We start from the raw sequence: 115,343 nt of genomic DNA on the forward strand, positions 1-115,343 counted from the left end.
AAGGCTGAAATTCAGTTAACCTGGCGAAAAGCCGCGTGAATGGGCTCGCGCTTATACGCCAGAGTTATCCTCTGGCGTTCTGCGGGATGAGCGCGGTGCTGGGGGCAATTGTAGGCAGTTTTCTCGGGGTGGTTGCAGAGCGTGTTCCGCCGATGGTTATGGAGGAAGAACAGGATAAAAATTTGCTCTTTCCGGCATCGCACTGCCCGGTATGTCAGCATTCACTTCGTCCGTGGGAGAACGTTCCGCTTATTAGCTGGCTGGCGCTGCGCGGGCGCTGTAGCCAGTGTCAGGCCGCCATCCCCCTGCGCTTGTTTCTGCTAGAACTGCTTTGCGCCCTCTTTTATGGCTTCACCGCCGGGTGGGGGGCCGATCTCCTCTCCCTGACGTCTCTCTGGCTGCTGATGGCGTTTCTGCTGCCGTTAGCATTGATAGACGCTGAGCATCAGCTGCTGCCCGACTGCCTGACGCAGCCGCTACTGTGGGCCGGGTTAGTATGCCACGCTCTCGATCATCAGTTGCCCCTGTCGGACGCGCTCTATGGCGCGGTGGTGGGTTATCTGTCGCTCTGGCTGCTGTACTGGGCATTTCGCCTGGCGACCGGGCGTGAAGGGCTGGGCTACGGCGATTTTAAATTACTGGCGGCCCTGGGCGCCTGGTGTGGCTGGCAAGCCTTGCCCGCTATTGTGCTGGTGGCGGCGTTATTGGGTATCAGCGGATATTTCATCTTTTACCGCCAAACGCATTTCGCCATTGCGTTTGGCCCGGCGTTAGCTTTTGCCGGGATCGCGATCTATCTCGCGCAAGTCTTTCTATAAAAGAAGCAAGTTTTTTTGGTGATTTTTTCGATGAAGGAAAGAAAGGAGATAATTTACCTTCGGCGTATGATCAAAAGATATCAATCTAACAGGAGTTTGGGTTGTCTCTTTTATTTGGAGGACGTGCAACACAGTTAATTTCGCGTAACGGGTTTTCTGTTTTATTACACATATTGCAATGAATGCTTTCAGCCCTATGGAAAGTATGGGCTGTCCCTATCTGAAAAATAAGTTGATCAGGAAATAACAATGAAGTTTATTAAGCCAAAATATCTGGCCCTTTTTGTTGCGGCAGCAACCAGTTCGGCATTTGCCGCGCTGCCGGGTACGCCTTCAATTACCACCGGCAATGACAAATTTGCCCTGGTGCAAGTAGACCAGACGGCCCAGGATTACAATAACCTTATTAAAGTTCACAAAGATGGCGTTGACGTTAAAGTCGAATGGACCGTCTGGAGCGGCGATGCCCCTACCTCGGCCAAAGTGCTGCTCGATGGCCAGACAGTCTGGACCGGCGCGGGTAGCACCGCAGGTAACGCGACCTTCAAGGTCAAAAAAGGCGGACGCTATCAGGAGCAGGTGCAACTCTGTAACGATAGCGGGTGTTCAACCAGCGCCAGCAAGCTGATTATCGTGGCCGATACCGACGGAAGTCATCTGCTGCCAATGAACACGCCGCTGCTGGAAAATAATAAAACGTTCACGCAGCACACCGACAAGGTGGTGGGCGCCTATTTCCCGGAATGGGGGGTGTATGACCGTAACTTTACCGCCGATAAAATCCCGGTGGCTAACATCAACCATCTCCTGTACGGCTTTATTCCTATCTGTGGCGGTGACGGCATCAACGACAGCGCCAAAGCGTCCGGGGCGCTGGAAGCGCTGAAACGCGCCTGTCAGGGACGCCCGGATTATACCGTGGCTATCCATGACCCCTGGGCGGCGCTGCAGAAGCCTCAGCAGGGCGTAACCGGCTGGGACGAGCCTTACAAAGGTAACTACGGTCAGCTGATGGCGATGAAAAAGGCGCATCCGGATCTGAAGATCCTGCCTTCCGTAGGCGGCTGGACGCTGTCCGATCCGTTCTTCCAGATGAATAACCCGGAACTGCGCGCCCGCTTCGTCTCCTCGGTTAAAGAGTTCCTGCAAACCTGGAAAGTGTTCGACGGCGTCGATATCGACTGGGAATTCCCGGGCGGCGGCGGCGAGAACCCAGCGCTGGGTAACCCGCAGACCGATAAAGCCACCTACACCGCGCTGATGCACGACCTGCGTCAGATGCTGAACGAGCTGTCCGCTGAAACGGGCCGGACTTACGAGCTGACCACCGCGATCGGCGCGGGCGGCGATAAGATTGAAGACGTGGACTACAACACCGCGCAGCAGTATATCGACCACATCTTCCTGATGAGCTACGACTACTACGGCGGCTGGAGCAATACTGAACTGGGCCATCAGACGGCACTGTATGGCGCCTCCTGGAAGCCAGACACCAACTACACCACCGATAACGCGGTCAATGCGATGTTGGCTCAGGGCGTACAGCCAGGCAAAATCGTGGTCGGCGCGGCGATGTACGGTCGCGGCTGGAAAGGGGTGCACGGTTACACCGGCGATAACCCGTTCACCGGCACGGCAACAGGCCCTATTGCAGGCTCCTGGGAAGCGGGGATTATCGATTACCGCGACATCGTCAAGAATATGCTTGGCAAACCCGGCTGGGAATATAAGTACGACGCCGCGGCCGAGGCACCGTATCTGTTTAACCGCTCCACCGGCGAGCTGGTGAGCTACGACGATGCGCGCTCCGTCAAAGCGAAAGGCAACTACGTGCTGAATAAAAACCTCGGCGGGCTGTTCGCATGGTCCATCGAGTCTGATAACGGCGATATCCTGAATGCCATGAACGAAAGCCTGGTAAGCGGCGGCTCTGCGCCGGTGGATCCGGTGGTGACTAACCATGCGCCGGTAGCGTCAGCGACAGATATGAACGTGACGGGCCCGGCCTCCGTGACCCTGGACGGCTCTGCCTCTTCCGATCCGGATGGCGATGCGCTGACCTGGAAATGGACCCAGGTATCCGGTACGGCGGTGACCCTGGCCAACAGCACTCAGGCGATTGCTAACTTCAATCTTCCGGCTGTCGCCAGCGATCAGACTTTCGTCTTCCGCCTGACCGTGACCGACGCCAAAGGGCTGAGCAACGCGATTGATGTGCAGGTGGTGAATAAAGCGCCTAAAGCCAACCAGGCGCCGATCGTCAATGCGATGGATCCGGTAACGGTTGAGGCGGGTGAAGCTATCTCCCTGCATGCTCAGGCGACGGACCCGGATGGCGATGCGCTGACTTACAGCTGGAGCGTACCGGCAGATATGAATGCGACCGGAACAGATACCGCTAACGTGCGTATCACCGCCCCGGAAGTGAGCAATGCCTCGACCTATACCCTGAGCGTGATCGTTTCTGACGGGAAAACCAGCGTGCAGTCTAACGTCCCGGTGACGGTCAACCCGAAAGCGGCGCCAGCGCCAGCGGACGAAGAGACCACGCCATCTGACGAAGGAACCACACCGGCAGACGAAGGAACGACGCCAGCAGACGAAGGGACAGCGACCGGTAACTGCGACGCCCCTGTTGATGCTAACGCCAGCCAATATGCGGCCTGGGCAGCGAATAAAGTCTATAACGCCGGCGATACCGTCAGCTTCGACAACCTGGTATGGAAAGCGAAGTACTGGACGCAGGGCAATCAGCCTGGATTCGGCGCACAGGCCTGGGAGCTGGTCAGCCAGGTGAAATTCAACTGGCGCTCTGATGTGGTCTATAACGGCGGCGACACCACCACGTACGAAGGTAATCAATACCGTGCGAAGTGGTGGACCCGCGGTGATAAACCGGGCAACAGCGATGTCTGGGTGAAAACCGGCCCGGCGTCAGATTGCAATTAATCTCTCTGTAGCACGCAACACCCCCCGGATGGGGGTGTTTTTTTGTATGTCACCCGGCGCACTGATCTCACCCCAAAGCAGGTACTGATGAAAACGTTACTGCTCATTATGCTCCTCGTCAGCCAGGGCGCTTACGCCAACTGCTGGGACAAAGCCGCACAGGCCTACCACGTCGATCCCTATCTCCTGTACGCCATTGCGCACGTCGAATCCGGGATGAATCCCTGGGCGATTGGCAAAAATGCCGACGGTACCCGGGATGTCGGCCTGATGCAGATCAACAGCATCCACTTTCCGGCGCTGGAGAGTCGGGGAATTAGCGAATACCAACTGATATTAGAGCCCTGCACCTCGATTATGGTCGGGGCCTCTATTTTGTCCGGCATGATTAAGGTGTATGGCAATAACTGGGAGGCGGTCGGGGCCTACAACGCCGGGTTAAAAAAAGAGAATTACCCGCAGCGGATGCTGTATGCCCGGAAAGTCTGGCAAAAATACCAGCAGTTAAAAATGCCTGCCCGCCATAGCTGAGCGCCGCGACCCTTGTTGACGCATCAGCGATGCAGTTTACCGTGATCCCGCAGCCATGCGGCCGTGCGCACAATACCCTCATCCAGCGTCACCACGGGCGCATACCCCAGCTCGCGTTCGGCGCGGCTAATATCCAGCGTAAAATCAAAGTTCAGCTTAGAGACGCCGTAGTGGGTGAGGGCGGGCTCTTTCGACGCTTTATTGCCAAGCCGCTCCATGCTGCGGGCAATGATATCCAGCATCGGGTAGGGCACGGAGCGGATCCGACAGTGAATATTTAGCTCGTCTATCAGCCGCTGTACGATGCTGCGTAAGGAGCGAGGCTCGCCGTTGGTGATGTTATAGGCCCGTCCGGAGGGGAGAGCGTCGGCGCTGCTCTGACTCGCCAGCCACATGGCATGGACGGCATTTTCGTAATAGGTCATATCCACCAGCGCATCGCCGCCGCGTGGCAGCAGCACGCTGCCGTAGTGGTGCATCATCTGCGCCAGGCGCGGGATAAAGACCTTATCGTGCGGTCCAAAGAGACTTTGCGGACGCAGTACCGTAAAGCGGGTGTGGGGATTCGACTGCGCCAACAGATCGATCACCTCTTCGCTGGCCGCTTTACTGCGGGCAAACTCACAGGCGTAGCGCTGAGGACGAAAGTCCTCTTTAACATCCCGGTGATGGTGATAATCGAAATAGAGCGACGGCGAAGAGATATGAATGAAGTTACGCACGCCCCAGGCCACGGCCCACTCGCCCAGACGACGCGTGGCGCGCACGTTAGCAAGATCGAAGGCTTCCTGTGTGCCCCACGGAGAGGTAAAGCTGGAGCAGTGCCACAGGGTGTCGATTCCGGCCAGCATCACTTTGGCCTGCGAGGAGACCAGCTCCGTCAGGTCGGCATGGACAAACTCAGCCCCCATCTTCTGCAGCAGTTTACCCATCGCTTCGTTGCGACCGGTGGCCCTGACGCTAATGCCTTTGTTGCGCAGAAACTCGACCGCATTTCGACCTAAGCCGCTGGTGGCGCCGGTAACCAGTACCTTCATATCAATCCACTGTGTTGAAAAGAATTTCGTGCGCATTCTTCCGTGAAATACGCCACGATGCAATGGTAAAGGCGAAAGATTAAGAGTTTTATTTATACCCTTATCCGTCAGGCTGCCTGTGCCCTGGCTTTATTATTCGGCCCGGTTCCGGGTTTGACCAGGGACCTGACGCGATGGCATCAGGGCTGAGGTTTTTCCGCCAGGCGGGCAATACGTTTTGCCATGCCGCGAAAAATGAACAGATGCGCCGGAATCATCAACAGCCAGTAGAACAGACCCGGCATGCCGTGCGGGTGCCACCAGGCGCGGACGTCAAGCTCGCGGTGATCGCCTCTGTCCTTCAGGGTAAAGCACAGCCGCCCCAGCCCGGGGGCCTTCATACCAAAGAGTAAGGCCAGCTGCTTTTCCGGCTCAACGATAATCACTTTCCAACTATCTACCGCGTCGCCCACCTCCAGCATCGCCCTTGCCGGACGGCCCTTCGCCAGCCGGTGGCCCAACAGCAGATCCAGCGCGCCGCGGGTCTGCCAGAGCAGGTTGCCAAAGAAATAACGCTCTTTGCCGCCAATCTGATTCACCACCGCCCACAGATCGCTAAGGCTGGCGTCAGTTTTCACGGTACAGCCCGCCTGTTTAGGGAAGTAGCCATACTCCGGCCGCCAGCGGGCAAAGGCCTGCGCATCAAAGCCCCAGTCGCTGGAGTTGACCAGTTTCTCTTCTTCTTTCAACGTATTGCGAACCGCATCGTCAAACGGGATTAACGGCTGGGGGATCAACGCCCGCAGCGCAGCGTCGTCGGCCAGCAGATCGTGCTTCAGCCCCTGAATCAAGGCTTTGGCGGTTGTCGGGGGCACGGAGGTGATGACGTTTAAAAACCACACCGAAATCCAGCGGGTCGGGAAGGGGATAGGGATCAGCGGCCGGTGGCGACCGCTCACCCGCATAAAATGTTCAAACTGCTGTTGATAGCTGAGCACCTCTGGCCCGGCGGCCTCCAGAACCCGGTGGCGCTGCGCAGGATGGTTAAGCAGTTCCACCAGATAGTGCAGCAGATTTTCCAGCGCGATGGGCGTGGTACGCGAGCGCACCCAGCGCGGCGGCGTGAGCACCGGCAGGTTATAGACCATGTCGCGCATCACTTCGAAGGCGGCAGAGCCCGCCCCAACGATAATCCCCGCCCGCAGTTCGGTAAGTGGAATATTCGCCCCGCGCAGGGTCTCGGCGGTGAGCTGGCGTGCGCGCAGGTGGTCTGACTGCTCCTGCTCCGGCGCCTGTAATGAACTGAGGAAAATAATCTGCCTGACCGGCGTCGCCAGCAGGGCATCGCGCACGTTCATCGCTACCTGACGCTCGTGGGCAATAAAATCGCCCCCTTCGCCCATGCTGTGCACCAGATAATAGAGCGTATCCACTCCTTCCAGCAGCACGGACAACTCTTTCGGCCAGTTGAGATCGACGCTATGGCAGGAGACACCCGGCAGGTTCTGTTTTTGCAGCCGTTCAATGCTGCGTGCCACCGCCAGCACCCGATGCCCCTGCGTACTGAGGGCAGTGACCAGGTGTTGGCCGATATAGCCGCTGGCACCCAGCACCAGAATTCGTTGTGGCACGCGGGGCTCCTTAGCGCTGCAGGAAGGCCTGCCAGTGGCTTACCACCTCGGCGAGCTGAGCGCGACTGACGTCAAGGTGCATCACCAGACGCACTACGCCGGAGGCGTTGATCAGCACCCCCCGGGCTTTCAGATACTCGCCCAGCGCGGCGGCACGCTCATCGCCCACCCGCACAAACAGCATGTTGGTGTCATGACGCATCACATCGGCCCCGATCTCGCGCAGTTGCGCGGCCATCCAGGCGGCGTTGTCGTGATCCTCTTTCAGGCGCTGGACGTTATTTTTCAGGGCGTACAAGCCCGCTGCCGCCAGGATTCCGGCCTGACGCATCCCGCCGCCGGTCATCTTGCGCCAGCGGTTGGCCCGTTTGATGTACTGGGCATCGCCCACGAGCAGCGAGCCAACGGGGGTGCCGAGACCTTTCGAGAGACAAATGGTGAAGGAGTCACAGTACTGGGTGATGGCTTTCAGATCGCAGCCATATTCCACCACCGCGTTGAAGATACGCGCGCCATCCACATGCAGGCCCAGCCCGCGCTCACGGCTGAATTCCCACGCCGCTTTGAGATACTCGCGCGGCAGCACTTTACCGTTATGGGTATTTTCCAGGCTTAACAGCTTCGTGCGGGCGAAGTGGATGTCGTCGGCTTTGATTTTGGCCGCCACTTTATCCAGCGGCAGGGAGCCGTCGGCGGCAGCGTCGATGGGCTGCGGCTGGATACTGCCCAGTACCGCTGCACCACCGGCTTCGTACAGGTAGTTATGCGCCCCCTGGCCGACAATGTACTCTTCGCCGCGTTCGCAGTGGCTAAGCAGGGCCACCAGGTTGGCCTGGGTGCCCGTAGGCAGGAACAGTGCAGCCTCTTTACCGCTCAGTTCAGCGGCGTAGCGCTGGAGTTCGTTAACGGTGGGGTCATCGCCGTAGACGTCGTCCCCGACCGGGGCGGCCATCATCTCTTCGAGCATGGCGCGCGACGGGCGGGTAACGGTATCACTACGTAAATCAATCATCTCACATCCCTATAGTTAGACAGGCAATGTGAGACATTTTTACCTGAGCCAGTTGGTTTTGGCTAGCTCCATCACCTCGTCGCCGCGACCACTAATAATCGCCCGCAGCATATACAGGCTAAAACCTTTCGCCTGCTCCAGCTTGATTTGCGGCGGGATCGCCAGCTCCTCTTTGGCGACGACCACATCCACCAGTACCGGGCCGTCGATAGCGAATGCGCGTGTAAGCGCCTCGTTGACGTCGGAGGCCTTTTCAACGCGGATCCCGGGGATACCGCAGGCTTCGGCGATACGGGCAAAGTTGGTGTCATGCAGTTCGGTGCCGTCGGTCAGATATCCCCCGGCCTTCATCTCCATCGCCACAAAACCCAGCACGCTGTTGTTAAAGACCACAATTTTGACCGGCAGCTTCATCTGTACCACCGACAGGAAATCGCCCATCAGCATGCTAAACCCACCGTCGCCGCACATCGCCACGACCTGACGCTGCGGTTCGGTCGCCTGGGCGCCCAGCGCCTGCGGCATGGCGTTTGCCATCGAGCCGTGGTTAAACGAGCCGAGCAGACGACGCTTGCCGTTCATTTTCAGGTAGCGTGCGGCCCAGACGGTGGGCGTGCCCACATCACAAGTGAAAATTGCGTCCTCGGCGGCGAGATCGCTGATCTGCTGCGCCAGATATTGCGGGTGAATGGCTTTGTCGCTCGGCTTCGCCAGATCGTCCAGCCCTTTACGGGCGTCGCGATAGTCGCTTAGCGCTTTATCGAGGAACTTACGCTCGGTTTTCTCTTCCAGATGGGGCAGCAGCGCGGCGAGCGTCGCTTTAATATCCCCCACCAGGGCCATATCCACCTTACTGTGGGCACCGATGCTGCCAGGGTTAATATCAATCTGAATAATTTTTGCGTCGGTGGGGTAGAAGGCACGATAAGGAAACTGGGTACCCAGCAGGATCAGCGTGTCGGCATTCATCATCGTGTGGAAGCCGGATGAGAAGCCGATAAGGCCGGTCATCCCCACGTCATAGGGGTTGTCATACTCAACATGCTCTTTCCCGCGCAGGGCATGGACGATGGGCGCTTTTAGCTTTTCCGCAAAGGCCAGCAGTTCATCATGCGCCCCCGCGCAGCCGCTGCCGCACATCAGCGCGATATTGCTGGAGTATCGCAACACCTGCGCCAGCTTTTTCAGCTCTTCTTCTGCCGGGGTGACCACCGGTAACGGGGCAGGATACCAGTGGCTGCTGGCTGTTTCTGGCGCGGGCTTCAGGGCCACGTCGCCCGGCAGCACCACTACCGAAACGCCACGGTTCAGAATCGCTTTGCGCATGGCGATGGCCAGTACCTGCGGGATCTGCTCTGGGGAGGAGACCAGTTCGCAGTAGTGGCTACATTCCCGGAACAGCTCCTGAGGATGAGTCTCCTGGAAATAACCGCTGCCGATTTCGCTCGAGGGGATGTGAGCGGCGATGGCCAGCACCGGTACGTGGTTACGGTGGCAGTCAAACAGACCATTAATCAGGTGCAGGTTGCCCGGTCCGCAGGAGCCAGCGCACACGGCGAGCTCTCCCGTCAGCTGTGCTTCTGCCCCGGCGGCAAAGGCGGCCACCTCTTCATGGCGGGTGGGCATCCAGTCAATTGTTCTCATGCGGTTAAGGCTATCACTCAAGCCATTGAGGGAGTCGCCGGTGACCCCCCAGATGCGTTTTACCCCTGCCTGTTCCAGCGTTTTTGCAACATATGCCGCCACGGTCTGTTTCATGGTGATCCAACTCCTTTTTGTGATATCGCTTACAAGCTTAGAAGAAAATTACCGCTCTGCCCCCCTGGTATCAGCTGCTATCCATTCGAAACAATTAGACATATTCTGGCTGCAGTTCAGATAAAACAGGAGTAATTTCAAATGGTTAAATCATTGTTAATTGCTGTTAATAAAACGCTAACACACGACGATATGGGCAAGCTGTTGTTACGCCTTGCTGTGGGCGGGTTAATGCTCTTTCACGGCCTGCATAAGCTTTTCGGTGGCGTGGAGGGTATTAGCGGCATGCTGGTCGCCAAAGGTTTACCGGGATTTATCGCTTACGGGGTGTTGATGGGGGAGGTGGTGGCACCGATCCTGATTATTCTGGGGATCCTGACTCGACCGGCGGCGCTGGTTCTGGCGTTTACCATGGTCGTCGCGTGGCTAATGGTGGGAACAGGCAAAACCTTAGCGCTGGATGCGGTAGGGGCCTGGGCCATTGAAAGCCTGGTCTACTTCTTCGTGGGGGCACTGGCGGTAGCGCTGTTGGGAGCGGGTCGTTACGCCCTGGCAAGCCATCCGGCGTGGAAATGAAAGTAAAAACGCCCGGCGATGTCACCGGGCGTTTTTATCAGGCGAGGACTAAATCCCCCTGCGGATGGCAGGAGCAGGCCAGCACGTAGCCGTCGGCGATTTCGGCGTCGGTCAGCGTCATGGTGCTGCTCACCGTATACTCGCCGGACACGACCTTCGTCTTACAGCAGCCGCACACGCCAGCGCGACAGGCCGCGGCTACCGGCACCTTGTTGCTCTCCAGCGCCTCCAGCAGCGTGGTGCCCACGTGGCCAAAGAAGGTTTGCGCAGGTTGCAGCTTAGTGAACTTAAGCCCGCTGGTTGCCGCTTCGGCGACAGGGGTGAAGAACTGCTCTTTAAAGAAGCGGGTCACACCCAGCGCTTTAACCTCTTTTTCCACGATATCCATGTAAGGCGCAGGACCGCAGGTCATCACGGTGCGGGAGGCAATATCCGGCACGCTTTGCAGTAATTCCCGGCTCAAACGACCCGAGACAAAACCATGGGTAGCGTTATTTTCTGCCACCAGCGTGACCGGGTAGTTACGCCACTCCTCGGCAAAAATCACATCCTCTGGCGAGCGGACGCTGAAGATCACCTGCACGTCGGCCTGCGGGCGGTTTTTCGCCAGCCAGCGGCGCATTGACATTACGGGCGTCACGCCGCAGCCGGCGGCCAGCAGCAGGAATTTATCCTCAGGCTTATCATCACAGGTAAACTCGCCCTGCGCGTCTGAAAGCCAGATGTAATCTCCACGTTTTACGTCGCGGGTCAGCCATTCGGAACCTGCCCCTTCATCAATGCGACGGATGGTAAGCGTAATGTACTCGCTCACGCCCGGCGTGGAGGAGAGGGTGTAGGCGCGCAGGGTGTCCGCAGAGTTGCGGACACTGACCAGCGCATACTGACCTGCACGGTACGGATAGTAGTCATGGCACAGCAGTGACAGCGTCCACACATCCGGCGTCTCCTGATGGATGTGATGGACCTGCATCCGCCACGGACATTGTGAGGTTGGCATGGTCATGAATCTCTCCTTACGCGCTCAGCAGCTCTTTCATATCTTCTTCAACGGTGGTCACGGAACGCAGACCAAATTTCTCGTTCAGCACGGCCAGCAGGTCCGGCGTCAGGAAGCCAGGCGCGGTCGGGCCGGTGACGATGTTGGTCACGCCCAGTGAGAGCAGGGTCAGCAGGATAACGATCGCTTTTTGCTCGAACCAGGAGAGCACCAGCGACAGCGGCAGGTCGTTCACGCCGCAGCCCAGTTTCTCCGCGAGGGTGACGGCCAGAATGATGGCTGAGTAGGCGTCGTTACACTGACCGGCATCGACCAGACGCGGCAGGCCTTCGATGTTGCCGAAGTCCAGCTTGTTGAAACGGTACTTCCCGCACGCCAGGGTCAGGATCAGGCAATCATCCGGTACGCTGGTGGCGAAATCGGTGAAGTAGTTACGCTCGCCGCGCGCGCCGTCGCAGCCGCCAATCAGGAAGATGTGACGCAGTTTTTCACGGCTCACCAGGTCGATGAGGGAATCCGCCGCACCCAGCAGGGTTTCGCGGCCAAAGCCCACGGTGATCAGGTGTTCAATTTCGCTGTAAGGGAAGCCAGCCATCTGCTGCGCCTGGGCGATAACCGGGCCGAAATCGTCGCCTTCGAGGTGGCTCACGCCTGGCCAGCCGACGATGCTGCGGGTCCAGATGCGGTCATCATACGCGCCCACGGTAGGGTCGATGATGCAGTTAGAGGTCATCACGATGGGGCCAGGGAAGCGGGCAAATTCAACCTGCTGGTTCTGCCAGCCGCTGCCGTAGTTCCCGACCAGGTGTTTGAATTTACGCAACTCCGGGTAGCCGTGTGCAGGCAGCATTTCACCGTGGGTATAGACGTTAACGCCGGTGCCTTCGGTTTGCTTCAGCAGGTTGTAGAGATCTTTCAGGTCATGCCCGGAGATGAGGATACATTTGCCTTCGGTCGCTTTAACGTTGACCTGGGTCGGCGTTGGGTGGCCGTAGGTGCTGGTTTCACCGGCATCCAGAATGCTCATCACCCTGAAGTTCATCTGGCCGATTTCCATTGAGCACTCCAGCAGCGCGTTCATGTCGGAAGGCCAGGTGCCGAGCCATGCCATGATTTTGTGGTACTGGGCATAGATGTCGTTGTCGTACTGGCCGAGAACGTGCGCGTGTTCCATATAGGCCGCCGCACCTTTCAGGCCGTACAGGCAGAGCAGGCGCAGGCCGAGAATGTTCTCGCCAATCGCCGCTTTGTCTTTGTTCGGGGTAAATTCCGCCGCCTGACGCTGCAGATCGCCGAGGTCGTCGCTGACAAGCTGCAGTTCGGCCATTGGGTTATCCACGCGCGCGCTGGCGTCGGCGTTCAGGCACTGCGCCTTCAGCGCTTCACGCAGGGCAATGGCTTCGCGGGCATAGCCGACGATGCGAGGAGAATCAAAGTTAACGTTGGTCAGCGTGGAGAAAAAGGCGCGTGGCGCGAAGCTGTCGACGTAGTGGTCGATAATACCGTATTCGCGAGCTTTGAATGCCCATGCGGAAAGCCCTTGCAGGGAAGCGATCAGCAGATCCTGCAGGTCTGACGTCTCGGCGGTTTTACCGCACATGCCCTGCGCGTAAGAGCAGCCATTGCCTGCAGGGGTACGGATGGTTTGTTCACATTGCACACAAAACATAATCACACCTGTTAAAGTTATATTTGATATACATGTTTAAGATTATGCTGGTGCCAGATCAGAGAAAAGCGCTTTCTGATACAAAATGGAGGGAGATTGATTTAGCGCAATTTTGGCGGCAGAGACCTACCGCCAGAGGGGTATCAGGCTGAGAAGAAGGCCATCAGAATGGGCACCAGCAGGCTAAGAACAAAGCCGTGAACAATGGCCGCCGGCACCAGCTCCAGGCCTCCGGAGCGTTGCAGGACGGGCAGGGTAAAGTCCATTGACGTGGCGCCGCACAGCCCCAGCGCCGTAGAGCGGCTGCGTCGTACCAGACCCGGAATCAACATAATGGCAATCAGCTCGCGGGCCAGATCGTTAAAGAAGGCGGCGCTGCCGATGACCGGGCCGAAAGATTCGGTCAACAGAATGCCGGAGAGGGAGTACCAGCCGAAGCCGGACGCCATCGCCAGTGCGGTGTTGAGCGACAGGTCGAGGATAAAGGCATTAATGACCCCCGCCAGTAACGAGCTGCCGACCACCACGACCGCCACGATCATGCCACGACGGTTAAGGACAATCTGTTTCAGGGTCATGCCGCTATTTCTCAGCTGAATACCGACCAGGAACAGCAGGAAGATAAGGGTATATTCACTGGCTTCGGTCGCGTGATGTAATACCGCCCATCCGGTGAGCCCAAGCAGAAAGCCGAGCACCACCACTCCGCATAATTTTAATGACTCCAGCGCCATCGCTATACGCGAGGGTAATTTTTCCTGCTGATGATGGTTTTTCCACGGAATAGTGCGCTCCAGCCATAACAGGGCGGCAATATTGCACAGCAAAATAACCACAACGGTGATGGAGGAGTAATAGAGTATCGCCAGTAAATTGGTCGCCAGGTTATCCAGAAAGGCGAGGCTGATGCCCATAAAAAAAAGAATGACATAAACTATCCAGCTCAACAGGCGATTAATTAGCTTTAATGCAGCTGCGTGTCGGAGGGGGATAAAGTAGCCTGCTATCAGTGGTAGCAGAATGATTAATAATCCTGAAAACATGAACAACACAATCCTTATTGAGTAGCTGAATAGCGCCGATGACACTACCGAAATAGAGCTGCTCAGTAAAGGTGCAAATGGAAAACCGGGTAGCGCAGAGCCACCCGGTATTATTTTTAATCGCGTTTTTCCAGCAGCGTGCGGTACAGCACGCCACCCAGGATACCGCCCACAATCGGCATCACCCAGAACAGCCACAGCTGCTGTAACGCCCAGCCACCCTGGAAGATCGCCACCGCGGTGCTGCGCGCCGGGTTAACGGAGGTGTTAGTCACCGGAATGCTGATCAGGTGAATAAGCGTCAGTGCCAGACCGATGGCAATCGGCGCGAAACCGGCCGGTGCGTGTTTGTCGGTAGCACCATGAATGACCAACAGGAAGCCGGCGGTAAGCACGATTTCAATCACGATGGCTGACAGCATCGAGAAGCCGCCCGGTGAATGTTCGCCAAAACCGTTCGAGGCAAAACCGCTGGCCGCCGCATCAAAGCCTGCCTTACCGCTGGCAATCACATACAGAATAGCGGCGGCAATAATCCCGCCCACCACCTGGGCCACCACGTAGCCAATAATGTCTTTCGCCGGGAAACGTCCGCCCGCCCACAGGCCCAGCGTCACGGCCGGATTGAAATGGCCGCCGGAAATATGCCCCACGGCGTAGGCCATGGTTAATACCGTCAGGCCGAAAGCCAGCGCAACGCCAGCGAAACCAATCCCTAATTCCGGAAATGCGGCTGCCAGAACAGCACTACCGCAACCACCCAATACCAGCCAGAATGTACCAAAACATTCCGCCGCTAATTTTCTGAACATAACCACCTCAATGTAAAAACGAGCTTTTTCCATCGCTCATAATTTATCGTCATAAAATATGACGATGTTTAACGGCGTTATTTTAAAAATGAACCGCATGGTTCACCAGTGAAATAAAACCCACAAATTTGATTCAGGGCAATGCGAGGTTATTCCTTTTTTAATTTTCGGGAGATAACGGGCGACGAATATTAATATCTGGCCTCATTAAATTTCAAATGAAAGTGCCTTGTCATATTCTTATTTTTATATTTGCTGGCATAACTTTCCTGACAATCTTCGACTGTCGGGCCGGGGTTCCTGGCGCTATACTGCTGATAATTTAAAGGAAAGAGTGTCATTGTCCCGGAGGATCTATGCTGCTTGAACGGGTGGAAATCGTAGGGTTTCGCGGCATTAATCGCCTGTCGCTGATGCTGGAACAAAATAACGTCCTGATCGGGGAGAATGCCTGGGGTAAATCTAGCCTGCTGGACGCGCTCACGCTGCTGTTATCATCGGATGCCGAACTCTATCATTTCGTTCGCGATGACTTCTGGTTCCCACCGGGCGATATTCAGGGGCGGGAACACCATCTGCACATTGTTTTGACCTTCCGGGAAACCGATCCTGGCCGCCACAGGGTACGTCGCTACCAGCCTCTTGCCGGGTGCTGGGTGCCTTGTCAGGATGGTTATCAGCGTATCTTTTACCGTCTGGAGGGCGAACTCGCGGACGATGAGAGCGTACTGACCCTGCGCAGTTTTATCGATGCGGAGGGTAATCCCCTGGAGAGGGACAATATCGACGAGCTGGCGCGTCATCTTATCCGTCTGGTGCCGGTGCTGCGCTTACGGGATGCCCGCTTTATGCGCCGCATCCGCACGGGGTCGGTGCCTGCTATGCCGGAGGTGGAAGTTACCGCCCGTGAGCTGGATTACCTGGCGCGCGAGCTGGTAGCGCGTCCGCAAAATCTTAGCGATGGCCAGATCCGTCAGGGCCTCTCTGCTATGGTGCAGTTGCTTGAACACTACTTCTCCGAGCAGGGCTCCTCGCCCGTGCGCAACCGGTTGATGCGCCGGCGGTCCCACGATGAGCAACGAAGCTGGCGTTATCTCGATATCATCAACCGGATGATCGACAAACCCGGCGGACGATCGCACCGGGTGATTCTGCTGGGACTCTTCTCTACCTTGCTGCAGGCAAAAGGGACCGTGCGACTGGACAGGGATGCCCGGCCGCTGTTGTTGGTTGAAGATCCGGAAACGCGCTTGCACCCCATCATGCTATCGGTGGCCTGGCATCTGCTGAATTTGCTGCCGTTACAGCGCATCACCACCACCAACTCGGGTGAACTACTGTCACTTACGCCGGTGGAGCAGGTCTGTCGGCTGGTGCGTGAGTCGGGTCGCGTCTCGGCATTTCGCCTTGGACCGGGTGGGATGAATGCTGAAGAGAGTCGCCGCATCGCTTTTCATATCCGTTTTAACCGTGCCTCTTCGCTCTTTGCCCGCTGCTGGCTGCTGGTAGAGGGCGAAACCGAAACCTGGGTCATCAACGAGCTGGCCCGTCAGTGCGGGCACCATTTTGATGCTGAGGGCATTAAGGTCATTGAGTTCGCCCAGTCCGGCCTCAAGCCGCTGATTAAATTCGCCCGCCGGATGGGCATTGAGTGGCACGTCCTGGTGGATGGTGACGAGGCGGGGAGAAAATATGCCGCTACCGTCCGTGGGTTACTCAATCACGATCGGGATGAGGAACGCGATCATCTGACCGAACTGCCCGCGATGGATATGGAGCATTTCATGTACCGACAGGGTTTTGCCGATGTCTTCCACCGGGTGGCGATGATCCCCGCCGATGTTCCCATGAACATGCGGCGGGTCATTACTAAGGCGATTCACCGCTCATCCAAACCTGATCTGGCCATTGAAGTCGCGATGGAAGCAGGGCGCCGTGGGGTCGATTCGGTTCCCACGTTACTGCGAAAAATGTTCTCCCGCGTGCTCTGGCTGGCGCGCGGTCGGGCGGATTAACGAAACAGACCGCTCATTTGCGCCGGCACCGCATCCAGTAACTGATATCGGCGGCGATACTCAGCCCGTTTTTTACTGGCGATGTCAGCCTCGCTTTTACGGGGGATGACGCAGGGAATATGATAATAGCCGCTTGCATCACATTCGCCGGCCACAGAGGCCCAGAAGGCGCTGTAGTCGGCGTGAATTTTATCTTTCTTATCGCGGTAGCGCAGGCTGCGATAGATATGGGTTTCGTTGCTGACTGCCAGGATCTGGTTGACGTTAAACGCCTGGGTAAACTGACAGACGGCTTCCATCACCAGACGTTTCGGGAAGAGACCATGACAGGCCTTGGTCGCTTTCTGAATTTCTTCGTGCGGCAATTCGCGTTTGCCCCCCTGTAACCCACCGATGAACAGCGTGGGTTGATTCTGGTATTCACAGAGCGTAAAGGTCATCTCTGCCAGCGTCTCTCCGCTGCTGTTACGCATTAAAATCGTACTGTCGCCCTCTTTATCCAGCGAGATCATCATCGTGAACTCCAGGGTGTAAGTGTCGCCATCTTTGCCCTGCAGCTGCGCCAGTACCAGGCCGTTGCCGCGCAGATAGTTGCGCAGCTCTTCAGGGGAGAGGGTGGCATAGAGGCGGCTGTAGTGATAACGAACGGCATCCAGCTTCTGCTTACGGGTTAAGTTGGCCGCCAGATAGGGGCGATGCAGGCGCACGGGCAGGCGGGGCTGGCGGATCAACAGCTGATTGAGCTCCGGCAACTGGGCCAGAACGTTCATCCACTCCAGACTTAAACGTGGCATCATTAACGAGCGCAGCAGAAATTTACGGCGGAAGCTGCGCTGGTGCCAGAATTTACCCGGCCGCCATTTACCGCTGAGCAGGTCAAAAAACAGTCCCAGGCGAGTGAGGGGCCGAGAAGGCGTGAGCGCGTTATCAGTAAGCTGCGACATAGTGAAACCATCCATTATTATTGATATTATTGATGGGGTGATTTCATCATTTGTTAACTTAACGAATTATCAATAACTCTGGTACTCTCATCACTATTCAAACCTTGTTTAACCCCAGTTGATATTAGCCTTCTCATTTTGATGGAACATTCGAAGGAACCAGGATCGTTATGAAGATCAGAAGTAAGCTCAAAAAGCGGTATATCCTTGCTGCGATTATTATTTTCGTTGCGCTGATTGCTGTCTGGAAGACGCTAAATAAACCCACTCCTCTCTACCAGACGCTTATTGTCCGCCCGGGCGAGCTGCAACAAAGCGTATTAGCTACCGGTAAACTTGATGCACTGCGTAAAGTCGACGTGGGCGCACAGGTGAGCGGGCAGCTGAAAACGCTGTCGGTTGAAATTGGGGATAAAGTGAAAAAAGGGGAACTGCTGGGGGTGATCGATCCTGAGCAGGCTGAGAACCAGATCAAAGAGGTGGAAGCGACCCTGATGGAGCTGCGCGCCCAGCGCGGGCAAGCCGAAGCAGAGCGTAAATTGGCCCAGGTGACGCTGGCGCGCCAGCAGCAGCTGGCCAAAACCCAGGCCATCTCTCGTCAGGATCTGGATACAGCGGCCACAGAACTGGCGGTGAAGCAGGCGCAGATTGGCACCATTGACGCGCAAATCAAACGCAATCAGGCCAGCCTCGACAGCGCCAAAACGAACCTCGAGTATACCCGCATCGTCGCGCCGATGGCCGGTGAGGTGACGCAAATTACTACCCTGCAAGGGCAGACGGTGATTGCCGCTCAGCAGGCTCCAAACATTCTGACCCTCGCAGACATGAGCACCATGCTGGTGAAAGCCCAGGTCTCCGAGGCGGACGTTATCCATCTTAAACCCGGTCAAAAAGCCTGGTTTACCGTACTGGGTGACCCGCAAACCCGCTATGAAGGGGTGCTGAAAGATATCCTGCCAACGCCTGAAAAGGTCAACGACGCCATTTTCTACCATGCCCGCTTTGAGGTCCCGAACCCAAAAGGGGTGTTGCGTCTGGAGATGACCGCGCAGGTGCATATCCAGCTCACCGGCGAGAAAAATGTGCTGACCGTACCGCTGGCGGCGCTGGGCGAATCGACCGGAGATAACCGCTATAAAGTCAAAGTGCTGCGTAACGGCGAGACCCGTGAGCGTGAGGTCAGCCTCGGCTCGCGCAATGACACGGATGTGGTGGTTGTGAAAGGGCTGGAAGAGGGGGATGAGGTCGTCGTCAGTGAGACCCTGCCGGGAGCGGGTAAATGACCGCTTTGCTTGAACTGAATGCAATTCGCCGGAGTTACCCTTCGGGGGATGGCGAGGTGGAGGTGCTGAAAGGCATCTCTCTGCAGGTTGAAGCGGGGGAGATGGTCGCCATCGTCGGTGCCTCGGGCTCCGGTAAATCCACCCTGATGAACATTCTCGGCTGTCTGGATAAACCCACCAGCGGCACCTACCGCGTGGCGGGCACCGACGTGTCGACCCTCAGTGGGGATGCCCTGGCCAAACTGCGCCGCGAGCACTTCGGGTTTATCTTTCAGCGTTATCACCTGCTCTCGCATCTGAGCGCCGTACAGAACGTCGAAGTGCCAGCCGTTTACGCGGGCGTAGAGCGCCGCAAACGGCTGGAGCGGGCACAGGCGCTCTTAACCCGGCTGGGGCTGGGCGAGCGCGTTGATTATCAACCCTCGCAGCTTTCCGGCGGTCAACAGCAGCGCGTCAGTATCGCACGTGCTCTGATGAACGGCGGGCAGGTGATCCTCGCTGACGAACCCACCGGGGCGCTCGACAGCCACTCTGGCGAAGAGGTGATGGCAATCCTGCACCAACTCCGCGATCAGGGGCATACGGTGATCATTGTCACCCACGATCCCCAGGTTGCCGCCCAGGCAGAGCGCATCGTGGAGATCCGGGATGGCGAGCTGGTCAGCAATCCTACGGCAAAGCAGGGCCAAACACGCAGTCAGCAGGTGGCGCTACCGCCCCCCTCCGGCTGGCGCCAGTTTGCCAGCAGTTTCCGTGAGGCACTTACCATGGCCTGGCTGGCGATGGCGGCCAATAAAATGCGAACCCTGTTGACGATGCTCGGCATCATTATCGGTATCGCTTCGGTGGTCTCGATTGTGGTGGTCGGCGATGCGGCCAAGCAGCTGGTGCTGGCCGACATTCGCGCTATCGGGACCAACACCATTGATGTCTATCCCGGAAAGGATTTTGGCGATGACGAGCCGCAGTTCCAGCAGGCGTTGAAGTATGACGATCTGGCCGCGATCCAGAAGCAGCCGTGGGTCAACTCGGCCACGCCGGCGGTGTCGCAAAACTTACGCCTGCGCTACGGCAATATCGATGTGGCGGCCAGCGCTAACGGGGTGAGCGGCGACTATTTCAACGTTTACGGCATGACCTTTAGCGAGGGGGCGACCTTCAACGCTGAGCAGCTTGCCGGGCGCGCGCAGGTGGTGATTCTGGATGCCAATTCACGTCGTCAGCTCTTCCCGAATAAGGCGAAGGTGGTGGGCGAGGTGATTCTGGTGGGCAACATGCCCGCAACGGTCATCGGCGTCGCTGAAGAGAAGCAGTCAATGTTTGGCAGCAGTAAGATCCTGCGCGTCTGGTTGCCCTATACCACTATCTCCGGGCGAATTATGGGGCAGTCGTGGCTGAACTCCATCACCGTGCGCGTGAAAGAGGGATACGATAGCACCCAGGCCGAGCAGCAGCTTGCACGCCTGTTAATGCTGCGGCATGGCAAGAAAGATTTCTTCACCTGGAACATGGACGGCCTCTTGAAAACGGCGGAAAAGACCACACGTACTCTTCAGCTGTTCCTGACGCTGGTGGCGGTCATTTCACTGGTGGTGGGTGGCATCGGGGTGATGAATATCATGCTGGTGTCGGTCACGGAGCGAACCCGGGAGATTGGCATCCGCATGGCGGTGGGCGCCCGGGCCAGCGATGTGCTTCAGCAGTTTTTAATCGAGGCGGTGCTGGTCTGTCTTGTGGGCGGTGCGCTGGGCATCTCCCTCTCGCTGTTAATTGCGTTTACGTTGCAACTCTTTTTACCGGGCTGGGAAATTGGCTTTTCGCCGATGGCGCTAATGACCGCTTTCTTGTGCTCAACCTTCACCGGCATTTTGTTCGGCTGGTTGCCTGCACGCAATGCGGCAAGGCTGGATCCGGTGGATGCGCTAGCGCGAGAATAAGCGAAATAAAAATGCCAGCCGATCGGGCTGGCATTTTGACTGCATGATGTACACAATGAAGCAGAGAGCTAGGCGGTCGCCTCGACTTCGTAGGGCACAATCACACTTGCGTGATTGCCTTTTGGCCCTTGATGTACATCGAACCGGACCGACTGCCCGGCTTTTAACGTTCTGTAACCATCCATTTGAATGGTGGAATAGTGAGCGAAAATATCTTCGCCGCCGCCTTCAGGGCAGATGAAACCAAACCCTTTGGCGTTGTTGAACCACTTAACAGTACCCGTTTCCATGCTTCGACATCCTTCGTAAGTCTTATTAATTAAGATGGAATGAACCGGTGGCGGAGCGGGGGCTGTTCAAAACCTCGCCAACTCTCGCCAGTCTAATTTAGATAAACCAAACAGATCGTCAAGCGTTTGCCGGCGGGGGAAGGGGAAAAATGAACCAAAATTTGAAGCAGTTAACGCTATTGCCGGGTATTGTGACAGACATCGCGGATGGCAATAATAGATGAGAGTTATCTGACAACTGGGGTAGATTGAAGTTATGTATGATCCTCAGTCAGGGCAGCGTACAACGATGATGATGACTGACAATGGGTAAGACGAACGACTGGCTAGATTTCGACAAACTGGCGGAAGATGAAGTGCGCGACGCGCTAAAACCGCCATCTATGTATAAAGTTATGTTAATGAACGATGACTACACGCCAATGGAATTTGTTATTGACGTGCTACAAAAGTTCTTTTCTTATGATGTAGAACGTGCAACGCAACTGATGCTTACCGTTCACTATCACGGCAAAGCCATCTGCGGGGTATTTACCGCAGAAGTCGCAGAGACGAAGGTGGCGATGGTGAACAAGTATGCGAGGGAGAACGAGCATCCGTTGCTGTGTACGCTGGAAAAAGCCTGATTCAGGCATGAAAATTGGGGGAGGTGCCTATGCTCAATCAAGAACTGGAACTCAGTTTAAATATGGCTTTCGCCAGAGCGCGTGAGCACCGACATGAGTTTATGACCGTCGAGCACTTGCTGCTCGCACTGCTTAGCAACCCATCCGCCCGCGAGGCGCTCGAAGCCTGCTCGGTGGACCTGGTGGCGCTACGTCAGGAACTCGAAGCCTTCATCGAACAAACCACACCGGTCCTGCCCGTGAGTGAAGAGGAGCGCGACACGCAGCCGACGCTCAGCTTCCAGCGCGTCTTGCAGCGTGCGGTGTTCCATGTCCAGTCCTCCGGACGTAGCGAAGTGACGGGCGCTAACGTACTGGTCGCTATCTTCAGCGAGCAGGAGTCGCAGGCTGCGTATCTGCTGCGCAAACATGAAGTCAGCCGCCTCGATGTGGTGAACTTTATCTCTCACGGAACGCGTAAAGACGAGCCGAATCAGCCATCGGATCCCAGCAACCAGGTCAATAACGAAGAGCAAGCAGGCGGGGAGGAACGTATGGAAAACTTCACCACCAATCTTAATCAGCTTGCTCGCGTTGGCGGTATCGACCCGCTGATTGGCCGCGATAAAGAGCTGGAGCGCGCTATCCAGGTACTGTGCCGTCGCCGTAAAAATAACCCGCTGCTGGTGGGGGAGTCGGGCGTGGGTAAAACCGCGATTGCCGAAGGGCTCGCCTGGCGTATTGTGCAGGGCGACGTTCCGGAAATCATGGCCGATTGCACCATCTATTCGTTGGATATCGGCTCTCTGCTGGCGGGTACCAAATACCGCGGTGATTTCGAAAAACGCTTTAAAGCCTTGCTGAAACAGCTGGAGCAGGACACCAGCAGTATCCTGTTTATCGATGAGATCCACACTATCATCGGCGCAGGTGCGGCCTCCGGCGGCCAGGTGGATGCAGCCAACCTGATTAAACCGCTGCTCTCCAGCGGTAAAATCCGCGTGATGGGCTCTACCACCTATCAGGAGTTCAGCAACATTTTCGAGAAAGACCGTGCGCTGGCACGTCGTTTCCAGAAAATCGACATTACCGAGCCGTCGGTTGAAGAGACCGTGCAGATCATCAATGGTCTGAAAACGAAATACGAAGCGCACCACGATGTGCGTTATACCGCGAAGGCGGTGCGTGCGGCGGTAGAGCTGGCGGTGAAATACATTAACGATCGTCATCTGCCGGATAAAGCGATTGACGTGATCGACGAAGCGGGCGCTCGCGCTCGCCTGATGCCGGTCAGCAAGCGTAAGAAAACCGTCAATGTAGCAGATATCGAGTCCGTGGTGGCACGTATTGCGCGTATCCCTGAGAAGAGCGTTTCTCAGAGCGACCGTGACACGCTGCGTAACCTGGGCGATCGTCTGAAAATGTTGGTCTTCGGACAGGATAAAGCCATTGAGGCCTTAACCGAAGCCATCAAGATGGCGCGCGCCGGGCTGGGGCATGACCACAAACCTGTCGGTTCCTTCCTCTTCGCCGGCCCAACCGGGGTAGGGAAAACCGAGGTGACGGTACAGCTCTCCAAAGCGCTGGGTATTGAGCTGCTGCGCTTTGATATGTCCGAGTATATGGAGCGTCACACCGTGAGCCGTTTGATCGGTGCGCCTCCGGGCTATGTAGGCTTTGACCAGGGCGGTCTGCTCACTGACGCGGTGATCAAGCATCCGCACGCGGTACTGCTGCTCGATGAGATCGAAAAAGCGCACCCGGACGTGTTCAACATCCTGCTGCAGGTGATGGATAACGGGACGCTGACAGATAACAACGGGCGCAAGGCGGACTTCCGCAACGTGGTGCTGGTAATGACTACCAACGCCGGGGTACGTGAAACTGAGCGTAAGTCTATCGGCCTGATCCACCAAGATAACAGCACCGATGCGATGGAAGAGATCAAGAAGATCTTTACGCCGGAGTTCCGTAACCGTCTGGACAACATTATCTGGTTCGATCACCTCTCTACCGATGTGATCCATCAGGTGGTGGATAAGTTCATCGTCGAGCTGCAGGTTCAGCTGGATCAGAAAGGCGTGTCGCTGGAAGTGAGTCAGGAGGCCCGCAACTGGCTGGCCGAGAAAGGCTACGACCGTGCGATGGGTGCCCGTCCGATGGCGCGTGTAATTCAGGATAACCTGAAGAAACCGCTGGCCAACGAACTGCTGTTTGGTTCGCTGGTGGATGGCGGTCAAGTGACCGTTGCGTTGGATCAGGCGAAAAATGAGCTGACGTACGATTTCCAAAGTGCGCAGAAGCATAAGCCGGAAGCGGCACACTAACGTCACTGAAAAGTAACAAGCCGGGTTAAGAGCCCGGCTTTTTTTTGCCCTCAACAGCTCAAGGCTGGAATTTTGCGAGGCGCTTTCCAGAATAATGAACAGAATATGGCTGGATATAATCACAGTGGTAAAGTATTTTCATACCGGTATAAGTGGCGTCCTGAGAGTGCGGATAGACATGCGTTAAGGAGGATGAATGGAAAGTAACACCCCTTTGGTTTATCCCTACAGCGAGCTAGCGCGTTATCCGGATCTGGCGACCCTTACGGAACGATGCACTCTGCTGACCGAAATTCTGCTCGACAGCTCGTCGCTACCGCAAATTCAGCCGGTTTGCCGTTGTCTGGGGGCTTATCTTGCAAGGGTAAAAGAGACGCTGGAAGGCGCAATGCGCGATGATCAGACTGTAGCGATCGATGAAGAGTCTGTGCAGTATCTGCCAGAGGGGTGGCGACTGAAAGAGACCGGGGGCCGGTGTGATTACTGCCGGGCACTAAACCATGTGCTACTGGTTTCCCATTTCGACCGCGATATGCTGCCCTATCTGACCCGCTTGCTGCACGATATGACGCTGTCTATGCGTGATGGCCTCGCGCTGCGCGAGCACTGCCTTGTGTTCAAGGTTACCCACTAACAAAACAGTATGACTGTTCTCCTCACAAGTCCTCTCAATCTCATCGTTTGGGATCCCGACGCAGGGAAGTGAGTAGCGGTTGAGAAGCCTCTTTTTTGACCCTCTCCCCACAGTATTAGCGATGCCAGCGCGAGGGTAGTGGAAACCTCTATTACGGGACCCCTTTTAAGGTTCCTCTGAGGAAAGGGGGAGGCGCAGGCAATAAAAAAGGCCGGGAATAATCCCGGCCTTTTTCAATATTCATCTGCCTTAGCAGGCAATAACAATTAGCGACTACGGAAGACAATGCGACCTTTGCTCAGGTCGTACGGGGTCAACTCAACAGTCACTTTGTCGCCCGTCAGAATGCGGATGTAGTTTTTGCGCATTTTACCGGAGATGTGTGCAGTCACCACGTGACCGTTTTCCAGTTCTACGCGAAACATGGTGTTAGGCAACGTATCAAGTACGGTACCCTGCATTTCAATATTGTCTTCTTTGGCCATCTAATCCTCTGGGGTATCACTACCAAGTTTTGAACCGGCAAGATAATGCCGAAATTCATCAATTAAGTAAAGAATTGTGCGGTTAAAACGCAACAAAGCAGCTTCGGCGCATTGCCCGACGTGACGGTACGACCGTACGAAAAGCGCATACGTAAAGGGGAGAAGACAGGATAAACGCCAGGACGTTATCTGATGCAAGCTATTCCCAAACGGCGGCGGGGCAACAGGCAGAACCTACTCTGCGGCACCAATTATAGCACCATGATAAAAAAATATGCGCAAAACATTTATCCCCGAGGCATAAATAACGTAGTCGGCACCCAAAAGTTTTGCGGTAATTTTTTCGGACGCATTGTTTCAAGATGCTGTAAATATTCGCGGCGGGTAATCTCCACGGCGCCCAATGACGCGGTGTGGTCATTCAGCACCTGGCAATCCAGCAGCTGACCGCCGTTTTGCACAAAATGTTCGCAAAATACCAGCAGGGCCGTTTTTGACGCATTCACCGCGCGACTGAACATCGACTCGCCACAGAACAGGGACCCCTGAGCGACGCCGTACATCCCCCCGACCAGCGAATCTCCCTGCCATACCTCGATAGAGTGGGCATAACCCAGCTCATGCAGACGATGATAGGCATCAATCACTTCACGGGTGATCCAGGTCCCTTCATGCCGATCGTTAGCACAGCCCTCGATCACCTTGCCAAACGCGTGATTAAGCGTGACGCGATAGGGGGAGCGGCTATGGAAGCGCTTCATGCTGCGGCTGAGATGAAACTCCGTGGGCCAGAGTACCGCCCGGGGATCGGGTGACCACCACAATATAGGATCGCCTGGAGAGAACCAGGGAAAGATCCCCCGCTGGTAAGCCATTAACAGACGCGACGGGCCTAAATCGCCGCCGAGAGCCAACAGGCCGTTAGGTTCACGCAATGCTCCCTCCGGAGAAGGGAACGCAAGAGAGTGGCGAGAAAGCTGGACCAGGCGCATGACAGCAAAACTCCAGTACGCGAGTAAGGATCGGTTCAAATATAAACCCAAATACTTCGCGTTGCAGGAGAGCGGCATAGGCGAAATTCTCCAGTGACTCGCTCAGCAAGTCACTGGAGTGAGCGACGAATCTGCCGGGAGCAGATTTAAACGCTGCTCGCAGCGCCACCGCAGAACCAGACCCAGCGATGGGCCCGGTCACAAAGCCAACGTATCTGCAGCTCGAAGTATGACGGGTGTAGACTACAGACGTTGTTTAAACTGGTAGTAGCGACCCTGTTTCGCCAACAGCTCTGCGTGACTACCTTGCTCAATAATATGTCCGTTGTCCATCACAATTATTTGATCCAGTGCAGCCAGTCCACGCAGGCGATGGGTCACCATCACCAGGGTTTTTCCGCGCATCTCTTTGGCCAGCAAATCGAGAATTTGGCTCTCTGTCGTCGCGTCCAGCCCTTCGGTAGGTTCATCCAGTAGCATAAGCGGTGCGTCATGGAGCAACGCGCGGGCAATCGCCAGACGACGCAGTTCGCCACCGGAAAGTTGACGTCCCCCTTCACCGAGCCAGCTGTTCAGCCCTTCATCTTCCAGCAGCTTATGCAGGCCCACTTTTTCCAGCATGACACAGAGTCTTTCATCGCTGGCGGCAGGGGCCGCAAGCAGCAGGTTATCGCGCAGCGTGGCGCTAAATAGATGAACACGCTGGGGCACAACGCTCACGGCGTTACGCAGCGCAGCTTCGCTGAACTGGGGCAGGGGGGTGTCATTAAAGCGAATAACCCCCTCCTGCGGATCCCAGGCGCGAGTGAGCAACTGCAGCAACGTCGATTTTCCGCAGCCGGTTCGCCCCAGCACCGCAACGTGTGCACCCGCGGGAATGTTCAGATTCAGACTATCCAGCGCTTTTTGCGCTTTATCGTCGTAGCTAAAACTGACATTTTCGAGCGTGAGCGATAGCTGGGCAGGACACTCACAGGATGTTTCGCTAAAGCGCACTTCCGGCGTCTGCCCGGTGATTTCGGTGATGCGCAGCGCAGAGGCGATAACCTGGCCAAGATGCTGGAACGCACCCGTAACCGGGGCCAGCGCTTCAAAAGCGGCCAGTGCACAGAAGACAAAGAGCGCAATCAGGGCGCCGGGCTGAGTGTTATCACCCACGCCGCCTGCGGCCAGCCACAGCATCGCAACCACGGCAACGCCACCAATCAACAGCATCAGCGCTTGTGAAAGGGCCGTCAGTTCGGACTGCTTGCGCTGAGCTTCGTGCCAGTTAAGCTCGGTATTCTCCATCTGATGACGATAACGCTGGCTGGCGCCAAATACGGTCAGTTCTGCCTGCCCCTGCAGCCACGCTGTCAGTTGCTGGCGATACTCGCCACGCAGATGGGTCAGGTTTTGACCGGTTGTTTTCCCGGCACGATAAAACAGCGGGGGCAATAAAAACAGCGTCAGCAGCATGATCCCGCCCAGCACCAGCGCAAGGTGTACATCAAGCAAGCTCAGCCCCAGCGTCACGACCACAATCACCACAAACGCGCCCACTAATGGCGAAATCACCCGAAGATAGAGGTGATCGAGCGTGTCCACATCCGCCACCACGCGATTAAGCAATTCGCCCTGGCGATAACGCGCCAGCCCGGCGGGGGAGAGGGGAAGGAGTTTGCTGAAGGTATCGACGCGCAGGTGTTGCAACACGCGGAAGGTGGCATCGTGGCTCACCAGACGTTCGAAATAGCGGCCGGCGGTACGGGTGATGGCGGTGCCGCGGACCCCGGCAGCGGGCAGCATATAGTTAAAGCTGTAAAGCCCCGCAAAGCCAGCCACGGCGGACGCTGAGAGGAACCAGCCGGAAAGGGTAAGCAGGCCAATACTGGCTAACAAGGTAAGAATCGCCAGAGCGACGCCCAGGGTTAGCATCCATTTATGACGCTTATAAAGCGCAAGATAAGGCAATAACGCGCGCATCAAATATCCTCCTGACGATTGGCCAGCAGGGCGGCAAAGGGCCCCTGCGCCGTAGCGAGCGTGGCGTAATCTCCCTGCTCGACAAGACGGCCATTTTCCATCACCCAGATCTGGTCCCATCCGGCAATGCCTTCCAGCTGGTGCGTCACCATTAACGTGGTTTGCTGCAACGAGGCCGTATCCAGCGCGGACATCACCCGCTGTTCGCTGTGCGCATCCAGGCTGGCGCCCGGTTCATCAAGCAGTAAAAGCTGACAGGGGTTGAGCAGGGCGCGGGCGACAGCGATACGTTGCGCCTGGCCTACCGAGAGCCCGGCAGACTGGTCACCCACCCGGGTATCCACCCCGTTGGGTAACAGCGGCAAGAATTCGCTGACCCAGGCGCGATCGAGCACCGATTTCAGCTCCTCTTCGCTGGCATCCGGGCGCGCCAGAAGGACATTTTCGCGCAGCGTGGCAGCAGGCAGCTGCGGGTTTTGCCCAACCCAACTCAGATGGGCACGCCACTCGTCGGGATCCAGCGCCGAAAGTTCGGTCTGGTTAACGCGCAGTGAACCGCTGTAGGCCATAAAACCGGAGAGCGCATTTAACAGCGAGCTCTTGCCAGAACCACTGGTACCCACAAGCACTACGCGTTGACCCGCGTGCAGGGTGAAATTCAGCGGTCCTGCCAGCACTTTACCTTCAGGTGACAATACGCAGAAATCCTCAGCCTGAATGGCTACCGGCTGTGTTGTATTTAGCGTGACATCGCCGCGCTGCGGATGCGCAAGCGGCGTCTCCAGGAAGGTTTTCAGGCTGTCGGCGGCACCCACGGCTTGCGCTTTGGCGTGATAGAAGGTTCCCAGATCGCGAAGCGGCTGGAAAAATTCCGGTGCCAGAATCAGGGCCAGGAAACCTGCAGAGAGCGTAACGGCCGTGCCGTAGTGACCAAAATCAAGGGCGCCGAGATAAGAGAAGCCAAAATAGACCGCTACCAGCGCAATGGAGAGGGAGGTAAAGAACTCCAGTACGCCGGAAGAGAGGAAGGCGAGACGTAAAACTTCCATGGTGCGCTGACGGAAATCCTGTGAGGCCAGGCGAATATTTTCGATTTCCGCATCGCCCCGGCCGAACACACGCAGCGTCTCCATACCGCGTAGACGATCGAGGAAATGCCCGCTCAGACGGCCCAGCGCCAGAAAATTACGGCGGTTTGCATCGGCCGCACCCATGCCTACCATCGCCATAAATAGCGGAATAAGTGGGGCAGTGCAGAGCAGAATCAGGGCCGCGACCCAGTTATAGGGGAAGATCGCGATAACAATGAGCAGCGGTACGCAGGCGGCGAGGGCCATCTGTGGAAGATAGCGGGCATAGTAGTCGTGCATATCGTCAATTTGCTCAAGGATGAGGGTCGCCCAGCTCCCGGCCGGCTTGCCCTGAATCCAGGCGGGGCCCGCCTGCTGAAGTCTGTCCAGCACCTGGCGGCGAATCTCATAGCGTATATGCTGCCCCGCATGAAACCCCACCCGCTCACGCAGCCAGACGACCCACGCACGCAGAATAAAGACCAGCATCAGCACGACAAAGGGCAATAACAGCGCCTCGCGCGGTATGTTCTCCATTATCATCATGTTAAGAATGCGGGCCAGCAGCCAGGCCTGACCGACAATCAACAGGCCGCTGATAAAACCCAGAAGTCGGGAAATATTTAGCCAGCGGCGGGAAATAACGCTTTGCTGTTTCAGCCAGCGAGTTAACTCTTGTTGACGGGTTTTTTCCATTGCGTGCTTTGCAGGTGAAGTTATCAGAAATTAGGCACGGCAATGTTACACGCCAGGAAAAATAAAGGCGACCTATGGCCGCCTTTATTTACGTTTGTTACTGACTTGTAAAGATTATTTGCTCTGTTCAGCCAGCCCATCAAGGTAACGTTCTGCATCCAGCGCAGCCATACAGCCGGTGCCCGCAGAAGTGATTGCCTGACGATAAATGTGGTCCATCACGTCACCTGCGGCGAACACGCCCGGGATGCTGGTCTGGGTAGCATTACCGTGAATACCGGACTGCACTTTGATGTAGCCGTTTTCCAGCTCAAGCTGTCCTTCGAAGATGCCGGTGTTTGGGCTGTGGCCGATGGCAACAAACAGACCCGCCACTTCCAGCGACTCTACGTTATCGGTGTTCTGAGTATCGCGGATACGCAGGCCAGCAACGCCCATCTGGTCGCCGGTCACCTCTTCGAGCGTGCGGTTAGTGTGCAGCACGATGTTGCCGCTGGCCACTTTATCCATCAGACGCTTGATCAGGATTTTTTCCGCGCGGAAGGTTTCACGACGGTGGATCAGATGCACTTCCGAAGCGATATTCGCCAGATAAAGCGCCTCTTCCACGGCAGTATTGCCGCCGCCGATGACCGCCACTTTCTGATTGCGGTAGAAGAATCCGTCGCAGGTGGCGCAGGCGGATACGCCGCGTCCTTTAAAGGCCTCTTCTGAAGGCAGGCCCAGATAGCGAGCAGAAGCCCCTGTAGCGATGATTAACGCATCACAAGTGTAAACACCACTATCACCGGTCAGCGTGAACGGACGGTTTTGCAGATCGACCTTGTTGATGTGGTCGAACAGAATTTCGGTTTCGAACTTGGTCGCGTGCTCGTGCATACGTTCCATCAGCAGCGGCCCGGTCAGGTCATTCGGATCGCCTGGCCAGTTTTCCACTTCGGTTGTGGTGGTCAACTGACCGCCTTTTTCCATGCCCGTGATCAGTACCGGTTGCAGGTTAGCGCGTGCAGCATAGACCGCTGCGGTGTATCCCGCAGGTCCAGAACCAAGGATTAGCAGCTTACTGTGTTTGGCCGTGCCCATGAGATCCCCATTGTTGTTGGCAGACATTTCCCGCGATTGTAGGGAATTTGTCGCTTTAAAAAAAGGGCACAGCGATTTTGTTAACGATATGTGCAATAGCAACCAGCAATCAATCGGCCCGGCAATTACCCTTTTGAGCGAACAACGCATGAATAATCGGTCGAAAGTAAGGCGATAAAATGAGGATTAATGCCCGGTCGTAATGAATATCCGGCATGTTGTACTAAAAATCGATGTTTTGCTTTGACAATCCCCTGCGCTTTTGCGAAAACATTCAAGGAAGAAAAAAATGCGGTCTTTGTGTAGCGCATAGTCATGCACATAATCGCCATTTTTATCCGGTCAGCGAAATCTACGCATGGTGTGGACAGATGCCATGCGTGATGTTGATGACAGCCCACGGGCAACGGTCTTCTTACCACATAACCCCAATTGCTATCGCGCAAACTACAAAACAGGCGATGCGATTAACGACGGGTATAGACTCTGAACAGTGAAGTGCACAGGGTCCTGGCAGGAGTTAGGGAAGGAATACAGAGAGACAATAATAATGGTAGATAGCAAGAAGCGCCCTGGCAAAGATCTCGACCGTATCGATCGTAACATTCTTAATGAATTGCAAAAGGATGGGCGTATTTCCAACGTCGAGCTTTCAAAACGTGTGGGACTTTCCCCGACGCCGTGCCTCGAGCGTGTGCGCCGACTGGAAAGACAGGGTTTCATTCAGGGCTATACGGCTCTGCTTAACCCGCATTATCTGGATGCCTCACTTCTGGTATTTGTTGAGATTACTCTGAATCGTGGCGCGCCGGATGTGTTTGAACAGTTCAACGCTGCTGTGCAAAAACTGGAAGAAATTCAAGAGTGTCACCTGGTTTCCGGTGATTTCGACTACTTGTTGAAAACCCGTGTACCTGACATGTCTGCTTACCGTAAGCTGCTGGGTGAAACCCTGCTGCGTCTGCCTGGCGTGAACGACACCCGTACTTACGTGGTGATGGAAGAAGTCAAGCAGAGCAATCGTCTGGTTATCAAGACGCGCTAACACGGAACAGGTGCAAAATCAGCGTACTTTGGTTACACTCCTGTTAATCCATACAGCAACAGTGTCGGTTTACCGGCACTGTTGTCCGTTTTAGCAAACAGGCAGGAAATGCCTGGTACCTGGAGAGCCTTTCTTGAGCCAGGAATATACTGAAGACAAAGAAGTCAATTTATCTAAGCTAAGCAGTGGGCGCCGACTCCTTGAAGCGTTACTGATTGTTACTGCCCTTTTTGCCATCTGGCTAATGGCAGCCTTACTCAGCTTCAACCCTTCCGATCCCAGCTGGTCACAAACCGCGTGGCATGAGCCTATTCATAATCTGGGCGGTATACCCGGTGCCTGGCTTGCGGATACCCTGTTCTTCATTTTTGGCGTAATGGCCTACACCATCCCGGTGATTATCATCGGTGGATGCTGGTTCGCCTGGCGTCATCGTCAGAACGATGAGTACATCGACTATTTTGCGGTCTCGCTGCGCCTGATTGGGGCGCTGGCGCTGATCCTCACCTCCTGTGGACTGGCGGCGATTAACGCCGACGATATCTGGTATTTTGCCTCTGGCGGGGTGATCGGCAGTCTGCTAAGCACCGCGCTGCAGCCGATGCTGCACAGCAGCGGCGGTACGCTGGCGTTGCTCTGTATCTGGGCCGCAGGCCTGACGCTGTTTACAGGCTGGTCATGGGTGAGCATTGCCGAGAAGATTGGCAGCCTGATTCTGAACATTCTCACCTTCGCCAGTAATCGTACGCGTCGTGACGATACGTGGGTCGATGAAGATGAGTACGAAGACGATTACGAAGAGGCCGAAGAGCACGCCGAGCAGCGTGAATCGCGTCGCGCACGCATTATGCGTGGGGCATTGGCCCGTCGTAAACGTGTCGCCGAGAAATTCAGCAACCCGTTAGCCCGCAAGACCGACGCGGCGCTCTTCTCCGGTAAACGGATGGATGACGACGAGCAGGTTGCATACAGCGCGGGCGGCGCAGCCGTTGACCCTGACGATGTGCTCTTTTCAGGCCATCGTGCGACGCCGGGCGATTACGATGAATACGATCCACTGCTCAATGGCCATTCCGTCACTGAACCTGTAGCGGCCGCCGCGGTTGCGACCACCGCAGCGCAAGCCTGGGCCGCGCCAGTGGAGGCGGTTACACCTTCTGCGCCCGTACCGGCACCCGAATCAGCAGTGCAGCAGCCGCTGGTTGACTGGCAAACTGCCCCTGGCGTTCATACCCCTGAGCCGACAATTGCCCCTGAGCCGCAGAGCTATGTGCCGGTTCAACAGGAGCCGTGGCAGCAACCTTATCAGCCAGAGCCGGTTTACGAGCCGCAACCTTATCAAGACTATGAACAACCCGTTGCTCAGCCGTATCAAGAGCCGGTCGCGCCGCAGCAACCGTTAGCGACTGAACAACCGTACGTTGCGCCGCAACCCGAGCCTGAAGTGGAAGAAACCAAGCCGGCTCGTCCGCCTATGTACTATTTCGAAGAGGTCGAAGAGCGCCGTGCTCGCGAACGCGAACAGCTTGCAGCCTGGTATCAACCGGTGCCGGAGCCGAATTCTGCGCCAGTCTCTTCGCAACCCGTTTCTGCACCGGCGATGCCAGAGGTTGATCCGACGGCCTCCGTTTCACCGGCGGCAGCCGGCGTGAAGCAGGCTACGGTTTCAGCAACCGCAGCCGCAGCGGCCGCTGCACCTGTCTTTAGCCTTGCCACTGGCGGATCCGGTGCGCCGCGCGCCCAGGTGAAAGAGGGCATTGGCCCGCAACTGCCTCGCCCGAACCGCGTCCGCGTCCCAACCCGGCGTGAGCTGGCTTCCGCCTCTTTCGGGATTAAGATCCCCTCTCAGCAGCGTCAGCCAGAAGAAAAAAGGGTGGATGCGGAATACGATGAGGCTGATGAGTTGCACCAGGATGAGCTGGCTCGCCAGTTTGCTGCGCAACAGCAGCAGCGCTATGGCGAAGAGTATCAGACTGAGGTGCAGCCTTACGCATCTCAGAACGAAGAAGATGACGCTGCCGAAGCAGAACTGGCTCGCCAGTTTGCTGCCTCTCAAGAGCAGCGCTATTCAGGCGAGCAGCCGTCAGGCGCGAATCCCTTTTCGTTGTCAGACTTTGAATTTTCACCAATGAAAGATCTGGTGAATGACACCCCGAGCGAGCCGCTGTTTACGCCGAGCGTTATGCCGGAGGCGGAACCGCCTCGTCAACAGTATGCGCCAGCGCCTCAGCAGCAGCCTGTGGCACCGCAACAACAGCCGCAAGACAGTCTGATCCACCCTTTATTAATGCGTAATGGTGACAGCCGTCCAGTTCAGCGTCCAACCACGCCGCTGCCGTCGCTCGATCTGTTAACGCCGCCACCGTCTGAAGTGGAGCCGGTTGATACCTTCGCTCTCGAGCAGATGGCTCGCCTGGTTGAAGCGCGTCTGGCCGATTTCCGCATCAAAGCCGATGTCGTGAACTACTCGCCAGGCCCGGTCATTACCCGTTTTGAACTCAACCTGGCACCAGGCGTGAAAGCGGCCCGAATTTCTAACCTGTCCCGTGACCTGGCTCGCTCGCTGTCGACCGTTGCGGTGCGTGTAGTGGAAGTTATTCCCGGCAAACCGTATGTCGGCCTGGAACTGCCGAACAAGAAGCGTCAGACCGTTTACCTGCGCGAAGTGCTGGATAACACCAAGTTCCGTGACAATCCCTCTCCACTGACGGTGGTACTGGGTAAAGATATCGCAGGCGATCCGGTGGTTGCCGATCTGGCGAAAATGCCTCACCTGCTGGTTGCGGGGACCACCGGTTCCGGTAAATCGGTGGGTGTCAACGCCATGATCCTGAGCATGCTCTACAAGGCACAGCCGGAAGATGTCCGCTTCATCATGATTGACCCTAAAATGCTTGAATTGTCAGTTTATGAAGGCATTCCGCATTTGCTGACCGAAGTGGTCACCGACATGAAAGATGCGGCCAACGCCCTGCGCTGGAGCGTCAATGAGATGGAGCGTCGCTACAAGCTGATGTCTGCCCTCGGCGTGCGTAATCTGGCGGGTTATAACGAGAAGATTGCTGAGGCCGCGCGAATGGGCCGTCCGATTCCGGATCCTTACTGGAAGCCGGGCGATAGCATGGACGCGCAACATCCGGTACTGGAAAAACTGCCCTATATCGTCGTACTGGTGGATGAATTCGCCGACCTGATGATGACCGTGGGTAAGAAAGTGGAAGAGCTGATTGCCCGTCTGGCGCAAAAAGCGCGTGCCGCCGGTATCCACCTCGTTCTGGCGACCCAGCGGCCTTCCGTAGATGTCATTACGGGTCTTATCAAAGCGAATATCCCGACCCGTATCGCCTTTACCGTGTCGAGTAAAATTGACTCCCGTACCATCCTCGATCAGGGGGGCGCGGAGTCGCTTCTGGGGATGGGCGATATGCTTTACTCCGGCCCGAACTCTACCTCGCCGGTCCGTGTTCATGGTGCCTTTGTCCGCGACCAGGAAGTGCATGCCGTAGTGCAGGACTGGAAGGCGCGTGGCCGTCCGCAGTATGTGGATGGCATTACCTCCGATAGCGAGAGCGAAGGCGGTGGTGCAGGTGGTTTCGATGGTGGAGAAGAGCTGGATCAGCTGTTTGACCAGGCTGTTAACTTCGTTACCGAAAAGCGTAAAGCCTCTATTTCGGGCGTGCAGCGTCAGTTCCGTATCGGCTACAACCGGGCAGCCCGTATTATCGAGCAGATGGAAGCGCAGGGCATTGTGAGTGAAGCCGGGCATAACGGTAACCGCGAAGTGCTGGCGCCGCCTCCCTTTGAGTAATGCGGCTGCTTATTGCAAAGATGCGTAAAGCAGCTAAATTTAAGCATTTTCTTCTGTCACCTGCCTGCGGGCAGGTCCAGAATAGTGGACAAAGAGCGCCCATTCCGGGACGACGTTTTTGAAGGACTAACAATGAAAAAAATCGCAATCGCCTGTGCATTACTGAGTAGCCTTGTCACCAGCAGCGTCTGGGCTGATGCCGCCAGCGACCTGAAAAGCCGTCTGGATAAAGTGAGCAGCTTCCATGCCAGCTTTACGCAGAAAGTCACCGACGGTAGCGGGAACGCGGTACAGGAAGGTCAAGGTGACCTGTGGGTTAAACGTCCTAACCTGTTTAACTGGCATATGACCCAGCCGGATGAAAGCATCCTTGTCTCCGACGGTAAAACCTTGTGGTTCTTTAACCCGTTTGTCGAGCAGGCCACGGCGACCTGGCTGAAAGATGCCACCAGCAATACGCCATTCATGCTGATTGCGCGTAACCAGTCCAGCGACTGGCAGCAGTACAACATTAAGCAGAATGGTGATGAATTTGTCCTGACGCCAAAAGGGAACAATGGCAATCTGAAGCAGTTCACCATCAACGTGAGCAGCAACGGCACCATCAATCAATTTGGTGCGGTTGAGCAAGACGACCAGCGCAGCAGCTATCAGCTCAAATCCCAGCAAAATGGCGCTGTAGACGCATCAAAATTCACCTTTACCCCGCCGCAGGGCGTAACGGTGGATGACCAACGTAATAAGTAAGAGGCGTGAGTGGGCAATCTGTCGCTCGATTTTTCAGATAATGCGTTTCAACCTCTGGCCGCCCGTATGCGGCCAGAAAATTTAGCGCAGTACATCGGCCAGCAACATCTGCTGGCTGCGGGTAAACCGCTGCCACGAGCGATTGAGGCCGGGCATCTGCATTCAATGATCCTTTGGGGGCCGCCGGGTACGGGTAAAACGACCCTCGCTGAAGTCATTGCCCGCTATGCCAATGCAGATGTCGAGCGTATCTCTGCAGTGACCTCCGGCGTTAAGGAGATCCGCGAAGCGATAGAACGCGCGCGGCAGAACCGTAACGCCGGGCGTCGCACCATTCTTTTTGTTGATGAAGTTCATCGCTTCAACAAAAGCCAGCAAGATGCTTTTCTGCCGCATATCGAAGATGGCACCATCACCTTTATTGGTGCGACCACCGAAAACCCCTCTTTTGAATTGAACTCGGCGCTGCTGTCCCGCGCGCGCGTCTATCTGCTTAAATCCCTTACAACCGAGGATATTGAGCAGGTGCTGACGCAGGCGACGGAGGACAAAGCGCGGGGCTATGGTGGTCAGGATATCGTTTTGCCCGATGAGACGCGTCGTGCCATTGCCGAGCTGGTGAACGGCGATGCGCGTCGGGCGCTGAACACCCTGGAAATGATGGCCGATATGGCCGAGCTGGACGGGGCCAGCAAGCGGGTGTTGAAGCCCGAATTACTGACGGAGATTGCCGGAGAGCGCAGCGCCCGCTTCGATAACAAAGGCGATCGGTTTTATGACCTTATCTCCGCTCTGCACAAATCGGTGCGCGGTAGCGCGCCGGATGCGGCGCTTTACTGGTATGCCCGTATCATCAGCGCAGGCGGCGACCCACTGTATGTGGCGCGGCGCTGTCTGGCGATTGCCTCGGAAGATGTAGGCAACGCCGATCCGCGTGCGATGCAGGTGGCTCTCTCAGCCTGGGATTGCTTCACGCGGGTGGGGCCAGCAGAGGGCGAGCGCGCCATTGCGCAGGCCATTGTCTATCTGGCTTGCGCCCCCAAAAGTAACGCTGTTTATACGGCCTTCAAAGCCGCGATGGCGGATGCTCGCGAACGGCCAGACTACGACGTGCCGGTGCATTTACGCAACGCCCCAACCAAGTTGATGAAGGAGATGGGCTACGGGCAGGCGTATCGCTATGCCCATGATGAGCCCAACGCATACGCTGCCGGTGAGGAGTACTTCCCGCAGGAAATGGCACAAACGCGCTATTATCACCCCACAAACAGAGGTCTTGAAGGCAAGATTGGCGAAAAGCTCGCCTGGCTGGCCGGACAGGATCAAAATAGCCCTATAAAACGCTACCGTTAGGTCCATCGTTGCGGTAATGTTGGCACTGTACACCCGCTCTACTTCAAGCTGCATGTGCATTGGCTGCGCTTGCTTGCCGCCTTCGCGCAGCTTGAATTATCCAGGGTCTATTACTGTGACCGCAGGCTGTGGTTACTTTTTCCTCTTTTAATTCGATAAGCACAGGATAAGCATGCTCGATCCCAATCTGCTGCGTAATGAGCCAGACGCAGTCGCTGAAAAACTGGCACGCCGGGGCTTTAAGCTGGATGTAGATAAGCTGCGCGCTCTTGAAGAGCGTCGTAAAGTTCTGCAGGTACAAACTGAAAATCTGCAGGCTGAACGCAACTCTCGATCGAAATCCATCGGCCAGGCGAAAGCGCGCGGGGAAGACATTGAGCCATTACGCCTGGAAGTGAACAAACTGGGTGAAGAGCTGGATAAGGCGAAAGCTGAACTGGACGTTCTTCAGACCGAAATCCGTGATATTGCCCTGGCTATCCCGAACATTCCTGACGACAGCGTCCCTGTCGGCAAAGACGAAAATGACAACGTTGAAGTGAAACGCTGGGGTACGCCTCGCGAGTTCGACTTTGAGGTTCGCGATCATGTGACCTTAGGCGAGATGCACGCGGGGCTGGATTTTGCCGCTGCGGTTAAGCTGACCGGTTCTCGTTTTGTGGTGATGAAAGGTCAAATCGCACATCTGCACCGCGCGCTGGCGCAGTTCATGCTGGATCTGCACACAGAACAGCACGGCTATAGCGAAACCTACGTTCCGTATCTGGTAAACCACGATACGCTGTACGGTACAGGTCAGCTGCCGAAGTTTGCGGGCGATCTGTTCCATACCCGTCCGCTGGACGAAGAGGCTGATAGCAGCAACTACGCGCTGATCCCAACCGCAGAAGTGCCGCTGACTAACCTGGTGCGCGACGAAATCATCGATGAGGACGATCTGCCGATTAAGCTGACCGCTCACTCACCGTGCTTCCGTTCTGAAGCGGGCTCCTACGGTCGTGATACTCGCGGTCTGATCCGTATGCACCAGTTCGACAAAGTTGAGATGGTGCAGATTGTGCGTCCTGAAAACTCCATGGATGCGCTGGAAGAGATGACCGGCCACGCTGAAAAAGTGCTGGAGCTGCTGGGCCTGCCGTACCGTCGTATGGCGCTCTGTACCGGTGATATGGGCTTTGGTGCGTGTAAAACCTTCGATCTCGAAGTGTGGGTGCCGGCGCAAAATACCTATCGCGAAATCTCATCCTGCTCCAACGTCTGGGATTTCCAGGCGCGCCGCATGCAGGCACGCTGCCGCAGCAAGTCTGACAAGAAAACCCGTCTGGTACACACCCTGAACGGTTCTGGTCTGGCTGTGGGACGTACGCTGGTTGCAGTGCTGGAAAACTACCAGCAGGCCGATGGCCGCATCGAAATCCCTGAAGTGCTGCGTCCTTATATGAAAGGTCAGCAGTTCATCGGTTGATTTGCTTTCAAGCATAAAAAGCGCCTACGGGCGCTTTTTTTATCCCCTTGTTTTGACTCGACGCAATAACCCCTCCCTCTAAAGTAGTAATACTTCCCTGCAGATTCGCCAGCACAAAATACTGCTAAAGGGCTAATCTCGTTATTTATATAAGTATATAGCGGTAACTACCGCACTCTCTTTCTTTGTGAGCAACCAGAGCGAGTAGCTATGAAAATCAAAGCGCCAGAGGATTTGCTGACAGCGGAAGTCAGTCGTCGTGGGTTAATGAAAACTACGGCGGTTGGCGGTCTGGCTGTGGCAAGTAGCGCGATCACACTCCCTTTTACCCGTCTGGCATCAGCCGCGAATGCGCTGGCGCCCGCAGGTGTAAATGAAAAGGTAGTCTGGAGCGCATGTACTGTTAACTGCGGCAGTCGCTGTCCACTGCGCATGCACGTTGTTGATGGCGAGATCAAATACGTCGAGACCGATAATACGGGCGATGATAACTACGAAGGGCTGCATCAGGTACGCGCCTGTCTGCGCGGCCGCTCAATGCGTCGTCGGGTCTATAACCCGGATCGACTCAGGTATCCGATGAAGCGTGTGGGGAAACGTGGCGAAGGCAAATTTGAGCGTATCAGCTGGGAAGAGGCGTTCGATACCATCGCTGGCAATATGCAGCGCTTAATCAAAGAGTACGGTAACGAATCGATCTATCTGAATTACGGTACAGGTACGTTAGGCGGTACCTTAACGCGCTCCTGGCCGCCGGGTAAGACGCTTATTGCCCGTCTGATGAACTGCTGCGGCGGATACCTGAACCACTATGGTGACTACTCCACCGCCCAGATTGCCGCCGGTCTGAACTATACCTATGGCGGCTGGGCCGATGGCAATAGCCCGTCCGATATCGAAAATAGCCAGTTGGTCGTGCTGTTCGGTAATAACCCCGGTGAAACACGCATGAGCGGCGGCGGGGTCACTTACTATGTAGAGCAGGCCCGCGAAAAATCCAGTGCGCGGATGATCATCATTGACCCGCGCTATACCGATACTGGCGCAGGGCGTGAGGATGAGTGGATCCCTATCCGTCCAGGCACCGATGCCGCGCTGATCTCGGCGCTGGCATGGGTGATGATCACGGAAAACCTCGTTGATCAGCCTTTCCTCGACAAATATTGCGTGGGATACGATGAAACCACGCTGCCTGCAGGCGCACCGGCTAATGGCCATTACAAAGCCTGGATTCTGGGCCAGGGCAATGACGGTATCGCCAAAACGCCGGCCTGGGCCTCTGCGATTACCGGCATTCCACAAGAACGGATCGTCAAGCTGGCGCGTGAAATCGCGGGGGCGAAACCGGCCTTTATTTCACAGGGGTGGGGGCCGCAGCGCCATGCCAACGGCGAGCTGGTCTCCCGTGCCATTGCCATGCTGGCGATCCTGACCGGTAACGTAGGGATCCACGGCGGCAACAGCGGGGCGCGAGAAGGCTCTTACTCCCTCCCGTTTGAGCGGATGCCAACCCTTGAAAACCCGGTGCAGACCAGTATCTCCATGTTTATGTGGACCGATGCCATCGAGCGCGGCCCGGAAATGACCGCCACGCGCGACGGCGTACGCGGTAAAGATAAGCTGGATGTGCCGATTAAAATGATCTGGAACTATGCCGGCAACTGCCTCATTAACCAGCACTCGCAGATCAACCGCACCCACGAAATCCTCCAGGATGACAAAAAATGCGAGCTGATTGTGGTCATTGACTGCCACATGACCTCATCTGCGAAGTATGCCGATATCCTGCTGCCGGACTGCACCGCATCTGAGCAGATGGATTTCGCACTGGATGCCTCATGCGGCAACATGGCCTACGTCATCTTTGCCGATCAGGCCATCAAGCCGCGCTTCGAATGCAAAACCATCTATGAGATGACCACCGAGCTGGCGAAGCGCATGGGCGTGGCGCAACAGTTCACCGAGGGGCGTACTCAGGAAGGGTGGATGCGACATCTTTATGAGCAATCCCGCGAGGCGATCCCGGATCTGCTTCCTTTTGACGAATTTCGTAAGCAAGGCATCTTCAAACAACGCGATCCGCAAGGACACCACGTGGCTTATAAAGCCTTCCGCGCCGACCCCGTAGCCAATCCGCTGACCACACCGTCCGGCAAAATTGAGATCTACTCTGCGCAGCTGGCTGAGATAGCGGCCACCTGGGAGCTGGAAAAAGGCGACGTGATTGATCCGCTTCCGGTTTATAGCCCGGGCTTTGAAAACTATGACGACCCGCAGAGCAAGGATTATCCGCTGCAATTAACCGGGTTCCACTATAAAGCGCGTACTCACTCAACCTATGGCAATGTCGATGTATTGAAGGCGGCCTGCCGCCAGGAGATATGGATCAATCCGCTCGATGCGCAAAAGCGAGGCATTAAAAATGGCGATCGCGTGCGCATCTACAACGGTCGCGGTGAAGTACATATCGAGGCCAAAGTGACGCCCCGCATCTTGCCTGGCGTGGTCGCGTTAGGGGAGGGGGCCTGGTACAACCCGGATGCTAACCGCGTCGATCAGGCGGGCTGCATCAATGTGCTTACGACGCAGCGGCCTTCACCGTTGGCAAAGGGCAACCCATCACACAGTAACCTGGTCCAGGTTGAGAAGGCATAAGGAGTAGCCGATGACCACTCAGTATGGATTTTATATTGACTCCAGCCGCTGCACCGGGTGCAAAACCTGCGAGCTGGCCTGTAAAGATTACAAAGATCTGACCCCGGACGTGAGCTTCCGTCGCATTTACGAATACGCAGGCGGCGACTGGCAGGAGGATAACGGCGTCTGGCAGCAGAACGTCTTTGCCTACTATCTGTCGATTGCCTGTAACCACTGCGAAGACCCGGCCTGCACCAAAGTCTGCCCGAGCGGCGCCATGCACAAGCGGGAAGACGGCTTTGTGGTGGTTAACGAAGAAGTCTGCATTGGCTGCCGCTATTGCCATATGGCCTGCCCGTACGGCGCGCCACAGTACAACGCCGCCAAAGGCCACATGACCAAATGCGATGGCTGTTACGATCGCGTGGCAGAGGGCAAAAAGCCGGTCTGCGTGGAGTCCTGCCCGCTGCGTGCACTGGACTTCGGCCCGATCGACGAGCTGCGGCAGAAACACGGCAAGCTGGCAGCCGTTGCGCCGCTGCCGTCGGCGCACTTTACGAAACCAAGTATTGTCATTAAACCCAATGCCAACAGCCGACCAACGGGTGATACCACCGGCTATCTGGCCAATCCGAAGGAGGTGTGAGATGGGAAGCGGATGGCATGAATGGCCGTTAATGATCTTCACGGTGTTTGGGCAGTGCGTGGTGGGAGGCTTTATTGTCCTCTCATTGGCGCTGTTAAAAGGGTCGTTGCGGGCAGATAAACAGCAACGGCTGATAGGCACCATGTTTGGGCTATGGGTGCTAATGGGAATCGGTTTTATCGCCTCTACCTTGCACCTGGGTTCGCCGATGCGGGCATTCAACTCCCTGAATCGTATTGGTGATTCGGCACTCAGCAACGAAATTTCCAGCGGCGCACTCTTTTTTGCGGTTGGCGGGCTTGGCTGGCTGCTGGCGATGGTGAAAAAACTGCCTGCGGGCCTGCGAACACTGTGGTTGATCGTCACCATGGTGCTCGGCGTGATCTTCGTCTGGATGATGGTGCGGGTCTATAACACCATCGACACGGTACCGACGTGGTACAGCGTCTGGACGCCACTGAGCTTCTTCCTGACCCTGTTTATTGGCGGGCCGCTGCTGGGTTATCTGTTACTGCGTATAGCGGATGTTGACGGCTGGGCAATGCGTCTGCTGCCGGTCATCACGCTTATTGCATTGACGGTAAGCATGGTGGTGGCGCTGATGCAGGGGGCAGAGCTGGCGACTATCCATAGCGCTATCCAGCAGGCCTCGTCGCTGGTACCGGCATACGGTTCCCTGATGGCCTGGCGGGTGGTGATTCTGGTCGCCGCGCTGGTGTGTTGGATTGTGCCCCAACTGAAAGGGAATCAGCCTGCGCTGCCGCTTCTCTCACTGGCTTTTATACTGGTGTTGGTTGGTGAAATGATTGGCCGTGGCGTCTTTTATGGTCTGCATATGACGGTGGGTATGGCTGTCGCAAGTTAACGCGTTTTTTTGTTATATCAAGCCGGGCCGTCGTGCCCGGCTTTCTCTTTTTTCTTCATGAAATTTTTCAACTGAGCGTTTCGCTTGCAATAAACATTAAATCAATAAAAACAGTGGGATGAATTCTGCTGAGTGCGCCACATTGCTTAGCAGGATTAGTTTTATCAATCGACGTGGAACAAATCGTGCGAGGCCCTGAAACCAGTGGATTGACTTTGTTTTTACCAGTGGCATGATGCGCACGAAATCTATACTTCCTCACGGTTTTTAATCCATGTCCACCTATACCCGGCCAGTGCTGTTACTGCTCTGCGGCCTTCTTTTGTTGACGCTGGCGATTGCGGTGTTAAATACCCTCGTCCCGCTTTGGCTCGCCCATGAAAACTTACCGACCTGGCAGGTGGGTATGGTTAGCTCGTCTTTCTTTACGGGCAACCTGCTTGGCACCTTAATGACGGGAAGCCTGATCAAACGTTTTGGTTTTAACCGTAGCTATTATGTGGCGTCGCTGATATTTGCCGTGGGATGTGCCGGATTAGGGCTGATGGTGGGCTTCTGGAGCTGGATGGTCTGGCGTTTTATTGCGGGCGTGGGCTGCGCGATGATCTGGGTGGTCGTGGAAAGTGCGCTGATGTGCAGCGGAACCTCCCGCAACCGTGGGCGTCTGTTGGCTGCCTATATGATGGTTTACTACATCGGTACCGTGCTGGGACAGTTAATGGTCAGCAAATTCCCGACCGACTTGATGAGCGTGCTGCCGTGGGTCACCGGCATGGTGCTGGCGGCAATCCTGCCTCTGCTCTTTACGCGCATTGTGAACCAACATAGCGAACATCAGGAAGCCACGCACGTCTGGCCGATGCTGAGATTGCGGCAGGCGCGTCTGGGCGTTAATGGATGTATTATTTCTGGCATTGTACTGGGTTCACTCTATGGCCTGATGCCGCTCTATCTGAATCACCAGGGCGTCAGCGATTCCGGAATTGGCTTCTGGATGGCGGTGATGGTCAGTGCCGGCATCGTCGGGCAGTGGCCTGTCGGCCGCCTTGCCGACCGTTTTGGTCGCCTGCTGGTTTTGCGCGTACAGGTATTCGTGGTGATCATGGGTTGTCTGGCGATGCTTAGCAACGCGGCGATGGCGCCCGCGCTATTTATTTTAGGCGCAGCGGGCTTTACGCTCTATCCGGTAGCGATGGCCTGGGCCTGCGAGAAAGTAGAACATCATCAGCTGGTCGCAATGAACCAGGCGCTGCTACTGAGCTACACGATTGGCAGTTTGTTGGGGCCCACCTTTACTGCCATGCTGATGCAGAACTACTCCGACAATTTGTTGTTCATCATGATTGCCAGCGTGTCGTTTATCTATCTGTTGATGTTGCTGCGCAAAGCGGGCAAGCATCCAACCCCGGTTGCACATGCCTGATTAAATAAAAGCCTGTCGATGACAGGCTTTTTTGTCCTCATCACATATCAGAGTTTTACGCATTGTTTGTTTATTACGCCAGGTAATAATTCACACGAGTACTACCATAATAAGGCAGCAATCATGTCTTCTCGTCGTTTTACCACTACAGCGCTGGCGATAGTGTTGTCCTTAAGCTTTGCAACCGTACCTGCGATGGCTAATCCGGGAAATGGAAATGGCCACGGTAACGGGCAGGGTAATAGCGGCAATCATGGCAACGGCAATGCCAATAAAGGTAATGCTGGCAACCCGGACCATAAACAAAAAAACGGTCATCAGAACCAGGGCAAATCAAATAAAAGCGTCAGGGATGATGTCGATGCCCGCGTCAGCTACGATCATGCCCGGCATCTGGCGTTGAATTACGGCTTAACGGGGTATGATTCACTGCCGCCGGGGATTGCGAAAAACCTTGCGCGCGGCAAACCTCTGCCTCCGGGCATCGCGAAAAAAGCCGTTCCGGCATCGATGCTGGGGCAATTACCCTCTTATCCGGGCTATGAATGGCGCGTGGTCGGGAAGGATCTGGTCTTAATTGCGCTGAGTACGGCGATTGTGACCACCATTATTAATGGCGTCTTTGACTAATAAATAATACGCCCGGTGAATACCGGGCGTATTTGTTAATACATGACCTTATGACCGTACTGCTCAAGAATGCCTTTTACGCGTTCCATGGTCTCTTTCTTCGGCGGCTTAACGCCGTCCAGCTTATACTCTTCGCCCATTGCCACCCATTTGTGTTTTCCCAACTCGTGGTATGGCAGCAGCTCAATTTTTTCGACATTACCCATATCGCGGGTAAATTCTCCCAGACGATGGGCAGAATCGTCATCGTCTGACCAGCCTGGCACCACGACGTAGCGGATCCAGGTTTTGATGCCTTTGCCGGAGATGTATTTCGCAAACTCCAGGGTACGATGGTTCGACACGCCAACCAGGTTCTGGTGTATCTCATCGTTCATCTGTTTGAGATCGAGCATGACCAGGTCGGTCACTTCCAGCAGTTCATCAATGACGGGATCGTAACGACGCACAAAGCCATTAGTATCGAGGCAGGTATGGATGCCTTCTTCGTGGCAGGCCCGGAACCAGTCGCGGACAAACTCTGCCTGCAGGATGGCTTCGCCTCCTGATGCCGTCACGCCGCCGCCGGAAGCATTCATAAAGTGGCGGTAGGTTACCACCTCTTTCATCAGCTCTTCGACTGTAACTTCTTTACCACCGTGCGTATCCCAGGTATCACGGTTATGGCAGTACAGGCAGCGCATCAGGCAGCCCTGGAAAAAGGTGATAAAACGGATGCCCGGGCCATCGACGGTGCCACAGGACTCAAAGGAGTGAATGCGACCAATAGTTGACATTGCGGTGATATCTCCAGCTTCAGCCCGTCCGGGGCCTGTTATGTGCACAGCTCGTGCTGACTGTGTCGAGTCTATTTTGGCTGTTATCCATCAAGTATAGATAGCGGGCAAAAGAGACTGTTGCGGGGAGGTGTTAAAAAGGCCCCACTTGCGTGGAGCCTTTATTGTACGCGCTTTACCGCGTGATTTCAGTCAATTCCCGTTACATGGATTGAGTGAAAGTACGGGTAATGACGTCTTTCTGCTGTTCTTTAGTCAGCGAGTTGAAACGTACTGCGTAGCCAGATACACGGATGGTCAACTGAGGATATTTCTCAGGATGTTCCATCGCATCGAGCAGCATTTCACGGTTCATGACGTTCACGTTCAGGTGCTGACCACCTTCGATGGACGCTTCGTGGTGGAAGTAACCATCCATCAGGCCTGCCAGGTTGGTCTTACGTACTTCGTCGTCTTTACCCAGCGCGTTTGGCACGATGGAGAAGGTGTAAGAGATACCATCTTTCGCGTAGGCAAACGGCAGTTTAGCAACGGAGGTCAGAGAGGCAACGGCACCTTTCTGGTCGCGACCGTGCATTGGGTTAGCACCTGGGCCGAATGGCGCGCCAGCACGACGACCATCTGGGGTGTTACCAGTTTTCTTACCATACACAACGTTAGAAGTGATGGTCAGAACAGACTGGGTCGGGATAGCGTTACGGTAAGTAGTGAGTTTCTGAATTTTCTTCATGAAACGTTCTACCAGGTCAACCGCCATGTCATCAACGCGTGCGTCGTTGTTACCAAACTGCGGGTATTCGCCTTCGATTTCGAAGTCGATAGCCAGACCGTCTTCGTCACGAATTGGTTTAACTTTCGCATATTTGATAGCAGACAGGGAGTCAGCCGCAACGGACAGACCTGCGATACCACATGCCATGGTGCGAACAACGTCACGGTCGTGCAGCGCCATCAGAGAGGCTTCGTAGCTGTACTTGTCGTGCATGTAGTGGATAACGTTCAGTGCAGTCACATACTGCTTAGCCAGCCAGTCCATGAAGTGATCCATGCGGTCCATGACTTCGTCATAGTTCAGCACGTCGCCTTTGATTGGCTCAGACTTAGGACCTACCTGCATTTTCAGTTTTTCATCAACGCCGCCGTTGATTGCGTACAGCATGGTTTTCGCCAGGTTTGCACGCGCACCGAAGAACTGCATTTGCTTACCAACAACCATTGGGCTTACGCAGCAAGCGATAGCGTAGTCATCGTTGTTGAAGTCAGGGCGCATCAGGTCATCGTTCTCGTACTGCAGAGAAGAGGTATCGATGGACACTTTAGCGGCGAATTTCTTGAAGTTCAGAGGCAGTTTTTCAGACCACAGAACGGTGATGTTCGGCTCCGGAGAAGGACCCATGGTGTACAGGGTGTTCAGGAAGCGGAAGCTGTTTTTGGTTACCAGCGTACGACCGTCAACGCCCATACCGCCGATAGATTCGGTTGCCCAAATTGGGTCACCAGAGAACAGTTCGTCGTACTCAGGGGTACGCAGGAAGCGAACCATACGCAGTTTCATGACCAGGTGGTCAATCATTTCCTGAGCGTCTTGTTCGGTGATTTTGCCCGCTTTCAGGTCACGTTCAATGTACGCATCCAGGAAGGTGGATACGCGACCGAAGGACATTGCGGCACCGTTCTGAGACTTAACGGCGGCCAGGTAGCCGAAGTAGGTCCACTGGATAGCTTCCTGAGCGTTAGTTGCAGGACCAGAGATATCGCAGCCGTATTTCGCTGCCATCTCTTTAATCTGACCCAGCGCACGATGCTGTTCAGCAATCTCTTCACGCAGACGGATAGTCGCTTCCAGGTTTACGCCGTTTTCCAGATCAGACTGCAGGGACAGGAACTGGGAGTATTTGTCTTTCAGCAGGAAGTCGATACCGTACAGCGCAACGCGACGGTAATCACCGATGATACGGCCACGGCCATACGCATCTGGCAGACCAGTCAGAACGCCAGATTTACGGCAGTTCAGAATATCTTTGGTGTAAACATCGAATACACCCTGGTTGTGGGTTTTGCGGTATTCGGTGAAGATTTTTTTCAGCATTGGGTCCAGCTCGCGGTTATACGCTTTGCAGGAACCTTCAACCATTTTGATACCACCGAACGGGATAATCGCACGTTTCAGTGGGGCTTCAGTTTGCAGACCAACGATTTTCTCAAGGGCTTTGTTGATGTAGCCAGCATCGTGAGAAGTGATGGTGGAAGCAACGGAGGTGTCAAAATCAACTGGCGCGTGAGTGCGGTTTTCCAGTTTAACGCCTTCCATTACGCTGTCCCACAGCTTGGTGGTCGCATCAGTTGCGCCAGCCAGGAAGGATTCGTCACCTTCATACGGGGTGTAGTTTTTCTGAATAAAGTCACGGACGTTGACTTCATTCTGCCAGTCACCTTTCGCAAAACCTTCCCAGGCTGTGGCTAACTTTTCATTAAGCTCGGACATGTAACACCTACCTTCTTAAGTGGATTTTTTATTTACTGCCTGAGACATCATCAATGATGATTATCGCCACGCAGGTAAATGACCCAGTATGTCAACCCGACCAGCAGACCCCCACCGATAATGTTCCCGATAGTGACAGGGATCAGGTTATCTGTGATGAAATTCATAATAGTCAGGTGAGAGAAACTTTCCGGGGAAGAACCGATAGCGGTCCAGAACTCCGGGCTTGCAAAATTACGGATGACGATGCCCATCGGGATCATAAACATGTTTGCAATACTGTGCTCAAAGCCGCTGGCGACAAACATGGCGACAGGCAGAACCATAATCATGGCTTTGTCCATCAGGCTACGGCCGGAGTAGCTCATCCAGACCGCCAGGCAGACCATCAGGTTTGCAAGGATACCCAGCGCCACGGCTTCAATAAATGTATGGTGCATTTTGTGGTCAGCGGTCTGCAGGACATTTAGCCCCCATCCGCCGTTGGCTGTCATATATTCACCCGACAACCACATCAACAGTACAAACAGCAGGCAGCCAATGAGGTTGCCGATGTAAACGTTGACCCAGTTTTTCGCTAACTGCCCCCAGGTAATCTTACCGCTCGCTTTGGCGACAACGATCAACACCGTGGAGGTAAAGAGGTCGGCGCCGCAAATGACGCAAAGAATCAGACCCAGCGAGAAGCAAATGCCGCCAATCAATTTCGCGATACCAAAGGGCATAGCGGCGGTGCCGGTGGTAGCAGTGATGTAGAAAACGAAGGCTATGGAGATGAACACACCGGCAGTAATCGCCAGGAAAAACGTGGTCATCGGCTGTTTCGTTGCTTTATAGACACCCGCTTCTTCGGCAACTTTCGCCATGGCAGCTGGGAGTAAAAGATCAAAAGGGTTGTCAGCTTTCACACTAACTCTCTCTTTATTAAGTCGGCGACGAGATACTAACAAAGCATTATAGAAGAGAAATTGATATAGATCATATCTCGCCTGGCTTATAGGCCCGCACTCTGCATGGTTTTACAGCAAAAGCGGAGTAAGTATTTGATTATCCGTATAAAAATAAATTTTAAAAGTTATAAAATGATTTGATTTTTTTCTTTGGCCGTCCTCCATAACAGTTAATTATAATGGAGTATTTACTATAAAAAGTTACAACAGTAACCAGGTCGCTATTATTATAGTTACCGTTATTTAACTTTATTATTACAATTAAACTTGATTGCCTTATAAATAAAAAACGGGGCAATTAAATTGCCCCGTAATATAACGTAGGCGACGGAATACGCCTACTCTCTATAATGCTATTTGCGGTTATTTTGCCCAGTAAGCGCTTTTGGCTTTCTGCAGTTTCTCGTAGGCTTTTAACAGCGACTGATGCGCCGGGAAGGCTTTCAAATCGCTGTCCACAGCCTGCAGGCCGTAGAACGGTGCTTCACCACTCAGGGCTGCACTGGCAGCCTCAACGGCGTCTGCGCCATACATACGAACGAAGGCGTGCAGATACTGCAGCGGCTCACGCTCTTCTTCCTGAGAGAGCAGCAGCAAGGTCTGCAGGCAACGGTAGTAGTTCGCACGCTCAGCCGAGAAAATAGAGCCGTTGAACTCAATGGTCCATTCAACCCAGGTCAGAGCCTGCTCCAGATCGCCGCCCGCCAGGGCCAGCATTGCCTTTAGCTCACCGATGCGCAGGGTGTACCAGCCGTTGTCTTTACCGGTTGCCAGCCCCAGCAATTCACGTACGCGAGTAAAATCGTCATTACCTTCGTCATCGAGTTGGGTGATGAGGTTGAGATAATCTTCTTTTTCCCAACGGCTTTCCGGGAGGGAGAGCAGGGTTTCGCGCAGATGCGTGCCCATGGTGTTATTGGCCAACCACAGATCTTCAACCGGATAGATATCAGACATGCCAGGCGCAAGAATACGGCAAGCATAGACACCCAGATGTTCGTAATCGGCGATATACACTTCCTGATCTTCTTCACGGAAGATAGCCATCAGCGTGGCGAATTCCTCTTCGGTGGTGCCGGAGAAGCTCCAGTCCACGAACGGGTAATCTGCATCCTGCTTGAACATATCCCAGGAGATCAGACCGCTGGAATCGATAAAGTGGGTTTCAAGGTTAGCGTGTTCAGCGACTTCTTCGTCGTCAAAGGTGGGTGGCGTAAAGACGTCAAGATCTTTCAGACCGCGGCCCTGCAGCAACTCGGTAACTGTACGCTCAAGCGCCACGCCGAAGTCTGGGTGCGCGCCAAAGGAGGCAAAGCAGGTCCCGTTAGCCGGGTTAAACAGGACCACACAGATAACCGGGTATTTACCGCCCAGCGAGCCGTCATACGCGAAAATAGGGAAACCTTCGGCTTCCAGTTTAGCAATGGATTCCACCACGCCCGGGTAACGCGCAAGAACCTCGCTCGGGATCTCCGGCAGGCTGATTGATTCGGCGATAATGCGGTTTTTGATATGACGCTCAAACACTTCAGACAGACCCTGAACACGCGCTTCGTTGCGGGTGTTACCGGCGGACATACCGTTAGAGACATACAGGTTGCCAACGATATTCATTGGAATATAGACGGTCTGTTCGTCGGACTGACGGGTAAACGGCAGGGCACAAATCCCACGCTCATCATTGCCGGATTGCAGATCCACCAGCATGCTGGCGGTCAGTTCGTTGTCCAGATCGTAAAACGCGCGCAGACGATCGTCCAGAATACCTTCCGGCAGCTCGTCATCTTCGGTCAGCGGGAACCACTTCTCGTTCGGATAGTGCACAAACGGGCCGTTGGCAATGGTGTCGCCCAGCCAGAAATCCGCAAAGAAATAGTTGGTGGAGAGACGCTCAAAGTACTCACCCAGCGCAGAAGCCAGGGCCGCTTTTTTCGTGGCGCCTTTACCGTTAGTAAAGCACAGGGCACAGTCTTTATCGCGAATATGCACGGACCAGACGTGAGGTACAGGGTTCAGCCAGGACGCTTCTTCAATATTAAAGCCCAGATCGGTCAGTTTTTGCTGGAAGCGTGCGATGGAATCTTCCAGAGCGGCGTCTTTGCCGGGGATAAAGGTTTGGGTCATGATTAGTCAGTTGTTGATGGCAGGATGCGCAATAATACGGCTTTTAAGGAAGGATGGCTATTAACGGGAGAGTGTCAGGGCATGGGGTGACCGCATACCCTGAAAGATTAAAGAATAGGGGCGCAGATACTCACGATCATTGCGGCACCCGACAGACTGGTCCCAACAATTCCGGCCGCCATAACGGCGAAGCCAATGCCCAGCGTAAAGGGCCCGGCGATAGCGCCAAGCACAATAGTGGGAATAAACGCCCCCAGACCAAGGCCGGCCGGTAAAGATAGCAGCCCAAAGCCACCACTGACGACGCAGATTTCGTCACAGGTTAATTCACGCATAAAAAATCCTTTTCAATGAGTTTTGATTTCCAGACGAAAGATTTTAGGGAACAGGCATACCGGGAGTAAATCCCGCGATTGGGAGCAACGTCTGAAATCAGAAGAAATCAGATTTGATTTAGCCCCTGAGCAGCGCAGTCAGGCGGCGGAAAGCGGAACCTGAGCTATGCTTACAGGGAGTAACTTACTGTAAAGGAACAACAAAAATGAAAGCGTTCGATCTCCAACGGATGGCATTCGATAAAGTCCCTCCTGAATTTTTAGGTGAAGTTGCGCTGCGTAGCCTCTATACCTTTGTTTTGGTGTTTCTATTTCTCAAAATAACCGGTCGACGCGGCGTGCGTCAGATGTCGCTTTTCGAAGTGTTAATCATTTTAACCCTGGGCTCCGCGGCCGGAGACGTCGCGTTTTATGACGACGTGCCGATGGTGCCCGTGTTTATTGTTTTTGTGTCACTTGCCTTGCTCTACCGACTGGTGATGTGGCTGATGTCTAAAAGTGAAAAGCTGGAAGACCTGTTCGAAGGGAAGCCGGTCGTTATCATTGAAGAGGGGCAACTGGCCTGGGAAAAAGTGCAAAGCGCGAATATGACGGAGTTTGAGTTCTTTATGGAGCTACGTCTCAACAGCGTTGAACAACTGGGCCAGGTCCGACTGGCTATTATGGAAACCAATGGGCAGATCAGCGTCTATTACTACCCCGATGACGAGGTCAAGCCCGGGCTGTGTATCTTGCCGGATATGCTGATTGACCGTTTTAATACCGTACCTGAGAGCGGGCAGTATGCCTGCATAAAGTGTAGCCATGTCGTGTCCATGCAGGCAGGCGATCATATGTTATGCCCGCGCTGTACCAATCCAGAATGGACGAAGGTTAGTCGGGCCAAACGGCTCGCCTGACAGCCAATTTGTCGGTTTTGTGACAGGGCGGTGGTAGATTGTATTGTGTGACCTGCGCCACATTTCCAGGGTCATAAGTTTTAGACATTGCGGCGCGTGTCACTGAATGATAAAACCGATATCCACAGTTATAACTTATTGCTTTAAGCGTGGTGAGGGGAAATGGCTCAGGTCTTTAATTTCAGTTCAGGTCCGGCAATGTTACCGGCAGAGGTACTTAAGCAAGCTCAGCAAGAGCTGGTTGACTGGCAGGGTCTCGGTACGTCGGTGATGGAGATTAGCCACCGTGGTAAAGAGTTTATCCAGGTGGCGGAAGAGGCAGAAAAGGATTTTCGCGATCTGCTGAATATTCCCTCGAACTACAAAGTATTGTTCTGCCACGGCGGGGGACGCGGTCAATTTGCTGGCGTTCCGCTGAATATTCTCGGTGACAAAACCACGGCAGATTACGTGGATGCGGGCTACTGGGCGGCAAGCGCAGTAAAAGAAGCGCACAAATACTGTACGCCGAACGTTATCGACGCCAAAGTCACCGTCGACGGACTGCGCGCTGTGAAGCCAATGCGCGAATGGCAGCTTTCTGATAACGCCGCGTATCTGCACTACTGCCCGAATGAAACCATCGACGGTATTGCCATTGATGAGACCCCGGACTTCGGTAAAGATGTTGTCGTTGCCGCCGATTTCTCCTCCACTATCCTTTCCGCGCCGCTCGATATCAGCCGCTTCGGTGTTATCTACGCTGGCGCGCAGAAGAACATCGGCCCGGCGGGTTTGACTATCGTCATCGTACGTGAGGATCTATTGGGTAAAGCCCATACAGCTTGCCCATCCATTCTGGACTACACCGTGTTGAACGATAACGACTCTATGTTCAACACCCCGCCAACCTTTGCCTGGTATCTCTCCGGTCTGGTCTTCAAGTGGCTGAAGCAAAATGGCGGTGTGGCGCAGATGGATAAGATCAATCAGCAGAAAGCTGAACTGCTTTATGGCACCATCGATAAGAGCGACTTTTACCGCAACGATGTGGCTAAAGCCAACCGCTCCCGCATGAACGTCCCGTTCCAGCTGGCGGATAGCAATCTGGATAAAGTGTTCCTGGAAGAGTCCTTCGCTGCGGGTCTGCATGCGTTGAAAGGCCACCGCGTCGTTGGCGGAATGCGCGCCTCTATTTATAACGCGATGCCGCTGGAAGGCGTGAAGGCCCTGACCGATTTCATGATCGACTTCGAACGTCGTCACGGTTAATCGCGCTGTTTTCACCCCCGCAGCATCGCTGCGGGGTTTTTATTATGTTGAGTTGAGAGTTAAGTTTCATGGAATCCCTGACGTTACAACCAATCGCGCGAGTAGACGGCACCATCAATCTGCCGGGTTCAAAGAGTGTTTCGAACCGCGCCCTGTTGCTGGCAGCGCTGGCAAATGGCACGACAGTCCTGACCAACCTGCTGGATAGCGATGACGTACGTCATATGCTCAATGCGTTACAAGCGTTGGGCGTTCACTACACGCTCTCTGACGATCGAACCCGTTGTGAAGTTACTGGCAACGGTGGGGCGCTGCGCGCAGCCGAAGAGCTCGAGTTGTTCCTGGGTAACGCCGGCACCGCTATGCGCCCCCTGGCCGCAGCCCTGTGTCTGGGTAACAGCAATATTGTGCTGACGGGCGAACCGCGTATGAAAGAGCGTCCGATTGGTCATCTGGTGGATGCCCTGCGTCAGGGCGGCGCGAAAATTGACTATCTGGAGCAGGAAAACTATCCACCACTGCGCCTGCGCGGAGGCTTCACCGGCGGTCATGTTGAGGTAGATGGCAGCGTTTCCAGCCAGTTCTTAACCGCGCTGCTGATGACCGCGCCGCTGGCACCGCAGGACACCGTGATTACCATCAAAGGCGATCTGGTCTCTAAGCCCTATATCGATATCACGCTGCATCTGATGCAAACTTTCGGCATCGAGGTGGAAAACCACGCTTATCAGCGCTTCGTAGTGCGCGGTGCACAGCAGTATCAATCTCCGGGCCACTATCTTGTTGAAGGCGACGCCTCTTCCGCCTCCTATTTCCTGGCCGCGGGGGCGATTAAGGGCGGCACCGTTAAAGTAACCGGCATCGGCCGTAATAGTGTGCAAGGCGATATCCGCTTTGCAGACGTTCTGGAGAAGATGGGCGCCACGGTGACCTGGGGGGAGGACTTCATCTCCTGTACGCGTGGCGAACTCAACGCCATCGACATGGACATGAACCATATCCCGGATGCGGCGATGACCATTGCGACGGCAGCGCTTTTCGCAAAAGGGACCACCACGCTGCGTAACATCTATAACTGGCGTGTGAAAGAGACCGACCGTCTGTTTGCAATGGCAACCGAACTGCGCAAAGTGGGCGCAGAGGTAGAAGAGGGCGAAGACTACATCCGCGTCACACCGCCGGCACAACTGCAGGTGGCTGAAATCGGCACCTATAACGATCACCGCATGGCGATGTGTTTCTCGCTGGTGGCGCTCTCGGATACCCCGGTGACCATTCTCGATCCGAAATGTACCGCGAAAACCTTCCCGGACTACTTCGAACAGCTGGCGCGCATCAGTACGCTGGCGTAATCATCCTTTGCCGCATCATCGGATGCGGCATTTCCTTACGTTTCCTGACCCACACTCCCGCGCATTTCTTCTACACTCTGCTTCATTAATTTCGTTATTTGCACGCAAAGGTAACAGTTGCGCAAGATGACGCGTATAATGCGCGGCGTTTATATGAACGGTATGCCTTATTTAAGGAGAAAACGATGACGGCAGTTGCCCCGGTAATCACCATTGATGGGCCAAGTGGCGCAGGGAAAGGTACGCTGTGCAAAGCAATGGCGGAAGCATTGCAATGGCATCTTTTAGATTCGGGAGCAATCTATCGCGTACTGGCTTTGGCTGCGCTGCACCACCATGTGGATGTCGCGTCTGAAGAGGCACTGGTCCCGCTGGCTGCGCATCTGGATGTTCGTTTTGTCTCGACCGACGGCAACCTTGAAGTCATTCTCGAAGGTGAAGACGTGAGCGGTGAAATCCGCACCCAGGAAGTGGCCAATGCGGCTTCGCAGGTTGCCGCCTTCCCGCGCGTACGTGAAGCCTTGTTACGACGCCAGCGTGCATTCCGTGAAACACCCGGTTTGATCGCCGACGGTCGCGACATGGGAACCGTGGTTTTCCCTGATGCGCCTGTGAAAATTTTCCTTGATGCCTCATCGGAAGAGCGAGCGCAACGCCGCATGCTTCAGTTGCAGGAGAAGGGGTTTAGTGTTAACTTTGATCGCCTTTTATCCGAGATAAAAGAACGTGATGACCGCGATCGTAACCGCGCCGTCGCGCCACTTGTTCCTGCAGAAGATGCGTTAGTGCTGGACTCTACCAGTTTAACTATTGAGCAAGTGATTGAAAAAGCGCTACAATATGCGCGCCAGAAATTGGCTCTCGCGTAATCGCGACCGATTTAGTAGTACCCCCGCTGCAATGGATTGACGGCGGGTATGTGAAACAACCCCATCCGGCACGGAGCCAGGTGGACGTTAATATTAACCTGAAGATTAAACATGACTGAATCTTTTGCTCAACTATTTGAAGAATCCTTAAAAACAATCGAAACCCGTCCGGGTTCCATCGTTCGCGGTGTTGTTGTTGCTATCGACAAAGACGTAGTACTGGTTGACGCCGGTCTGAAATCTGAGTCCGCCATTCCGGCTGAGCAGTTCAAAAACGCCCAGGGCGAGCTGGAAATCCAGGTCGGTGACGAAGTTGACGTTGCACTGGACGCAGTAGAAGACGGCTTCGGCGAAACCCTGCTGTCTCGTGAGAAAGCTAAACGTCACGAAGCATGGATCACCCTGGAAAAAGCTTACGAAGAAGCTGAAACTGTGGTCGGTGTTATCAACGGCAAAGTTAAAGGTGGCTTCACTGTTGAGCTGAATGGTATTCGTGCGTTCCTGCCAGGTTCACTGGTAGACGTTCGTCCAGTCCGTGACACCCTGCACCTCGAAGGCAAAGAGCTTGAGTTCAAAGTAATCAAGCTGGACCAGAAGCGTAACAACGTTGTTGTATCCCGTCGTGCCGTTATCGAATCCGAAAACAGCGCAGAACGCGATCAGCTGCTGGAAAACCTGCAGGAAGGCATGGAAGTCAAAGGTATCGTTAAGAACCTCACTGACTACGGCGCATTCGTTGACCTGGGCGGCGTTGATGGCCTGCTGCACATCACCGACATGGCGTGGAAACGCGTTAAGCACCCAAGCGAAATCGTGAACGTGGGCGACGAAATCACTGTTAAAGTGCTGAAGTTCGACCGCGAGCGTACTCGTGTATCCCTCGGCCTGAAACAGCTGGGCGAAGATCCATGGGTAGCTATCGCTAAGCGTTACCCAGAAGGTACTAAACTGACTGGTCGCGTTACCAACCTGACCGACTACGGCTGCTTCGTTGAAATCGAAGAAGGCGTTGAAGGCCTGGTGCACGTTTCCGAAATGGACTGGACCAACAAAAACATCCACCCATCCAAAGTTGTTAACGTTGGTGATGTAGTGGAAGTGATGGTTCTGGATATCGACGAAGAACGTCGTCGTATCTCCCTGGGCCTGAAGCAGTGCAAAAACAACCCATGGCAGCAGTTCGCGGAAACCCACAACAAGGGTGACCGTGTTGAAGGTAAAATCAAGTCTATCACTGACTTCGGTATCTTCATCGGCCTGGACGGCGGCATCGATGGCCTGGTTCACCTGTCTGACATCTCCTGGAACGTTGCAGGCGAAGAAGCAGTACGTGAATTCAAGAAAGGCGACGAAATCGCTGCAGTTGTTCTGCAGGTTGACGCAGAACGTGAGCGTATCTCCCTGGGCGTTAAGCAGCTGGCAGAAGATCCGTTCAACAACTGGGTTGCACTGAACAAGAAAGGCGCAATCGTAAACGGTAAAGTAACTGCAGTTGACGCTAAAGGCGCAACCGTAGAACTGGCTGACGGCGTTGAAGGTTACCTGCGCGCTTCCGAAGCTTCCCGTGACCGCGTTGAAGATGCAACTCTGGTTCTGAGCGTTGGCGATGACGTTGAAGCTAAGTTCACCGGTGTTGACCGTAAGAACCGTGCAATCAGCCTGTCTGTTCGTGCTAAAGACGAAGCTGATGAGAAAGATGCAATCGCAACTGTTAACAAACAGGAAGATGCAAACTTCTCTAACAACGCAATGGCTGAAGCTTTCAAAGCAGCTAAAGGCGAGTAATTCAAGTAATCCGATTCCTTTGAGCTATAACGCAGTTACGGCTCTAAGGATAACGAGTCTACTTGACAGATTGCAGGATTCGTCCTGTAATCAATAACAAAGGGCGGCTACGGCCGCCCTTGTTTAATAAGCTGTTCAGCTAATAGGTTTGAAGGAACCGGAGGAATCATGACCAAGTCAGAATTGATCGAAAGACTTGCCAGCCAGCAATCACATATCCCTGCAAAAGCTGTCGAAGATGCAGTGAAAGAGATGCTTGAGCATATGGCCTCGACTCTGGCACAGGGCGAGCGCATTGAAATCCGCGGTTTCGGAAGTTTTTCACTGCACTATCGTGCACCACGCACCGGGCGTAACCCGAAGACTGGCGATAAAGTAGAGCTGGAAGGTAAATACGTTCCGCACTTCAAGCCGGGTAAAGAACTGCGCGATCGCGCCAATATTTATGGCGACTGATTCTGCCCTGCTGGCGTGAATGAGTTGTTGAAGAAAAGCACCTGCGGGTGCTTTTTTTTCGTCTTAAATTCCTCTTCCTGAAAGAACCGCGCAATTTTTAGTGCAACCTTGCAATCATCTTGAAAACTTTTCGTACGCGCTTCCTTATTCATCTTAAGCCATATGACCAGGACTGAATGACCGGGCACACTCCCTGCTAACAGGGAGGTGGAAATGAGTCTGACTGCACTATCAACATGCGTCATCCTGGCGATCGTGCCATTGCTATGGCTGCCTGCGTTGCCAGATTTACATGTTATTCAGGCTATCGCCTTCGCAGGGGCCATCGGTGCCTGGTGTCGCTATCGGCCTGTGCGGTTGACCGGCTTCTGGCTTCTCTTTATGGCCTGGGGGCTGCTTGCCGGGCAGGCGATAGTCTGGCCGATGACCCACCTGACCAAAGGCCGGCAGGAGGCCGAGGTCATTCTTACCGCCAGCGATGGTGACACTACGCACCGGGCGAAAATTATCCGCATCAATGGTCAACGCCTCTCACCTGCCGTCGGGGTGAAGCTCTATGGTCAGGCGCTTCCCCAGGCCGGGTGTGCAGGGCAACGCTGGCGCATGACGCTCGCCTTGCGTCCAGTGCATGGACAGCTCAATGAAGGGGGTTTTGACGCGCAGCGCCATGCCCTGTCACAACATTTACCGTTGACCGGGCGTTTCACGCACGCCCAGCTGCTGGATGCCCGATGCAGTCTGCGTGCCCGCTATCTCGCCTCTCTGAGTGCGACGCTGGAGCCATATCAATGGGGAGCCGTCATGCTGGGATTAGGGATGGGGGAGCGGCTGACGGTCAAGCCAGAAGTAAATGACCTGATGCGGGAAACCGGTACATCCCATCTGATGGCGATTTCTGGATTACATATTGCGCTGGCCGCATCAGCTCTCTGGCTTTTGGTGCGTGCTTTCCAGTTTTTTATCCCTGTACATCGAATAGGCTGGCGAAGCCCGCTGGTGGCCGGTTTTTGCTTTGCTACATTTTACGCGGGGCTGACCGGTATGCAGCCTCCTGCGCTGCGTACCGTGGTATCGCTGGCGGTTTGCCTCGCCTTACAACTCAGCGGGCGACGCTGGTCATCATGGCAGGTATGGCGGGTTTGCATAGCCGCGATCCTGTTTGTCGATCCGCTGGCTGTGCTCTCTCATAGCCTGCTGCTTTCCGCCTTTGCGGTAGCGGCGCTTATCTTTTGGTTTCAGTGGTTGCCCGTGACGAATAGGAGGTTACCCCGGGGAGTGCAGTCCATTGCGAACTTGCTGCATCTACAGTTGGGAATGCTGTTTTTACTACTGCCCCTGCAGGTTGCGTTGTTTCATGGTTTCAGCCTTTCTTCGCTGGCGGCGAACCTGGTTGCCGTACCGCTGGTCACTTTTGTCGCGGTACCGCTCATTTTGCTGGGAATGTTTTGCCATCTTGTGGCCATGACCCTGGTTGAAAATGGGCTGTGGATGGCCACTGATGCCGTACTTGATCTGCTGTTCAGGTTTTTGAAAATTCTGCCCAATGGCTGGATTGGGGTAGACAATCGGTGGACTGGACTGGCACTCCTTCCCTGGCTTGCGCTTATCGGCTGGCGGATGCGCGTCTGGAAGAGCTCGCCGGTACTCTGTCTGGTGGTCATCATTGTGTTCACGTTCCCGTTTTGGCGAGCCAGGCACGATAACAGCTGGGCACTGCATATGTTGGATGTTGGACAGGGGCTGGCTATGGTCATTGAACGTCAGGGCAGGGCGGTGCTTTATGACACAGGCCCAGCGTGGCCGGGGGGAGACAGCGCTCAACTGCACATTATTCCCTGGCTACGCTGGCATCATTTATATCCTGACGGCGTTATTCTCAGTCACGATCATCTGGATCACGCCGGAGGCCTGAACACCTTGCGCAAAACCTGGCCAGATATGTGGGTTCGTAGTCCGCTGCGTCAGGAAGACCATATGCCCTGTTTTCGCGGTGAACGCTGGCAATGGCAGGGGCTGACCTTTACCGCACACTGGCCTGTCGATGCCGTTCGCTGGCGTGGAAATAATCGCTCCTGCGTGGTGAAAGTGGATGACGGGGTACACAGCGTATTATTAACAGGCGATATTGAAGCTGAGGCGGAAAAGGCGATGCTGAGTCACCACTGGCAATATCTTCCGTCTACACTTATCCAGGTGCCTCACCACGGGAGCAATACCTCCTCAACGCTGCCTTTGATACAGCGCGTTAATGGGCATATCGCACTGGTCTCTGCTTCACGATTTAACGCCTGGCGCTTGCCGTCGGTGAAAGTGGCAAATCGCTATCGTAAGGAGGGTTATCAGTGGGTCACTACCCCCCAGAGCGGGCAAATCACGGTGACGTTTACACCGCAAGCGTGGCAAATCCAACGTTTACGATATCAATATTTCCGTCGTTGGTATCATCAGTGGTTTGGCGTGCCCGGCGATAACGGGTAGAATATGCGGCTATTTCAACAAATGCTGGTTTTATGAATGCATAACGATAAAGATCTCTCCACGTGGCAGACCTTCCGCCGTCTCTGGCCGATGATTGCACCTTTCAAGCCTGGTCTGATCGTGGCAGCCGTCGCGTTAATTCTCAACGCTGCCAGCGATACTTTCATGCTATCGCTTCTCAAGCCACTGTTGGACGAGGGTTTTGGTAAAACGGATCGCTCTGTGCTGCTGTGGATGCCTTTGGTGGTTATCGGCCTGATGGTCATGCGTGGTATCACCAGCTATGTCTCTAGCTACTGCATCTCCTGGGTGTCAGGAAAAGTGGTAATGACGATGCGCCGCCGTCTGTTCAGCCACATGATGGGCATGCCGGTCTCCTTCTTCGACAAGCAGTCCACCGGGACGCTGTTGTCGCGCATTACCTACGACTCAGAACAAGTTGCCTCTTCCTCTTCGGGCGCGCTGATTACCGTGGTGCGTGAAGGCGCGTCGATTATCGGCCTGTTCATCATGATGTTTTACTACAGCTGGCAGCTGTCGCTGATACTCATCGTACTCGCCCCGGTTGTCTCTATCGCCATTCGCGTCGTCTCCAAACGTTTCCGCAATATCAGTAAAAATATGCAGAACACCATGGGACAAGTGACCACCAGCGCAGAGCAGATGCTGAAAGGCCACAAAGAGGTGCTGATCTTCGGCGGTCAGGAAGTTGAAACCAAACGCTTCGATAAGGTCAGCAACAAAATGCGTACCCAGGGGATGAAAATGGTTTCCGCTTCATCCATCTCCGATCCAATCATTCAGCTGATTGCCTCCCTTGCCCTGGCGTTTGTACTGTATGCTGCGAGCTTCCCAAGCGTGATGGAAACCCTGACGGCCGGTACGATTACCGTTGTCTTCTCGTCAATGATTGCCCTGATGCGCCCGCTCAAATCGCTGACTAACGTCAACGCGCAGTTCCAGCGCGGTATGGCAGCCTGCCAGACGCTGTTCAGTATCCTCGATTCAGAGCAGGAGAAAGACGAAGGGACGCGCGTGATTGAACGTGCAAAAGGCAATGTCCAGTTCCGCAACGTCACCTTTACCTACCCCGGCCGTGAAGCGCCTGCGCTGCGTAATATCAATCTGGATATTCCGGAAGGTAAAACCGTGGCACTGGTTGGCCGGTCTGGTTCGGGTAAATCGACCATCGCTAGTCTGATGACCCGTTTTTACGATATCGATGAGGGTGAGATTTTACTCGATGGGCACGATTTGCGGGAATACACCCTGCAGTCGCTGCGTAACCAGGTTGCGCTGGTTTCTCAGAACGTCCACCTGTTCAATGATACCGTTGCCAATAACATCGCCTATGCCCGTACAGAAGAGTACAGCCGCGAGCAGATCGAAAACGCTGCCCGTATGGCCTATGCGATGGACTTTATCAATAAGATGGATAACGGTCTTGATACCGTTATTGGTGAAAACGGCGTGCTGCTCTCCGGCGGTCAGCGTCAACGTATCGCGATTGCCCGCGCGCTGCTGCGTGATAGCCCGATACTGATTCTCGACGAAGCCACCTCTGCGCTCGATACCGAGTCAGAGCGTGCCATTCAGTCGGCACTGGATGAGCTGCAGAAAAACCGTACCTCGCTGGTGATTGCGCACCGTCTCTCTACCATCGAACAGGCCGATGAGATTGTGGTGGTGGAAGATGGCGTCATTGTTGAGCGCGGCAGCCATGCCGATCTGCTTGAACAACGCGGTGTCTATGCTCAGCTTCATAAGATGCAGTTTGGCGCATGATTGCCCGCATCTGGTCCGGTGAGTCACCCCTGTGGCTGTTGCTGTTACCGCTCTCCTGGCTGTATGGCCTGGTGAGCGGTCTCATACGCCTCAGCTACAGGCTGGGCCTGAAAAAAGCATGGCGTGCTCCCGTGCCCGTTGTGGTCGTTGGAAATCTTACCGCCGGTGGCAACGGCAAAACGCCGGTTGTTATCTGGCTGGTAGAGCAGTTAACGCGTCAGGGGATTCGCGTGGGCGTTGTCTCACGGGGTTATGGCGGCAAAGCGGCTAGCTATCCTCTGGTGCTTAATGCGCAGACAACGACAGCAGAAGCTGGCGATGAACCGGTATTAATCTTCCAGCGTACCGGAGTGCCGGTGGCGGTGTCCCCGGTACGTAGCGAAGCCGTACAGGCGCTGCTGGAACATGCTCCGGTACAGCTGGTCATTACCGATGACGGTCTGCAGCACTACGCGCTGGCGCGTGATAAAGAGATAGTGGTCGTGGACGGTGTCCGTCGTTTTGGGAATGGCTGGTGGTTGCCTGCCGGGCCGATGCGCGAGCGGGCTTCCCGTTTAGATTCCGTCGATGCGATCATCGTCAATGGCGGCGCGGCCCAGGCGGGTGAGATCCCGATGCGGCTGCAGCCGGGGCTGGCAGTTAATCTGCTCAGCGGTGAACGTCGTAACGTGGCTGAACTCCCGGGCCTGGTTGCGATGGCGGGCATTGGCCATCCGCCGCGCTTCTTCGCAACCCTGGAGCAGTGCGGCGCCACGCTGGTAAAAAAAATCCCGCTGGCTGACCATCAGGCAGTGAGCCAGCAGCAGGTTGCGGCGATGACCACTTCGGGCCAGACATTAATCATGACCGAAAAAGACGCTGTAAAATGTCGCCCCTTTGCGCGTGATAACTGGTGGTATTTGCCTGTCGATGCAGAGTTAGAGGGCGAGCGCCCTGAAAAACTGCTTCTGGAACTGATCGCCCTCGCGCGCCAGGCTAATGAGGTCGCCACCGCGCATTAACTGACAGGACACGCTATGGCTCTCCCCTGGCTTACGCTTTCAGCTGCACGTCATCTTCATCTTTCTGCCCAGGGGCTGCTAAAAAAGCCTCGCCGCCGCGCAACGCCTACGGACATCCTTTTTGCCATTCAACGCATGTCGTTGCTGCAAATCGATACCATCAATATTGTCGCCCGCAGCCCTTACCTTGTGCTCTTCAGTCGTCTTGGTGCGTATTCGCCTGAGTGGCTTGATAACGCCCTCAGTAACGGCGAACTGATGGAGTACTGGGCCCATGAGGCCTGCTTTCTGCCGCGCAGTGATTTTGCCCTGGTGCGCCATCGCATGCGCGCCCCGGACAAGATGGGCTGGAAATACCGTAAAGAGTGGATGGAACAACACGCCCAGGAAATTAAAGCGCTGACAGAGCATATCAAGCAAAACGGCCCGGTCCGTTCCGCTGACTTTGAACATCCGCGTAAAGGTGCTAGCGGCTGGTGGGAGTGGAAGCCCCATAAACGCCATCTCGAAGGACTCTTTACCGCCGGGGAAGTGATGGTGATCGCGCGGCGGAATTTCCAGCGGGTCTACGATTTGACCCACCGGGTGATGCCGCACTGGGACGATGAGCGGGATATGCTCTCTCAGAGCGCGGCCGAAGCTATCATGCTGGAAAACAGCGCCCGCAGTCTGGGCATTTTTCGCCCGCAATGGCTGGCCGATTATTATCGGCTGCGCCAGCCAGCCCTGGCGCCCCTTTTGCAGGAGTGGCAGGCGCAACAGCGGATCATTCCCGTGGAGGTAGAGTCATTAGGCGCAATGTGGCTGCACAGCGATCTGCTACCTGAACTGGAACTCGCGCTGGCGGGAAAACTGACAGCAACCCACAGTGCGGTTTTATCCCCCTTTGACCCGGTAGTATGGGACCGCAAACGCGCCGAACAGTTTTTTGATTTTAGCTATCGGCTGGAGTGCTATACCCCGGCTCCCAAACGCCACTATGGCTATTTTGTCCTGCCCTTGCTGCATAAAGGGCAGCTGGTGGGGCGAATGGATGCCAAAATGCACCGTAAAGCTGGCGAGCTTGAGATTATTTCTCTCTATCTGGAAGAGGGGACGCGAGTCACCGCCGGGCTGGAGAAGGGGCTGCGCGCCGCAATAACCGAATTTGCTGCCTGGCAGGGCGCAACGCGCGTTCGGCTGGGTCAACTGCCGCACGGTCTATTTGCTACCTGTCGAAGTGGCTGGGAAATAGACGCGGTCTGAAAAAGGAATATGGTAAGCTTTAGCCATAACCTATACGGAGGAATCATGGATCACCGTTTACTTGAAATCATTGCCTGCCCGGTGTGCAACGGCAAACTCTATTACAGCCAGGATAAGCAGGAACTTATCTGTAAAGTGGATAGCCTGGCGTTCCCTCTGCGTGACGGGATCCCTGTCCTGCTGGAAACCGAAGCCCGCGCGCTGGCGGCAGAAGAGAGCAAACCATGAGTTTTGTGGTCATCATTCCTGCGCGTTTTGCCTCCACCCGTCTGCCGGGTAAACCGCTGGTCGATATCAATGGCAAACCCATGATTGTGCATGTCCTTGAGCGTGCGCGGGAATCGGGTGCCGAGCGTGTGATCGTGGCAACCGATCATGAAGAGGTGGCTCGTGCGGTGGAAGCCGCCGGGGGCGAAGTGTGCATGACCCGTGCCGATCACCAGTCCGGTACTGAGCGTCTGGCCGAGGTGGTTGAGAAGTGCGGTTTTAGCGACGACACGGTCATTGTTAACGTCCAGGGCGATGAGCCCATGATTCCGGCGGTGATTATCCGTCAGGTCGCGGAAAATCTGGCGCAGCGTCAGGTTGGAATGGCCACGCTGGCGGTGCCCATTCACAGTGCGGAAGAGGCATTTAACCCTAACGCCGTAAAAGTGGTGATGGATGCCGAAGGCTACGCGCTCTACTTCTCCCGCGCGACCATTCCATGGGATCGCGACCGTTTTGCCGCTTCGCGCGAAACCGTGGGCGATACTTTTCTCCGCCATCTGGGGATCTACGGCTACCGCGCCGGGTTTATCCGCCGCTATGTGACCTGGTCTCCGAGCCCGCTGGAGCAGATCGAACTGCTTGAGCAGCTGCGCGTGCTCTGGTACGGCGAGAAGATCCATGTCGCCGTGGCCGAACAGGTGCCCGGGACAGGGGTCGATACCCAGGAAGATCTTGAGCGCGTTCGCGCAGAGTTACGCTAATCCCGCCCATCCCCTCCGTCGAGGGGATTTTTTCGCTTCATTTGATGAAATCTTTTCCCGGATTGATCTCAGAAGGGTGACATCCGTCGTCCGCGCGCTCATTATAAAAGCAGTAGTCTTGATGGGGGTAATCTCAAATGGAACAGCTGCGAGTGGAGCTCAGCCATCTGCTGGGAGAAAAATTGAGCCGCGTGGAGTGTGTCCACGAAAAGGCCGATACCACGCTCTGGTCTCTGTATGACAGCCAGGGTAATCCGCTGCCGCTACTGGCCAGAAGTTTCACCTCCCCGGACGTTGCCCGGCAGCTGGCGTGGAAGATCTCCATGCTGGCGCGCAGCGGTACGGTACGCATGCCCACGGTTTACGGTGTTATGACCCACGAGGATCATCCTGGCCCGGATGTATTACTGATTGAACGTCTGCGCGGGGTCTCTGTTGAAGCCCCGGCGCGCACGCCGGATCGCTGGGAACAACTTAAAGATCAGATCGTCGAGGCGCTGCTCTCCTGGCATCGACACGATAGTGGCGGGCTGGTCGGCCCGGTCGACAGCACTCAGGAAAACCTCTGGCCGCTCTGGTATCGCCAGCGCGTTGAAGTCCTTTGGGGAACACTGAATCAGTATCAGAACACCGGATTAACGATGCAAGACAGACGGATCCTGTTTCGTACCCGGCAGTGTCTGCCCGCACTTTTCGAAGGTTTCAACGACAACAGCGTTCTGATTCACGGCAACTTTACGCTGCGTAGCATGCTTAAAGATCCGCGTAGCGATCAGCTGCTGGCGATGGTGGGGCCGGGGGTTATGCTTTGGGCACCGCGCGAGTACGAGCTGTTTCGTCTGAGCGATAGCGGCCTGGCAGAAGGATTGCTCTGGCACTACCTACAGCGCGCGCCCGTGTCCGAATCCTTCCTCTGGCGCCGCTGGCTTTATATGTTGTGGGATGAAGTAGCACAGCTGGTGAATACCGGCCGTTTCAGCCGTGCCAACTTCGATCTGGCCTCTAAATCACTGCTCCCCTGGCTCGTCTGAAGCACCCTTCAGCCATTGCCAGATTCGGCCCAGCGTCTCATACCCTACGCGATCGCTGTGCATTAACCAGACTGGAGAGGGGATGACCTTCTCCCAGGGGTTGAGCGGGGCGTTGATCGCTAACTGGTTTGCCGGCGCAGGTAGCGGATGCAGCCCCACATGTCTGAAGAAAATCATCGCACGTGGCAGATGAGAGGCGGAGGTCACCAGCAAGAAGGGCGCATCGCCAATCGCCTTCTTGACCGCTGCCGCCTCTTCTTCCGTATCTTTCGGGCTATCGAGCGTGATGATCTCGCTTCGCGGTACTCCCAGTGATTCTGCTACGCGTGCACCCGCTTCGGCCGTGCTTACCGGGTTCGTCTTCGCTGCCGCGCCGGTGAAGATAAACTTCGATCCGGGGTTCGCCCGCCACAGGCGAATACCTTCGTTAAGCCGCGGCAGGCTATTGTTAATCAGGTTAGAGCTGGGTGCCCACTGGGGATCCCAGGTATAGCCGCCCCCCAGAATCACAATGTAGGCCACTTTCTGTGTATTCTGCCAGGTAGGATAGCGCTCCTCTATGGGTCGCAAGAGCCCATCGGCAACCGGCTGCAGGCTTAACAGCAACAAGGCCAGCCAACCGACGGTGGTCAAAATTTTTCCCGCCTTCTGAAACCGGCTGAACCACAGCAACGCCAGACCCAGCGCGATAATCAACAGCAGCAGCGGCAGCGGCAACATCATGCCGCCAAGGTATTTCTTCAGTGTAAAAAGCATCCTTTTTGGTTCCTTTTTTAACCATATAGCAGGCTAATACCGGTGATATTACACCAGAGAGGTTCATTCTCCGCGCGGGTGTGACAAAATAGCGGTTTTGCAGTTAGCGAGTGGAACTCTCCCAATGCGGGATCGCAATTTTGATGACATCGCGGAAAAGTTTTCGCGCAATATTTACGGCACCACGAAAGGGCAGTTACGTCAGACGATCCTCTGGCAGGATCTGGACAACATTCTTGCCGAAGCGGGTGACCGTACGTTGCGTGTACTCGATGCCGGTGGCGGGGAGGGGCAGACTGCCATTTTGATGGCGCAGCGTGGTCACCACGTCACACTTTGCGATCTCTCTTCTGAAATGGTTGCGCGTGCACAACGGGCCGCAGAAGAGAAAGGTGTGAGCGAGAACATGCATTTCATACATTGCGCCGCTCAGGACATCCCGCAGCATTTGGAAACGCAGGTTGATCTGATATTGTTCCATGCTGTGCTGGAATGGGTGGCCGAGCCGCAGGCGGTGTTAAAAACGCTGTGGTCGATGTTGTCGCCTGGCGGTACGTTATCGCTGATGTTTTACAACGCCAATGGCCTGCTGATGCGTAACGTACTGGTGGGCAATTTCGGCTATGTGCAGCAGGGTATGTACAAAAAGAAACGGCGCACGCTTTCGCCGGATTTCCCCCGTGAACCGCAGCAGGTCTATGGCTGGCTGGAGGAGATTGGCTGGGAGATCACCGGTAAAACAGGCGTGAGGGTGTTTCATGATTATCTGCGTGATAAACAAAAACAGCATGACTGTTTAGACGCCTTAACAGAAATTGAAACGCGGTATTGTCGCCAGGAGCCTTACTTAAGCCTTGGCCGCTATATTCACGTCACCGCGCGCAAGCCGCAGATGCAAGGATAATCTATGAGTGAATTTTCCCAGACAGTCCCCGAACTGGTTGCCTGGGCCAGGAAAAACGATTTCTCCATCTCGCTGCCGGTAGACCGACTCTCTTTCCTGCTGGCGGTTGCCACGCTGAATGGCGAACGGCTGGATGGTGAAATGAGTGAGGGTGAACTGGTGGATGCGTTCCGCCATGTCAGTGATGCGTTTGAGCAAACCAGCGAAACCATTAGCGTGCGTGCCAACAACGCAATTAACGATATGGTGCGTCAACGTCTGCTGAACCGCTTTACCAGCGAGCTGGCGGAAGGCAATGCCATCTATCGTCTGACCCCGCTCGGTATTGGTATCACCGATTACTATATTCGCCAGCGTGAATTCTCGACCCTGCGTCTCTCTATGCAGCTGTCGATTGTGGCCGGCGAGCTGAAGCGCGCGGCCGATGCGGCGGATGAAGGTGGCGATGAGTTCCACTGGCATCGTAATGTTTACGCCCCGCTGAAATACTCGGTGGCCGAGATTTTTGACAGTATCGACCTTACCCAGCGCCTGATGGACGAACAGCAGCAGCTGGTGAAAGACGATATCGCCCAGCTGCTGAACAAAGACTGGCGTGCGGCCATCTCCAGCTGTGAACTTTTACTGTCAGAAACCTCCGGTACGCTGCGGGAACTGCAGGATACGCTCGAAGCGGCAGGGGATAAACTGCAGGCAAATCTGCTGCGCATCCAGGATGCGACCCTGTCCCACGACGATCTGCACTTTGTCGATCGTCTGGTCTTCGATCTACAAAGCAAGCTTGACCGTATTATCAGCTGGGGTCAGCAGGCTATCGATCTGTGGATCGGCTACGATCGCCACGTGCATAAGTTCATCCGTACCGCAATCGATATGGATAAAAACCGCGTCTTCGCTCAGCGCCTGCGCCAGTCCGTACAGAACTATTTTGATGCCCCCTGGGCATTGACCTACGCCAGCGCTGACCGTCTGCTGGATATGCGCGATGAAGAGATGGCTCTGCGCGACGAAGAGGTGACCGGGGAGTTGCCGCCCGATCTGGAATATGAAGAGTTCAACGAAATTCGTGAGCAGCTGGCAGCAATGATTGAAGAGCAGCTGGCGGTTTATAAAGCCAAACAAACGCCACTGGACCTCGGTCTGGTGGTGCGCGACTATCTTGCCCAATACCCGCGCGCGCGCCATTTCGATATTGCGCGCATCGTGGTCGACCAGGCCGTACGTCTGGGCGTCGCGCAAGCAGATTTCACCGGACTGCCGCCGAAGTGGCAGCCGATTAACGATTACGGAGCCAAGGTACAGGCGCATGTCATTGACAAATATTGAACAAGTGATGCCAGTTAAGCTGGCCCAGGCGCTGGCAAATCCGTTATTTCCTGCGCTGGACAGCCAGCTGCGTGCCGGCCGTCACATTGGCCTGGACGAGCTGGATAATCACGCCTTTTTGATGGATTTTCAGGAATACCTCGAAGAGTTTTACGCGCGTTATAACGTGGAGCTCATCCGTGCGCCAGAAGGATTCTTTTACCTGCGCCCACGCTCCACCACCCTCATCCCGCGTTCGGTCCTCTCCGAACTGGATATGATGGTCGGTAAGATCCTCTGTTATCTCTACCTCAGCCCGGAACGTCTGGCGAATGAAGGTATCTTCACCCAGCAGGAGCTGTATGACGAACTGCTGAATCTGGCCGAAGAGAATAAGCTGCTGAAGCTGGTGAACAACCGCTCGACGGGTTCGGATCTCGATCGTCAGAAATTACAGGAAAAAGTGCGCTCTTCTCTGAACCGCCTGCGCCGTCTTGGGATGGTCTGGTTTATGGGCCATGACAGCAGCAAGTTCCGCATCACTGAATCAGTGTTCCGCTTTGGTGCCGATGTGCGCACCGGCGACGATCCGCGTGAAGCACAGCTGCGCATGATCCGTGACGGTGAAGCGATGCCGGTGGAGAACCATCTGCAACTCAATGATGAGAACGAAGAGAACCAGCCGGATAGCGGGGAGGAAGAGTAATGATTGAACGCGGTAAGTTTCGCTCACTAACGCTGATTAACTGGAACGGCTTCTTTGCGCGTACCTTCGATCTGGATGAGCTGGTCACGACGCTCTCCGGTGGTAACGGGGCGGGTAAATCCACCACCATGGCGGCGTTTGTTACGGCGTTAATCCCTGATTTAACCCTGCTGCATTTCCGTAATACAACCGAAGCGGGTGCCACCAGCGGCTCTCGTGACAAGGGCCTGCACGGTAAGCTGAAGGCGGGCGTCTGTTATTCGGTGCTTGACGTGATTAACTCCCGCCACCAGCGCGTGGTGGTGGGTGTTCGTCTGCAACAAGTTGCCGGTCGCGATCGTAAAGTCGATATCAAACCCTTTGCCATTCAGGGCCTCCCGACCTCTATTCAGCCTACCGCACTGCTCACCGAGACCCTGAACGATCGTCAGGCCCGCGTCCTGAGTCTGCAGGAGCTGAAAGATAAGCTCGATGAGATCGAAGGCGTGCAGTTTAAACAGTTCAACTCCATTACCGACTATCACTCGTTAATGTTTGATCTGGGCATTGTGGCCCGTCGCCTGCGCTCAGCTTCCGATCGTAGCAAATACTACCGTCTGATTGAGGCCTCGCTTTACGGGGGGATCTCCAGCGCCATTACCCGCTCGCTGCGCGATTACCTGTTGCCAGAAAATAGCGGCGTGCGTAAAGCCTTCCAGGACATGGAAGCTGCCCTGCGCGAAAACCGCATGACGCTGGAAGCGATTCGCGTTACCCAGTCTGACCGCGATCTGTTTAAGCATCTGATCAGCGAAGCCACCAACTATGTGGCGGCAGACTACATGCGCCACGCTAACGAGCGTCGCATCCATCTGGATAAGGCCCTTGAGTACCGTCGTGAGCTCTTTACCTCGCGTAAACAGCTGGTGGCAGAACAGTACAAACACGTTGAGATGGCCCGCGAGTTGGGCGAGCACAACGGTGCCGAAGGGGATCTGGAAGCCGATTACCAGGCGGCCAGCGATCACCTGAACCTGGTGCAGACGGCCCTGCGTCAGCAAGAAAAAATTGAGCGTTACGAAGCGGATCTCGATGAGCTGCAAATTCGTCTGGAAGAGCAGAACGAAGTGGTGGCCGAAGCCGCCGATAAGCAGGAAGAGAACGAAGCCCGTGCCGAAGCGGCCGAACTGGAAGTGGATGAGCTGAAAAGCCAGCTCGCCGATTACCAGCAGGCGCTGGATGTTCAGCAGACCCGTGCCATTCAGTACACCCAGGCGCTTCAGGCGCTTGAACGGGCTAAAGCCCTCTGTCATTTGCCGGATCTGACGCCGGACAGCGCCGACGAATGGCTGGAAACCTTCCAGGCCAAAGAGCAGGAAGCCACCGAGAAACTGCTCAATCTCGAGCAGAAAATGAGCGTAGCCCAAACGGCGCACAGCCAGTTTGAACAGGCTTATCAGCTGGTGGTGGCTATCAATGGTCCGCTGGCGCGTAATGAAGCCTGGGATGTGGCGCGTGAATTACTGCGTGACGGCGTCAACCAGCGCCATCAGGCAGAGCAGGTGCAGCCCCTGCGCATGCGTCTGACTGAGCTGGAACAGCGCCTGCGCGAGCAACAGGATGCTGAGCGTCTGCTGGCGGAGTTCTGTAAACGCCATGGCAAGCGCGTCGATATCGACGAGCTGGAATCGCTGCACCAGGAGCTGGAGACCCGCATTGCCTCTCTCTCCGACACGGTATCCAGCGCCAGTGAACAGCGTATGACGCTGCGTCAGGAACAGGAACAGCTGCAATCGCGTATGCAGCGCTTGCAGCAAAGAGCACCGGTCTGGCTGGCCGCCCAGAGTAGCCTGAATCAGCTGAGCGAGCAGTGTGGCGAAGAATTTACCTCCAGTCAGGAGGTGACAGAATACTTGCAGCAGTTGCTTGAGCGTGAGCGTGAAGCGATTGTTGAGCGTGACGAAGTCGGCGCGCGTAAACGTGAAGTTGATGAAGAGATTGAGCGCTTAAGCCAGCCGGGCGGTGCAGAAGATGCTCGTCTGAATACGCTGGCAGAGCGGTTTGGCGGCGTGTTGCTGTCAGAAATTTACGATGATGTCGGTCTGGATGATGCGCCTTACTTCTCCGCGCTGTATGGCCCGTCGCGAAACGCCATTGTCGTGCCGGATCTGTCGCTGATTTCAGAGCAGCTGGCGGGCCTGGAAGATTGTCCGGAAGATCTCTACCTGATCGAAGGGGATCCGCAGTCGTTCGATGACAGTGTTTTCAGCGTCGACGAGCTGGAAAAGGCGGTTGTGGTCAAGATCGCCGATCGCCAGTGGCGTTACTCGCGCTTCCCGGAGCTGCCGCTGTTTGGCCGCGCCGCGCGTGAAAACCGCATTGAAAGCCTGCACGCCGAGCGTGAAAAGCTTTCTGAACGTTATGCGACCTTGTCCTTTGACGTCCAGAAAACCCAGCGTCTGCACCAGGCCTTTAGTCGCTTTATCGGCAGCCATCTGGGCGTGGCCTTTGAAGACGATCCGGAAGCTGAAATCCGTAAGCTCACCACCCGCCGTGCTGAGCTGGAACGTGCGATCGCCAACCACGAGAATGATAACCAGCAGAGCCGCGTGCAGTTTGACCAGGCGAAAGAGGGCGTGGCTGCGTTGAACCGTATTCTGCCGCGGCTGAATCTGCTGGCGGATGACACGCTCGCCGATCGCGTCGATGAGATTCAGGAGCGTCTGGCTGACGCGCAGGAAGCCGCGCGCTTTGTGCAGCAGTACGGTAATCAGCTGGCGAAGCTGGAGCCGATGGTTTCTGTTTTGCAGAGTGACCCGGAGCAGTTCGAACAGCTAAAAGAGGATTATGCGTACTCCCAGCAGGTGCAGCGCGAAGCACGTCAGCAGGCATTTGCCCTGACGGAAGTCGCCCAGCGCCGGGCGCACTTTAGTTACTCTGACTCCGCCGACATGTTGAGCGGAAACAGCGATCTGAACGAAAAGTTGCGCCATCGCCTGGAGCAGGCCGAAGGTGAACGTACCCGCGCCCGTGAAGCGATGCGCGGTCACGCGGCACAACTGAACCAGTACAATCAGGTGCTGGCGTCCCTGAAAAGTTCTTATGACACCAAGAAAGAGCTGTTAACCGACCTGCATAAAGAGCTGCAGGATATCGGCGTGCGTGCAGACAGTGGGGCAGAAGAGCGCGCGCGTCAGCGTCGCGATGAACTCCATGGCCAGCTCAGTAACAACCGTGCCCGTCGCAATCAGCTGGAAAAAGCGCTCACCTTCTGTGAAGCGGAGATGGACAACCTGACCCGTCGTCTGCGCAAGCTGGAACGTGACTACCACGAAATGCGCGAGCAGGTAGTCACCGCCAAGGCGGGCTGGTGCGCAGTAATGCGTATGGTAAAAGATAATGGCGTAGAACGTCGTCTGCACCGTCGCGAACTGGCCTATCTCTCCGGGGATGAGCTGCGTTCAATGTCGGATAAGGCGCTGGGTGCGCTGCGTCTGGCGGTTGCAGATAACGAACATCTGCGCGATGTGTTGCGCATGTCGGAAGATCCAAAACGCCCTGAGCGTAAGATTCAGTTCTTCGTGGCGGTGTATCAGCACCTGCGTGAACGTATTCGCCAGGATATTATTCGTACGGACGATCCGGTTGAAGCCATCGAGCAGATGGAGATTGAACTGGGGCGTTTGACCGAAGAGTTGACCTCACGTGAGCAGAAGCTGGCTATTAGCTCCCGCAGCGCGGCGAACATCATTCGCAAAACCATCCAGCGCGAACAGAACCGTATCCGCCAGCTCAACCAGGGGCTGCAGAGCGTCTCGTTCGGACAGGTGAATAGCGTGCGTCTGAACGTAAACGTGCGTGAGACGCATGCCACGCTGCTGGATGTTCTCTCGGAGCAACACGAACAGCATCAGGATCTGTTTAACAGTAATCGTCTCACCTTCTCTGAAGCGCTGGCGAAGCTCTATCAGCGCCTGAATCCACAGATCGACATGGGGCAGCGTACGCCGCAAACCATCGGCGAAGAGCTGCTGGACTACCGTAACTACCTCGAAATGGAAGTGGAAGTTAACCGTGGCTCCGACGGCTGGCTGCGCGCAGAATCGGGGGCGCTCTCTACCGGGGAAGCGATCGGTACCGGTATGTCGATTCTGGTAATGGTCGTTCAGAGCTGGGAAGATGAAGCGCGGCGTCTGCGTGGCAAGGATATCTCGCCATGCCGTCTGCTGTTCCTGGATGAAGCGGCGCGTCTGGATGCCCGCTCTATCGCCACGCTGTTCGAACTGTGCGACCGTCTGGAGATGCAGTTGATCATCGCGGCGCCAGAGAATATCAGTCCTGAGAAGGGCACCACCTACAAACTGGTGCGTAAAGTGTTCCAGAACAGCGAACACGTACATGTTGTCGGCCTGCGCGGATTTGCGCCGCAGCCGCCGGAATCCTTCCCGGGCACGGCAGACGCCTCCTGAACACTCCGAAAATAACAAAAGGCGGCGAATAAGCCGCCTTTTTTATTCCTTGATGATGTACCCGCGGCTACGATATCTTTAAAATTCTTTACATAAGGCAAGGCTTACCGCGGTATGCCTTCCTATACTGTAAAAAAGCCCGCTGAAGAGGGCGTTGTACACTGCTAACAGGGGGCAAGGGATGTTGCTAAACGAGAAATATGGGGGCCGGCTGTCTGCGCTAAGCATCTGCCTGGCATTACTGGCCGCACCGCTGGTCAACGCATGGGCCGATGAGCCGGAACTGGTGCCGACAGATAGCTCTGCCACCACCGGATCGCAGCCGACGGCGTTATTACAGCCGCTGGAGCAATCACCGGCAACAGCAATAATGGCGGGTATTCAACCGCTGCCCGCCGATACCAACACGGCACAATTGCGACAAGAACTGCTGGCAAACCTGCCCGCGGGTTATACCCCTGCCTACGTTAATCAACTGACGCTGTTATATGCCGCCCGTGACATGAAGCCCATGTGGGAGGATCGCGATGCGGTTCGCGCTTTCCAGCAGCAGCTCGCTGAGGTAGCCATTGCCGGCTTTCAGCCACAGTTCACCACCTGGGTTGAACTGCTGACCAATCCTGACGTCACTGGCATGGCCCGCGACGTGGTGCTTTCCGACGCCATGATGGGCTACCTGCAGTTTGTTGCCGGTATTCCGGTTAACGGGAATCGGTGGCTTTACAGCAACAAGCCCTACAAACTCGCCACACCGCCGCTGTCGGTGATTAACCAGTGGCAGCTTGCGCTGGACAAAGGCTCGGTGCCGCGTTTTATCACCAGCCTTGCACCCGCACATCCGCAGTATTCAGTCATGCACCAGTCGTTGCTGACGCTGGTGGCCGCTACCCAGACATGGCCACAGCTGCAAAGCACAGCGACGCTTCGTCCGGGACAGTGGAGTAGCGATGTGCCTGCACTGCGCGAAATATTGCAGCGGTCGGGCGTCATTGACGGTGGCCCGAAAATTGCCCTGCCGGGTGACGATCCGCAAAACGTGGTGGTGAGCCCGTCCGCACCGGCCGTCAGTAAAAAAGCCCAGGCTGCGCCGAACAAGCCTTCGGCCTATGATCGCAACCTGGTGGCCGCGGTCAAAGCTTTCCAGTCCTCCCAGGGGCTGGGTGCTGATGGGGTGATTGGCCCCTCAACGCGGGACGCCCTGAATCTGACGCCGGCTCAGCGTGCTGGTGTACTGGCGCTTAATATTCAACGACTGCGCCTGCTGCCGGGAACACTCACGACCGGCATTATGGTGAATATTCCGGCTTACTCGCTGGTCTATTATCAGAACGGCAACGAAGTGCTGGCATCGCGGGTTATTGTCGGCCGGCCGGATCGGAAAACGCCGATGATGAGCAGCGCGTTAAACAACGTCGTGGTCAACCCGCCGTGGAATGTCCCGCCGACCCTGGCGCGCAAAGATATTTTGCCGAAGGTGTGGAACGATCCGGGGTATCTCGAGCGTCATAACTATACCGTGCTGCGTGGCTGGAACAGTAAAGAGCCAATAGATCCCTGGCGGGTTGACTGGGGGACCATCACCCCGTCGAATCTGCCTTTCCGCTTCCAGCAGGCTCCAGGAGCCCATAACTCTCTGGGCCGCTATAAGTTTAATATGCCCAGCTCGGATGCCATTTACCTGCATGACACGCCAAACCATAATCTGTTCCAGAAAGAGGCTCGTGCGCTCAGTTCAGGCTGTGTGAGGGTGAATAAAGCCTCTGAGCTAGCGAATATGTTATTGCAGGATGCGGGCTGGAATGACACCCGCATATCAGATGCTCTGAAGCAGGGTGATACGCGTTATGTGAATATCCGTCATAATATTCCGGTTAATCTCTACTATCTGACGGCTTTCGTTGGTGAGAATGGCCAGACCCAGTATCGTACAGATATTTACAATTACGATGCAATCTCGCGATCCGGCGCACAAATCTTGCCGAAAGCGGAACTTTTAATCAGGTAAATGAAGCAGTTCGGAAAATTCTGTTGTCGTAACTTTGGGTGAAAACGGGGCAATCTGGCTGTGAGCCCCGTCTTTCCTGGGTTTGGGCGCCTTGACGTTAGCTTTATAGCCCGGTAAGGTGCCCTTCGTGCGCTGAAGTGCATATAAACGATAACATTGACCTGTAGACCTGATTATCATGGACAAATTTGACGCTAATCGCCGCAAGTTGTTGGCATTAGGGGGCGTTGCGCTGGGCGCAGCACTCTTACCGACGCCATCATTTGCCACCCTCTCAACGCCACGTCCGCGTATTTTGACCCTCAACAACCTGCATACAGGTGAGTCAATTAAGGCCGAGTTTTTTGATGGCAGAGGCTATATTCAGGATGAATTAGCAAAACTGAACCATTTTTTCCGTGATTTCCGCGCGAATAAAATTAAAGCCATCGACCCCTTGCTGTTCGATCAGCTTTTCCGTCTACAAGGATTGTTAGGCACGCGTAAGCCCGTGCAACTTATCTCCGGCTATCGCTCCCTTGATACTAATAATGAGCTCCGTGCGCACAGTCGTGGCGTGGCTAAAAAAAGTTATCACACCAAAGGGCAGGCGATGGACTTTCATATTGAAGGTGTTTCGTTAGCCAATATTCGCAAAGCGGCGTTATCTCTGCGCGCAGGTGGTGTAGGATATTACCCACGTAGCAACTTTGTGCATATTGATACCGGTCCAGTCCGGCACTGGTAATAACGAACACAGGAGCAGTATGAACTATCGTATTATTCCGGTTACCGCGTTCTCCCAGAACTGTTCATTGATCTGGTGTGAGCAGACCCGCCTGGCGGCGCTGGTTGATCCCGGTGGTGACGCAGAGAAGATCAAACAAGAAGTGGCAGCATCCGGGGTGACTTTGACCCAGATTCTGTTAACCCATGGTCATCTCGATCACGTTGGGGCGGCTGCAGAACTGGCACAACATTATGCTGTGCCGGTAATTGGCCCGGAAAAAGAAGATGAGTTCTGGCTGCAGGGATTACCCTCTCAAAGCCGAATGTTTGGTCTTGATGAGTGCCAGCCCCTGACGCCTGACCGCTGGTTAAATGAAGGCGATAACGTTAGCGTCGGCAATATCTCTTTGCAGGTGCTGCACTGTCCGGGGCATACGCCAGGGCATATCGTCTTCTTTGATAGCGCATCCCGGCTGCTCGTCTCCGGCGATGTGATCTTCAAAGGCGGCGTCGGCCGCAGTGATTTCCCACGCGGCGATCATAACCAGCTTATTCAGGCGATTAAACAGAAGTTATTGCCGCTTGGCGATGACGTGACGTTTATTCCGGGACATGGCCCGATGTCTACGCTGGGGTATGAGCGTTTGCACAACCCTTTCCTGCAGGACGAGATGCCTGTCTGGTAAGCAAAAAAAAGCCCGCGATGCGGGCTTTTTTTTATCTATGTCTTACAGCACTGCGACGATGGCTTCGCACAGCGGCGCCATGTTATCTGGCGTCATGCCCGCCACGTTAACGCGGCCAGAGGCGACGGCGTACACGCCAAACTCTTCACGCAGACGCAGCACCTGTTCTTTGGTCAGGCCGCTGAAGGAGAACATCCCGTTCTGTTTGATGATGAAGCTGAAGTCGCGATTTGCCCCTTTCTCCGCCAGGGTGGTGACAAACAGCTGACGCATACGCTGGATGCGCTCACGCATGTCATTCAGCTCTTGCTCCCACAAGGCACGCAGCGCGTCATTGCTCAGAATGGTCGCAACCACTGAAGCACCGTGTGCTGGTGGGTTGGAGTAGTTGGCGCGAATCACGGATTTCATCTGGCTGAACGCACGGTCAACGGTGTCTGCATCAGCAGCAACCAGCGTACAGGCACCCACGCGCTCATTGTACAGACCGAAGTTTTTGGAGTAGGAGCTGGCAACAATCAGCTCTTTATGCAGCGCTGCGAAAGCACGCAGACCTTCTGCATCCTCTTCCAGACCACGAGCGAAGCCCTGATAGGCGAAGTCAAACAGCGGCAGCCAGCCTTTCTCTACGGAGAGCTGCGCCAGCTGTTGCCACTGCTCAAGAGTCGGATCGATACCGGTAGGGTTATGACAGCAGCCATGGAACAGCACCACATCACCGGCCTGCGCTTCGCTCAGGCTTGCCAGCAGGCCGTCAAAGTCGAGGGAATGATTTGCCGCGTCGTAGTAAGCATACTCGCGTACTTCCAGCCCTGCGGAGTTAAACACGCTCTTGTGGTTAGGCCAGGACGGGTTGCTTACCCAGACGGTTTTCGCAGAGGTGTTTTTTGCAAGGAAATCGGCGGCTACGCGCAGGGCACCGGTACCGCCAGGGGTCTGCGCAGTGCGAGCACGTTTATCGCTAATCAGGGTGTTGCCTTTGCCAAACAGGAGCTCCTGAGTGCAGCGGCCAAATTCCGGAATACCGTCGATGCCGAGGTAATTTTTGGTGTTTTCATTTTCCAGCAGGTACTGCTCAGCCTTTTTAACGCTGGTCAGCACCGGGGTTTTGCCGGTTTCATCTTTATAGACACCAATACCAAGGTTAATTTTGCCGGGGCGGTCATCGGCACGAAACAGATCGGCCAGGCCCAGAATTGGGTCGGCAGGGGCGGCGGTAATGTTCTCAAACATGACGAGGTTCCATTGTGATTACAGAAGTGAAATCCGCTACCAGATTAACGGTTGATTTACACATTGCCAACCGTTTGCGATAAAAAGCGTGCGGCTTTTCAAAAGTCGCTATTTTTTTCTTTGGCACATAAAAAAACAGGGCCGAAGCCCTGTTTATTAAGCATATAACAAAGTGGTGTACTGATTAGAACTGGTAAACGAGGCCCAGAACGTAGGTATCGTCAGTTGCCAGACCAGTTGCAGCGGTGTAATCGTTGTCATCCAACAGGTTGAAACGGTATGCACCGTACACGTTCATGTTTTTGTTGAAGTAGTACCAGCTACCCACTTCTACGTATTTAACCAGGTCAGCGCTGCCGCCGTTGAAATCAGTACCCGCACGAGCGCTCAGCTCTTTACCTTTGGACTGAACGTAACCTACGGAAGGACGCAGGCCGAAATCGAACTGGTACTGAACTACCGCTTCGAAGTTTTCAGTTTTGTTTGCGAACTGGTCATCATTCTCACGCGTCATGTTGCTGGATTCGCCGTACATAACCGCTGCGTACAGGTTGTTCGCATCGTATTTAACGGAGGTCGCCCAGCCTTCAGCACGGGTACCTTTGCCATCAGCTTCCTGATCGTTGGTACGATCGGAGTTGGTGTAGGCTGCAGTAACGTTGAAGCCGTCCAGGAAGTCATAACCCAGAGAGTAGCTGCCGCCGTCGCCGTTCTGACGCTCAACATCGTGGCCGCTTACGTTTTTACCCTGGTACTGCAGACCCAGTGACAGACCATCTACCAGGCCGAAGAAGTTGGAGTTACGGTAGGTAGCAACACCGGTAGTACGGCAGGTCATGAAGTTGTCGGTCTGGCAGAGGGTATCGCCACCGTATTCAACCAGCATGTCGGTAGAAGCCAGCGCATCGTAGAACACGCCATAGTTACGACCGTAATCGAATGAGCCGTAGTCACCCGCTTTCAGGCCAGCAAAGGCCAGACGGGTACGGGTGTCCTGAGAACCTTCCGCGCTGCTGGCGTTCAGGTTGTATTCCCACTGGCCGTAACCGGTTAATTGGTCATTAACCTGAGTTTCGCCTTTGAAACCGATACGAGCATAAGAGTCATCTGCGCTGTTGCTGTCGCCGCCAGATTTATCCCAAACGTGTTTGCCAACGACTTTGCCGTACAGATCCAGCTTGTTAGCGTTTTTGTTATAGATTTCTGCTGCGTTAGCTGCACCGGCTACCAGCAGGGCAGGGATAACCACTGCCAGGATATTGCGCTTCATCATTATTTATTACCCTCATTGGTTTTTTTATGACACTCGCCACTGCCGTCAATAAATTCTGTCAATAAATGTTTCCGGAACTATTGATGAGAGTTTGGTGTCTTTATGTATCTGACAGGCATCTTTCCATTCAAATTACCCTTTCGCTAGCCTGAAAGTGCTACAAACATCAAGAATCAGTTACAAAAAGCAATTATGTGTAACTAATTGTGAATTTTGAGGAACTTTGTGAAGCACCTCAAACTTCAGAGCTGAGTGGCGATAAAAACACCGTCTCGATTTCTATCTATATGAATTGCTTATCTTAATTTTAGATAATGGCATTTCTTATTACCAAAAACCTTTACAGCCTCTTTTTCTTATATGTATCTCCAGACATCCAGACCGCCAAAAAACTGCACAAAAAATGTGCTAATGCTTTAGAAAAGTATTAGACGCAATAAGACTGGGGTTTATTTTTTGTTTGTAGATGATTCTGGAAATAAAAGGTAACAGCTAAGAGGATTTTGCGGGGTTGCTTTTAGAAATGATTGACGTTCAACTGACAGAAGTTGACATTGCAGCATAAAATAATGGCCAGCAAGGCTGGCCATAAATTAAATATTTAGAACGAGGCGTTGCGCGGCGTACGCGGGAACGGAATCACGTCACGCACGTTCTGCACGCCGGTGACATAGGCAATGAGACGCTCAAAGCCCAGGCCAAAACCGGAATGCGGCACAGTGCCGTAGCGGCGCAGGTCGCGATACCAGCTGTAATCTTCCGGGTTCAGACCCATCTCTACCATACGGGCATCCAGCACATCCAGACGCTCTTCACGCTGCGAGCCACCGATAATTTCACCGATGCCCGGGGCCAGTACGTCCATCGCGGCGACGGTTTTCCCGTCTTCGTTAAGACGCATATAGAAAGCTTTAATGTCTTTAGGATAGTTTTTAACGACCACAGGGGCTTTAAAGTGCTTCTCAGCCAGGTAGCGTTCATGCTCGGACGCCAGATCAACACCCCAGAACACCGGGTTCTCAAACTTCTCGCCGCATTTCTCCAGAATCGCGACAGCGTCGGTGTAATCCACCTGAGCGAAGTCTGTGGTAACAAAGCGTTCGAGGCGTGCAATGGCGTCGCTATCTACGCGCTCAGCAAAGAACTTCATGTCGTCTGCACGTTCTTCAAGAACGGCTTTAAAGACATATTTCAGCATCGCTTCAGCCAGGCCAGCAACATCGTCCAGATCTGCAAACGCCACTTCCGGCTCCAGCATCCAGAACTCCGCCAGGTGGCGACTGGTGTTGGAGTTTTCTGCGCGGAAGGTAGGACCGAAGGTGTAGATTTTTGACAACGCACAGGCGTAGGTTTCACCGTTCAGCTGGCCGGATACGGTCAGGAACGCCTCTTTACCGAAGAAGTCTTTGTCGTAATCCACTTTGCCTTCTGGCGTACGCGGCAGGTTTTCCATGTCCAGCGTGGACACGCGGAACATCTCTCCTGCACCTTCGGTGTCAGAGGCGGTGATCAGCGGAGTCGAAACCCAGAAATAGCCCTGCTCATGGAAGAAACGGTGCAGCGCCTGTGCCAGGGTATGACGAACGCGAGCCACGGCACCAATCATGTTGGTACGTGGGCGCAGGTGAGCCACTTCGCGCAGATACTCAATGCTGTGGCGCTTCGCCGCCATGGGGTAGGTGTCCGGATCTTCAACCCAGCCGGTGACTTCAACGGAGGTCGCCTGCAGTTCGAAGCTCTGGCCCTGCCCCGGGGAGGCTACCACGGTGCCGGTAACAATCACGGAACAGCCCGTGGTCAGGTGCAGAACGTCATCATTGTAATTGGGCAGAGAATTATTAATGACGGCCTGTACAGGATCAAAGCAGGAACCGTCATAGACGGCAAGGAAGGAGATGCCAGCTTTAGAATCTCGGCGGGTACGCACCCATCCGCGCACGGTGACTTCACTGTCAACGGCGACACGGCCCTGGAGTACGTCGGCTACAGGCACAACGCTCATAATATTCTCTCTGTAATTAGTCGGAAAAAATAAATACTTGTCCGCCCACGATGGGGGGATATCTATGTTACCTGGCATCTGCCATCAGACAAGCAGATTTCGCAGTCAAAAGAGAAGAAATAAGAAATAAATGAGAGAAGGGGCCCACAAGGCTCCCTGAAAACGTCAGCTGGCTTTTTTAACCTGGGGCAGGTCGAAGGCTTTGCGCAAAGCGCGTACAAATGCTTTGTCATGGCAGATAGTTTTGCCCGGGCTATCCGAAAGTTTAGCCACCGGTTTGCCATTACATTCTACCAGTTTAATGACAATATTTAGCGGTTTCACCTGGGGGATGTCGCAGGTCAGGCGGGTGCCAATGCCGAAGCTTAGATTCACTCTTGATGAGAAATGGCGATAGAGATCGACGGCTTTGGTCAGGTCCAGGTTATCCGAGAAGACCAGCACTTTGGTGAGCGGGTCGATACCCAGCTTTTGATAATGGGCGATGGCTTTTTCACCCCATTCAACCGGATCCCCGGAATCATGCCGCAAACCTTGATAGCGCTCGGCAAATTCTGGCCCGAAATCGCGCAGGAAGGCATCCATAGTTATACAGTCGGTCAGGGCAATACCCAGCTGATTGGGATACTCTTCCAGCCAGGCGGCAAGCGCTGCACGCTGGCTGGTGGCGAGGTCGGGGCTGATCTGCTGATGTGCCTGGAACCATTCATGCGCCTGGGTGCCCATCGGCGTCAGGGAGAGGCGACGCGCCAGATCATAGTTACTGGTGCCGACAAACCACGGCTCCTGCTGAAGCCGTTGCGCAATAGCCTGCTGCACATCGCGAGAGAAACGACGACGCGTGCCAAAATCCATTAAGCGGAAGCGAGACATATCCAGCGATTCCGTCAGACGAGAGAAGTCGACAAGTTTCTGTTCCAGCATCATCAGGGCCTGATCGACGCCGGCATCAGGCGTGCGGTAACGGTGTACCAGTTCGCTGATGACCGCGAGCAGCGGGACTTCCCACATAATCACTTCCCGCCACGGCCCGGCAAGGCGGATATTGAGCTTACCGTTTTCGTTGGAGATAGTGACCTGTTCCGGGTTATAGCGGAAATCACGCAGGAAGTTGAGATAGTCTTCTTTAAAGAAAGGCAGGGCCGAGAGCCACTGATATTCGTCGTCCCGCAGCGTCAGATGCTGCATAGCATCGACCTGTTCGCGGATAGCTTCAGCATAGATGCCGAGCAGGTCGTCACCACGGCAGCGAAACTCCGCCGCTACCTGTACATCGTAGTAATGGTGAAAAACGGCTTGCTGCATATGCAATTTATACGCATCGGTATCCAGCAACGTATGCAGAACAGGAGAAGCGAATTGAGTCATAGGTGCGCAGTAGCATCCTCTCACGGGAGCGTTTAGTACAATAAACAACTATTGAAACCGCTGGAGTATACCTTGTTTAGCGATTTATTGAACCCCGATCACACCATAAGCTGGAATTAGGGTCGAGGGCATTTCGTGCCCCGTGTTATACAAATGTAGCAAAAAGGGTGTTTGTAACTGAAAAGATGAACATTCTGCGTAGCGCGATCTACACAACAGGAATAGACTGGATTCGTTATTCGACAAACGATGCAAAAGGTTTTCTATGACACAACAGCCACAAGCCAAATACCGCCACGACTACCGTGCGCCTGAATACCTGATTAGCGATATTGATCTGACTTTTGACCTGGATGCCACAAAAACTCTTGTTACGGCCGTAAGCCAGGTGACGCGCCAGAGCGCGACGGCTGTTCCCCTGCGCCTCGATGGTGAAGATCTGACGCTCGTTTCCATCGCGGTAAACGACCAGGTCTGGACAGACTATAAAGAAGAAAACGGCCAGCTGGTTATTAATAACCTGCCGGAGCGTTTTACCCTGCGCATCGTGACCGAAATTAGCCCGGCAGCCAACACCGCGCTGGAAGGGCTGTACCAATCAGGTGAAGCACTCTGTACGCAGTGCGAAGCCGAAGGTTTCCGCCATATTACCTGGTATCTGGATCGCCCGGACGTTCTGGCGCGCTTCACCACCAAAATCATTGCCGATAAAACTCGCTATCCATTCCTGCTCTCCAACGGTAACCGTGTGGGCGAAGGCGAACTGGAAAACGGGCGTCACTGGGTGCAGTGGCAAGATCCGTTCCCGAAACCTTGCTACCTTTTTGCACTGGTGGCAGGCGACTTCGATGTGCTGCGCGACACCTTCAAAACCCGCTCCGGACGCGACGTGGCGCTGGAGCTGTTCGTTGACCGTGGCAACCTCGACCGCGCGCCATGGGCGATGACGTCGCTCATCAACTCCATGAAGTGGGACGAGGAGCGCTTTGGCCTCGAATATGATCTCGACATCTACATGATCGTCGCCGTCGACTTCTTCAACATGGGTGCGATGGAGAACAAAGGCCTTAACGTCTTTAACTCCAAATACGTGCTGGCCCGTACCGATACCGCGACCGATAAAGATTACCTGGATATCGAGCGCGTGATTGGCCATGAATACTTCCACAACTGGACCGGTAACCGCGTGACCTGCCGCGACTGGTTCCAGCTGAGCCTGAAAGAGGGCTTAACCGTCTTCCGCGATCAGGAGTTCAGCTCCGATCTGGGTTCGCGTGCGGTTAATCGCATCAGCAACGTGCGCACCATGCGCGGTCTGCAGTTTGCTGAAGATGCCAGCCCGATGGCCCACCCGATTCGCCCGGACAAAGTGATTGAGATGAATAACTTCTACACCCTGACGGTGTATGAAAAGGGTTCTGAAATCATCCGTATGATCCACACTCTGTTAGGGGAAGAGAACTTCCAGAAAGGGATGCAGCTCTACTTCGAGCGTCATGACGGCAGCGCCGCCACCTGCGATGACTTTGTGCAGGCGATGGAAGATGCTTCTAACGTTGATCTCTCGCACTTCCGCCGCTGGTACAGTCAGGCCGGTACGCCGATTGTTACCGTAAAAGATGATTACAATCCTGAAACCGAGCAGTACTCTCTGACCATCAGCCAGCGTACGCCGCCAACGGCCGAGCAGGAAGAGAAGCACCCGCTGCACATTCCTTTTGCCATCGAGTTGTATGACAACGAAGGAAACGTGATCCCGCTGCAAAAAGGGGGTCACCCGGTGCACAATGTGCTCAACGTTACCCAGGCGGAGCAGACATTTGTATTCGATAACGTCTATTTTCAGCCGGTGCCGGCGTTGCTGTGCGAGTTCTCTGCACCCGTTAAGCTCGAATATAAGTGGAGCGATCAACAGCTCACCTTCCTGATGCGTCACGCGCGCAACGACTTCTCCCGCTGGGATGCGGCCCAGAGCCTGCTGGCGACCTACATTAAGCTGAACGTAAACCGCCATCAGCAAGGACAGCCGCTGTCGGTGCCGGTCCACGTGGCTGACGCTTTCCGCGCCATTCTGCTGGACGAGAACATCGACCCGGCGCTGGCGGCAGAGATCCTGACCCTGCCTTCCACCAGTGAAATTGCTGAGCTGTTTGAGATCATCGATCCGATCGCCATTGTGGCGGTACGCGAAGCGCTGACCCGCACCCTGGCGACCGAACTGGCCGATGAGTTCCTGGCGCTGTACAACGCGCATAAGCTTGACGAATACCATGTCGAACATGCTGATATCGGCAAACGTTCACTGCGTAATACCTGTTTGCGCTACCTGGCCTTCGGCGAAACCGAACTGGCTGATACGCTGGTAAGCAAGCAGTATCACGAGGCGGATAATATGACCGACGCGCTGGCTGCCCTGGCCGCTGCGGTGGCCGCTGAGCTGCCGTGCCGCGACGCGCTGATGCAGGCGTATGACGACAAGTGGCATCAGGACGGCCTGGTAATGGATAAGTGGTTCATTCTGCAATCTACCAGCCCAGCGGCAGACGTGCTGAATACTGTTCGCCATCTTCTGAAGCACCGTTCATTTACCATGAGCAACCCGAACCGCGTACGATCTCTGATTGGCGCCTTTGCCAGCAGCAACCCGGCCGCTTTCCATGCCGAAGACGGCAGCGGGTATCAGTTTATGGTCGAGATGTTGACGGAGCTGAACAGTCGTAACCCGCAGGTGGCGTCGCGTCTGATTGAGCCGCTGATTCGACTGAAACGTTACGACGAGAAACGTCAGGCGAAGATGCGTGCGGCGCTCGAGCAGTTGAAAGGGCTGGAGAACCTGTCTGGCGATCTGTACGAGAAGATCACCAAAGCACTGGCCTGATAAGCAGGTAATAGCGAAACGGCAACCCTGGTTGCCGTTTCTTATTTTTCCCTCTCGCCGTGAGAGAGGGCCGGGGTGAGGGCATCAGGCATTAACCTTAAACAATTCCCGCTCACTTACCCCACGCTTCATCACCCGATCCAGCACCTCCGCTTCCAGTTCCGCCAGCCTCGCCGACCCGACGCGCCGCGGACGCGGGATATCCACGTTCAGATCCAGACCAATTTTCCCCTCTTCTATTAACAGCACGCGATCGGCCATCGCCACGGCTTCGCTCACATCATGGGTTACCAGCAATACCGTAAACCCGTGTTCCTGCCAGAGGGATTCAATCAAACCCTGCATATCTATCCGCGTCAGGGCATCGAGTGCGCCAAGCGGTTCATCCAGCAGCAGCAAACCCGGGCGGTGAATCAGCGCCCGGGCTAAAGCGACGCGCTGTTTCTGCCCCCCGGACAACGCTGCGGGCCATTCGCTCGCGCGATCCTGTAGACCCACGGCGGCCAGCGCCTGGCTTGCCGCCTCCCGCCAGTGACCTTTCAGCCCCAGACCCACGTTATCGATAACCGTTTTCCACGGCAGCAGGCGCGCGTCCTGAAACATCATTCGGGTATCATCCTGAATCTCCGCCAGCGGCGTATTGCCCGCCAGCAGTTCACCACCATTGGGGGCCTCCAGCCCGGCGAGCAGGCGCAGCAGCGTACTCTTGCCACCGCCGCTACGGCCAACCACTGCTACAAACTGCCCGGCGGGGATATGCAGATCAAGTTGGTTCAGAATGGTGTTGTCACCGTAGCGTTTGGTCACGCCGTTCAGCAGCAACGGCGTTCCCTGGTTCAAGCGTGCAGTATTCATGCGTGTGCCTCACTTTTGACATAGGCCGGATTCCAGCGCAGCCAGATACGTTCCAGCCACTGGGCGCTGACGTCGGCGAGTTTGCCGAGCAGGGCATATAGAATAATCGCCACCACGACGACATCGGTCTGCAGGAACTCGCGGGCATTCATCGCGAGGTAGCCGATACCGGAGTTGGCCGAAATGGTCTCTGCCACAATCAGCGTTAACCACATCAGGCCGAGGGCAAAACGTACCCCCACCATAATCGAGGGCAGGGCGCCGGGGAGGATCACATGGATAAACAGGGCAAAGCCCGATAAGCCATAGCTGCGTGCCATCTCGACCAGCCCACGATCAATGTTACGAATACCGTGCCAGGTGTTGATATAGATAGGGAAGAGGGTGCCGAGGGCCACCAGGAAAATCTTGGCACTCTCATCAATGCCGAACCACAGAATCACCAGCGGGATCAACGCCAGATGCGGCACGTTTCGCAGCATCTGGATGGAGGTGTCCAGTAGCCGCTCGCCCCAGCGGGAAAGCCCGCTGATCAGCCCCAGCGTCAGACCGATCGTCCCGCCGATTGTGAAGCCAATCAACGCCCGCCAGGAGCTGATCGCCAGATGCTGCCACAGCTCGCCGCTTGAACTTAGCGCCCAGAAAGCCTCTATCACCCCTTCCGGAGAGGGGAGGATCCGGCTCGACAACCAGCCCACTGACGAGGCCAGTTGCCAGATAGCCACGATGCTGACAGGCAGTACCCAGGGCGCAATACGCAGCAGCCAGGTTGGGGAAGGTTTCGCCATACGTCCTCCTCAGCTCTGCGCGACGTTACGCGGAATAAATTCGTTGGCGACCGCCTCGCCCTGCAGTTGCAGGCGCTGCGGCTGTGGGACCTCCGGGATAGCAACATCCAGATGAGGGAAAAGAAGCTCACCCACTTTGTACGCCTCTTCCAGATGGGGATAACCAGAGAGAATAAAACTGTCGATACCCAGATCGGCATACTCATTAATCCGCGCCGCCACGGTCGGACCATCCCCCACCAGCGCCGTGCCGGCGCCCCCGCGCACCAGACCGACCCCGGCCCACAGGTTAGGGCTAATCTCCAGATTTTCGCGTTTACCCTGGTGGAGGGAGGCCATCCGATGCTGTCCTACGGAGTCGGTTCTGGCGAAAGCAGCCTGCGCTCGGGCAATGGTTTCATCGTCCAGATGGGCAATCAGGCGATCGGCTGCTTGCCAGGCTTCTTCGTTCGTTTCACGCACAATCACGTGCAGGCGGATACCAAAACGCACGTTGCGCCCGCGCGCCGCCGCTTTGGCGCGAACCTGTTCAATCTTTTCTTTCACAAGTTCCGGCGGCTCGCCCCAGGTGAGATAGAGATCGACCTGCTCAGCGGCAAGATCCTGGGCCACATCTGATGAACCGCCAAAATAGAGCGGTGGGCGCGGCTGCTGCACCGGCGGGAAGTAGAGCTTCGCATCGCGGACGTGGATATGTTTGCCCTCGAAGGTAACCGTCTCCCCCTCCAGCAGGCGCCGCCAGACGCGGGTAAATTCAGCCGAGGCTTCGTAACGCTCGGCGTGATCCAGAAACACGCCATCGCCAGCCAGTTCCTGTGGGTCACTCCCGGTCACCAGGTTAAACAGAGCGCGGCCATTGGATAAACGGTCCAGCGTGGCGGCCTGACGCGCTGCCACCGTTGGCGAGGTGACGCTCGGGCGCAATGCCACCAGAAATTTTAAGCGCTGAGTCACCGGAATCATCGAAGCGGCGACCAGCCAGGCATCTTCACAGGAACGTCCGGTCGGGATAAGCACCCCGGTAAACCCAATCCGGTCCGCCGCCTGGGCAATCTGCTGAAGATAGCCCTGATCCACCGGGCGTGCACCGGACTCGGTGCCAAGATAGTGGCCATCACCGTGGGTAGGTAAAAACCAGAACAGATTCAGACTCATGATTTTGCTCCTTTATGCGCTGTGGGTTGCCAGATACGGTCACGGATATCGATTTTTTTCGGTACCAGTCGATTTTCGTAGAAGAGGTCGGCGGTCTGCTGCTGCAACGCCGCGGTGTGAGTATCCACCGGCTTAATGACGGTGGGTGGGCGGTGATCCAGATAGCTGGCAATGACCGGCTCAGGAAGACCCATAGTCTTTGCCAGCAGAGCGATACTGGCCTGCCGCTGGCTCTGGGTCAGGGCATCTGCGTCGCTGAAGGTATCCAGCACCCCCTGAATAAAGGCACCGTTCTTTTCCGCATAAGGACGCGCTGCCAGATAGAAAGAGCCGGTCTGTTTCAGGGTTTCCCCATCTTTCAGCACTCTAACTCCCCCCTGCAGCAAGGCTGCGGAGTAGTAGGGATCCCAGATAGCCCAGGCGTCCACATTATGTTGCTGAAACGCGGCGCGGGCATCGGCCGGGGAAAGATAGACTGGCTGTATCTCTTTAAACGTTAGACCGGCCTGCTGAAGGGCTCGTAACAACAGATTGTGTGAACTGGAGCCTTTCTGGAACGCCACTTTGCGGCCTTTGAGATCGGCGACGGTTTTGATCGGGCTGTTTTCCGGCACCAGAATCACTTCCGCTTTTGGTTTTGGCGGCTCGACGCCAACATACACAAGGTCTGCGCCGGCGGCCTGAGCAAAGATGGGGGGAATATCGCCGGTGCTACCCAAATCAATGCTGCCCACATTTAAGGCTTCCAGCATTTGTGGCCCCGCCGGAAACTCGACCCATGAAAAATGGGTGTTTGGGTAGCGTTTTTCCAGTAACTGATGGCTTTTAGCTAGCACCATGCTGACGCTACCTTTCTGATAACCAATCCGCAGATTTTCCGGTGCGGGTTCGGCGGCCTGGGCAAAGGAGGCGATCGCGATGATACCGGCCAGGCTCAGGCGGGTGAGGGTGTTAAACATGGGCGACTCCTTTCAACTGACCAAAAGCAGGAACCTGGACGTCACGACGATGCAGCGCCTGCCAGAAGGTCTCAAGGGCGCTATCAAGCCGGATTTGCAGGTTGGGGGAGAAATGCGGTTTATGCTGATAGTCAATGACTTGCGAATCATCGGCAAATACGCCGTGCAGGATCTCCTGCGCTTTCAGGGCGCTAAGCACCGGTTTGAGGGCATAATCTACCGCCAGCATGTGCGCCACCGTGCCGCCTGTGGCAAGAGGTAGCACCACTTTGCCCTCAAGGGCGCGTTCCGCAAGCAGATCAAGCAGCGTTTTCAACGCGCCGGAAAACGAGGCTTTATAGACCGGGGTCGCCACAATCAGGCCGTCTGCGCCTTGCAACTGCTCACTAAAAGCCTTTAATGCCGGGCTATCGAAGCGGGCATAAAGCAGATCCTCTGGGGAAAAGTTGTGCAGATTCCAGTGGCATACTTCGACCTCCAGCGAGGTAAGTTTCTCGCGGGCATATTCCAGCAGTGCGCTGGAGCGTGAAGGAAAACGCGGACTTCCAGCCAGAGTAATAACGCGCATAGATGCTCCTTATAACCAATTGTTTGCTTTTATCTAACATTGATAACATTTACAGGCAGTGTGTCATTGCGCGCTTATTCCACTAAATGATTTATACGCAAGTGAAATGCTAAAAAACGAATAAGGAGGAGAGGGAACGTAAACGATTGCGTTGCTCCACGCTTTTTTTGCCGCAGGTCAATTCCCTTTCGGGCAAGATTCGCAGATAATACGCCCCCGGTTTGCACACCGGGAATCCAGGAGAGTTCATGTACTACCCCTTCGTTCGTAAAGCCCTTTTTCAGCTCGATCCAGAGCGCGCCCATGAATTTACATTCCAGCAATTACGCCGTATCACAGGAACGCCGCTCGAAGCGCTAGTGCGCCAGAAAGTGATGGATAAACCGGTGCAGTGTATGGGGCTGACCTTTAAAAATCCGTTGGGTCTCGCAGCAGGACTCGACAAAAACGGTGAGTGTATCGACGCGTTGGGTGCGATGGGGTTCGGCTCTATTGAGATCGGCACCGTCACGCCACGCCCGCAGCCGGGCAATGAGCAACCGCGTCTGTTCCGCCTGGTCGAGGCCGAAGGGTTGATCAACCGGATGGGCTTTAACAACCTAGGTGTGGACCACCTGGTCGAGAACGTGAAAAAGGCCCATTTCGATGGCGTGCTGGGTATCAATATCGGTAAAAATAAAGATACGCCGGTAGAGCAGGGTAAAGATGACTATCTGATTTGTATGGAAAAAGTCTATGCCTATGCGGGTTATATTGCGGTGAATATCTCTTCGCCGAACACCCCGGGCTTACGCTCGTTGCAATATGGCGATGCCCTCGACGATTTATTAATTGCGATAAAAAATAAGCAGAATGATCTTCAGTCCCGGCATCATAAATATGTACCGGTCGCCGTGAAGATCGCCCCGGATCTTTCTGAAGAAGAATTGATCCAGGTTGCCGACAGCTTAGTTCGCCATAATATTGATGGCGTTATTGCAACCAATACGACACTGGATCGATCTCTGGTACAGGGAATGAAGCATTGCAACGAAGCGGGAGGACTCAGTGGCCGACCGGTGCAATTAAAAAGTACAGAAATTATTCGCCGCCTGTCAGCGGAATTAAAAGGTCAACTGCCGATTATTGGCGTGGGTGGCATTGACTCGATAATGGCGGCCCGCGAAAAAATGGCCGCCGGCGCTTCGCTGGTGCAAATTTATTCTGGCTTTATTTTTAAAGGCCCGCCGCTGATAAAAGAAATCGTTAATCACCTCTAATCTTTTCTCTCATTATGACGACCAGGGCTTTATTTCCAGCTCTGGTTGTTTTATATTCCGGGACTGTTGCTTATTTAGACATTATAGTCTTTGATTATTGAAGTAAAAAAACGAGACGGTAATAAGGACTTTCTTACGACAGGACGTTTCGGGGACGGGAGAGGCAAATGCGAATTAAACCTGACGATAACTGGCGCTGGTATTATTGTGAAGAGCACGATCGCATGATGCTGGATTTAGCCAATGGTATGCTTTTTCGTTCTCGTTTTGCCCGCCGGATGTTAACCCCAGACGCCTTCGCCCCCAGCGGTTTTTGCGTGGATGATGCCGCGCTCTATTTCTCTTTTGAAGAGAAATGCCGCGACCTGGAACTCTCTAAAGAACAGCGTGCTGAACTGGTGCTTAATGCTCTGGTGGCGATCCGCTTCCTCAAACCTCAAATGCCTAAAAGCTGGCATTTCCTCGCCCATGGTCAGCGCTGGAGTCCGGCGATGGGGGATGCTGCCTGCGTTCATTTGAGCGATACGGCAGAAGAGGTAAGTTTGCTGGTGGTTGAGTCTGGCGAAAACGCCGCGCTCTGCCTGCTGGCGCAGCCCGGTGTGGTGATTGCCGGGCGCACAATGCAGTTAGGTGATGCAATAAAAGTAATGAATGACCGCCTCAAACCGCAAATGCGGGTGGATTCGTTCAGTCTGGAGCAGGCCGTTTAAGGCGCCAGCTGTAGCGACGTTTTAGGGACGCAGCTGCAGCACAAAATCGTGCCGTCATTACCCATGGCGGATTGCTTCAATGCGGTCACTTCCCCATCCAGCAACCGAATACGACAGCTCCCACAAATGCCCGCACGGCAGGAATAGGGTACGCGAATACCTGCCTGCTCAAGCTGCTCAAGTAAAATCTGCTGATTATTGCCGTTCAGGGTTTTATCTTGCCACTGAATAGTCACGGTGCTTTGCGGCTGGCTCTCTACCTCGATCTCCTCTTCCGTTGCGCCGGCGCCGTAAACTTTCGCCGGCCCGGTTGCGAGAATTTCAACCTCATCGCCCACGCGGATCACGCCGCTATTGCGCGCTATCAGGTTCTGACCGAAATCCACGTCGCCGTTATCTTGCGCCGTACGGAATGATTGCAGCGTTTTCAGCGGCTCGCCCGCAGGATGCTTCTGCCCTTTTTCCGGACTGATGGTGGTGAAGATACAGCGGCTGCACGGCTTCGCCACGTCAAAAATAACGCTACCAATGCGGATAACTTTCCAGGTGTCCTCTTCCCAGGGCTGCGCGCCGGTTACCACAATATTGGGGCGGAACTGCTCCATCTGCACGCTGGCCTTGCAGCGGTTTTGCAGATCACGCAGGGAGGCCTCGTTGGCCAGCAGGTAGGGATAGCCATCGGCAAAGGAGAGGGGAACACCCTCGTGGCGCTTCACGCGACGCGTAGGAGTCTGTCCGACCCAGCGTAGCTGCACGTCACGCGCGAAAAAGCCGCTCAGCCAGCGGTTAATGGCCTCAGGCGCGATATGCGCGGTGAAGTGGTTACCCCATACCTCCGTCGGTGCGTTGTCCGGGGCAAAATCGCTAAAACGTACCACGGCGCTGGAGCCATCCGGCGCGGTCAGGTGTAAACCATCGTGCAGCGGAGAAGGGATAAAGCGGACCATCTGCGGAAACTGACGCGCAGTAATGAAAGTACCATCCGTTTCGGTGAGCATAAAAATACGATCAAAGGCAAAACCGCTGACATCTGCCAGTGCATGCGTCAGCCCAATACCACGCATCGATTTGACCGGATGGATAAAAAGCCTTGATAACGTAGGCACGGCAATCTCCCGCAAATGAAAATAAGCCCTCAACTTTATGACATAGAGCGCATATTAGCTATAATGCGCAGCAATTTTCTAAGAGTAAAAGTGACGATATGAATTCTCTGTTTGCCAGTACGGCCCGTGGGCTGGAAGAGCTGTTAAAAACTGAACTGGAAAGCCTGGGCGCGACAGCGTGTCAGGTGGTTCAGGGTGGTGTCCATTTTGAGGGCGACACACGGCTTATTTACCAGAGCCTGATGTGGAGCCGCCTGGCCTCGCGCATCATGCTGCCGATGAAAGAGTTTAAGGTCTATAGCGATCTCGATCTCTACACCGGCGTACAGATGATCGACTGGACAGAGATCTTTGCGCCGGGGGCGACCTTTGCGGTGCACTTCAACGGCGTGAATGATGAGATCCGCAACAGCCAGTACGGCGCGCTGCGTGTGAAAGACGCCGTGGTCGACTGTTTTACCCGTAAAAATCGTGAGCGCCCGAACGTTGATCGTGAAAACCCCGATCTGCGTATTAACGTGTGGCTGAACAAAGAGACGGCGAGCCTTTCACTGGACATGAGCGGTGAAGGTCTGCATCAGCGCGGATATCGCGATCGCGCCGGTGCGGCGCCGATCAAAGAAAACCTGGCCGCCGCGATTGTCATGCGTTCTGGCTGGCAGCCGGGCACTCCGCTGCTCGATCCGATGTGTGGTTCAGGTACTCTGCTGATTGAAGCCGCTATGTATGCCACCGATCGCGCGCCGGGTCTGCACCGTGGCAACTGGGGGTTCAGCGGCTGGGCGCAGCACGATGACGCCATCTGGAAAGAGGTGAAGGCCGAAGCACAGACCCGCGCCCGCGCCGGGCTGGCGGCTTACGGTTCGCGTTTCTACGGCTCGGACAGCGACTCCCGCGTCATTGAGCGCGCGCGCAGCAACGCCCGTCGGGCGGGCATTGGCGAGCTTATCGATTTCAACGTGAAAGACGTGGCGCAGCTGAGCAATCCACTGCCGAAAGGGCCGTACGGCACGGTTATTAGCAACCCGCCTTACGGCGAACGTCTGGACAGCGAGCCAGCTCTGATCGCTCTGCACAGCCTGCTGGGCCGGATCATGAAAGATCAGTTTGGCGGCTGGAATCTGTCGCTGTTTAGCGCTTCTCCGGAACTACTGAGCTGCCTGCAGCTGCGCGCCGACCGCCAGTTCACAGCCAAAAACGGCCCGCTGGACTGCGTGCAGAAAAACTATCATCTCGCGGAGAAATCCGGCGAAAGCAAGCCGACCACCGTGGCGGAAGACTACGCGAACCGTCTGCGTAAGAACCTGAAGAAATATGAAAAGTGGGCGAAGCAGGAGGGCATAGAGTGCTATCGCCTGTACGACGCCGACCTGCCTGAATACAACGTAGCCGTTGACCGTTACGCCGACTGGGTTATCGTGCAAGAGTATGCGCCACCGAAAACTATCGACGCGCAGAAAGCCCGCCAGCGTATGCTGGATGTGATTGCGGCAACCATCGGCGTGCTGGGTATTGCCCCGAATAAGCTGGTGCTGAAAACCCGTGAACGTCAGAAAGGCAAAAATCAGTACCAGAAGATGGGCGAGAAAGGCGACTTCCTTGAAGTGGGAGAATATAACGCGCGTCTGCTGGTGAATCTTACGGACTATCTGGACACTGGCCTGTTCCTCGATCACCGCATCGCCCGTAAGATGCTGGGCCAGATGAGCAAAGGAAAAGACTTCCTTAATCTCTTCTCCTATACCGGAAGCGCCAGCGTACACGCCGGCCTGGGCGGTGCGCGTAGCACCACCACGGTGGACATGTCCCGCACCTATCTGGAGTGGGCTGAACGTAACCTGCGCCTGAATGGCCTGACCGGCCGCCAGCATCGCCTGATGCAGGCCGATGTACTGGGCTGGCTGCGCGATACCGACGAACAATTCGATCTGATCTTTATCGATCCACCGACGTTCTCCAACTCTAAGCGTATGGAGGACTCGTTTGACGTTCAGCGTGACCACCTGCGCCTGATGACCGACCTGAAGCGCCTGCTGCGCAAAGGCGGCACCATCATGTTCTCGAACAACAAACGCGGCTTCCGCATGGATCACGACGGCCTGAGCGCTCTGGGACTGAAAGCTGAAGAGATCAGTCAAAAGACGATCTCTCAGGACTTCGCCCGTAACCGTCAGATCCACAACTGCTGGCTTATTACTGCCGCCTGAAAGGAATAGTAAATGTCATTAATCAGTATGCACGGCGCATGGCTCTCCTTTAGCGATGCTCCCCTTCTCGATGATACTGAACTGCATATCGAGGATAACGAACGCGTCTGTCTGGTAGGCCGCAACGGCGCGGGTAAATCTACCCTGATGAAGATCCTGAACCGTGAACAGGGGCTGGACGATGGTCGTATCGTCTATGAGCAGGATCTTATCGTCTCGCGTCTGCAGCAGGACCCACCGCGTAATGTGGCGGGCACAGTTTATGATTTCGTTGCGGAAGGGATCTCTGAGCAAGCCGAATATCTGAAGGGCTATCACGACATTTCACATCTGGTGATGACCGATCCGAGCGAAAAAAATCTCAATGAGATGGCGCGCCTGCAGGAGTTGCTGGATCACCATGGCCTGTGGCAGCTTGAAAATCGCATCACCGAAGTGCTGGAACAGCTCGGTCTGGATCCGGACATGGAGCTGGCATCTCTCTCCGGCGGCTGGCTGCGTAAAGCGGCGCTTGGCCGGGCGCTGGTAAGCGGCCCGAAAGTGCTGCTGCTGGATGAACCGACTAACCACCTGGATATCGAAGCTATCGACTGGCTGGAAGGATTCCTGAAGACCTTTAACGGGACGATTATCTTTATCTCGCATGACCGTTCGTTTATTCGCAATATGGCCACCCGTATTGTCGATCTCGATCGCGGCAAGCTGGTGACCTATCCGGGCGATTACGACACCTATCTGCTGGAGAAAGAAGAGAACCTGCGCGTTGAAGAGCTGCAAAATGCCGAGTTTGACCGCAAGCTTGCGCAGGAAGAGGTCTGGATCCGCCAGGGCATCAAAGCCCGTCGTACCCGTAATGAAGGCCGCGTACGCGCCCTGAAAGCGATGCGTAACGAACGTAGCCAACGCCGTGAAGTGATGGGCAGTGCCAAAATGCAGGTAGAAGAGGCGGCCCGTTCCGGGAAGATCGTCTTCGAGCTGGAAAATGTCAATTATCAGGTTGATGGCAAAGTGCTGGTAAATAACTTCACGGCTCAGGTTCAGCGCGGTGACAAAATAGCCCTGATCGGCCCTAACGGCTGTGGTAAAACCACGCTGCTGAAACTGATGCTCGGCCAGCTAAAAGCCGACAGCGGCCGGGTCCACTGCGGTACCAAACTGGAAGTGGCCTACTTTGATCAGCACCGTGCTGAGCTCGATCCTGACAGAACGGTGATGGATAACCTGGCGGAAGGTAAGCAAGAGGTGATGGTAAACGGGAAACCGCGCCATGTGCTGGGCTATCTGCAGGACTTCCTCTTCCACCCGAAACGCGCCATGACGCCGGTGCGCGCACTTTCCGGGGGAGAGCGTAATCGACTGCTGCTGGCACGTCTGTTCCTGAAACCCAGCAACCTGTTGATCCTCGATGAACCGACGAACGATCTTGATGTGGAAACGCTGGAACTTCTTGAAGAACTGATTGATAGTTATCAGGGCACTGTGTTGCTGGTCAGCCACGATCGTCAGTTTGTGGACAATACCGTGACCGAGTGCTGGATCTTCGAAGGCGAAGGCCGCATCGGGCAATATGTCGGGGGGTATCACGATGCCCGCGGGCAGCAGTCTCAATCACAGGCGCTGAAGCAATCCCGCAGCAAAAATGATGCGGAAGCCGCTGTCACCAAATCCGAAGCGGTAAAACGAGGCAGCAGTAAGCTAAGCTATAATCTGCAGCGCGAGCTGGAAGGGTTGCCGCAGCGTATGGAAGAGCTGGAAGCAAACCTTGAAGCCTTGCAGGCCCAGGTCGCCGATGGCGCGTTCTTCAACCAGCCGCATGACCACACTCAAAAAGTCCTGGCGGATCTGGCGCTGGCCGAGCAGGCGCTGGAAGAAGCATTCGAACGCTGGGAGTACCTTGAGGCTCTGAAAAACGGCGCTTAAGTAAATATGGAGCCAGAATGTGTGAACATCACCATGCCGACAGGCACATTTTATGCTCACAGTGTGACCTGCTCGTGGCGCTCCCGGCACTTGAGCATGGTCATAAAGCGGCATGCCCCCGCTGTGGGACAACGCTGACAACCGAGTGGGACGCACCGCGCCAGCGTCCCACCGCGTATGCGTTTGCAGCCCTGTTTATGCTGCTGCTCTCTAACCTGTTCCCGTTCATCTATATGAAGGTCGGGGGTATCACCAGCGAAGTCGAACTGCTGGAGATCCCCCGCGTTATGTTCAGCGAAGATTATGCCAGCCTCGGCACCTTCTTCTTGTTGTTCGTTCAACTGGTGCCGGCGTTCTGTCTGGTGGTCATTTTGCTGCTGGTAAATCGCGTCAAAATGCCCCTGAGCGTAAAGATTTTGCTGGCGCGGATCCTCTTCCAGCTGAAAAGCTGGGGAATGGCTGAAATTTTCCTCGCCGGGGTGCTGGTCAGTTTCGTGAAGCTCATGGCTTACGGTGATGTGGGGGTCGGCAGCAGCTTTATTCCCTGGTGTCTGTACTGTGTACTGCAGTTGCGCGCTTTCCAGTGCGTGGATCGCCGCTGGGCATGGGACGATATCGCTTCTGCGCCAGCGCTCCCGCATGCGCCGCAGGTGGGCGTTCCCGGAATTCGCCAGGGTCTGCGCTCATGTCCTTGCTGTACGGCGATTTTACCGGCCGATCAACGAGTCTGCCCGCGTTGTGGCACTAAAGGGCATGTCCGGCGCAAAAACAGCATTCAGTGGACACTGGCGCTGCTCTTTACCTCCATCATGCTCTATCTCCCTGCCAATATTCTGCCGATCATGATTACCGATCTGCTTGGCGACAAGATGCCCTCGACCATTATGGCCGGGGTTGTTCTGCTGTGGGGGGAGGGGTCGTATCCCGTGGCGCTGGTTATTTTTATTGCCAGTATTATGGTACCGACCCTGAAGATGATTGCGATTGGCTGGCTCTGCTGGGATGCAAATGGGCACGGACAACGTGATAGCGAACGGATGCACCTGATTTATGAAGTCGTCGAGTTTGTCGGCCGGTGGTCCATGATAGACGTGTTTGTCATTGCAGTTTTATCGGCGTTGGTGCGCATAGGGGGATTGATGAATATCTATCCCGCTCTGGGAGCGCTGATGTTTGCATTGGTCGTGATTATGACCATGTTTGCGGCCCTGACCTTCGACCCTCGTTTATCGTGGGATCGTGAGCCAGAGCCAGACCATGAGGATAATAAAAAGCATGGATAACAAAAGTGGAGAGGCGAAAGTGCAGAAGGTTAAACACTGGTCGCCGGTCTGGATCTTCCCCATCGTGACTGCGCTAATCGGTGCCTGGATCCTGTTTTATCATTACAGCCACCAGGGACCGGAAGTCACCCTTATTACCACTAACGCAGAGGGCATTGAGGGGGGGAAAACCACCATTAAAAGCCGTAGCGTAAACGTGGGCGTAGTGGAAAGTGCGACGCTGACCGACGATTTGACCCATGTCGAAATTAAAGCGCGCCTGAATGCCGGTATGGAAAAGGTGCTTCAGGGCGACTCCGTTTTTTGGGTCGTTAAGCCGCAGGTTGGCCGCGAGGGCATTAGCGGCCTGGGGACACTGCTTTCCGGGGCCTATATTGAGCTGCAGCCGGGAACCAAAGGCGGGCAAAAAAATGAGTACCAGCTTCTGGATTCTCCGCCCCTTGCGCCACCTGATGCCAAGGGTATCCGCGTCATTCTCGACAGCAATAAAGCCGGGCAGCTGAGTCCGGGCGACCCGGTGCTGTTCCGGGGCTATCGCGTCGGTTCGGTCGAAACCAGCACCTTTGATACCCAAAAACGCACCATAAGCTATCAACTGTTTATCAATGCGCCAAACGATCGTCTGGTGACCAGCAATGTGCGTTTTTGGAAGGATAGCGGTATCGCCGTCGATTTGACCTCGGCCGGTATGCGGGTTGAAATGGGCTCGCTCACCACGCTGTTTGGCGGCGGCGTCAGCTTTGATGTGCCGGAAGGACAAGAGCTGGGTCAGCCTGTTGCAGAGAAAAGTGCCTTTAAGCTGTTCGACGACCAGAAATCGATACAGGATGCGCTCTACACCGATCACATCGATTACCTGATGTTCTTCAAAGACTCTGTCCGCGGTCTGCAGCCGGGCGCGCCGGTAGAATTCCGGGGTATCCGCCTGGGTACGGTTGGTCAGGTTCCCTTCTTTGTACCGGGACTGAAACAGGTGCTGGATGACGACTACCGTATTCCGGTGCTCATCCGCATTGAGCCGGAACGTCTGATCAACCAGATAGGTGAAGATCAGGATATCGGGACGCATATTACCGAGCTGATGAACCGTGGTCTGCGCGGCTCGCTGAAGACCGGTAATCTGGTGACCGGCGCGCTCTATGTAGATATGGATTTCTATCCGAAAGCGCCAGCCATTACCGGAATGCGGGAGTTTGGCGGGTATAAAATCATCCCAACCATGAGCAGTGGGCTGGCGCAGATCCAGCAGCGCCTGATGGATACGCTGGATAAGATTAACAACCTGCCGTTGAACCCGATGCTTGAAGCGGCCACGCATTCTCTGAATGAGAGCCAGGCCACGATGCGTCGTCTGCAGACCACGCTGGATAATCTGAATAAGCTCACTGCCAGCCAGTCGATGCAGCAGCTACCTCAGGATATGCAGAAAACGCTGCGCGAGCTAAATCGCAGCATGCAGGGCTTCCAGCCAGGCTCCGCCGCGTATAACAAGATGGTGGCGGATATGCAGCGCCTCGATCAGGTATTGCGTGAACTCCAGCCGGTGCTGAAGACGTTGAATACGAAGAGCAACGCGCTGGTCTTTGAAGCGAAAGATCAAAAGGACCCTGAGCCGAAGGGGGCTAAATAATGAAAAAATGGTTATTGATCGCCGCAGCAGCAGTGCTGACTGCCTGTAGCTCGGGTAGCGACAATAAGAGCTATTACCAGTTGCCGCTGGCTAGCCAAACGGGAGGCAACAGCATGGCCAGCCAGGGTAACCGCTTACTGTGGGTAGAACAGGTCGCGGTGCCGGATTATCTGGCAGGTAATGGCGTGGTTTATCAAACCAGCGATGTTAAGTATGTCATCGCAACGAATAATCTTTGGGCAAGCCCGCTTGATCAGCAGTTGCGCAATTCGCTGGTGGCTAACCTCAGCAGCCAGTTACCTGGCTGGGTTGTTGCTTCGCAGCCTCTGGGTAGCGATCAGGATACGCTTAACGTCAATGTGACCGGTTTTCACGGGCGCTATGACGGGCGCGTGATTATCAGTGGCGAATGGCTGGTTAACCATCAGGGACAGCTAATTAAACGTCCTTTCCATCTGGAGCTGAAACAGCAGAACGATGGCTACGAAGAGATGGTGAAGGTGCTGGGGCAGGGCTGGGCGCAGGAAGCCAAAAGCATCGCCAGTGAGATTTCACGCTTGCCATAAGTAAAATTCATTATCCAAAACCGCAATCTGCCTCTCGCTGATTGCGGTTTTTTTTTGATGGTATCTCAGTCTGTTACTTGTGCCGCATCACAGATTTTGTACAAACGAACTTCCGTATAGTTCACATTTATGACACTAGCGTGAATTTTGCGCATTGACGCTGAGCTTTATTCGCGGTATTCGTTAGATGTGATTGCACATTTAGTAATCACTGTTTTCTTTTCCACCAGATCAAATAATGAGGGAAACGAGGCATGAAGAGACAGAAACGAGATCGCCTTGAAAGGGCTCATCAACGTGGTTATCAGGCTGGCATCGCCGGACGTTCTAAAGAAATGTGTCCCTATCAGACCTTAAATCAAAGGTCGCAATGGTTAGGGGGCTGGCGAGAAGCCATCGGAGACAGGGCAGTACTTGCTTGATAGCGTCTCTTTAAAAAGAAACCTCCGCATTGCGGAGGTTTCGCCTTTAACGCCTTCAGTCAGCAATCAGAAAGCTGACGTATCCTGGAACAGGCCGACCTTCAGGTCGGTTGCGCTGTAAATCAGACGACCGTCTACCAGCACTTCACCATCTGCCAGGCCCATAATCAGACGACGGTTCACAACGCGTTTGAAGTGAATACGGTAGGTCACTTTCTTCGCAGTTGGCAGAACCTGACCGGTGAATTTCACTTCGCCCACGCCCAGCGCGCGGCCTTTACCTTCGCCACCCAGCCAGCCGAGGTAGAAACCAACCAGCTGCCACATCGCGTCGAGGCCCAGGCAGCCTGGCATTACCGGGTCGCCAATAAAGTGGCAACCGAAGAACCACATGTCCGGGTTGATATCGAGTTCTGCTTCTACGTAACCCTTATCGAAGTTGCCGCCGGTTTCCGTCATCTTCACGACACGGTCCATCATCAGCATGTTCGGGGCCGGTAACTGTGGGCCTTTCGCGCCAAACAGTTCACCGCGACCAGAGGCAAGAAGATCTTCTTTTGTATAGGATTCGCGTTTATCTACCATGTTCTCAGTAAGCCTTATTTTAGTGAAGGACGCAGGATAGCTAACACGTGTACGCTGAACAAGTCCGATCAGTTTGGACTAAACCATCCCAACCAGCGCAGCGGCCACGGATAACGATGACGAGACTCCTGCTGAGTCGCCTGGGCGATGCGTTCCTGAATGGTCTGCATGAGCGTTGTCTGCCCCTCGCCATCCCATATCAGGTTTGTGAGTAAGGGTAGCGCATCCGCAATATCTTCAATCGCCCAGAGGGAGAATTGTTCCTCTTCTACTGCCTTCAACACATCCTGGCTGAGGCTCAGGTGACGCACGTTTGCCAGCGGAATGATCACACCCTGTTTGCCGTTCAGACCACGCTGCTGACAAACCGTGAAGAAGCCTTCAATCTTCTCATTGAGGCCGCCTACTGGTTGGGCACGACCAAACTGATCCACTGAGCCGGTTATGGCGATACTCTGGTTAACTGGCACGTCGGCCAGCGCGCTAATCAGGGCACACAGCTCGGCCATGGAGGCACTATCGCCATCTACTTCGCTGTACGATTGTTCAAAGGTCAGCGAGGCAGTGAAGGGGATCTGCTGCTCAAGCTGTAGCTCTGACATCAGATAGGCTTGCATGATCATCATGCCTTTAGCATGAATATTACCGCCCAGTTCCGCTTTGCGCTCGATGTCGATAAATTCGCCATCGCCAATATGCACAACGCAGCTGATGCGCGAAGGTTCGCCAAAGGCGCGCGGATGGCCCGGGAATTCAATCACCGACAGGGCATTGATCTGCCCGACACGTTCACCTTCCGTTTCGACCAGGATCTGATCAAGCAGGATTTCATCCTGCATCCGGTCAGCGAGGTACCCTTCACGCCATTGGCGTTGCAAAAGCATCTGGCTCAATTGCTCGCCAGTGAAGAAGGCATCCGGCGTTAAAGCGGCCACTTCACGGAGTTGCTTACCCAGCCACAGAGGGCAGAGGGGCAAGGTCTCTTGATCGCCCGTGTAACGGACGGCTTCACGAATCAGCACTGGCCAGGCATCAGGGGCAGGGACAGGCAGACCAGCACTTTCGGCCAGGGCGTTTACCCATAAACACCATTGCTGCATCTCTTCTGCATCAGCAATCTGAATGTTGTCTTCAAATTCGCTGTAAATGGCCTGATCGGCCAACTCCGGCTCCATCTCCTGGAAATCGGCCAGTGCTTCGCGATCACCCACCAGGACCACTTTTAATGACAGCGGCATAGAAGGAACGGAGACCGGAAGTGGACGAGACTCGTCAAAACCGACCCAATCAAAGCGCTGCTGGCTCACTATATTCTTTAAACGCATCCACAAGAGCGGCTGGGCCAGCAGGGTACGCAGGGAGATGAGCAAGACACCGCCATTGGCCTGGTGCACCAGACCCGGCTGGAGGCTGACCTCACCATTAAACTGACGCAAGCAGCCAAAAAGCTGTTCAGCCTCTACCCAACCGGCCGTTGTAACACCGCCAGTGACCGCAAAACGGCCATCTGCAATCTCAGTGGGGGTAAAGGTGATAGTCGTGCCGTTGACGCAATACGTACCGCCAGAGACGGCGTCATTCTCCGGCAACAACTGCCGCATGGCGTCCGCCAGCAGGTTGAGATACTCCGCTTCATCCGGTGCCTTCAGCAACATAAAAGGCGACGTTGCCCAGGGGCTTAACGCCTGCTCCATTGCGTAATGCAAACGTGGCTGCGTATCGCTTAATGCGGATTCGTCTTCTTTCGCGAGCTCGGGCTGTGCAAACAGTTCCTGATAGCTATCGGTATCCGGAACCAGGTCACGCCATGCTAATTTCGTAATCGTCAAAGTTGATGTTTTTTAGTCAGATGTAAAACGATGGATTATACCGTAAGGCTCAGGCTCTGCCCACGAAGGAATAGGAGTTTCACGCGGTGAATCTCATCTGGCGGTCACAGGCGTTGATTTCTTTTCAGCAGATTGGCAAAAAACTGATATTCTGGACAGAGTTACACGGTCACATTGGGATCGCAATGAAATATCAACAACTGGAAAATCTCGAAAGCGGCTGGAAATGGAAGTACCTGGTCAAAAAACACCGCGAAGGAGAATTGATAACTTGCTACCTTGAAGCCAGTGCGGCGAAAGAAGCGGTAGATTTATTGTTGACCCTCGAGAATGACCCCGTTCGGGTTAACGGCTGGATTGAACGCCATATCAACCCCACACTGCTGAACCGCATGAAGCAGACTATCCGCGCGCGGCGTAAACGGCATTTTAATGCTGAACATCAGCATACCCGTAAGAAGTCGATTGATCTGGAATTTTTAGTCTGGCAGCGTCTGGCGGGGCTGGCTCAACGTCGGGGGAAAACCTTGTCTGAGACCATTGTTCAGCTTATTGAAGATGCTGAACATAAAGAAAAATACGCCAGCAAGATGTCGACACTGAAAACCGATCTGCAGGCATTGCTGGGCAAAAAATAGCGTTAGCTTTTTCGCAGGCAATAAAAAACCCCGCAGAGCGGGGTTTTTTTATAAGACGATAACTTATGCCGCAGGCTGAGTTACAACGTCTTTGATGCCTTTAACTTCGATCTCTACGCGACGATCTGGTGCCAGGCAGTCGATCAGCGCTGCACGTGCTTTCACGTTGTCGCAGGTGCTGCCGGTAACTGGGTTAGATTCGCCCATACCACGTGCGGAGATCTTGTTGCTTGGGATACCTTTAGAGATCAGGTAATCAACAACAGACTGAGCACGTTTCTCGGACAGACCCTGGTTGTAAGCGTCAGAACCGATGCGGTCAGTGAAGCCCAGAACCACTACGGAACCGTCTTTCGGATCCAGGTTGCTCAGCTGGCTGTACATCTGATCCAGAGCCTGCTGGCCTTCTGGTTTCAGAGTTGCTTTGTTGAAGTTGAACAGAACGTCAGACTTCAGAGTGAAGTGCTTGGTCTGTACTTCTGGAGCTGGAGCCGGAGCTGGAGCTACGATTGGTGCAGCTTCTTCCTGCTGGCCGAAGCGGTAGGAAACACCTACGCTCAGCAGGCCGTTGTCTGGACGGGTACCAACGGTGTTTGCATCACCGATGTTGTTGGTCCACTGGTATTCCAGACGGGTAGCGATGTCACGGGTCATTGCCCATTCCAGGCCGCCAGCGAATACTGGGGAAACGCCAGTGTCGTGGTCTTTGAAGGAAGCGCCGCCAGGAACGTTAGCTTTAGCATCTGCACGCCAAACCATACCACCCAGACGGGTATAAACGTCCAGATCGTCAGTGATTGGGTAACCCAGTTTAGCGGTCAGCTGAACGCCCTGAGCCTTGAATGCGCCGTTGATGTTGTCGCCTTTGTATGGCATACGACCTAACCAGTCGTAACCCATTTCAAAGCCAACATACGGGTTAACCTGGTAACCACCGAATGCACCAGCGCCCAGCTGGTTTTCGTGGGTTGGACCATTGTTGTTGATAAAACCAGTATCGTGGAACTGAGACCAGCCCAGTTTAGCACCAGTATACCAGGTGTTATCTTTCGGAGCGGCCTGCGCTACGGTAGCGAAGCCAGCCAGTGCCACTGCAATCGCGATAGCTGTCTTTTTCATTTTTTGCGCCTCGTTATCATCCAAAAATCGCCATGAGAATCTCAATGAGAGTTCACGGTTAAATCCTTCACCGGGGGGCGGGGACAATAGAGTAACTCTACCGATATCTTCGGCTTAGGCCGAGCACCCCTGGCGATGTAAAGTCTACAACGTAGTTGGAAACTTACAAGTGTGAACTCCGTCAGGCATATGAAAAAAAAAGTTTTGTATACACAATATTTAACATAAATTGTGGTTATTCATGCCAAACGAAATCAGAGAAACCGCACCAGACAAGACTCTTCGTCGGATTTACACATGGAATTAATGGTGTACAAGTGCCGCAAAAAAAATTCCAGGAAAACTCTTATTTTTACTTAATGATACAAATTCGAGTGAATTTTTAGCCCAGAAAAGTGTCCCTTGCCCTGGGGACCAACCTGAACCGGACGCATTATAAAGCCCAGCGCGTTTCCTTCTTCAGCCGCTTCAGCGAGCAAATATTGCTCATCATCCGTTAATGCTTCAGTAAACCAGCCAATAACCACACTGTAATTACCGGTGCGCAATGCTCTGGCCATGGATTCAACAGTATGGCAAGGCGCAAGCTGACTAACCTGCATAACTTTAGTCAAAGGCAGACCCGCTGACTGCACCCACTGGCGACTTAATTTCTGATTAGGCGTGAGCCACAACTGCCAGCGAGACTGCTGCCCCAGTTGCTGTAAAAGCGGCAGCAGCAGGAGTTGGGTCATCATGGGCTGGTCTTCACGGTAGAGCACTTCACTAATCAGCCCGGTGGAGGGACGCGCAGAAGAAGTCATTGCGCTATTGCCTGCAGTTGAAGTGAAAGATGTTGTGCGATTTGAATAGCCTGAAGAGTACATAATCAATCCAGCCCTGTAGTTACTGTATGGATATACAGTAACCCCTGTGCGACTAAAGATCAACCTCATTTTCTGAAAGCGTCTCGCAAAATTCACTCGTTGTTGCTGCCTCTTTCAAAATCATCTTGCCCATCGCCCGCAACTTACCTATTTTTTGACTAACGGATCCGTTAATAAAAATTTCATTTTTTACTTCATGATTTAAAAGGAATTATTATGAAAAAGATATCCTATGAACGGATCTATCAATCTGAAAAATACCTGTCCTCATTGGGAGAAGTAGAGCATCGCGCGTTGTTTGGCGGGTACGCACTGGCCGTAGACAATACTGTGTTCGCCATGGTTTCAGCAGGCGAGTTGTACCTGCGGGCCTGCGAAGAAAGCGCTCCCTATTTCGTCAAACAGGGCGCCTCATTCTTAACGCTGTTAAAACGTGGGCGGCCCGTCTTACTAAACTATTATCGGGTGGATGAGACCCTCTGGCAGGATCAAGAGCGACTGCTACGGCTCTCGTCGTTTGCGCTCGAAGCCGCCCGCCGGGAACGCTGTAAACGCTTTAAACAGGACCGCCTGAAAGATCTCCCCAACCTGACCTTCCAACTCGAACTGCTTCTGTGCGAAGCCGGAATTCCAAACGAAGAGGCGTTACGCACACTCGGCGCTGAGGCATGCTGGTTGAGGATCAAGCGGTTGAATAAGCATCTTAGTTACAAAGTGCTGTTTGCACTGGAAGGGGCGATCCAGGGGCTACATGAAGCGGCTCTCCCGGCAATACGACGCCGGGAGCTGATTGAGTGGTATAAAACATTGCCAGCGCAATAACGCTACTCTGGCAAGTGAGCAACCTGTTGTTGTAGTCGACAAATTTCTGGCAGCAACGCAATAAGCAGACCGATCTGTTGTAGAACCAGTGGCGCTTTGCTCTCCGTGCCAGGTTCAAGATGCGATATACGTTGCGCCAGTTCATTTAATGCTTGCTCTACCCGCGGCTCATCCGCCGGGCGCTGATGCAGTGCATCATCCACATAGCAGACAGCATCATCCAGCAGATCCAGTATCGCTGGGTTCGTGAGCCGCTCACGGTGCGCGCCCAGTGCAGATATATAGCTGGTGAAGGTGTGATTCAGGCACAACAGCCGGAAAGCCACCTCGCGGATCTCCGCCGTGGCGCGTGGCTCCCGCGTCATATTTGAAACCACCGAGGCCAGTTCGGCATCGCGATTATGCGCATCCCGCCGGGCAATACGATAAGCCAGGCGGTTATCGCGCCCCTGGTGGTACTGTTCGAGGATCGCGTCCAGGTAACGACAGTTGGCATTGACCGCCTGAGCCAGTACCCGCGGTAAGTTGCGAAACCGCCAGTCGGGCCAGATAAAACTCACTGCTGCCCAGGCGATAGCGCAGCCTATCAGGGTATCGATCACTCTTGGTAATGCCACTTCGAACCCTTCACCAAGGAGATTAAAGCAGAGCAAAACCAGCAAGGTTATAAACATGGTGGCATGCGCGTATTGCACATTACGGAAGGCAAAGAACAACACCCCGGTAATAACAATCAGAATCAGCTGTCCTTCCACTGAGGGGACGAAATAGAGGATCGGCAGGCCCAGCGCCACCCCGGCGAGGGTGCCAAGAATACGCAGCGCCAAACGGTGTCGGGTGGCATTGTAGTTAGGCTGGCAAACAAACAGGCTGGTCAACAGGATCCAGTAACCATGATGCATCCCGGTAATCTGGATAAAGGCATAACCCACACATAACACCACCGACATCCGCACGGCATGACGGAACAGCGCCGATTCAGGCGAGAAGTGGCGGCTTAGGCGCAGCCAGATATCACTGAAACCATGCATACTGTCGTCTGCCAGCTGGTTTTCCGCCTCATTGCCGGGCTGCGCCAGGGCCTGTTCGGATTCGATGGAGGCGAGCTGGGCATCAATCGCCCGCAGGTTATTAAGCAGGAAACCGAGGGCTTTCATCTGCTCGGCCGAGGTACCGCTGGCCTGTACGCGGTCGAGGGCCGCATCCAGATGGCTAAAGGCTCGCTCGAAACGGGGATCATGCTGGTAAGGCGTGCGCAATAAAATAGAGCGAGAGAGCTGCTGACAGGCCTGCGACTGCATCGACAGCAGACGCTGAAAACGGAACATGACATCGCTATAACGAAATTTCTCGCGCAGGGCCGAGTATTGAACATGAGAGGAACTGGCGCGCTCATGAATATCCTGCGCCACGAAATAGTAATGCAGGGTACGGCGGGTGCCACGCTGACCGCGGTCGCCGCGCAAACGGGTAAGGAGCGAGGCTTTCGTCTGGTTTAGCGTTGTCACCAGTTGGCCATTCGCCAGCGCCACATCGTAAAGCGGAGCCTGGCTTTCATCTTCAATGTCCGGATCGAAAAGCCGTGATTTAAGTTCCAGATAGTGGGCCAGCTGTTCATAGCTGCGCGCCAGGTTGTCCTGCAGCGGGCGAATGGGGAAGATCAGATGACCCGCAAGGGTTAACAGGTTATACCAGATAGCGCCAATGAGCAGCAGCACCGGCTGTTGATACCACTGGTCGTAAAGCGATACGCCCAGCATGGTGTAAATGGCTATCAGCAACGCGCCGAACGCGATAGTGGCATAGCGCTGGCCCAGGCCACCCAGCAAGATAAAGCAGCTTGTCGAGAGCAGTAGTCCTATTGCAAAGAGCCAGGGCCAGGGGAAGAGCAGCTCCACGGAGGCCGAGGCGATAAAAAAGCAGATTAAGGTAATAACCAGGTTACGCAGTCGTCCGGCGAGGCGATCGTCAAGATCGGCCAGGGCGCCAGCAACCACCCCCAGCGTCAGGGGGATGGTCAGCTTTACCTCGCCCAGCCACCAGGGCAGGGCGGTGCTGCCGCAAAGGGCGATGAAGATCCTGACGTTATAAAGCCAGGCGCTGTTCCATGTATAGCGACGTAGCAGTGGGCTGAGCATGCGCGCAGGTAATCCTTATGACTGAAATCGACGACGGGCGCTATTTTCACGGGCGGCACGGGCGACCTCCACCGGGACCACTCTACGTCCGACCGGCCACAGGGCGATAGCGGCAATCTTAAAATTGGCGATACCAACCGGGATACCAATAATAGAAATACACTGAGCAATGCCCGCCGCAATGTGCATCAGGCACAGCCACCAACCGAAAAAGATCAGCCAGAGAATATTAAGCAGCGTACCGCCGGTGTTCATGATTGCGCTCTTCCCGTCCGGGTTTAGCTCATCGACGTGAACGGCTTCGTTACCATAAGGGAAAAGCGACAGACGAGTGATTTCCCAGCATGATCGCGTTAGCGGCAGGGTGAAAATCAGGACGATACTCACCAGGGTTGCCAGCAGCCAGGAGAGGGTGGTGGCAAAACCACCCAACACAAAATTCAAAATATTCAAAACGGTACGCATAATCCCTCAATTCCTTCCGGTTTGTTCACAGCCTGATGATTGTAACGTTTTTTTGCGCTGGAGCACCTTAAAACTGGCAGTTACACTATCAGGCAACTATCACCCCGTGGATCAGGCTGGACATGGAACTGAAAGCAACTTCGTTAGGCAAGCGCCTGGCACAACATCCCTATGACAGGGTTGTCCTGCTCAACGCAGGCGTTAAGGTTTCAGGCGAGAAGCATGAATATCTCATCCCCTTTAACCAACTGTTGGCTATCCACTGTAAGCGCGGTCTGGTCTGGGGTGAGCTGGAGTTCGTGCTGCCGGCGGATAAAGTGGTGCGCCTTCATGGTACCGAGTGGGCTGAAACCCAACGTTTTCATCATCATCTGAATGCACTGTGGCAAACGTGGAGTGCTGAGATGAGCGACATCGCGGCACAGGTCTTACAGCAAGTGCTGGCGGATATCGCAGAGAGCAATGAGCAGAACAGCTGGTTAACCCGCGACAAGACCCTTGGCCTGCAGCAAAAAATCACCCAGGCGCTGACGGCGCTGCCATTACCCGCCTCACGGCTGGAGGAGTTTGATAACTGCCGTGACGCGTGGCGGCAGTGTCAGGCGTGGCTGAAAGATATTGACCAGAGCCGTCTGCTGCATAACCAGGCGTGGACGGATACCATGCTGACGCGCTACGCCGATTTTTTTGCCGGAATAGAATCTTCGCCCCTCAACCCGGCGCAGGCGCGCGCAGTGGTCAACGGCGAACACTCGCTATTAGTGCTGGCCGGTGCGGGTAGCGGTAAAACGTCAGTACTGGTGGCGCGTGCCGGGTGGTTGCTCACCCGCGGCGAAGCGACAGCAGATCAGATCCTGCTGCTGGCTTTTGGTCGTAAAGCCGCGCAGGAGATGGATGAACGGATCGAAGCGCGTCTGCATACGCAGGAGATCACCGCCAGAACTTTCCACGCGCTGGCGCTGCATATTATTCAGCAGGGCAGTAAAAAAGTGCCGGTCGTCAGTAAGCTTGAAAACGACACCCCCGCCCGACAGGCTCTGTTCATCAAGGCCTGGCAACAGCAGTGCAGCGAGAAAAAAGCGCAGGCAAAAGGCTGGCGGCAGTGGCTTGAAGAGGAGCTTAACTGGACCGTCCCGGAAGGGAGTTTCTGGCAGAACGAGAAGCTGGCTCGCCGTCTGGCGCCGCGCCTGGACCGCTGGGTGAGCCTGATGCGTATGCACGGCGGCGCGCAGAGCGAGATGATTGCCGGTGCGCCGGAGGAGATCCGCGATCTCTTCTCGAAGCGGGTGAAGCTAATGGCGCCTCTGTTAAAAGCCTGGAAAACGGCCCTGAAAGAGGAGAATGCCGTGGACTTCTCGGGGCTTATTCATCAGGCGATTCTCATTCTGGAGAAAGGACGCTTTGTGAGTCCCTGGAAACATATTCTTGTGGACGAGTTTCAGGATATCTCGCCTCAGCGCGCGGCGTTGCTGGCGGCGCTGCGGGGGCAAAACAAACATACCTCGCTCTTTGCGGTCGGCGATGACTGGCAGGCTATCTACCGCTTTAGCGGCGCGCAGTTGTCGCTTACTACTGCCTTCCACCACTATTTTGGTGAGGGGGATCGGTGCGATCTGGACACCACCTATCGCTTCAACAACCGAATCGGTGAGATCGCCAACCGCTTTATACAGCAAAATCCGCATCAGCTGGCGAAGCCGTTAAACAGCCTTGCCGCGGGGGATAAAAAAGCGGTCACCCTGCTGGCTGACGATCAGCTCGACGCGCTGCTGGATAAGCTCAGTGGTTATGCCAAACCGGAGGAGCGGATTCTGCTGCTGGCGCGCTACCATCATCTGAAGCCTGCCACGCTGGAAAAGGCCGCGACCCGCTGGCCGAAATTACAGCTCGACTTTATGACTATCCACGCCAGTAAGGGGCAACAGGCGGATTACGTCATTGTGCTGGGATTGCAGGAGGGAAGTGACGCATTCCCGGCCCCTGCCAGGGAGTCGGTCATGGAGCAAGCGCTGCTGCCCGTTCCGGAAGATTTCCCCGATGCCGAAGAGCGGCGACTATTGTATGTGGCGATAACCCGCGCCCGGCATCGCGTGTGGTTACTCTTTAATAAAGCGCAGCCGTCGTCTTTTGTGGCGGTATTGCGTGACCTGGATGTGCCAGTAGCCAGAAAACCTTGAGATCGTGCCGGGTGGGGGCCACCCGGCAAAGAGCTTACTTGAGACGCTCTGCGAGGTAACGCTGATAATCTGGAATCAGAATATCAACCTGACGATTAAACTGCGGTGACTCGATAATAAAGTCAGCCGTCGACAGGTTTGTGGCAACAGGGATATTCCACACCGTGGCCAGACGCAGCAGCGCTTTCACGTCCGGATCGTGTGGAACGGCGTTAAGCGGGTCCCAGAAAAAGATCAGTACATCAATCTTGCCTTCCGAGATCAGCGCCCCTACCTGCTGATCGCCGCCCATCGGCCCGCTAAGCAGGGCATTCACGTCAAGACCTGTTTCACGGTTAATCAGATTGCCGGTGGTCCCGGTCGCGGAGAGCGCATGGTGTTGCAGCAGGGGTTTATGGCGCTGCACCCAGTTGAGCAGCATCTGTTTGCAGTGATCGTGGGCGACCAGCGCAATGTGTTTACGTTCCGGGAGTGAGCGGGTAGTCAGTTCCATTATCGGTTTCCATCAATGTAAATGGCTACAGATTACTGGAAGCATCTGACGCTGCAAGAGAAAGGGCAAAAAATTGCGGCTCAGGAGGGGGGTTGTTGCTTCGCCCACTGCATGAAACGGTTGCGGGTCTCCGTATCCGCCTGCGCAAACCAGTATTTTAACCGCTGTTCGGTCAAAGTTTGCGATTGAGGGGGCGGCATATCCAGTTCAGACACGCCCGACAGCAGCGTACTGTCGTCGGCCATCCTGATAGCAAACTGTGGCAGCGAGGCCGTCAGCCCGGCGCTGTTATACCGCTCGGTATCGCTTTCGTAATTGATCCCTTTTGAGGTGGTGGTGATGGCGAGGATATCCAGTTTGACCGGAATCGGCATCGCATCTCCGTCCAGCAGCTCAATGCGCGGCGCGTTATCAAATGACTGAGACTCTTTTTCCGTCTCCAGACGCGGCAAACTAAAGTTGACCTGGCTGATGCGCTGCGTGTTGAAGCTGGCAACTAGCGGTGGGGAGATATAGATCCGCTGCTCATGGCTGGCGAGGCGAATGGTTTTTTCAACCCGAAAAACGATCTGATGGGGGCCGTTATCCAGCTCAATGCTATCTGCGCCACGCAACAGCGAGCTGGAGACCCTTTTACCATCCAGCACCAGCAGATCGATATCGGTGGAGAGTCTCAGCGTGGTAGCGGAAGCGCAAACCGGCATCATCAATACCATCATCAGTGTGGCAATGCCGGTTTTCATAACAGGCTCCTGGGTATCCGATACATCGCGGAATAATGTATCTAAATTTTTCGGTGATCATGTTTACTAACATATAGACATAATTGCGCCGTTTGCCCTCATACGAACGTATGGGTTAGATGGTTGCCTGCTCAGCTTTGACTTACACTCACAATAAGCCAGGAGGAAAAGATGAAAGAGAACGATATCGTTAACATTTTGACATCGACCCG

Annotated in this window: 93 protein-coding genes (2 of these 93 running past the window's edge); 54 read left to right on the top strand and 39 right to left on the bottom strand. The window is 54.9% G+C overall.

Annotation, left to right across the window (positions count from 1 at the left end):
• The 4 genes from B2Q93_RS12425 to iagB all read left to right on the top strand — a co-directional run.
• A protein-coding gene (locus B2Q93_RS12425) for a type II secretion system protein M (protein ID WP_286933266.1) crosses the window boundary here: on the top strand, nt 1-39 show its end. 447 nt of this gene lie to the left of the window's left edge; only the last 39 of its 486 coding nucleotides appear in the window; its start codon lies beyond the left edge, outside the window; it ends in the stop codon at nt 37-39.
• Nucleotides 36-818, top strand: a complete 783-nt coding sequence (locus B2Q93_RS12430; protein WP_286933268.1) for a prepilin peptidase — start codon at nt 36-38, stop codon at nt 816-818. Before B2Q93_RS12425 ends, B2Q93_RS12430 begins: the two co-directional genes overlap by 4 nt.
• 249 nt (nt 819-1,067) lie before the next feature.
• On the top strand, nt 1,068-3,767 hold the full coding sequence (locus B2Q93_RS12435) for a glycosyl hydrolase family 18 protein (RefSeq protein ID WP_286933271.1): 2,700 nt from the start codon (nt 1,068-1,070) through the stop codon (nt 3,765-3,767).
• Nucleotides 3,768-3,854: 87 nt separating this feature from the next.
• Complete coding sequence (gene iagB / locus B2Q93_RS12440; RefSeq protein WP_040076365.1) at nt 3,855-4,298, top strand: type III secretion system invasion protein IagB; 444 nt, start codon at nt 3,855-3,857, stop codon at nt 4,296-4,298.
• A 23-nt stretch (nt 4,299-4,321) separates the two neighbouring features.
• On the opposite strand, the gene B2Q93_RS12445 is transcribed toward iagB, so the two are convergent.
• The 4 genes from B2Q93_RS12445 to poxB all read right to left on the bottom strand — a co-directional run bounded on the left by B2Q93_RS12445 (nt 4,322) and on the right by poxB (nt 9,715).
• The gene (locus B2Q93_RS12445; RefSeq protein ID WP_046886977.1) at nt 4,322-5,335 is read right to left on the bottom strand and encodes an NAD-dependent epimerase/dehydratase family protein; all 1,014 of its coding nucleotides are present in this window, start codon (nt 5,333-5,335) and stop codon (nt 4,322-4,324) included.
• A 179-nt stretch (nt 5,336-5,514) separates the two neighbouring features.
• Nucleotides 5,515-6,945, bottom strand: a complete 1,431-nt coding sequence (locus B2Q93_RS12450) for an SDR family oxidoreductase (RefSeq protein ID WP_286933274.1) — start codon at nt 6,943-6,945, stop codon at nt 5,515-5,517.
• 10 nt (nt 6,946-6,955) lie between these two features.
• Nucleotides 6,956-7,957, bottom strand: a complete 1,002-nt coding sequence (ltaE, locus tag B2Q93_RS12455) for a low-specificity L-threonine aldolase (protein WP_286808599.1) — start codon at nt 7,955-7,957, stop codon at nt 6,956-6,958.
• A gap of 39 nt (nt 7,958-7,996) precedes the next feature.
• A complete protein-coding gene (poxB, locus tag B2Q93_RS12460; protein WP_286933275.1) occupies nt 7,997-9,715 on the bottom strand; it encodes a ubiquinone-dependent pyruvate dehydrogenase in 1,719 nt (572 codons plus the stop codon).
• Nucleotides 9,716-9,856: 141 nt separating this feature from the next.
• Between poxB and B2Q93_RS12465 the strand changes: the two genes are divergently transcribed.
• Nucleotides 9,857-10,291 (top strand): DoxX family protein, encoded by a 435-nt coding sequence (locus tag B2Q93_RS12465; protein ID WP_286933278.1) that lies wholly within the window; start codon nt 9,857-9,859, stop codon nt 10,289-10,291.
• A gap of 37 nt (nt 10,292-10,328) precedes the next feature.
• On the opposite strand, the gene hcr is transcribed toward B2Q93_RS12465, so the two are convergent.
• The 4 genes from hcr to aqpZ all read right to left on the bottom strand — a co-directional run bounded on the left by hcr (nt 10,329) and on the right by aqpZ (nt 14,815).
• Nucleotides 10,329-11,297 (bottom strand): NADH oxidoreductase, encoded by a 969-nt coding sequence (gene hcr, locus B2Q93_RS12470; protein ID WP_286933281.1) that lies wholly within the window; start codon nt 11,295-11,297, stop codon nt 10,329-10,331.
• Between the two features lie 10 nt (nt 11,298-11,307).
• Complete coding sequence (gene hcp / locus B2Q93_RS12475; RefSeq protein WP_046886853.1) at nt 11,308-12,960, bottom strand: hydroxylamine reductase; 1,653 nt, start codon at nt 12,958-12,960, stop codon at nt 11,308-11,310.
• 143 nt (nt 12,961-13,103) lie between these two features.
• The gene (locus B2Q93_RS12480) at nt 13,104-14,003 is read right to left on the bottom strand and encodes a lysine exporter LysO family protein (protein ID WP_286933284.1); all 900 of its coding nucleotides are present in this window, start codon (nt 14,001-14,003) and stop codon (nt 13,104-13,106) included.
• A 116-nt stretch (nt 14,004-14,119) separates the two neighbouring features.
• A complete protein-coding gene (aqpZ, locus tag B2Q93_RS12485) occupies nt 14,120-14,815 on the bottom strand; it encodes an aquaporin Z (RefSeq protein ID WP_286933286.1) in 696 nt (231 codons plus the stop codon).
• A gap of 356 nt (nt 14,816-15,171) precedes the next feature.
• On the opposite strand from aqpZ, the gene B2Q93_RS12490 reads away from it, so the two are divergent.
• Nucleotides 15,172-16,830, top strand: a complete 1,659-nt coding sequence (locus B2Q93_RS12490) for an ATP-dependent endonuclease (protein ID WP_207293350.1) — start codon at nt 15,172-15,174, stop codon at nt 16,828-16,830.
• Here B2Q93_RS12490 and B2Q93_RS12495 read toward each other — a convergent pair.
• Nucleotides 16,827-17,774: a VirK/YbjX family protein gene (locus tag B2Q93_RS12495; RefSeq protein WP_286933288.1), complete on the bottom strand. Its 948-nt coding sequence runs from the start codon at nt 17,772-17,774 to the stop codon at nt 16,827-16,829. The genes B2Q93_RS12490 and B2Q93_RS12495 overlap by 4 nt on opposite strands.
• A 170-nt stretch (nt 17,775-17,944) precedes the next feature.
• On the opposite strand from B2Q93_RS12495, the gene macA reads away from it, so the two are divergent.
• Nucleotides 17,945-19,060, top strand: coding sequence for a macrolide transporter subunit MacA (macA, locus tag B2Q93_RS12500; protein WP_040076355.1), 1,116 nt, complete (start codon nt 17,945-17,947; stop codon nt 19,058-19,060).
• Complete coding sequence (gene macB / locus B2Q93_RS12505; protein ID WP_286933291.1) at nt 19,057-20,997, top strand: macrolide ABC transporter ATP-binding protein/permease MacB; 1,941 nt, start codon at nt 19,057-19,059, stop codon at nt 20,995-20,997. The genes macA and macB overlap by 4 nt, the downstream gene beginning before the upstream one ends.
• 68 nt (nt 20,998-21,065) lie before the next feature.
• Here macB and cspD read toward each other — a convergent pair whose 3' ends face one another.
• Entirely contained in the window at nt 21,066-21,287 is a 222-nt protein-coding gene (gene cspD, locus B2Q93_RS12510) for a cold shock-like protein CspD (RefSeq protein ID WP_040076353.1), read from the bottom strand.
• A 305-nt stretch (nt 21,288-21,592) separates the two neighbouring features.
• Here cspD and clpS point away from each other — a divergent pair, with 305 nt between their 5' ends.
• The 3 genes from clpS to B2Q93_RS12525 all read left to right on the top strand — a co-directional run bounded on the left by clpS (nt 21,593) and on the right by B2Q93_RS12525 (nt 24,853).
• Nucleotides 21,593-21,913 (top strand): ATP-dependent Clp protease adapter ClpS, encoded by a 321-nt coding sequence (clpS, locus tag B2Q93_RS12515; RefSeq protein ID WP_040076352.1) that lies wholly within the window; start codon nt 21,593-21,595, stop codon nt 21,911-21,913.
• Nucleotides 21,914-21,942: 29 nt separating this feature from the next.
• Nucleotides 21,943-24,219: an ATP-dependent Clp protease ATP-binding subunit ClpA gene (gene clpA / locus B2Q93_RS12520; RefSeq protein WP_040076351.1), complete on the top strand. Its 2,277-nt coding sequence runs from the start codon at nt 21,943-21,945 to the stop codon at nt 24,217-24,219.
• 196 nt (nt 24,220-24,415) lie between these two features.
• Entirely contained in the window at nt 24,416-24,853 is a 438-nt protein-coding gene (locus B2Q93_RS12525) for a hypothetical protein (protein ID WP_286933294.1), read from the top strand.
• A gap of 266 nt (nt 24,854-25,119) precedes the next feature.
• Here the strand turns inward: B2Q93_RS12525 and infA are convergent, their stop codons facing one another.
• The 5 genes from infA to trxB form a co-directional block, all read right to left on the bottom strand.
• Nucleotides 25,120-25,338: a translation initiation factor IF-1 gene (gene infA / locus B2Q93_RS12530; RefSeq protein ID WP_002211347.1), complete on the bottom strand. Its 219-nt coding sequence runs from the start codon at nt 25,336-25,338 to the stop codon at nt 25,120-25,122.
• Between the two features lie 287 nt (nt 25,339-25,625).
• Entirely contained in the window at nt 25,626-26,330 is a 705-nt protein-coding gene (gene aat / locus B2Q93_RS12535; protein ID WP_286933301.1) for a leucyl/phenylalanyl-tRNA--protein transferase, read from the bottom strand.
• 243 nt (nt 26,331-26,573) lie between these two features.
• Nucleotides 26,574-28,295, bottom strand: a complete 1,722-nt coding sequence (gene cydC / locus B2Q93_RS12540) for a heme ABC transporter ATP-binding protein/permease CydC (RefSeq protein ID WP_286933305.1) — start codon at nt 28,293-28,295, stop codon at nt 26,574-26,576.
• Nucleotides 28,295-30,061 carry a heme ABC transporter permease/ATP-binding protein CydD gene (cydD, locus tag B2Q93_RS12545; protein WP_046886845.1) on the bottom strand — a complete coding sequence of 589 codons (1,767 nt, stop codon included), beginning with the start codon at nt 30,059-30,061 and terminating at the stop codon, nt 28,295-28,297. The genes cydC and cydD overlap by 1 nt, the downstream gene beginning before the upstream one ends.
• 114 nt (nt 30,062-30,175) lie before the next feature.
• Complete coding sequence (gene trxB, locus B2Q93_RS12550) at nt 30,176-31,144, bottom strand: thioredoxin-disulfide reductase (protein WP_072039526.1); 969 nt, start codon at nt 31,142-31,144, stop codon at nt 30,176-30,178.
• A gap of 550 nt (nt 31,145-31,694) precedes the next feature.
• On the opposite strand from trxB, the gene lrp reads away from it, so the two are divergent.
• The 10 genes from lrp (at nt 31,695) to B2Q93_RS12600 (ending at nt 45,763) form a co-directional block, all read left to right on the top strand.
• Nucleotides 31,695-32,189, top strand: coding sequence for a leucine-responsive transcriptional regulator Lrp (gene lrp / locus B2Q93_RS12555; RefSeq protein WP_000228469.1), 495 nt, complete (start codon nt 31,695-31,697; stop codon nt 32,187-32,189).
• 133 nt (nt 32,190-32,322) lie between these two features.
• Complete coding sequence (locus B2Q93_RS12560) at nt 32,323-35,997, top strand: DNA translocase FtsK 4TM domain-containing protein (protein WP_286933319.1); 3,675 nt, start codon at nt 32,323-32,325, stop codon at nt 35,995-35,997.
• Between the two features lie 132 nt (nt 35,998-36,129).
• Nucleotides 36,130-36,744 carry an outer membrane lipoprotein chaperone LolA gene (gene lolA / locus B2Q93_RS12565; RefSeq protein WP_040076344.1) on the top strand — a complete coding sequence of 205 codons (615 nt, stop codon included), beginning with the start codon at nt 36,130-36,132 and terminating at the stop codon, nt 36,742-36,744.
• 9 nt (nt 36,745-36,753) lie between these two features.
• Nucleotides 36,754-38,097, top strand: coding sequence for a replication-associated recombination protein RarA (gene rarA, locus B2Q93_RS12570; RefSeq protein WP_286933322.1), 1,344 nt, complete (start codon nt 36,754-36,756; stop codon nt 38,095-38,097).
• Nucleotides 38,098-38,269: 172 nt separating this feature from the next.
• Nucleotides 38,270-39,562: a serine--tRNA ligase gene (serS, locus tag B2Q93_RS12575; protein ID WP_046886841.1), complete on the top strand. Its 1,293-nt coding sequence runs from the start codon at nt 38,270-38,272 to the stop codon at nt 39,560-39,562.
• 210 nt (nt 39,563-39,772) lie between these two features.
• On the top strand, nt 39,773-42,217 hold the full coding sequence (gene dmsA, locus B2Q93_RS12580; RefSeq protein ID WP_286933326.1) for a dimethylsulfoxide reductase subunit A: 2,445 nt from the start codon (nt 39,773-39,775) through the stop codon (nt 42,215-42,217).
• A 10-nt stretch (nt 42,218-42,227) separates the two neighbouring features.
• Nucleotides 42,228-42,845, top strand: coding sequence for a DMSO/selenate family reductase complex B subunit (locus B2Q93_RS12585; RefSeq protein WP_040075798.1), 618 nt, complete (start codon nt 42,228-42,230; stop codon nt 42,843-42,845).
• 1 nt (nt 42,846) lies between these two features.
• A complete protein-coding gene (locus B2Q93_RS12590) occupies nt 42,847-43,710 on the top strand; it encodes a dimethyl sulfoxide reductase anchor subunit family protein (protein ID WP_286933328.1) in 864 nt (287 codons plus the stop codon).
• A gap of 274 nt (nt 43,711-43,984) precedes the next feature.
• Entirely contained in the window at nt 43,985-45,133 is a 1,149-nt protein-coding gene (locus B2Q93_RS12595) for an MFS transporter (protein ID WP_046887192.1), read from the top strand.
• Between the two features lie 123 nt (nt 45,134-45,256).
• Nucleotides 45,257-45,763, top strand: coding sequence for an anti-virulence regulator CigR family protein (locus tag B2Q93_RS12600; protein WP_286933331.1), 507 nt, complete (start codon nt 45,257-45,259; stop codon nt 45,761-45,763).
• Between the two features lie 35 nt (nt 45,764-45,798).
• Here the strand turns inward: B2Q93_RS12600 and pflA are convergent, their stop codons facing one another.
• From pflA to B2Q93_RS12625, 5 genes are all read right to left on the bottom strand, one after another.
• A complete protein-coding gene (gene pflA, locus B2Q93_RS12605) occupies nt 45,799-46,539 on the bottom strand; it encodes a pyruvate formate lyase 1-activating protein (protein WP_040076337.1) in 741 nt (246 codons plus the stop codon).
• 202 nt (nt 46,540-46,741) lie between these two features.
• Nucleotides 46,742-49,024: a formate C-acetyltransferase gene (gene pflB / locus B2Q93_RS12610; RefSeq protein WP_046887190.1), complete on the bottom strand. Its 2,283-nt coding sequence runs from the start codon at nt 49,022-49,024 to the stop codon at nt 46,742-46,744.
• Nucleotides 49,025-49,074: 50 nt separating this feature from the next.
• Nucleotides 49,075-49,932: a formate transporter FocA gene (gene focA, locus B2Q93_RS12615; protein WP_046887189.1), complete on the bottom strand. Its 858-nt coding sequence runs from the start codon at nt 49,930-49,932 to the stop codon at nt 49,075-49,077.
• A gap of 405 nt (nt 49,933-50,337) precedes the next feature.
• Nucleotides 50,338-52,098, bottom strand: coding sequence for a 30S ribosomal protein S12 methylthiotransferase accessory factor YcaO (ycaO, locus tag B2Q93_RS12620; protein WP_046887188.1), 1,761 nt, complete (start codon nt 52,096-52,098; stop codon nt 50,338-50,340).
• A gap of 107 nt (nt 52,099-52,205) precedes the next feature.
• A complete protein-coding gene (locus B2Q93_RS12625; RefSeq protein ID WP_207293363.1) occupies nt 52,206-52,433 on the bottom strand; it encodes a hypothetical protein in 228 nt (75 codons plus the stop codon).
• Nucleotides 52,434-52,639: 206 nt separating this feature from the next.
• Between B2Q93_RS12625 and B2Q93_RS12630 the strand changes: the two genes are divergently transcribed.
• From B2Q93_RS12630 to B2Q93_RS12690, 13 genes are all read left to right on the top strand, one after another.
• On the top strand, nt 52,640-53,332 hold the full coding sequence (locus B2Q93_RS12630; protein ID WP_046887186.1) for a DUF421 domain-containing protein: 693 nt from the start codon (nt 52,640-52,642) through the stop codon (nt 53,330-53,332).
• Nucleotides 53,333-53,494: 162 nt separating this feature from the next.
• Complete coding sequence (gene serC / locus B2Q93_RS12635) at nt 53,495-54,583, top strand: 3-phosphoserine/phosphohydroxythreonine transaminase (protein ID WP_040076331.1); 1,089 nt, start codon at nt 53,495-53,497, stop codon at nt 54,581-54,583.
• Between the two features lie 68 nt (nt 54,584-54,651).
• Nucleotides 54,652-55,935: a 3-phosphoshikimate 1-carboxyvinyltransferase gene (gene aroA / locus B2Q93_RS12640; RefSeq protein WP_046887185.1), complete on the top strand. Its 1,284-nt coding sequence runs from the start codon at nt 54,652-54,654 to the stop codon at nt 55,933-55,935.
• A 185-nt stretch (nt 55,936-56,120) separates the two neighbouring features.
• Nucleotides 56,121-56,804, top strand: coding sequence for a (d)CMP kinase (cmk, locus tag B2Q93_RS12645; RefSeq protein WP_040076329.1), 684 nt, complete (start codon nt 56,121-56,123; stop codon nt 56,802-56,804).
• A gap of 111 nt (nt 56,805-56,915) precedes the next feature.
• On the top strand, nt 56,916-58,589 hold the full coding sequence (rpsA, locus tag B2Q93_RS12650) for a 30S ribosomal protein S1 (protein ID WP_006174462.1): 1,674 nt from the start codon (nt 56,916-56,918) through the stop codon (nt 58,587-58,589).
• A gap of 168 nt (nt 58,590-58,757) precedes the next feature.
• Entirely contained in the window at nt 58,758-59,045 is a 288-nt protein-coding gene (gene ihfB / locus B2Q93_RS12655) for an integration host factor subunit beta (protein ID WP_040076328.1), read from the top strand.
• A 213-nt stretch (nt 59,046-59,258) separates the two neighbouring features.
• Nucleotides 59,259-61,523 (top strand): ComEC family protein, encoded by a 2,265-nt coding sequence (locus B2Q93_RS12660; RefSeq protein WP_286933337.1) that lies wholly within the window; start codon nt 59,259-59,261, stop codon nt 61,521-61,523.
• Nucleotides 61,524-61,559: 36 nt separating this feature from the next.
• On the top strand, nt 61,560-63,308 hold the full coding sequence (gene msbA, locus B2Q93_RS12665) for a lipid A ABC transporter ATP-binding protein/permease MsbA (protein ID WP_040076326.1): 1,749 nt from the start codon (nt 61,560-61,562) through the stop codon (nt 63,306-63,308).
• The gene (lpxK, locus tag B2Q93_RS12670; protein ID WP_286777790.1) at nt 63,305-64,309 is read left to right on the top strand and encodes a tetraacyldisaccharide 4'-kinase; all 1,005 of its coding nucleotides are present in this window, start codon (nt 63,305-63,307) and stop codon (nt 64,307-64,309) included. Before msbA ends, lpxK begins: the two co-directional genes overlap by 4 nt.
• Nucleotides 64,310-64,324: 15 nt before the next feature.
• A complete protein-coding gene (locus B2Q93_RS12675) occupies nt 64,325-65,554 on the top strand; it encodes a winged helix-turn-helix domain-containing protein (protein ID WP_286933338.1) in 1,230 nt (409 codons plus the stop codon).
• Nucleotides 65,555-65,599: 45 nt separating this feature from the next.
• Nucleotides 65,600-65,782 carry a protein YcaR gene (gene ycaR / locus B2Q93_RS12680; protein WP_040076323.1) on the top strand — a complete coding sequence of 61 codons (183 nt, stop codon included), beginning with the start codon at nt 65,600-65,602 and terminating at the stop codon, nt 65,780-65,782.
• Nucleotides 65,779-66,525, top strand: coding sequence for a 3-deoxy-manno-octulosonate cytidylyltransferase (kdsB, locus tag B2Q93_RS12685; protein WP_286933339.1), 747 nt, complete (start codon nt 65,779-65,781; stop codon nt 66,523-66,525). Before ycaR ends, kdsB begins: the two co-directional genes overlap by 4 nt.
• 137 nt (nt 66,526-66,662) lie before the next feature.
• Complete coding sequence (locus tag B2Q93_RS12690; RefSeq protein ID WP_040076321.1) at nt 66,663-67,556, top strand: YcbJ family phosphotransferase; 894 nt, start codon at nt 66,663-66,665, stop codon at nt 67,554-67,556.
• On the opposite strand, the gene elyC is transcribed toward B2Q93_RS12690, so the two are convergent.
• Nucleotides 67,533-68,312, bottom strand: coding sequence for an envelope biogenesis factor ElyC (elyC, locus tag B2Q93_RS12695; protein WP_286933341.1), 780 nt, complete (start codon nt 68,310-68,312; stop codon nt 67,533-67,535). The genes B2Q93_RS12690 and elyC overlap by 24 nt on opposite strands.
• A gap of 124 nt (nt 68,313-68,436) precedes the next feature.
• Between elyC and cmoM the strand changes: the two genes are divergently transcribed.
• From cmoM to B2Q93_RS12730, 7 genes are all read left to right on the top strand, one after another.
• The gene (gene cmoM / locus B2Q93_RS12700) at nt 68,437-69,216 is read left to right on the top strand and encodes a tRNA uridine 5-oxyacetic acid(34) methyltransferase CmoM (RefSeq protein ID WP_040076319.1); all 780 of its coding nucleotides are present in this window, start codon (nt 68,437-68,439) and stop codon (nt 69,214-69,216) included.
• Nucleotides 69,217-69,219: 3 nt separating this feature from the next.
• Nucleotides 69,220-70,542 carry a chromosome partition protein MukF gene (gene mukF, locus B2Q93_RS12705; RefSeq protein ID WP_040076318.1) on the top strand — a complete coding sequence of 441 codons (1,323 nt, stop codon included), beginning with the start codon at nt 69,220-69,222 and terminating at the stop codon, nt 70,540-70,542.
• The gene (gene mukE / locus B2Q93_RS12710; protein ID WP_046887179.1) at nt 70,523-71,227 is read left to right on the top strand and encodes a chromosome partition protein MukE; all 705 of its coding nucleotides are present in this window, start codon (nt 70,523-70,525) and stop codon (nt 71,225-71,227) included. The genes mukF and mukE overlap by 20 nt, the downstream gene beginning before the upstream one ends.
• Nucleotides 71,227-75,675, top strand: coding sequence for a chromosome partition protein MukB (gene mukB, locus B2Q93_RS12715; RefSeq protein WP_286933343.1), 4,449 nt, complete (start codon nt 71,227-71,229; stop codon nt 75,673-75,675). The genes mukE and mukB overlap by 1 nt, the downstream gene beginning before the upstream one ends.
• Before the next feature lie 181 nt (nt 75,676-75,856).
• A complete protein-coding gene (gene ldtD / locus B2Q93_RS12720; protein ID WP_286933344.1) occupies nt 75,857-77,680 on the top strand; it encodes a L,D-transpeptidase in 1,824 nt (607 codons plus the stop codon).
• Nucleotides 77,681-77,858: 178 nt separating this feature from the next.
• Nucleotides 77,859-78,407 (top strand): YcbK family protein, encoded by a 549-nt coding sequence (locus tag B2Q93_RS12725; protein WP_040076314.1) that lies wholly within the window; start codon nt 77,859-77,861, stop codon nt 78,405-78,407.
• A gap of 19 nt (nt 78,408-78,426) precedes the next feature.
• Nucleotides 78,427-79,074 (top strand): MBL fold metallo-hydrolase, encoded by a 648-nt coding sequence (locus B2Q93_RS12730; RefSeq protein ID WP_046886687.1) that lies wholly within the window; start codon nt 78,427-78,429, stop codon nt 79,072-79,074.
• Between the two features lie 42 nt (nt 79,075-79,116).
• On the opposite strand, the gene B2Q93_RS12735 is transcribed toward B2Q93_RS12730, so the two are convergent.
• From B2Q93_RS12735 to pncB, 4 genes are all read right to left on the bottom strand, one after another.
• Nucleotides 79,117-80,307, bottom strand: a complete 1,191-nt coding sequence (locus B2Q93_RS12735) for an amino acid aminotransferase (RefSeq protein ID WP_263616812.1) — start codon at nt 80,305-80,307, stop codon at nt 79,117-79,119.
• Between the two features lie 184 nt (nt 80,308-80,491).
• The gene (locus B2Q93_RS12740; RefSeq protein ID WP_046886685.1) at nt 80,492-81,580 is read right to left on the bottom strand and encodes a porin; all 1,089 of its coding nucleotides are present in this window, start codon (nt 81,578-81,580) and stop codon (nt 80,492-80,494) included.
• 601 nt (nt 81,581-82,181) lie between these two features.
• A complete protein-coding gene (gene asnS, locus B2Q93_RS12745; RefSeq protein WP_046886684.1) occupies nt 82,182-83,582 on the bottom strand; it encodes an asparagine--tRNA ligase in 1,401 nt (466 codons plus the stop codon).
• Between the two features lie 165 nt (nt 83,583-83,747).
• The gene (gene pncB, locus B2Q93_RS12750) at nt 83,748-84,950 is read right to left on the bottom strand and encodes a nicotinate phosphoribosyltransferase (RefSeq protein WP_286933347.1); all 1,203 of its coding nucleotides are present in this window, start codon (nt 84,948-84,950) and stop codon (nt 83,748-83,750) included.
• 265 nt (nt 84,951-85,215) lie between these two features.
• Here pncB and pepN point away from each other — a divergent pair, with 265 nt between their 5' ends.
• The gene (gene pepN, locus B2Q93_RS12755; protein WP_286933349.1) at nt 85,216-87,828 is read left to right on the top strand and encodes an aminopeptidase N; all 2,613 of its coding nucleotides are present in this window, start codon (nt 85,216-85,218) and stop codon (nt 87,826-87,828) included.
• Between the two features lie 84 nt (nt 87,829-87,912).
• On the opposite strand, the gene ssuB is transcribed toward pepN, so the two are convergent.
• From ssuB to ssuE, 5 genes are read right to left on the bottom strand one after another with little or no spacing between them, the layout of a single operon-like run.
• Nucleotides 87,913-88,683: an aliphatic sulfonates ABC transporter ATP-binding protein gene (gene ssuB / locus B2Q93_RS12760; RefSeq protein ID WP_286933352.1), complete on the bottom strand. Its 771-nt coding sequence runs from the start codon at nt 88,681-88,683 to the stop codon at nt 87,913-87,915.
• The gene (gene ssuC, locus B2Q93_RS12765; RefSeq protein ID WP_040076304.1) at nt 88,680-89,471 is read right to left on the bottom strand and encodes an aliphatic sulfonate ABC transporter permease SsuC; all 792 of its coding nucleotides are present in this window, start codon (nt 89,469-89,471) and stop codon (nt 88,680-88,682) included. Before ssuC ends, ssuB begins: the two co-directional genes overlap by 4 nt.
• Nucleotides 89,472-89,480: 9 nt before the next feature.
• Complete coding sequence (gene ssuD / locus B2Q93_RS12770; RefSeq protein ID WP_207293405.1) at nt 89,481-90,626, bottom strand: FMNH2-dependent alkanesulfonate monooxygenase; 1,146 nt, start codon at nt 90,624-90,626, stop codon at nt 89,481-89,483.
• Nucleotides 90,623-91,585 carry a sulfonate ABC transporter substrate-binding protein gene (locus B2Q93_RS12775; RefSeq protein ID WP_286933354.1) on the bottom strand — a complete coding sequence of 321 codons (963 nt, stop codon included), beginning with the start codon at nt 91,583-91,585 and terminating at the stop codon, nt 90,623-90,625. The genes ssuD and B2Q93_RS12775 overlap by 4 nt, the downstream gene beginning before the upstream one ends.
• Entirely contained in the window at nt 91,578-92,153 is a 576-nt protein-coding gene (gene ssuE, locus B2Q93_RS12780) for an NADPH-dependent FMN reductase (RefSeq protein ID WP_233803899.1), read from the bottom strand. Before ssuE ends, B2Q93_RS12775 begins: the two co-directional genes overlap by 8 nt.
• A 248-nt stretch (nt 92,154-92,401) precedes the next feature.
• Here ssuE and pyrD point away from each other — a divergent pair, with 248 nt between their 5' ends.
• Complete coding sequence (gene pyrD, locus B2Q93_RS12785) at nt 92,402-93,412, top strand: quinone-dependent dihydroorotate dehydrogenase (RefSeq protein ID WP_040076299.1); 1,011 nt, start codon at nt 92,402-92,404, stop codon at nt 93,410-93,412.
• 167 nt (nt 93,413-93,579) lie between these two features.
• Complete coding sequence (gene zapC, locus B2Q93_RS12790) at nt 93,580-94,122, top strand: cell division protein ZapC (RefSeq protein ID WP_040076298.1); 543 nt, start codon at nt 93,580-93,582, stop codon at nt 94,120-94,122.
• Here zapC and B2Q93_RS12795 read toward each other — a convergent pair.
• Nucleotides 94,119-95,228 carry a YcbX family protein gene (locus tag B2Q93_RS12795; protein ID WP_286933355.1) on the bottom strand — a complete coding sequence of 370 codons (1,110 nt, stop codon included), beginning with the start codon at nt 95,226-95,228 and terminating at the stop codon, nt 94,119-94,121. The genes zapC and B2Q93_RS12795 overlap by 4 nt on opposite strands.
• Before the next feature lie 98 nt (nt 95,229-95,326).
• Here B2Q93_RS12795 and rlmKL point away from each other — a divergent pair, with 98 nt between their 5' ends.
• From rlmKL to rmf, 6 genes are all read left to right on the top strand, one after another.
• Nucleotides 95,327-97,435 carry a bifunctional 23S rRNA (guanine(2069)-N(7))-methyltransferase RlmK/23S rRNA (guanine(2445)-N(2))-methyltransferase RlmL gene (rlmKL, locus tag B2Q93_RS12800; RefSeq protein ID WP_286933357.1) on the top strand — a complete coding sequence of 703 codons (2,109 nt, stop codon included), beginning with the start codon at nt 95,327-95,329 and terminating at the stop codon, nt 97,433-97,435.
• Nucleotides 97,436-97,447: 12 nt separating this feature from the next.
• Nucleotides 97,448-99,355 (top strand): ABC transporter ATP-binding protein, encoded by a 1,908-nt coding sequence (locus B2Q93_RS12805; protein WP_040076294.1) that lies wholly within the window; start codon nt 97,448-97,450, stop codon nt 99,353-99,355.
• A 17-nt stretch (nt 99,356-99,372) separates the two neighbouring features.
• Complete coding sequence (pqiA, locus tag B2Q93_RS12810; protein ID WP_286933359.1) at nt 99,373-100,638, top strand: membrane integrity-associated transporter subunit PqiA; 1,266 nt, start codon at nt 99,373-99,375, stop codon at nt 100,636-100,638.
• Nucleotides 100,631-102,268 (top strand): intermembrane transport protein PqiB, encoded by a 1,638-nt coding sequence (gene pqiB / locus B2Q93_RS12815; protein ID WP_046886671.1) that lies wholly within the window; start codon nt 100,631-100,633, stop codon nt 102,266-102,268. The genes pqiA and pqiB overlap by 8 nt, the downstream gene beginning before the upstream one ends.
• Entirely contained in the window at nt 102,268-102,834 is a 567-nt protein-coding gene (gene pqiC, locus B2Q93_RS12820; protein WP_040076290.1) for a membrane integrity-associated transporter subunit PqiC, read from the top strand. The genes pqiB and pqiC overlap by 1 nt, the downstream gene beginning before the upstream one ends.
• Before the next feature lie 254 nt (nt 102,835-103,088).
• Nucleotides 103,089-103,256, top strand: a complete 168-nt coding sequence (gene rmf / locus B2Q93_RS12825) for a ribosome modulation factor (RefSeq protein WP_010429337.1) — start codon at nt 103,089-103,091, stop codon at nt 103,254-103,256.
• A gap of 66 nt (nt 103,257-103,322) precedes the next feature.
• Here the strand turns inward: rmf and fabA are convergent, their stop codons facing one another.
• Both fabA and B2Q93_RS12835 read right to left on the bottom strand, forming a co-directional pair.
• Nucleotides 103,323-103,841, bottom strand: coding sequence for a bifunctional 3-hydroxydecanoyl-ACP dehydratase/trans-2-decenoyl-ACP isomerase (gene fabA / locus B2Q93_RS12830; protein WP_040076289.1), 519 nt, complete (start codon nt 103,839-103,841; stop codon nt 103,323-103,325).
• Between the two features lie 68 nt (nt 103,842-103,909).
• The gene (locus tag B2Q93_RS12835) at nt 103,910-105,670 is read right to left on the bottom strand and encodes a Lon protease family protein (RefSeq protein ID WP_286933363.1); all 1,761 of its coding nucleotides are present in this window, start codon (nt 105,668-105,670) and stop codon (nt 103,910-103,912) included.
• Between the two features lie 185 nt (nt 105,671-105,855).
• On the opposite strand from B2Q93_RS12835, the gene matP reads away from it, so the two are divergent.
• Nucleotides 105,856-106,308 carry a macrodomain Ter protein MatP gene (matP, locus tag B2Q93_RS12840; RefSeq protein ID WP_040076287.1) on the top strand — a complete coding sequence of 151 codons (453 nt, stop codon included), beginning with the start codon at nt 105,856-105,858 and terminating at the stop codon, nt 106,306-106,308.
• Between the two features lie 63 nt (nt 106,309-106,371).
• On the opposite strand, the gene ompA is transcribed toward matP, so the two are convergent.
• Both ompA and sulA read right to left on the bottom strand, forming a co-directional pair.
• Complete coding sequence (gene ompA, locus B2Q93_RS12845; protein ID WP_046886669.1) at nt 106,372-107,427, bottom strand: porin OmpA; 1,056 nt, start codon at nt 107,425-107,427, stop codon at nt 106,372-106,374.
• A gap of 356 nt (nt 107,428-107,783) precedes the next feature.
• The gene (gene sulA, locus B2Q93_RS12850) at nt 107,784-108,293 is read right to left on the bottom strand and encodes an SOS-induced cell division inhibitor SulA (RefSeq protein WP_046886668.1); all 510 of its coding nucleotides are present in this window, start codon (nt 108,291-108,293) and stop codon (nt 107,784-107,786) included.
• 216 nt (nt 108,294-108,509) lie between these two features.
• On the opposite strand from sulA, the gene B2Q93_RS12855 reads away from it, so the two are divergent.
• A complete protein-coding gene (locus B2Q93_RS12855) occupies nt 108,510-109,115 on the top strand; it encodes a TfoX/Sxy family DNA transformation protein (RefSeq protein ID WP_286933366.1) in 606 nt (201 codons plus the stop codon).
• A gap of 2 nt (nt 109,116-109,117) precedes the next feature.
• Here B2Q93_RS12855 and yccS read toward each other — a convergent pair whose 3' ends face one another.
• Nucleotides 109,118-111,253: a YccS family putative transporter gene (yccS, locus tag B2Q93_RS12860; RefSeq protein WP_207293417.1), complete on the bottom strand. Its 2,136-nt coding sequence runs from the start codon at nt 111,251-111,253 to the stop codon at nt 109,118-109,120.
• 15 nt (nt 111,254-111,268) lie between these two features.
• The gene (locus tag B2Q93_RS12865; protein ID WP_040076281.1) at nt 111,269-111,718 is read right to left on the bottom strand and encodes a YccF domain-containing protein; all 450 of its coding nucleotides are present in this window, start codon (nt 111,716-111,718) and stop codon (nt 111,269-111,271) included.
• A 122-nt stretch (nt 111,719-111,840) separates the two neighbouring features.
• On the opposite strand from B2Q93_RS12865, the gene helD reads away from it, so the two are divergent.
• Nucleotides 111,841-113,895, top strand: coding sequence for a DNA helicase IV (gene helD, locus B2Q93_RS12870; RefSeq protein WP_286807951.1), 2,055 nt, complete (start codon nt 111,841-111,843; stop codon nt 113,893-113,895).
• A 34-nt stretch (nt 113,896-113,929) separates the two neighbouring features.
• Here the strand turns inward: helD and mgsA are convergent, their stop codons facing one another.
• Nucleotides 113,930-114,388, bottom strand: coding sequence for a methylglyoxal synthase (mgsA, locus tag B2Q93_RS12875; protein WP_040076279.1), 459 nt, complete (start codon nt 114,386-114,388; stop codon nt 113,930-113,932).
• Nucleotides 114,389-114,468: 80 nt separating this feature from the next.
• On the bottom strand, nt 114,469-115,131 hold the full coding sequence (gene csgI, locus B2Q93_RS12880) for a curli synthesis inhibitor (RefSeq protein WP_040076278.1): 663 nt from the start codon (nt 115,129-115,131) through the stop codon (nt 114,469-114,471).
• A gap of 171 nt (nt 115,132-115,302) precedes the next feature.
• Here csgI and B2Q93_RS12885 point away from each other — a divergent pair, with 171 nt between their 5' ends.
• A protein-coding gene (locus tag B2Q93_RS12885; RefSeq protein WP_040076277.1) for a CoA-binding protein crosses the window boundary here: on the top strand, nt 115,303-115,343 show its 5' end (the start). It continues 373 nt past the right edge of the window; 41 of the gene's 414 nt are visible here — the first part of the coding sequence; its start codon is at nt 115,303-115,305; its stop codon lies off the right edge, out of view.

This window comes from Leclercia sp. UBA5958 (genome assembly GCF_002430365.1).
Taxonomy (GTDB): domain Bacteria; phylum Pseudomonadota; class Gammaproteobacteria; order Enterobacterales; family Enterobacteriaceae; genus Enterobacter; species Enterobacter pneumoniae.

Coding starts and splice junctions, on each gene's coding strand:
- B2Q93_RS12465 (WP_286933278.1), top strand. CDS start 9,857: ATGGTTAAATCATTGTTAATTGCTGTTAATAAAACGCTAACACACGAC.
- B2Q93_RS12480 (WP_286933284.1), bottom strand. CDS start 14,003: ATGTTTTCAGGATTATTAATCATTCTGCTACCACTGATAGCAGGCTAC.
- ssuD (WP_207293405.1), bottom strand. CDS start 90,626: ATGAGTCTGAATCTGTTCTGGTTTTTACCTACCCACGGTGATGGCCAC.
- poxB (WP_286933275.1), bottom strand. CDS start 9,715: ATGAAACAGACCGTGGCGGCATATGTTGCAAAAACGCTGGAACAGGCA.
- trxB (WP_072039526.1), bottom strand. CDS start 31,144: ATGGGCACGGCCAAACACAGTAAGCTGCTAATCCTTGGTTCTGGACCT.
- asnS (WP_046886684.1), bottom strand. CDS start 83,582: ATGAGCGTTGTGCCTGTAGCCGACGTACTCCAGGGCCGTGTCGCCGTT.
- mukE (WP_046887179.1), top strand. CDS start 70,523: ATGTCATTGACAAATATTGAACAAGTGATGCCAGTTAAGCTGGCCCAG.
- pncB (WP_286933347.1), bottom strand. CDS start 84,950: ATGACTCAATTCGCTTCTCCTGTTCTGCATACGTTGCTGGATACCGAT.
- lrp (WP_000228469.1), top strand. CDS start 31,695: ATGGTAGATAGCAAGAAGCGCCCTGGCAAAGATCTCGACCGTATCGAT.
- ssuB (WP_286933352.1), bottom strand. CDS start 88,683: ATGAATACTGCACGCTTGAACCAGGGAACGCCGTTGCTGCTGAACGGC.
- aat (WP_286933301.1), bottom strand. CDS start 26,330: ATGCGCCTGGTCCAGCTTTCTCGCCACTCTCTTGCGTTCCCTTCTCCG.
- ssuE (WP_233803899.1), bottom strand. CDS start 92,153: ATGCGCGTTATTACTCTGGCTGGAAGTCCGCGTTTTCCTTCACGCTCC.
- pepN (WP_286933349.1), top strand. CDS start 85,216: ATGACACAACAGCCACAAGCCAAATACCGCCACGACTACCGTGCGCCT.
- aroA (WP_046887185.1), top strand. CDS start 54,652: ATGGAATCCCTGACGTTACAACCAATCGCGCGAGTAGACGGCACCATC.
- pqiC (WP_040076290.1), top strand. CDS start 102,268: ATGAAAAAATGGTTATTGATCGCCGCAGCAGCAGTGCTGACTGCCTGT.
- pflB (WP_046887190.1), bottom strand. CDS start 49,024: ATGTCCGAGCTTAATGAAAAGTTAGCCACAGCCTGGGAAGGTTTTGCG.
- hcr (WP_286933281.1), bottom strand. CDS start 11,297: ATGACCATGCCAACCTCACAATGTCCGTGGCGGATGCAGGTCCATCAC.
- helD (WP_286807951.1), top strand. CDS start 111,841: ATGGAACTGAAAGCAACTTCGTTAGGCAAGCGCCTGGCACAACATCCC.
- B2Q93_RS12630 (WP_046887186.1), top strand. CDS start 52,640: ATGAAAGCGTTCGATCTCCAACGGATGGCATTCGATAAAGTCCCTCCT.
- clpA (WP_040076351.1), top strand. CDS start 21,943: ATGCTCAATCAAGAACTGGAACTCAGTTTAAATATGGCTTTCGCCAGA.
- clpS (WP_040076352.1), top strand. CDS start 21,593: ATGGGTAAGACGAACGACTGGCTAGATTTCGACAAACTGGCGGAAGAT.
- B2Q93_RS12730 (WP_046886687.1), top strand. CDS start 78,427: ATGAACTATCGTATTATTCCGGTTACCGCGTTCTCCCAGAACTGTTCA.
- B2Q93_RS12805 (WP_040076294.1), top strand. CDS start 97,448: ATGTCATTAATCAGTATGCACGGCGCATGGCTCTCCTTTAGCGATGCT.
- ycaR (WP_040076323.1), top strand. CDS start 65,600: ATGGATCACCGTTTACTTGAAATCATTGCCTGCCCGGTGTGCAACGGC.
- dmsA (WP_286933326.1), top strand. CDS start 39,773: ATGAAAATCAAAGCGCCAGAGGATTTGCTGACAGCGGAAGTCAGTCGT.
- ldtD (WP_286933344.1), top strand. CDS start 75,857: ATGTTGCTAAACGAGAAATATGGGGGCCGGCTGTCTGCGCTAAGCATC.
- B2Q93_RS12445 (WP_046886977.1), bottom strand. CDS start 5,335: ATGAAGGTACTGGTTACCGGCGCCACCAGCGGCTTAGGTCGAAATGCG.
- B2Q93_RS12660 (WP_286933337.1), top strand. CDS start 59,259: ATGAGTCTGACTGCACTATCAACATGCGTCATCCTGGCGATCGTGCCA.
- hcp (WP_046886853.1), bottom strand. CDS start 12,960: ATGTTTTGTGTGCAATGTGAACAAACCATCCGTACCCCTGCAGGCAAT.
- msbA (WP_040076326.1), top strand. CDS start 61,560: ATGCATAACGATAAAGATCTCTCCACGTGGCAGACCTTCCGCCGTCTC.
- cmk (WP_040076329.1), top strand. CDS start 56,121: ATGACGGCAGTTGCCCCGGTAATCACCATTGATGGGCCAAGTGGCGCA.
- B2Q93_RS12690 (WP_040076321.1), top strand. CDS start 66,663: ATGGAACAGCTGCGAGTGGAGCTCAGCCATCTGCTGGGAGAAAAATTG.
- pqiA (WP_286933359.1), top strand. CDS start 99,373: ATGTGTGAACATCACCATGCCGACAGGCACATTTTATGCTCACAGTGT.
- B2Q93_RS12435 (WP_286933271.1), top strand. CDS start 1,068: ATGAAGTTTATTAAGCCAAAATATCTGGCCCTTTTTGTTGCGGCAGCA.
- mukF (WP_040076318.1), top strand. CDS start 69,220: ATGAGTGAATTTTCCCAGACAGTCCCCGAACTGGTTGCCTGGGCCAGG.
- infA (WP_002211347.1), bottom strand. CDS start 25,338: ATGGCCAAAGAAGACAATATTGAAATGCAGGGTACCGTACTTGATACG.
- B2Q93_RS12595 (WP_046887192.1), top strand. CDS start 43,985: ATGTCCACCTATACCCGGCCAGTGCTGTTACTGCTCTGCGGCCTTCTT.
- ihfB (WP_040076328.1), top strand. CDS start 58,758: ATGACCAAGTCAGAATTGATCGAAAGACTTGCCAGCCAGCAATCACAT.
- B2Q93_RS12855 (WP_286933366.1), top strand. CDS start 108,510: ATGAAAAAGATATCCTATGAACGGATCTATCAATCTGAAAAATACCTG.
- B2Q93_RS12735 (WP_263616812.1), bottom strand. CDS start 80,307: ATGTTTGAGAACATTACCGCCGCCCCTGCCGACCCAATTCTGGGCCTG.
- B2Q93_RS12775 (WP_286933354.1), bottom strand. CDS start 91,585: ATGTTTAACACCCTCACCCGCCTGAGCCTGGCCGGTATCATCGCGATC.
- mgsA (WP_040076279.1), bottom strand. CDS start 114,388: ATGGAACTGACTACCCGCTCACTCCCGGAACGTAAACACATTGCGCTG.
- cmoM (WP_040076319.1), top strand. CDS start 68,437: ATGCGGGATCGCAATTTTGATGACATCGCGGAAAAGTTTTCGCGCAAT.
- cydC (WP_286933305.1), bottom strand. CDS start 28,295: ATGCGCGCGTTATTGCCTTATCTTGCGCTTTATAAGCGTCATAAATGG.
- sulA (WP_046886668.1), bottom strand. CDS start 108,293: ATGTACTCTTCAGGCTATTCAAATCGCACAACATCTTTCACTTCAACT.
- B2Q93_RS12585 (WP_040075798.1), top strand. CDS start 42,228: ATGACCACTCAGTATGGATTTTATATTGACTCCAGCCGCTGCACCGGG.
- ycaO (WP_046887188.1), bottom strand. CDS start 52,098: ATGACCCAAACCTTTATCCCCGGCAAAGACGCCGCTCTGGAAGATTCC.
- elyC (WP_286933341.1), bottom strand. CDS start 68,312: ATGCTTTTTACACTGAAGAAATACCTTGGCGGCATGATGTTGCCGCTG.
- yccS (WP_207293417.1), bottom strand. CDS start 111,253: ATGCTCAGCCCACTGCTACGTCGCTATACATGGAACAGCGCCTGGCTT.
- aqpZ (WP_286933286.1), bottom strand. CDS start 14,815: ATGTTCAGAAAATTAGCGGCGGAATGTTTTGGTACATTCTGGCTGGTA.
- B2Q93_RS12495 (WP_286933288.1), bottom strand. CDS start 17,774: ATGTCGCAGCTTACTGATAACGCGCTCACGCCTTCTCGGCCCCTCACT.
- matP (WP_040076287.1), top strand. CDS start 105,856: ATGAAATATCAACAACTGGAAAATCTCGAAAGCGGCTGGAAATGGAAG.
- B2Q93_RS12740 (WP_046886685.1), bottom strand. CDS start 81,580: ATGATGAAGCGCAATATCCTGGCAGTGGTTATCCCTGCCCTGCTGGTA.
- zapC (WP_040076298.1), top strand. CDS start 93,580: ATGCGAATTAAACCTGACGATAACTGGCGCTGGTATTATTGTGAAGAG.
- rlmKL (WP_286933357.1), top strand. CDS start 95,327: ATGAATTCTCTGTTTGCCAGTACGGCCCGTGGGCTGGAAGAGCTGTTA.
- ltaE (WP_286808599.1), bottom strand. CDS start 7,957: ATGATTGATTTACGTAGTGATACCGTTACCCGCCCGTCGCGCGCCATG.
- lpxK (WP_286777790.1), top strand. CDS start 63,305: ATGATTGCCCGCATCTGGTCCGGTGAGTCACCCCTGTGGCTGTTGCTG.
- pyrD (WP_040076299.1), top strand. CDS start 92,402: ATGTACTACCCCTTCGTTCGTAAAGCCCTTTTTCAGCTCGATCCAGAG.
- B2Q93_RS12675 (WP_286933338.1), top strand. CDS start 64,325: ATGGCTCTCCCCTGGCTTACGCTTTCAGCTGCACGTCATCTTCATCTT.
- serC (WP_040076331.1), top strand. CDS start 53,495: ATGGCTCAGGTCTTTAATTTCAGTTCAGGTCCGGCAATGTTACCGGCA.
- cspD (WP_040076353.1), bottom strand. CDS start 21,287: ATGGAAACGGGTACTGTTAAGTGGTTCAACAACGCCAAAGGGTTTGGT.
- macA (WP_040076355.1), top strand. CDS start 17,945: ATGAAGATCAGAAGTAAGCTCAAAAAGCGGTATATCCTTGCTGCGATT.
- B2Q93_RS12525 (WP_286933294.1), top strand. CDS start 24,416: ATGGAAAGTAACACCCCTTTGGTTTATCCCTACAGCGAGCTAGCGCGT.
- pqiB (WP_046886671.1), top strand. CDS start 100,631: ATGGATAACAAAAGTGGAGAGGCGAAAGTGCAGAAGGTTAAACACTGG.
- ompA (WP_046886669.1), bottom strand. CDS start 107,427: ATGAAAAAGACAGCTATCGCGATTGCAGTGGCACTGGCTGGCTTCGCT.
- ssuC (WP_040076304.1), bottom strand. CDS start 89,471: ATGGCGAAACCTTCCCCAACCTGGCTGCTGCGTATTGCGCCCTGGGTA.
- iagB (WP_040076365.1), top strand. CDS start 3,855: ATGAAAACGTTACTGCTCATTATGCTCCTCGTCAGCCAGGGCGCTTAC.
- macB (WP_286933291.1), top strand. CDS start 19,057: ATGACCGCTTTGCTTGAACTGAATGCAATTCGCCGGAGTTACCCTTCG.
- cydD (WP_046886845.1), bottom strand. CDS start 30,061: ATGGAAAAAACCCGTCAACAAGAGTTAACTCGCTGGCTGAAACAGCAA.
- pflA (WP_040076337.1), bottom strand. CDS start 46,539: ATGTCAACTATTGGTCGCATTCACTCCTTTGAGTCCTGTGGCACCGTC.
- B2Q93_RS12865 (WP_040076281.1), bottom strand. CDS start 111,718: ATGCGTACCGTTTTGAATATTTTGAATTTTGTGTTGGGTGGTTTTGCC.
- B2Q93_RS12490 (WP_207293350.1), top strand. CDS start 15,172: ATGCTGCTTGAACGGGTGGAAATCGTAGGGTTTCGCGGCATTAATCGC.
- B2Q93_RS12725 (WP_040076314.1), top strand. CDS start 77,859: ATGGACAAATTTGACGCTAATCGCCGCAAGTTGTTGGCATTAGGGGGC.
- rpsA (WP_006174462.1), top strand. CDS start 56,916: ATGACTGAATCTTTTGCTCAACTATTTGAAGAATCCTTAAAAACAATC.
- rmf (WP_010429337.1), top strand. CDS start 103,089: ATGAAGAGACAGAAACGAGATCGCCTTGAAAGGGCTCATCAACGTGGT.
- B2Q93_RS12625 (WP_207293363.1), bottom strand. CDS start 52,433: ATGCGTGAATTAACCTGTGACGAAATCTGCGTCGTCAGTGGTGGCTTT.
- lolA (WP_040076344.1), top strand. CDS start 36,130: ATGAAAAAAATCGCAATCGCCTGTGCATTACTGAGTAGCCTTGTCACC.
- mukB (WP_286933343.1), top strand. CDS start 71,227: ATGATTGAACGCGGTAAGTTTCGCTCACTAACGCTGATTAACTGGAAC.
- B2Q93_RS12590 (WP_286933328.1), top strand. CDS start 42,847: ATGGGAAGCGGATGGCATGAATGGCCGTTAATGATCTTCACGGTGTTT.
- serS (WP_046886841.1), top strand. CDS start 38,270: ATGCTCGATCCCAATCTGCTGCGTAATGAGCCAGACGCAGTCGCTGAA.
- csgI (WP_040076278.1), bottom strand. CDS start 115,131: ATGAAAACCGGCATTGCCACACTGATGATGGTATTGATGATGCCGGTT.
- fabA (WP_040076289.1), bottom strand. CDS start 103,841: ATGGTAGATAAACGCGAATCCTATACAAAAGAAGATCTTCTTGCCTCT.
- B2Q93_RS12600 (WP_286933331.1), top strand. CDS start 45,257: ATGTCTTCTCGTCGTTTTACCACTACAGCGCTGGCGATAGTGTTGTCC.
- kdsB (WP_286933339.1), top strand. CDS start 65,779: ATGAGTTTTGTGGTCATCATTCCTGCGCGTTTTGCCTCCACCCGTCTG.